The sequence below is a fragment of the Leptospira tipperaryensis genome (assembly GCF_001729245.1).
GTDB classification, from domain to species: domain Bacteria; phylum Spirochaetota; class Leptospiria; order Leptospirales; family Leptospiraceae; genus Leptospira; species Leptospira tipperaryensis.
In genome coordinates, this window is sequence record NZ_CP015217.1 from 1,035,687 (window position 1) to 1,151,029 (window position 115,343).

Consider the following 115,343-nt stretch of genomic DNA (forward strand, 5'->3'; position numbering starts at 1 on the left):
CACAGTCGCCTCGAACTTTCCCAATTTATCACCCCGCCAACTATAGCAGACCACAGGACTGCTCCTGTAAACTCCCTCGGGTATTTACGCGTTATGTTCACAGTCGACAATATCGACGAATTGGTATCCAGACTTATCAAACATGGAGCTCAGTTGGTTGGCGAAGTGGTTCAGTATGAAGACGTCTATCGGCTCTGCTATATCCGTGGTCCTGAAGGGATTCTTATCGGATTGGCAGAACAACTCGGTCAGAAGTCAGCGACAGATATATTAGAAAAATCTTAATGATGACATTTTTGCAAAATTCTTCGACTGAGAATTAAAGAATGAATGTGAAAATACGTTTGTGCATTGTTCGAAATAGAACGGAGGGAATCGAACCAATCTCGATGAACACATCTTTGAATAACGATTTAGCGTTGTATAGAGATGATGTTGATGACCTTAGGGTTTTGGAAGGGTTTTCGGCGATTTTTAAATTCTTTCTTAGGATCGAAGCTCCGTCCTAATGATGATTCGTTGGCAATCGCTGAGTGACATAATGTGTAATTCAAATATTGAGTAAATAAATTTCATTTTCTGAAATATATTTTCTGGACGGACCTCGAATTATTTGTTATAAATTCTCTTGGTTATTTCTAAAGGAGAATACAATGGATTTGAAAATCAGAGACGGATTGAATGCCTGTTTTGGAATCTTAAAGATTACAAACGAGAGCGTAGAAAAAATCAAAGCGGATGCAAGTAAGAGTTTTCAAGAATTGAGTGCGAAAGGGGCAACCGATAATTCTGAATTCGCTTCAAGGCTGCGAAGCCTCGCAGAAAAAGTTTTAGATGCTTATACAAGTGTTTCAAACGAGTTCGAAAGAGGATATAAGGACGTTCGCGTGAAGTTTTCAGAAGCCGCTGAACACCTAACAACGTCAGGCAAAAAGGAAGAGGCACCGGTTTCTCGTAAAAAGGCAGCCGCTTAGTTAAAAATTAAAATTTGATTCTATTCATAGTCCTAAAGTTCTAATTCGTAAGTGATGAAGAGTTGATTTTTATCTTTCTCACAGGCAATTCCATAGCGGATTAATTTAGGACCTTCTGTTCTTTTATTTTCTCAACTGATTCTTTTCAGATCTTTCTTAAGCCGAAGATTCGTTCAAAAACGAATTGAAAGATAAAATTTTTGGAACAAAATCGCTGTGTGAATGAATCTTCAAACAGTCCGGTGGTTGAGGAAAAGATTTGGGAACAATTATCCACAGTATCGACGAGTATCTCCGTTCCATTCTTTGTTTTAGATAAAGAATGGAGAATTGTTTATTCCAATGAAGAGGCGAGTTCGAAGTATCAATATCGTATCGCTAATCTTTGGCGGGAATTGCTAACTATTAAGGATCATATCGGCGATCTTCTTGAATTTACGTTTGAAACGAAAATCCCAAGTTTAGGAAATTCAAATGAACAAGTTGATGTTTATGTATTCATTTGGAAATTGCAGTTTTATGATAAATACTGCGTAATCCTAAAAGATAAACCGTCTTCCCTCCATCAAGACGGAATCGATCTTGCTTTCGTTTTTAGAAACATAAGAAGAGAAATAGATGATTTCTTTAATATTCAAGATTCTAAAATTGAAAAAGGATCTTTTGAAGAGCACGAAGGCACGGATGTCTTTCGCATTGAATTGCTTAAAAAAATTTCCCTTTTGGACTTGATGCAGCAGGTGGCGACAGCGGCAAATGAGACAAAAGATCTTGAAGCCCTATTACAATTCACGATGGATCGAGTGTGTGTCATCGCGGGATGGAAATTAGGTCGTATTGAATTGTTCGCGGGAGCCGAGTCCCGCCTCGTTCCGAATCCGATTTGGTATTCCGGAGAAGAAAAGGCAGTAAAGGAATTTAGATCTTTGGTTGAAACTTTAGAATTGGAACTTCCTCTGAAAGTCCTGAAGGAAAGGAAAACGATTTGGTTCGAAGATTTTTTAGAGAATTTCGGTTATAATTCCAAGGAGCTTGCCTACCGCGCGGTTATTAATTCTGCACTTGCCGTTCCTATATGGAACGGAGAAAACATCGTTGGAGTGATGGAATTTTTTATAAATTCTGAGAATTCGGATCCGTCGCTCATTGCAGTTTTATCTCATGTCGCTTCGCAAATTGGAAGGGCTTTTGAAAGAAAGAATGCGGAGGCAAATCTTCGAAAGTCGCAAGAACAACTGAGGGCTCTTTCAGCCCGTCTTCAGGAGGTTAGGGAAGAAGAACGAATTTTAATTGCCCGTGAAATTCATGATGAACTAGGTCAAATTCTTACTGTCCTTAAAATTGAAATCACATTATATAAACGAAATATAGTTTCGCCCGATTCTTCGGATAATAAAATTATAAAGGATCTTGATTCAATGATTCATTTGGTTGATACCGCGATCGAATCGACACAAAGGATCGCGACAGAGTTGCGTCCCTTGTTGTTGGAGGAGTTAGGATTATTCGAAGGAATTGAATGGTACGGAGAAGAATTTCAAAAACGAACGGGTATCGTATGTACGGTTACTAAGACCGTATTAAAATCTTCTTTGAGCAAAGAAATTGCGATCGCTTTATTCCGTATTTTCCAAGAGACGCTTACGAATGTTGCGCGTCATTCGAAGGCGACTTCCGTAAGCGTTTTCATTGAAGAAGACGATTCTTTTGTTGCTCTGACAATTTCTGACAACGGGATCGGCATCAAAGAGAAAGAACTTTTGGATTCAAAGTCGTTGGGTATTATCGGGATACGAGAACGTGCTATTGTCCTTGGGGGTACGGTCGAAATTTCCGGGGCTCAAGAGAAAGGCACGAGTGTAGTGGTTCGAATTCCGATTCTAAAATCTTCATTCGGTTCTGAAACATGATTTCTATCTTACTTGCGGACGATCACGCCTTGATTCGAGAAGGTTTAAAAAAAGTCCTCTCAAAAGAAAACGATATGGAAGTTATCTTTGAGGCGGAAAACGCTCAACAGATATTGGACTTTTTACTTAAAAAGAATGCGAATATTTTAATTCTTGATATCAATCTGCCCGGTATGAGCGGTTTGGATGCGCTTAAGTATATTCAAAAACTTTCTCCGGATTTGAGAGTTCTTATGCTGAGTATGTATCCGGAAGATCGTTTTGCCGTGAGGGCTTTAAAATCAGGAGCGGCCGGATATTTAACAAAAAGCAGCGCCGCTGAAGAATTGGTAACGGCAATCCGTAAAATCGATTCCGGAAATCGCTATCTCAGTTCTGAAGCAACGGAAATCCTATTGAGGGAAATTTCAGGTTCTTCTGATAAACTTTTACACGAAACGCTTTCTGAACGTGAATTTCAGATTATGCTCCTTTTGGTTCAGGGAAAGAATACGAGAGAAATTTCACAGGATTTGGTTTTGAGTTTAAATACGATCAATACCTATCGTGCCCGGGTATTGAATAAAATGAAAGTGAAAACGATTCAAGAGCTGATTCGTTACGCCTATGATCAGAGACTTTTAGAATAACTTTAGATTATTCTAATCCTTTTAATTTAATTCGCTTTAATACCTTCGATCTATTGACAGACTCGTTTATTTTTCATCCACTTCTTGTCACATTTTCGATGACAATCGTTTAATTCATTTAACAATCACAAGGTGAAGCGTTTTCTTTCATTTTTAGTTGCGAATTCTTCTCTTATGATCCATTCTTTAAGGGATACTTTAGGGCGATCTAAGCGAGGCGAGAATATGACAGATTCAGCAACGGCAGAGCTAACCGAAAAAGACTCCCTCGATTTAAAAAAAATACTAGAAGTCCTCTCGGCCTTTAAGAGAGGAGATCTTTCCCAAAGAATGCCGTTGGATTGTGTAGGAATTTCGGGTAAGATCGCAGACGTACTCAATGATATTGTAGATCAAAATTATCGAATGGTTAAAGAATTCGAGCGGATCAGTAACGAGGTCGGTCAGGAAGGTAAGATTTCTCAAAGAATCAACGCAGTTGCGGCCACCGGTTCTTGGGCGGCTTGTATGGACTCCGTGAACTCCTTAATCGGAAACTTAGTACAACCGAATACGGAAGTCATGAGAGTGATCGGAGCGGTCGCCGGCGGTGACCTTTCTCAGAACATGTCTTTGGAAATCGAAGGACGTCCATTGAAAGGGGAATTCCTTCGAACAGCCAAAATCGTAAACACGATGGTGGACCAGTTAAATTCTTTCGCGTCGGAAGTGACGCGGGTGGCTCGTGAAGTAGGAACGGAAGGAAAGCTCGGAGGACAAGCCGAGGTTCGTGGTGTCGCGGGAACATGGAAGGATTTAACAGATAGCGTAAACTCGATGGCTTCAAACTTGACGGGACAGGTTCGTAACATTGCGGATGTGACGACCGCCGTAGCACGGGGTGACTTGTCTAAGAAGATTACCGTGGACGTCAAGGGTGAGATCTTAGAACTCAAGAATACGATCAATACGATGGTGGACCAGTTAAATTCTTTCGCATCGGAAGTAACGCGGGTTGCAAAAGAAGTGGGAACGGAAGGAAAGCTTGGCGGTCAAGCTGACGTTCGTGGTGTTGCGGGAACTTGGAAGGATTTAACAGACAGCGTAAACTCAATGGCTTCGAACCTGACGGGACAGGTTCGTGATATTGCGGAAGTGACTAAGGCCGTTGCAACGGGTGATTTGTCTAAGAAGATTACCGTGGACGTTAAGGGTGAGATCTTAGAACTCAAAGACACGATCAACACGATGGTGGATCAGTTAAATTCTTTCGCATCGGAAGTGACGCGGGTTGCAAAAGAAGTGGGAACGGAAGGAAAGCTCGGAGGACAGGCCGACGTTCGAGGTGTTGCTGGAACTTGGAAGGATTTGACAGACAGCGTAAACTCGATGGCTTCGAACCTGACGGGACAGGTTCGTAACATTGCTGATGTGACGACTGCCGTAGCGCGCGGTGACTTGTCTAAGAAGATTACTGTAGATGTTAAGGGTGAGATCTTAGAACTCAAGAATACGATCAACACGATGGTGGATCAGTTAAATTCTTTCGCATCGGAAGTAACGCGGGTTGCAAAAGAAGTGGGAACGGAGGGAATCCTTGGCGGTCAAGCCGACGTTCGTGGTGTCGCGGGAACTTGGAAGGATTTAACAGACAGCGTAAACTCAATGGCTTCGAACCTGACGGGACAGGTTCGTAACATTGCGGATGTGACGACCGCCGTAGCACGGGGTGACTTGTCTAAGAAGATTACCGTGGACGTTAAGGGTGAGATCTTAGAACTCAAAGACACGATCAACACGATGGTGGATCAGTTAAATTCTTTCGCATCGGAAGTAACGCGGGTTGCAAAAGAAGTGGGAACGGAGGGAATCCTTGGCGGTCAAGCTGACGTTCGTGGTGTTGCGGGAACTTGGAAGGATTTAACAGACAGCGTAAACTTCATGGCGAACAACCTTACTACTCAGGTTCGGGGTATTGCAAAGGTCGTAACTTCGGTCGCGAATGGTGATTTAAAAAAGAAACTCTATTTAGAAGCAAAAGGAGAGATCGCCGAACTCTCCGATACGATCAACGACATGATCGATACGCTCGGTCTCTTTGGTGATCAGGTAACTACCGTCGCACGCGAGGTTGGGATTGAAGGTAAGTTGGGTGGTCAGGCGAGCGTGCCGGGTGCGGCGGGTTTGTGGAGAGATCTTACCGATAACGTAAACCAATTGGCAAGTAACTTAACTACCCAGGTGAGAGCGATCGCAGAAGTTGCGACGGGGGTAACGAAAGGTGATTTATCCAGAACCGTAATGGTAAAAGCCGCGGGAGAAGTGGCCGCACTTTCGGATAACATCAACGAGATGATTCGAAATCTTCGTGAAACGACTAGAATCAATACGGAACAAGATTGGTTAAAGACGAATCTCGCTAAGTTTACCCGGTTATTACAAGGTCAAAGAAATTTAGTAAACGTGAGTAAGCTCATTCTATCGGAATTAGCCCCGCTTGTTTCGGCACAACACGGCGCATTTTTTATTACGGAGATGATAGAAAATGAACCTTCTCTCAAATTGCTTGTAAGCTACGCGTATCAAGAACGAAAGTATGTTTCAAATCGATTCCGACCCGGGGAAGGATTGGTCGGTCAATGTTTTCTTGAAAAAGAAAGAATTCTTCTCACTCACGTTCCATCCGATTACATCAAGATTAGTTCGGCATTGGGCGAAGCCGCCCCATTGAATATCGTAGTCTTACCCGTATTGTTTGAAGGCGAGGTTAAGGCGATTATAGAATTGGCTTCCTTTTCGAATTTCACACCCATCCATTTAAACTTTTTAGATCAATTGACTGAAAGTATCGGAATCGTTTTGAATACGATCGCGGCGAGTATGCGGACTGAAGAACTTTTGATTCAATCGCAGACTCTTACGGAGGAGTTGCAAGGTCGTCAGGAAGAATTGACTAAGACGAACGAACGATTGGAAGATCAGGCGAAATCACTTCAAGCTTCCGAAGATCTCCTGAAAGATCAGAGAGAAGAGTTGCAGGAAAAAAACGATGAGCTGGAAGAGAAGGCGAGACTGCTTGCAAAAAACAACAACGAAGTCGAACGCAAAAATATGGAAGTAGAACAAGCTCGACATTCTTTGGAGGAGAAAGCCAGACAACTTGCCCTTACTTCAAGATATAAGTCTGAATTCTTGGCAAACATGTCGCATGAACTAAGGACTCCGCTCAATAATATGTTGATTCTATCCAGACTGTTGTTCGATAGCGAGAGCGACAATCTTTCCGGGAAACAAATAGAATATGCGCGTACAATCCATAGTTCAGGAAACGATTTGCTTCAGTTGATTAACGATATATTAGATTTATCTAAAATAGAATCCGGAAAAATGACTGTAGATCTTGACTCGGTTTCCTTTAGAGAACTTGCAGAATATCTGGAGAGATCCTTTCGAGAAACTGCAAGAAATAAGGAGCTTAAGTTTCAAGTAGACTTGAATTCCGAACTTCCCGTTCGGATGACAACGGATTTACAGAGGTTACAACAGATTCTTAGAAATCTACTTTCAAACGCCTTTAAGTTTACCGAAAAAGGAAGTGTACTTTTACATATCAAAACGGTTAGTGAAGGCTGGAGCGCAGAACATAAAATTCTAGACCACGCAGGATCGGTAATCGAGTTCTCTGTAATCGATACGGGTATCGGGATTCCGCCCGAAAAACAAAGTCTTATCTTTGAAGCATTTCGTCAGGCAGATGGAAGCACTAGTAGAAAATACGGAGGTACGGGTTTAGGTCTTTCTATCAGTAAGGAAATCACTCGATTGCTTGGAGGTGAGCTCCGACTTATAAGCGAACCCGGAGTAGGAAGCACTTTCTCTCTTTATCTTCCGTCCGAATACGTACCGACTGAAGAATCTCTTTTGGAGGAAGAAAATCTTAAAGAAGATTCGAAATGGGTGCAACCCCCCGTGCTGGATGAGCGCGGCGGAACTTATATTCCAAATATATTTAAGGAAGTACCTTTTCGAGAAAACAATCGATCTCCTTTTAAGATGATAGAAGACGATCGTTCCGAGCTTTCCGGCGAAGTTTTATTGATCATAGAAGCGGAGGAAACGTTAGCAAGGCAACTTTTACAATTAGTAAGAAAGAACGGATTCAAGGCATTGGTTGCATTGGATGGAAAGACCGGACTTTCTCTTTTAAAGGCTTATTCAGTCCATGCGATTATTCTCGATTTTAATCTGAGCGATATGAACGGCTGGTTCATTCTCAATTGGTTAAAAAGAGATCCAAAGTTTCGACACGTTCCGATTTTGATCGTTTCCGACGATATTCAATGGAGAAGAAGTTTGAGAATGGGCGCTCTCGGACAAATTACAAAACCCGTAGACGAAGAGTCTTTGTTACACGCAATCGATAAGATGAGAAAGTTTATAGAAAGACGTCCAAAACTTTTGCTGATTGCCGACGATAACGAAGAACAAACGAGTAAGTTGATCGAGCTAATCGAAAATTCTGATATTAGAATAGAGACCGCGTCTTCTTCAAAGGATATGATTGAAAGGATGCAAAAGAATCAGATGGATTGTTTGATTGTTTCCTCCAAATTTTCGGGGGGCAATATTTTCGATCTTATCAAAGAAATCAATCAACTAGGATTGGATCAACTTCCAATTGTGATTTATTCTGAAGGCCCGTTAAATCAGAACGAATTGATTAAGATACAAAGCCTTAAAGATACGAATACGATCAAAGAGGTGGAAACGATGTCCGCCTTGGTTGAGGAAACGGCGGTTTTTCTGCACAGATCTCAAGAAAGTATGTCGATCTCCCAGAGAAAAATGATTCTGGATTCTTCTCATAACGATCCTATATTAAAAGGTCATAAAGTATTAATTGTGGACGATGACGTTCGTAATATCTTCGCACTTACAAGCGTATTCGAAAGACAAAAAATGAAAGTCGCATTTGCGGAGAACGCTAGTGAAGGTATCCGGATTTTACAAGATACTCCTGATATAGAAATTGTCATCATGGATGTGATGATGCCCGATATGGATGGATATGAAGCGATGAGAGCAATCCGATCTATGGATAAGTTCGTTTCACTTCCGATCGTAGCCGTTACTGCTAAGGCGATGAAGGGGGATAGGGAAAAATGTATCGAAGCGGGAGCTACTGATTATATCACAAAGCCGGTAGACGTGGATCAATTGCTCTCCCTTCTGCACGTTTGGCTATGTAGATAGTTATGTCTTCACAAGTAAAAGTGAATGTTCTGATCGTGGATGATAATCCGGACAATCTTTGGGTTATGGAAAAAATTCTGATAAGTCCTGAGTTGAATCTTATCAAAGCGCGTTCCGGCGACGAGGCGCTGAAAGCCTTATTGGAACCGGACGGTTTTGCTTTGATTTTTATGGATGTAAGAATGCCGGGGTTGGACGGGTTTGAAGTTGCGTCTCTTATTCGCCAAAGAGAAAAATGTGCACAGATTCCAATCATCTTTCTAACCGCCTATGGAAACAATGAGTCTTGGATGTTTAAAGGATATTCATTGGGCGCGGTTGACTTTCTGATAAAGCCGGTCGCTCCCGAAATCTTAAAATCGAAAGCTTCAGTTTTTGTCGATCTTCATAAAAAAAATCAAATTCTAACGCTTCAAGATGAATTGTTGAGAGAAAGCCATGATAAACTGGAACAAAGAGTCGAAGAAAGAACCGCAGAATTGAATAAAGTAAATCAAAACTTAATCAATGAAATTTCCGATAGGGAACGGGCTGAAGACGCTTTGAGAAACTCATTGCGTGAAAAGGAAGTTTTACTTCGTGAAATTCATCATAGAGTTAAGAATAATCTTCAGATCGTTTCTAGTATTCTAAATCTTCAATCAAATTATATAACCGATTCTAAGTCTTTCGATTTGTTCGAAGATGCTCAATCAAGAATCAAATCCATCGCTCTTATACATGAATTGCTCTATCAAAACAAAGATTTAGCTCAGATGGATTTTAAAGAATATTTGTATAATCTCACTTCGAACCTTCTTCGTACTTATAGGGTTAACTCCGAGATTAACTTTGAAATAGAGGCCGATGCGATTTTTCTGACGCTTGATTCGGCTATTCACTGCGGTCTTATTGTCACGGAGTTGGTTACGAATTCGTTAAAATACGGATTTAAAGGACGCAATAAAGGTAATATCTATATTTCGATTAAGAATTTAGAAGAAGGTTTTGTTTTGACGGTTGAGGACGACGGGATCGGTTTTCCGGAGGAAATAGATTTTAATCAGACTGATTCACTTGGATTACAATTAGTGAATATACTTTCCGATCAAATCGGCGCGACCTTGACTCTGGATAGAACGGGAGGAACAAAGTTTAAGTTGACTGCCATGGATTGGAGCAGGGTAAAAAAATGAATAACTATTCGGCAAAAATTTTGATTGTGGAAGATGAGAATATTGTCGCGAGAGATATACGCGATCGGCTGGTCAAGATAGGTTATCCATTTCCAGCAATTGCCAAAAACGGCGCGGACGCATTACGATCTGCCTCCGAATTAAAGCCAGATATCATCTTGATGGATATAATGTTGACGCGGGGAAAAATCGACGGAGTCGAAGTGGCAACTGAGCTTCGGTTAACAATGGATGTACCCGTGGTTTATATCACCGCCTATGCGGATGATCAGACATTGGTTCGGACAAAACAAACGGAGCCTTACGGTTACATACTTAAACCTGTGAGGACTCTGGAACTTCAGATAGCTATCGAAATCGCTTTGAATAAACATAAGATGGAGAAAAAGCTGAAAGAGAATCAACAACTTCTCTTAACAACTCTTGAAAGTATTGGAGACGCTGTGATTGCGACGGACGCGTTCGGAAACGTTACGTTTATGAATCGGATTTCGGAAGGTTTTACCGGTTGGAGTATTTCTGATGTCAGCGGGAAAAAGATTCAAGAGATTGTTAGAATCGTTTCGTATTCCGAGCAGGATGAACAGACGGACCCGATTTCTTATATTTTGCAGAATAAGGAACAGATTCTTTTTGTAAGCGATATACGTTTGATCGATAAATTTGGAAGGGATAGACCGATCGAATGTACGGCTTCTCTCATTCAAATGGAAGACGGGATTACCTTAGGGGCGGTGCTCGTTTTTAGAGATGTGACGGAACGGAAAGTCACTGAGGAATGCGTAAGATATCTTGCGTATCATGATCCGCTTACTGGATTGCCGAACCGAACTCTACTTTTTGAACGTTTTAAAAAAAACATAGAGATTGCGAGACCAAAACGAAAAGAATACACAATGTCTTTTCTATTTTTAGATATCGACGATTTTAAGAAAATAAACGATTCCATGGGGCACTCGACCGGAGATAGATTGTTACAGGAATTTTCCGAGCGAATGAAGGCGATTGTTCGGGAAGACGATATTGTGGTAAGACTTTCAGGCGACGAGTTTATAATTATTTTAAACGATCTGGCAAATCCGATCGACGCGGAAAAGGTGGTCAAAAAATTATTCTCCTCTTTGAAAAAACCTTTTTCAATAGAAGGATTCTCGATTACGCTTAACGTTAGCATCGGGATTTCAATTTATCCGAAAGACAGCTCCGACCTTGATCAACTGATTCGTTATGCCGACTCAGCGATGTACAAATCTAAATTAAAGGGAAAAAATTCATATTCGTTTTATTCATTAGAAAATGATATAAAAGTTGTGTGAAGACGAATGGATACAAAGGAATCATCGAAGATACTTATCGTAGAGGATGAAACCCTTGTTGCGCAGGATATTAAACATCGTCTTCTGAGAATGGGTTATTCCAATCTTATTGCCTCCTTCACGGGGGAAGACGCGATTGAGCAGGCTCAGAATTTTCAGCCGGACCTGATTTTAATGGATATTATACTTTCTAAAGGGAGGTTAAATGGAATCGAAACTGTGAAAAGAATACAAGAATTTTTGAATGTTCCTATCATATATCTTACGGCTTCTTCGGATGCCGATACGATGAACGAAGCGAAAAAGACAAATCCGAACGGGTTTATTTTAAAACCATTTCAAACGCGTGAATTGCAGATCGCAATCGAACTTATTCTATATAAAAGCGATTCTGAAAAAGAAATTCAGAAAAATGAGCAATTGACTCGTTTTACGCTTAAGAGTCTCGGCGAAGGAATCATTGCAATAGACAACACCGAGGCTGTTTATTTTATTAATACGATCGCGCTTAGGCTGACGGGCAGAAAGGAAGAAGAGGTGATAGGAAGATCGTTAAAAGAAATTCTTAATTTTATTCCGATTATAAATTTAGACAACGTTGAATATGGAAAAAATACTTCCGATTCGCTTTCTATTCCGAAAGAGGGCTATTTAATATTGAGGAATGGACAAAAGAGAAGCGTGTCGATTTTTACTCGGGAAATTGTTGATAACGAAGGTCAAGTAATAGGAAAAGTTTTCGTAATTCGAGAAAAGAATGAGTAGTGGTCTTTTTCAATAGGAACTGTCGTTTGACTTCTAATAGACATCCATTCCTGATATACACCCTCTATTTAAAAAAATAGTTTTTGAAAAATAGGAAGATCGCCACCACTATGAGAGCGATCACCCATTCTAAAATGTCGTCCCGAGTTGGCCGCCCTGGAAGAATCCGACCGATCGTTTTTAAAAAAAGAGAGTCTATTTCTTTGCTTTTTCGGTTTTCTTTTAAAAAAAGTTCAAATTCTTTTGCATTCACAATTCCTAATTCGTTGTCGTAGACGGTCTCTCCGGATTTCAGATCGTCCACCAAGTCTTGGAGATAAGTTTCCAGGGATTCGGCTATAATCGGTCGCTCCGGGTTATCGTGTTGAAACTCGAAAACTTTTCCTGAATTTTTATCGACGACTCAATATTGCCCCATGCCGTCTTCCCCAAATGGAAACCAGGTTTCTTTCCATCCTTCTTCTATGGCTTGCTCATCTAAGGATCGTTTTGTTTCGAGGCAGTTATCGCTGCTCATAAAGTAGAAATTATTAAATAGCTGAGTGTGATTTTCTTTCTGCCCATCGGTGTAAGAATATAATTCTTTTAAGGAAGCGAATATTTTTGAAATTGAATGCGATGTTCTCAAGCAATTTCTCTTTTTGTGAATCCTAAACGATTAGAATCCTGAATGTGCTAAGGATAAAATCGGGACATTCTTTAGCAAAGCATATCGGCAAACAAGGAATCAACGGTAAAGATTTAGGAATCAAGATATGATATCGAATCGTAAGAATGCTCGACGATTCAGATTTTCAAAAATTAAAATGAAACGTCATACATCTTTCAAAGACGATACAAATAAGATGATCGTTGACAGTAGACTAATTGTTCTATCCACTTAGATATGAAATTCTTCCCCGAATAAAATACATTTCGGTAAAGGGATAAAAGATACGTTCTTTGAGTCGGGTGATCTCTATGTATAAATTCCATTCTTATATTTTGCGCTTTGATATGTTTGAAAATAATTTAAACAAAACAATCAGTTTTCAAAATAAGCTCTCAATCACTTTTATGATTCTCTTCTTCGTTTCTTGCACGCCTTGGCCCGCGGCCACCGCCGCTTTTCTTAAAGACAATGTCCAAGACGACAAAGCGGCAAATTTGTTATTGGCATTCGGTCTGTTTCGCCTAATGGATGGGAATGGTGTAGGAGAAACTGGAAATTTGGGAGCGAAGCAATGGACGAGGCTTTTGGGTGGAGCCGGATTTTCCACGAGCGCAACCGGTATCGTATCCGATAGTTCAGGGAACGTCTTTGCAACGGGAAGAACAGTGGGCAATCTGGACGGACAAATCCATAGTCCGGGAACATTGGATTTGCTTATCACCAAGTATGATAGTACCGGAGCGAGGCAATGGACAAGAATGTTGGGAGGATCGTCGGGTGCGGCGGAGACCACCTCGAATGCGATTGCTTCCGATGGTTCTAACGTCTATAGTACGGGAGGCGCTATCGGAAGTTTGGACGGACTTACTCCGGCTGGTTCGTTAGATTTTTTTATTACCAAGTATGACGGTGCAGGAGTGAAACAATGGACAAGACTTTCAGGTTTAGCTTCCGCAATTACAAATGGGTTCGGAATTACTTCGGACGTGCTTGGCAACGTATATGTAACAGGAATTACGAGCGGAAATTTAGACGGGCAAGCAGTCACTGGAACAACGGATCTCTGCGTTGTGAAGTATGATAGCGCCGGCACAAAACAATGGACGAGACTTCTGGGTGTTGCTGGAAAGTCGACGACTGCGAACGGCATCGCCTCCGATAACAATGGAAACGTTTATACGACTGGTTTTACGGACGGAAATTTAGACGGGCAAACGCTCACTGGGACAGTGGATTTATTTGTGGTAAAGTATGACAGCGCAGGTACAAAACAATGGACAAAACTTTCCGGAGCGGCGGGCGCAGTGACGGTTGCAAATGGAATCACGTCCGACCGAAATGGAAATATTTATTCCACTGGAAGAACCAGCGGGAATATGGACGGACAAGCGCTAATTGGAACACAGGATTTATTCGTAGTAAAGTATGACGGCGCCGGTACAAAGCAGTGGACAAAACTTTTGGGTGCGTTAGGACAAAATACAAACGGAACTGGAATTGCGGCGGATAGTTTTGGAAACGTATATACAGCCGGATTTACAACGGGAAGTTTAGACGGTCTTGCGCTTACAGGAATTCAAGATTTATTCGTTGCAAAGTATGATAGCGCTGGGAATAAAAAGTGGGTCCGATTAACGGGCGAGGCCGGTGGAACCACGAACGGAAACGCGATTGCATCGGATCCTTTGGGAAATCTTTATGCTACCGGGGGCACCGATCGCAGCTTGGACGGAAATCCGATTACGGGCACCGTCGATTTATTTATCGTTAAATTTCATTGAATGTCGGATTCGATTTTTATTTTTGTAACTTCTTCTCTTGTTCTATTATAAGAGGGTTCTTCGAACTCTTTCACCTTACGCAAAATTCTTTTGCGGAGAAGAACCAGATCCTTTGTCGATCTCGGAACGGACCGGCAGGTTTATAAAGAAACGAGTATATTCGCTTTCCTTACTTTCGTAATATATTTCGCCTCCGTGATCTTTGACTATTCCCGTGCTTACGGAAAGTCCAAGTCCCGTTCCCTTATCTACTTTTTTCGTGGTAAAAAAGGGACTGAATATTTTTTTGGCTTCTTCTTTGGGAATCCCGATACCTCTATCTTCGATGCTCATCTGAATCCAGAGGTTCGAATCTTTTTCGAATTTTTTAGCCTTGATGACGATGATCTTATTGGAATCGTATTTCGGATATCTTTGATTGAGCGCGTCCCTTGCGTTGTTCAAAAGGTTGAGAACAACTTGTTGAATTTGTTGAGGAACACAGAACACATCGGGAAGAGAATCTTGGATCTGCATTTCAATATGAATCGTATCTTTTTTAAAGAGTTGTTCGCAGAGTGAAACCGTCTTCTGAACCACTTCTTGAAAATTCACTTTGGAAAAGACGTGTTTTTCTTGTCTCGCAAGTCTTAACAGATCTTTTGTGATCTTTGAAATTCTTTCACCTTCATCGAGAATATTACTTGCGTATTTCAGAATGGAGTCGTCTTGACTTTGACCTAAGATCAATTGTGCGTAGTTGATGATGATCGTAAGTGGATTATTGATTTCGTGGGCGACTCCCGTGGCGAGAAGGCTGATCGCTTCCAACTTCTGGGCTTGGATCAATTGAGACTTTAGTGTTTCGTTTTGTTTTTCAGCCTCGTCTAACAACATTCTTTCTTCCGCTTCTTTAAGAGCCCTTTCGATGGAGAAGTTGAGCTTGGAGATTTTGTTTTTGGAAATATAATCCGTCGCACCTTGTTTGAGAGCCTCGATCGCCGCGTCTTCGCCGAGCCAACCGGAAACAAAGAGAAAAGGAACGTTAGGATGATACTTTCTGACGATTTCTAACGCTTCCATTCCGTCAAAGGAAGGTAAAGAAAAATCCGAAAGAACCAAGTCGGGTTCGCTCGTTTGAACTTCTTGAATGAGTTCCTCTTTTGTCTGAATTTGTTTATAAGAAAAATCTAAACCACTCCCGCTGATCTGACGGATCATCAAGCCGAGGTCGTTCGGATTGTCTTCGATACAGACGATATAAACTTTTCTTTGAATCATCATAAAACGCGTTTGTTCATCAGGATCCAATAAAAACCGATTTCGGAAGCGACGTCGCTGAACTTTGTAAACTCGAGCGGTTTGACAACGTAGCTGTTCACTCCTAAACGATAACTTTCGACGATGTCTTTTTCTTCCGCGGAGGAAGTAAGAATGACGACCGGAATGAATTTTGTAAGTTCTTCGCTTCTGACTTTTCTTAACACTTCGATTCCATCAATCTTTGGCATTTTTAAATCGAGAAGAATCAACGAAGGAAGCTGCATTTTATCTCGGTCCGCATATTTCCCGGTTGCAAAAAGATATTCTAAGGCTTCCTCTCCGTCTCTTACGAGTTTTAGCTGATTTGTCAGATTATGTTTTTTTAAACTTCTCAGAGCGAGTTCCGAATCCTGCGGGTTGTCCTCGGCATAAAGAATTGAAATCAAATTATCATGTAAGTTGTGCATCGTTATCGTGAGCTCCCAGTGTGAAATAGAAACAGGCTCCTTCGTTCACTTGACTTTCTCCCCAGACTTTTCCGCTGTGTTTTTCGACGACTCTTTTAACGATTGCGAGACCCACTCCGGTTCCTTCGAATTCCTCCAGATGATGAAGTCTTTGAAACATATTGAATAATTTATGCTGATATTTCATATCAAAGCCGGCTCCATTATCTTTCACAAAAAAAACGGTCTCGCCGTCGTCGTCGAAAGATCCTATCTCGATTTTCGGGTTTTCCTTCTCCCTTGAATATTTGAAGGAATTCGATACTAAGTTAAAAAGAAGTTGTTTGAGAAGGCCCGAGTCAGCCTTAGCGGGAGGGAGTTCTCCGACTGCGGTTTGCACTTTGGAATTTGGATAATAATTGGAAACCTCTTCCAGAACCTTTTGCGCCAACTCTTTCATGTTGATCTTCGTGAATAAAATTTCTTTTCGTCCTAAGCGGGAATATTCCAAAAGGTCGTCTATAAGTTGACCCATATTCTGGGCGTTCTGCATTATGATTTCCAGAACCCTTTTTCCATCGTCAGGCAGGATATCTCCGTGGTCTTCCATTAGAATTTTAGAAAAACCTGATATACCTCGAATCGGGGCGCGAAGGTCGTGGGAAACGGAGTAAGAAAAGGATTCCAAATCCTTATTCGATCTTTCGAGTTGAGAGGAATAGTTTTTGAGATTGGCGTTCGAACTTTCAAGTAAGTCTTCCGCAACTTGTCTTCTTTTGCTCTCTTTGAATATTAGAATATACTGAAATGAAATAAAGGAGATGTTGAAAATAATCGCTAAAAAGATAAGGCCGATTGAAAATTTAAGATTGGATTCGGATTCACCTCTTCGAAATTGAAGAAGACTGAGTTCTTCTTTTTTCATCTCTTTGAGGATTGTTTTTATTCTTTCACTCAATTCGTTCCCCTTGGAAGAATGAAACGGAACGGAATAGTTCTCTGCGGATTTTAATTTTTGATTGAGAACTGTCGCCTCCATAAATTCGATTTTTTCATTCAGCAGTGGAATTGCAGCAGCGATTCTTTTTTGCTGTTCCGCATTATCCACAGTGGATGATTTCAGATTTTCCATCCTATTCAGAAGAATCTTTTTGTTTTCGCGATATCCGTCTAATATAAAAGAATCTTTATAAAGAATATAACTTCTGAGAGACGCGTGCATTTCGCTAAAGGAGGAAAGGGCTTCTTCTAAGTTGGCAAGAACTTGCTGGGTATGAGATTCCCATTTTCTAAGATCCGAAGATTGATTCATCGCATAGAATCCGGATCCGGCCACGACTACGTTGAGAATGGTGATCACAACTATTCCGAGGATAACGTTCTTTTCAATCGTACTCTTCAAGAATCCCTAAACCTTATAAAAAGAATTGAGTTTGCGCAGGACCAGAAACGTTCTTCACGTAGAATCAAATGATAAAACGCCGGTCCGAAGTTTAAAATCGAGATAACTTTTTTACTTGAATGTCTCTAAAATAGCAAGAAAAACTTAAAAATAATCAGAATCTATTGAAGATTATAGTATACTAACAATAAGTTAGGCAAGAATTTATTTTCTTTCTTCGATTCGACCGTATTCTTTCTTTTGGAATTTATATTTCTCTTTTGAAGCAGAATAGTGAAACAGGTTTTTAGAATTTTATAAAAAGGAATATTAGATTCTTATAAAATCGCGTGTAAGCTTACGAAACCTCGTGTTTTTGAATCATTCCGTTGATTTATGCCGGGATAGGAAAACGTTTTGGATGTTTTTCGTTTTTATGTCGCAAAGAATCGATACGATTATCTGCGTGCAGATTCTAAATTTGCTTTTTCGAAACAGAGCGCCATCATATCTCCCTGATCAAAAAGTTTCACGGTCGGATCGGCGAAATACTTCAGAATCTTATAAAATAGTCCCGCATCTTTTTTTGTAGTCAGCCCGCTTCCGTATGTGATGTGTTTTTTCTTTTGGAATCCTATGGACTCGCAGAGGTCGATGATTCCGGAAAGAGAATAGTAGTAGAGGTGTTCGGGAACGTTGAGATATCTCCAGGAAGGCCCTTGTATTTTTCCGAGAATTCCCCATCTACAAGTAGAAAGGATGATCCTCCCGCCGGGTTTGAGAAGTGTATAAATTTTTTCTAATGTTTCTTTCGGTTTGTGAAGGTGCTCGATCGAAGCCCACAAGGTGATTAGGTCGAATTTTTCGGAAGCGTCTTCTTTCCACTCAAGGAAATCTTTTTGTTCCACCTTGAGTCCGAGCTTCTCCCTTGCAAACTTTACGGGAGCTTCCGCGATGTCCATTCCATAGGAATCCCATTGTCTTTGTTGCATGTAGTCTACGAAGTATCCGGCCGCACAGCCTACGTCCAGACAGCGTTTGGAAGAGGACAAAGTTTTTTCCCAAGTCGCGAAGTCTAGATCTTTCAGATTGAGTCCGAAGACTCGGGAGATCTCGCTTCTTACTCCATCCGAAAAATAATTGTCATATCCTCGATCGCTTCGTTTTAAAAAATATTCTTCCGAATAATAAGAAGCCACTTCTTCGGGAGAAGGTTGTGGACTTACTTGGACGAGAGCGCAACGTTTGCATTGAACGATCTGGAAAACTTCGTTTTTATGATTGGATTTGGAGAAGAGCGGTTTGAATTCCGAGGAGCCGCAGGTATTGCAGGGGATACGTTCCATTCTTCTATTTCTATCGGGCAAAGATCCGAATCCTTTGATAGAAATTCTGCTTTACGCGGATCTTCTGCCTGAAACTCATGAAAGGACATGAAACAGGCTATAGTTCATTCCATTCTTTCCTTTTTATTTTTGATTTCTTCCGCACTCCTTGCCGATCCGCAAGCAAACACAACGATTAAGATCAAAGCGGTCGGGGACATGGTGCCGGGGACTAACTATCCGGAACCTCTCAATATTCAAGATCCTAGATCTTTCCTTTTTGGAAAGGTGGAGAATCATCTCAAAGGTGCGGATATTCTTTTTGGGAATTTTGAAAGCACTCTCACCACTTATCCGAATACATCAAAAGACACTTCCAGAAAGATGATCTTTGCGTTTAGAACCCCTCCATCCTATGCGAAGGTTTTAAAAGACGTCGGATTTGATATTTTAAGTATTGCTAATAATCATTCTTTGGACTTTCATCAACAGGGTTTTGACGATACTCAGAAGAATCTTTCCGATGTAGGTATTCGTTATACCGGCAAAAAGGGAATGATCACTTATATGAACGTAAAAAACGTTTCAGTCGCTTGGATCGGATTCTCACATCTGAAGTCGCATAACAATGTGAACGAAATCGAGGAGGGAGTTGCGCTTGTAAAGGAAGCAAAGAGAAAGGCTCAACTCGTTTTTATTTCCTTTCACGGCGGTGCGGAAGGCGGTCCCGCTCTTCACGTCAAAAATCAGATGGAACGTTTTTACGGAGAATACAGAGGAAACCTTGTCGAGTTTAGTCATTCTCTCATCGACGCGGGAGCGGATCTCGTGATCGGTCACGGTCCTCATCTTGTGCGCGCGATGGAATTGTATAAGGGAAGATTGATCGCTTATTCGCTCGGTAATTTTATGGGTTACAGAGCTCTTTCTTCTCGCGGAATCGTGGGTTATTCTCTTGTTTTAGAGGCGGAAGTGGATTCTCAAGGGAAGTTTGTAAAAGGGAAAATTATTCCTTTGCAATTGGATTCAGCTTCGATTCCGGAATACGATTCTGAAAAAAAGACGATTGATCTTTTGAGAAAATTAACAAGAGAAGATTTTCCTTCGAAGGGACCGAAAATTTCCGAAGACGGAGTGATTTCACCGGGAGCATAAAAGCCCGGTTTTCGAATCGGATTTTACGAAATCCTCCATCATTTTGGGATTTCATTCCGATTTTTCTTCCAGAACTTATACCTTTGGTCGAGATTTCGACGAAAGGTATAAAATCTTTTCTCTTGCTCCCTGGATCTACACCCTAAATTCTGGACTCGTAGCTTGTTCATCCTCTTAAATGAGGAAGGGAATCCGGTTTAATTCCGGAGCTGAACCCGCAGCTGTAATCACCTCCAAAAAGTTTTGTCAACGAGGCCACTGTGTTTCACGGGAAGGCGGCAAAATCGGTGAGAGCCAGAAGACCTAACAAGCCACAACAAACTGATAGGACTTTCGGGAGCTAAAGTCGGGTTTGAAAAATAGCTCCAATTTTTCTTTCCCATTACTCCGTACCGCGTAAAAAATGGGATCAAGCAATTACATTCGATATTTAGAATATTCTAAAATATTACTATTTTTTATTTCAGCGGCAGGCCTTTACGCTCAGGAGAATCCTAATTCTCCAAAAACACAAAAGGCTGAAACAGTTCAAGTTCTCGGAAAGGCTCCCGAGTCCGGTTCCCAGAATTTTCGTTCCAATCCGAGCGGTTTTCAGACCGCGATCAAACTGGATGAAACCTCGGCGCGTTATACGTCTTTGCCCGAGGTTTTGGAAAGAGAAGCTGGACTTCGGGTTCGTTCTTTCGGAGGTCTTGGTTCTTATTCCACGCTTTCGATTCGAGGGACCAATCCGAATCAGTCTCGGATTTATTTGGACGGAATTCCTCTCAACAATTCGCAAGGGGGAGAAGTCAATCTCGCGGATCTTCCTTTTGATAGTTTGGAAAGTGTGGAAGTCTATCGTTCCGGAAATCCGATCGGATTTTCCGGTTCTGCGATCGGAGGATCGGTGAATCTTGTGACGAGAAAAGATTCCGGAAAACCTAAAACGAGGATCAATATCGGAGGCGGATCATTTAACACCGGAAAGGCGAGCATTTCTCATACTGGAACTTATAACGGGATCGGCGCGAGTTTTATGGCCCTCGGTGAAAAATCGGATCAAAACTTTTCCTTTAAAAACGATCACGGAACCGTCGTCTTAAACACGTTAGACGATACCATTGATCGAAGAAAAAACGCAGGTTTTGAAAGAGCGGCGCTTTTCGGAACTCTCAAATATCAGATCGGTAAAACTGAACTGAAGTTCTTAAACGATTTCAATCATAGAATCCACGGCCTTCCCGGACCCGGCTCGAATCAAATAAATCAAGTTCATAGAAAATACGATCGTTATACCGGATCTTTCGCCTCTGATACAAAGGGACTTTTTTTTGATTGGTTTCGTCTGGAGACGAGAAGTTTTTATACCGCGGCCAAGGACGATCTCTTTGATCCAGGTTCGGAGTTTTCGAAAGGAACTCCAAATTCAAGAGCGGAGATTCGTCAGATGGGTGTTCAACTCATGCCGACTTTCTATCTCACCGATTACTATCAAATCATCCGCGGTTTTGTTTCCCTTGAGAAAGAATCTTTTGATCGAGAGAGGTTGACTCCTTCCAATTACGTCTCGAGAATCGAACCTCTCAAAGAGAGAACCTATTCTTCTTATCGTTTAGAAGACGAGATTCGTCTTTTTGACGCAAAGGTTTTACTGATTCCTTCCGTGACATGGGATCACTATAAGGATCGTTTTCCTTCGGAAGAACCTTGGTATCGAAAGGAAGATCCTCTTTCCAGAGATCAAAAAAAAACTACATTCACAAATCCTAAATTCGGTTTTGTCTGGAAGATCTTTGAAAGAGAGACCTGGGACATTCAGTTTCAAGCAAACGTTTCGAAACAATATAGAATTCCTTCCTTTTTGGAAATGTTCGGAGAGCAGGGGAGCATCATCGCCAACCCGAATCTCAAACCGGAGCAGAGCGGGAATGGGGACGGCGGTTTTGTCTTGAAGACCGATCATTCTTTCTTAAAAACCAAGACGAGTGTTTCTTATTTTTCAAAAGATATCAAAGATATGATTCTATTTCTTCCGAATTCTCAATTTACTCTGAGACCGGAGAACGTCGATTCGGCGAAGATTCGAGGCGTTGAATTTTCTCATCGAGAGGATTGGAAATACGGTTTTAGGTTTCTTTTCAATTATACGTATCAGAGCGCGATCAACAATTCTTCTTCTCCATATCTAAACGGGAAAGTCCTTCCTTTAAGACCAAGACATGAATTTTCAAGCACTCTTTCCTGGAAAGGAAAACGACTCGAAACCGGTTTGGAATTGTTGTATATTGGAGCCGTGTTCCGGGATAGAACTAACGAATACATCAACTACATTCCTGCGAGGCAGATCTGGAATTGTTTTTTTACCTGGGTTCTTTATTCCGAACCGGGAGAATCTACGAAAGATTCTTTGGGTAATATCAAAGAATCCGCACCTTCCAAAGAATTCTTACTTACCTTCGAAGTGAAGAATTTTACGGATAAGAGAATTTCCGATCTGATCGGTTATCCGCTTCCCGGAAGAAGTTGGTATGCGACTTTGAGTATGAGGTTTTGAAATGAAGTCGAAACTTTTGATTTTAATTATATTCTACTTTTTGAATGTTTCCTGTCAGGATCTGCAAAGGCCTTCTTTTTTGAGCCTTCTCTTAACTCAAAATCTTTCAGGTAATATCGGAGTTGTGACTACCGACTTTAGCGGCGGAGGAAGGTTCAAGGTCATCAATCCTTCTCTTCTCTATAGTTATCCGGGTCTGACCCCGATTCATTCGGACGCTCTCGCGAGGTTCGGTTTGGGAAGGGTTTATATCTTGAATCTTCTCAATCGAGACAGCATTCAGGTTTTAGATCCGAATTTCGGCTTTATTACGGTTTCGGAACTCTCTCTCGGATCCAAGGTCAATCCGGCCGACATAGAGTTTGCGGGACCTTCCAAGGCTTACGTTAGTCTCTATGGTTCGAATCGACTTTTGATTTTGGATCCGACTTTGATGGTCGTAACGGGTTTTATCGATTTGGGAAGTTACTCGGAAACTTTTTCCGCAGGAGGAAGTCCGGACGGAATTCCTGAGATGAGCGGAATGAAGATCGTAGGAGATTCTTTATTTGTATGTCTTCAGAGATTGGATCGAAACGATCCTTCCGGTTTTTTTCCGCCGAATACGACTTCTCTCCTACTTGAAATTAACATTCCAAGCGATAAGGTTATCGGAAGTTATACGTTTCCCGCATCCAATCCAGTGAACAAACCTCAGCTCTTGGATCTTTTTGGAGAACCTCATCTTGTGTTCGCGACTCCCGGAAGAATGGGTTTCTTAAGTCAGATAGACGGCGGTGTAAGCGCGTTTCGACTTTCAACTCGTTCTTTTCTGTCGAGATTTTTATTTTCGGAATCGGTTGCAGGAGGGGATATCGTAAACGTTCAGGTCAAATCCGATTCGATCGGTTACGCTTCTGTTTTGGATTCGAGTTTTACAAAAACTCTCAAGGTTTTTAATCCGAGCACGGGAGAAACGATTGCTACTCTCTTACGCATTCCTTCCAGTTACGATGCAAGTCTCTCAAGTATTCTACTTGCTTCCGATAAAATTTTATATGTGGGGAATACTCAGTTTCAGCAACCGGGAGTTACGATGTTTGATACGGAGAGGGGAAACTCGCTTCTTACTCCGACTCCGATCTCCGTGGACTTACAACCTTACGATATTATCGAATTGAAATAGTCATAACTTCGGAGTTGGAATCGGATCCCGTTTTCTTCAAACGTCGAAAACGTTTTTGTCGGATTCGATTCTTAAAAAAAGAATTCTGATTTTCAAGAAGCGGTGAGAATTCTTTTGAAATCTCTTGATTTTTTTTCAAAAAGAGATTCAATCCTCTCAGAAAAAGCATAACCTTACCCACAAGTTGAGAGGGGATACAATGAGAATCGTCCTAGGAAAAGGTATTTTGTAGGAATTCCTACATGAAAATTTTTACTTGCGAAAAGTTTGATTTTGTGATAGAGGAAAGTCTCCGGAATTTTTCCACCACCCACCCCTCCACCCGAAATTTGGGAGGGGCGCGACCTTCACTGAAAGATTGTCGTAGTTCCGACAGATTTTCGTCCGACCCAGACAACTTGTGGGTAAAGTTATGCACAAAAAAGCGACGGTGAGAATATGCAGGAAATCTTTCAGGCGATAGCGAGCGGGCAGAAATCCAAAGTGATTGGTCTTTTGAAACGGGATCCGGATCTGTTCCAGAGTCTGACGGAAGAAGGAATCACTCCGGTTTTATTTTCAATCTATTACGGGAAACAGGATCTCTCCAGGGAAATTTTTGAACTGAGTCCGAATCGAAATCTTTTCGAAGCCGCGGCGCTTGGAGATTTGGAAGAAACAAAAAGACTGATCTTAGAATTTCCAAAAGAGATCAACGTTCTTTCTAAGGACGGTTGGTCCGCGTTGCATCTCGCTTCTTACTTCGGTCATCTTGAGATCGTAAGAATGTTGATCGATGCCGGAGCCGATTTGAGTTTGACTTCGAAGAGTAGGATGTCCTACGGAAATACGGCTTTGCACTCAGCGATTGCGACCGGAAGAAAGGCGGTTGTAGAACTTCTTTTGGAAAGAGGAGCCGATGCAAATGCGATTCAAGATCCGGGAAAGATCACTCCTCTGCACATCGCGGCGAGTCGTCCCGGAAGCACGGAAATCATTCATATTCTTTTAAAAAAAGGAGCGGACAAAACCAAACTCAGCGATGAAGAACAAACTCCTTACGCAATCGCATTAGAAAAAGGGAATGAAGCTGAAGCGAGAGAATTGGAGATTTTTTGAAATTTTAAGTTCTATCCTAACGAGTAAATTGGTAATTGATTCAATACATTCGCAAGGGACAAGACAAAAACGGATTCGATTTTTGCCGAAGCCTGTTCCTGAAAAAAGCAGATTAGAGAATGAGAGAATTGCAAATGGAAACTTTAAGTTTTACGATTTTAATTCACGCCGACGTAAAGACCGTTTGGCACAAGATGCTCGACGATAAGAGTTATCGAATTTGGACGGAAGCGTTTCACGCGGGTTCTTACTATGAAGGAAGTTGGGAAAGAGGAAGTATCATCCGTTTTTTGGGACCGGACGAAAACGGCGCCATAGGAGGTATGTACAGCCGGGTCAAAGAAAACATCATGTATCAGTTTATTTCGATCGAACATTTAGGGATGATCAACAACGGAGTCGTCGATACCGAAAGCGAAGAGGTGAAAAAGTGGACTCCTTCTTTCGAGAATTACACGTTCAAAGAACAAGGCTCCGGTAAAACGGAATTGATCATAGAGATGCAAACCGTAGAAGAATACAAGGCTATGTTCGAAGATATGTGGCCCAAGGCATTAAAGGCGCTGAAGGATTTGTGCGAAGTTGGATGAAGTTTGCTTCTTGAGGAGAAGTTGCCAGTTTGATTTCTTTGCTTTGTAAAGAGTCAACGCCAACGCTCCGCTGGCTTTTGACTACATTGCTTCCTATCGGGCGCAATGTACCTGTAACGCGACCCATAGGAAGCGTTACATTGAGTTAATAGGGACTCGCCGCTACGCAAACAACTATGGTGCAGCATAAACTCAGCAGATTCTTCCCTACGGGTCAGAATCTATCACGGCGTCTCGAACTTTCCTCACCACATCCTGTGGTTCGGTCGCGTTCATGACGCTCTCTATGGATCGCTATGAACGCTTTCAAGTTCTCGCTTCGAGTCCCGACATTGTTATGGAAAAGTTTGAAGGTTGTACCTACCGGGACTCGAACCCGGACCCCAGGCTCCGGAGGCCTGTACTCTATCCATTGAGCTATAGGTACGCTCACAAATGAGTCTTTTGAAGAGGCCGTCGTTGTCAAATGCAAATCCGGAATAGGACAAGAGACGCCGGAAAGTCCTTGAAAAAGGAATCAGGTATGAAATCGTCTTCTTAAAAGATAGAGGTAGAGATGCAGGTTTCGTTTCTGATTGATTGGAATAGAGCTTTCTTTGGAAAGATATTTTATTTTCTATTCCTTCTTGTAGTTTTAGGAGTTCTTTCTCCGGTTTTTTCCGTGAGCGAAGAAGAAGAGGAGAGGCTTCTCGAAAAAGCACTCGTCGAAAGCGCGGTAACGCCGGCGCAAAAACAAGCCGTTTCCAATTATCTCAAGGCCACTGCGATCGCAAAAAGAAATAGGGCGAACGAACTCAGAGAACTCGCGAAACTTTCTAGAGGAGAAAAATTTCTCCACGCGCAAGCTCGCAAAGAGAAGCTTCATAGAATGGCCGAATCTCTCGAACGTCAGGCGGATCGTCACGAAGCGGCTCTCAAACAACTTCCGACCGAAAGTCATTGATTCAAAAAATGGAATCTATTTAGTTTGCTTTAGAATTTCAGGAACGTCTTTTTCAAACAATTCTTGAACTGACAAAAAGAATCGATTGATAACTACCTAATTTTCTTTTTGAATCCGGATTCTTTCCAACAAAATATCCAGACATTCTTTTGCGATTTGATCCGGCCCTTTCTCGGCGTCGATTCGAATCGTTTCCTTAGGAAGAATTCTCTCATAAGCGGAATAGATTTTTTCCAATTGGGAAAGAGTTTCAAATCTTTCCTTTTCCTCTTTTCTCCGACTCAATCTTTCCAAGGCGATCTTCGGATTCAGATTTAGATAAAACAGAACATCCGGAATTTTAAAATTTCTTTCTAAGTTTTTTTGTAGAATCGTTTCGGGAGAAAGATTCGGCCCGCTCTGATAGGCCGCGGTGGAATACATATAACGGTCGAGTAAAACATTCTTTTCGGATTGTAACGCGGGAAGAATATTTTGTTTTAAGGATTCTTCTCTGTCGGAAAGAAAGGCTTCGATTTGTTCTTCCGGTTTGAGTTCAATTTCTCCTCTTAGAAATTTTCTTAAGAATTTCCCCGTTTCTAAGTTTGTCGGTTCCGTAAACGAAACCGCGGCGATTTCCTTTTTGAGTAGAAGTTCCGTCACGGACCTGCAGAGTGTGGACTTTCCACTTCCGTCGATTCCTTCAAATACTACGAAGAGCGGAGTTTCTTTCTTCATTTTGGCTTTTCCAATTCAATCTTGACAGGTTCGGATTTATTCAAAATCATTCTTCTAAGATACATGGATTTGTTTTAAAAGGAAGAATCCAGTAAAAATTCCCAGATGAAAAATAATTTTCCCATTCTTAGATCTCTTTTCTTTTTTTTATTCTTCTTTGTCTTCTTTCAATTCTGCGCGCATCTTCCTCAAAAAGAAAATTCTTCTTCGATCGAGGAAACAAAAACTTCCAATCCTACTTTTTCGAAAGACCGAATCAAAATTCATCATATCTACGAAGAGGTCTATCCGGATTCTTCCGAGAGTTCCGTTTTAATCACTTCGGAGAAGAATGCGAATCCTCAGATCGCTCACTTTAAAGGAACTTCTAAAACGCAAAAAGTGGAAGTGGTTCTTGGAACCGGCATCGTCATCAATCAGTTGGGTTATATTCTTACAAACGAACACGTTATTCGTGCTTATGATAAGCTCAATGTTAAACTCAAATCGGGCAAACTCTACGAAGCTCAGATCATCGGTCTGGATAAGAAGCTCGACCTCGCGATTTTAAAAGTGGAAGTCGATCACGAAATCATTCCCGTAGAAGTTTTGGATTACTATTCTCTTCAAGTCGTAGAGCGCGCGATTCAAAAGTATATGAAAGCAAAACAAGCATTCAAAGAAAGCAGAGGAAACGCGATCAAGAAGAATGTTCCCGTTCACTTGCGGCATTGATCCGTTTTTCCATTTCACTTTCAAATTCGGGAAACTCTTTCTTTAAATCGGGGTCTAAATTTTAAGACAGAGTGGAATTCTCCTCTCTGTCCAAATCCAAATTGTATCCGAATGTGGTTCCTGAAGAGACTTGTTTCTAAATCCAACTTGACAGTCGGAGGAGCGAGTCGATCCTTTCAGTACCTATCGGAAATTCATTTTCAGAGGGAAAGAATTCAATGAAAAACTTGGAAAAACTGAAGTATATTGCGATCGTCAGCATTTCACTTCTCCTCGGAGCATTCTTATCTCCTGTAATGTTCTGCGGATCCAATCAGAACAGTCCTCTCTTCCTAAGCGCGAAGGGAGACAGAGAACCGACTCCGGCGGCTCGTCAGGCTATTACCATTCAACAAGCCTTTGAAGAAGTATATCAAACCGCTTCTCCGAGTGTTGTTTCCATCGCGACCGAAAGAACTCAAAATGTTCCGGTTCATCCTTTCGGCGATCCGTTCTTTGATCAGTTTTTCGGAAGAGGTCAAGGCGGCGGCGGAAGAGTGATGAAACAAAAACAAACCGGTCTTGGTTCGGGAATCATTCTCAATACGCAAGGTTATATTCTTACAAACGAACACGTGGTTCGTTCCATGGATAAGCTTACGGTTCGTCTCAAGACGGGAAAAACTTACAACGCGGAACTCGTCGGTTCCGACGCGACCATCGACTTGGCTCTTTTAAAAATCAAACCGGATTCCGAAATCACTCCGATCGAACTCGGTGATTCTTCCGCAGTCAAAGTGGGCGACTGGGCGATTGCGATCGGAGCTCCTCTCGGTTACGAACAATCCCTCACCGCGGGAATCGTAAGCGCGGTGGGCCGTGCGGGAATCGATAACAGCGGAGTTCATTATCTTCAAACGGACGCGGCGATCAACCAAGGAAACTCAGGAGGACCGCTTCTCGACATCAACGGTCGTGTGATCGGAATCAATCGTATGATCGCTTCTCAGAGTGGAGGTTCGGTGGGAATCGGCTTTGCCATTCCGATCAACGAAGCCAAGGCGATCATGGAAGAATTGAAGACCACCGGAAAGGTAAAACGTTCCGCTAAACCGTGGCTGGGCATTCGAGTGGATTATCTTCAGGAAGAAGACGCAAAGCAGTTGAAAATTTCCGGAGGAGCGGTGGTTGTAGAGATCATGAACGATTCTCCGGCGGATCGCGCGGGAATTCAATTGATGGATGTGATCACTGAAATTTCCGGAACAAAGATCAATTCTCCCGATGAAGTTGTCCGTACCGTAGAAAAAAGTAAGCCGGGAGATCGTATTACCGTTACGATCCTCCGTCAAGGAAACGTTTCGAGACTTTCGATTCAGCTTAAGGAAAGACCAAACTGATTGTCCAAATCCCATACCCTCAATCCTGAAGAAGAATTTGAAGAAGAGTCGGGTTTACGCCCGTCTCTTCTGGGCGAATTTATAGGCCAAAGAGAAGTCCTAAACAATCTCGGAGTCTACGTCCAAGCCGCGAAGAATCGAAAACGAGCTCTGGACCACGTTCTCATCTCCGGTCCACCCGGACTCGGAAAAACAACTCTCGCCGGAATTATCTCCAACGAACTCGGGACCAGACTTACGATCACTTCCGCTCCCGTGATCACAAAGGGCGCCGATCTCGCACGTCTTCTCACGAGTATGGGTGAGAATGAAATCCTTTTTATAGACGAGATTCATACGCTTCACAAAAAGCTCGAAGAGATTCTCTATCCCGCGATGGAGAATTATATGATCGATCTCGTCATCGGAGAAGGTGTGACCGCTCAGATGGTTCAGATTCCTCTCAAGCCTTTTACCTTGGTCGGAGCTACGACCCGAAGCGGTCTTATCAGCGAACCTCTCAAGAGTCGTTTTGGAATTCAACTTCGTTTGGATTACTATAGCGACGAGGAGATGAAGGAAATCGTTTTGCGTTCTTCTAAAATTCTGAACGTTGCGATCGAAGACGACGCGGCTCTGGAAATCGGAAAACGTTCTCGAAAAACTCCTCGAATCGCAAATCATCTTTTGAAACGAATTCGCGACTTTAGCGAAGTCGACGGTCATTCTTCCGTCAAAAAGGATCTTTGTATCAAAGCTTTTGATAAGATGGGGATTGACGACCTGGGACTGGATGCTATGGATAGACAGATACTCGGTTGTATGATCGATCGTTATAAGGGCGGTCCCGTCGGATTGAAAGCGATCGCCGTCGTGGTTGGAGAAGAGGAAAAAACCATCGAAGACACTTACGAATCTTTTATGGTGAGAATTGGACTCATCAATCGAACTCCCGCCGGAAGAGTCGCAACCGAAAAGGCGTATCAACAACTGAAGCGAATGGGAGACTTTCCCGGAAACAATGGACAAGAGCCGACTTTATTCTGAATACTCCGGAATGCCCGAAGACGATAAGAGGTTGATCTACGCTTCCTTTTTGGTCCTTGCGCTCGCGTCTTTTTTTACCGCTCATTTACTTACACGCAACATGCTCTGGAAAATTCTCGGAAGCGAACCTATGGTCAAGATGGAGAGCAACGAGGAAAAAGAAAAAATTTACGAAGTCCTTTTGGAACAAGACTTCGTAGACAAACATATCAAAGACGAATACAAAGCCCTTTCCAATGTGGACGCGGCCGGCGCCGGTGGGATTACAAAAAAAGAAGGCTTTCACTCCGCGAGTCCGTTTCGCGAATTTGTGATGGGAAGCGTCGCGAGAAGAAATTCCGAAGCTCAAAAACAACAGTCTCTGGAAAAAAACGACGAGAAGGCTTTTGAAGTAGGAATTTATAAGATCGATCCGGTTCAAACGTCTAACACGGATAATACGAAACAAAGCACTCAAACTTACGGAAGGATGACCAAAATTCCTTTCAACTATCGTTTTGAACAAGACTTCCTCTTTCGTTGGGACGGAAGTCAGGCGCTCTCCATTCCCAGAAAAAAACTCGCAGGTTACGAATACTTTAAACGAATGCTGAAGCAGATCGAGGGAAGTTTCGCTCCTCCCGGCGGTGGGAACTTCGCTTACCGAGATATGGCGGGAACCGTGATCCGCGCCGGAATTTCTCCGGGTCAGGTCAAGGTTCAATTTTTGTTAAGCGACAGCGGTCAGGTTTTGGATACGAGACTTATTTCGACACAAGGACAGGATATCGTAGGTCAGGCCTGCGTGGATTCGATCCGGGGTCAGAACTTCGGAAAGGTCCCCGAGGAAGTAAAAGCTCAAGGAATGATCTTCGGTATCAACTTTATCTTTCCCGAGATGCGAAGCCGTTAGAGAACACTTTCGTGGATCCGATTCAAAAAGCCTTTCAAGAACGCGAAAAGCTAAAGGAAGCCGAAATCTTCGAACAACGAAGGTTAACGGCTCGCAAAACTCAACTCCGCAGATTTAAGAAAAATGTTTTATTGTTCTTTCGATGTGCCGGACGTACAAAACCGTTTTTGTATATTCAAAAATTCTTACGTTTTGTGATGGCGGATCTTTGGATCTTAAATCAATCTCCCATTCTTTGGCTTTTAGGAATGGGTCTTCCCAGTTTTTATATCACTGTCCTTGTGGTCCCGGAAATGCTGGAAAGCCCGACGATCGCGGCGATCTTTTCTTTTTTTCCGATCATTCTTGCGATAGAATGGTTTCGGTGGATCGGGTTTCGCAGAATTCTCTCCAAACTTTCCTTCTCCGTTTCCGGCTTTGAGTCGTTTTATGAAAATAGAAAATTAGAATACTATCAATGGTTTGAACTCGAGGTCAAAATTCAAGCGGATCGTAATCAGGAAGCGATCGAAGCTATATTAGAATCTTTTTGTATTCTTTCTAAAAAACTTTTTTACGCTCCCTATGCGGATAACGGAGTGGATCCGAGAAAACCTTGGATTCACGACAAAAATCTCATCTTGATCGGAAGCGGGAATTCGAGAATCGCCTTACTTCTAGTCCGCGAACTTTTGCAAAAACTCGATCGTCTCCACAGATTCGAGGCTTCCGTTCCTGCGGTTCAAATTGTCGTAGTTTCCGGACCGATCTATGTGGATTCCCTCAGCAATCAGAGTAACGATTAAAGAATATTATAAAATAGGAATGCTCATCGTGAATATGTTTTCCGATTCTCTGGAAAAATCGTAGCTCGCATTCAGTTTTTCAGCGCGCATCTGAATATTGTTTAATCCTATTCCTGAAAATTCCCCGGCCTTTGTTTCGAATTTTTTTCCGTCGTCGGCGATTCTTAAAAAAAGATTTTTTCCATCCCTATTCCATAAAATCTGAATGTTCTTTGCTTCGGAATGTCTGAGAATATTGGACATCAATTCCAGAAAAATTTTCTGTATATGAAGACACTGATCCAACCGCAGCGCGTCGGAAACTTCTTTGATCTCCGTCCTTACTTGAATCGACCCGGTGCCTTGGATTCTTTCCGCGTATCGAACCATCACGTCTTCCACGAGTTCTTTGCGAGTTCCCGTGTGCTGCATGAGAAATACGATGTCTCTTACGTTGGAGATAAGATGGGTTACTTCGATCTTTAGTTTTTTGAGAGTGGAATCCTCTTTGTTTTTAGATTCCAATTCAAAAAGGATCGCCGTGAGTTCCGAGCCGATCGAATCGTGAATGTCCGAGGCGATTCTCGTTCTTTCCTCCGCTTGGAGCTTGAGTTGTTCGTTGTATTTGACTTGAAGTTGTGCGAACTCTTTTGCCTTTTCCAAGTCTTCCGTAAATCGAGAAGATATAATATAAGAATTGAGTGCGACAAAGGTAACGAGTCCGAGAGGAAAGCTGTAAGGAAATAGAGCGTAAACTTCAAACAAACCGTAGAACACGTCGTTCATCATCGTAAAAGCAAGAACCAGCCCGGTGAAAAGAATCGTTCTTGCCCTCGGCTCTTTATTTTGAAACGCGAATATAGTAGGCGCTATGATTACGACTGCGTAGATCGGAGGCACGTAGAGAAATACAGAATACAATAGAACCAAGTTGTTTTCGTCCAAAGTTAGAATTCCGATTGCAAAGAGGAGAGTGCTCGCGATTGCAATTCGAATCCAACTTTTTGTGAATTGAACCGGAAACATTCTTTGTAAAATCAGATAAGCCGTCGGGAAAAAAGCGACTTCGCAGAAAAACTCGATTCGGATTCTAAGATCAAGAGAGAGGCTCGGCAGAGCCATGTATTGGATTCCCGAAGTGATAAAAGTATAGAGAGAAACTAAAAAACAAAACGCGGCAAAGTGAAGAGGAACCGGATCCTTTCTATAAGCAAAAAAGAATACGATATGATAGATTCCGAAGGAACAGATGACGCTGATTAAAATGATTTCGAGCCATTCTTCTTTTTTTTCCTCGAGATCGATGGAGTTTCCGTTCCCGATCCGAAACGGATTTCGAATGCCGCCTTTCAGGTGGTTTCCCTTAAAATTGGAAACTACCACGGTGATCCAAAAATCTCCGGAAGGAACGGTGACGTTTGTGATCAAAGGATGGGCCAAAAAGACCGTATCGATCGCGTCTGTTCCCGTAAGTCCGTTGGAGTAAACTTTGTGATCGTCAAAATAGACGTCGTAGACTCCGGGAAGTCTCGGAATTCTAATTTTTAGATTCGGACGGTTCCAATCGCATAACACGCGCAGACGGAATGTCGCATAACCTTTCCAAGTGTAAGTTGGATCGTAGTCCCTCCAAATCCCGGGAACGGGTTTATATAAAACACTTTTTGATACGGGTTGATTTCCTTGGGCCAATTCCTTCCAGTAAAATTCCCAATCCCCGTTTAGGGTTGTATTTTGTTCGTTGAGATTGAAATTTCTGAGATCGATCACGCCCTTTTGTGCGGTCGGACGTTCCTTGGAGGAGATTGAAGGCGAACACTGAATTAGAAAAGATAAGACTACAATAAAAAATGAATATAGTTTCCATCTCATCGTATTGTCCTTACGGATAACCGGGCACGTCTCGGATGATTCCCATTCTTCTTCCCCGAATGATGGCTTCCGATCTGGAATGAACTTCCATCTTTTTGTAGATCTTTTCTATATGTCGGCTCACCGTATGACTGGAAATGTCCAGTTCGTCCGCGATGTCGGGAAACGTCATTCCTAACGCGACGAAGTTTAGAATCTGAAGTTCCCTTTCGGTCAAACCCAGAGTGTTTAAGATCGGAGGATTTTTTGTTTCCTCTTTTTTTGTAAACTCTCGTATGATTTTATCAGCGATCCTCGGGGTAAGAGGGGCTCCGCCTAACACGATCACTCTGAGTTCCGCGAGAAACAAGGCCGGAGAAGTATCTTTTAGAAGATAACCGGACGCTCCTCCCTGAATCGCTTCCACGATCTTTTCCTCGTCTTCAAAGACCGTGAAGATCACATATTTCGTGTTAGGCGTTTTGTCCTTGAGTTCACGCAGACATTCCAGCCCGTTTGTTCCGGGGAGCCCGATATCTAAGATGACGATATCGGGAGCTTCGTCCGGAAGAGAAGAGATTGCGTCCTGCGCGTTTGAATAGTGTTTTAAGAATTTAAGATCGATGGATTTGGAAAGTAAGTCTTGGAGATTGAGGGCCGTATGAAGATTGTCTTCAATGATAGAGACAGTGTGAGTTGTCTGAGTTTCTTTAAGATCTTCGGGTTTGACCATCGGCCTGATTCTTTGGATCGCTTCCGATCGGTAAATTATTTTTTCTCTCTTGATACCGTTGTTATACAATTTATCCGAGAGAAGGTTTATCTCAAGGGCTTACGACAAAATCGCTGGCTCTTGAAGTAAGCGAAGCCGTATCGAAGTATTATTTAAAGAATTCGTTCCATTCTTCTTTTGCTTTTTCCCATCTGCGTTTGCGATCGTCTTTGTCTTTGATCTTTAGATAGAGTCTGGGTTCCGCGCCGGGAAACGTGATTCTTACTCTATGTTCGTGAAGGACTTCGACGAGAATGGTTTGTTTGTTATCGGAGGCGATTTGGTAAATGACTACACTTTTCATCTGCAAGGGAACGGAGCCTTGTCCGAGATTGGCGACGCCTTTTCTGAAATCGAGTTCTACGCAGTCCACAGGTTTGTGCCAAGTATCGCAGAACCTTCCCTCGGGAGGAGGAACCGGTTTCAAACCGCAGGCGATCAAAACAAACAAAATGGAAAATAAGAATGTCAAACTGAACATTTTTGGAAAAGGAGAGGAAGTCGTTTTAAATTTCATTTCGTTTAACATTTTCTCGGAATAAAAAATCTTATTGTTCCGTTTCCAATTCGAGATTGAGTTTTGTTTTGAGAGTCGGTTTTTCTTCGATAATTTCCCTGGCGAGTTTTATGATTTCATCCTTTCTTTCCCCGGCTTTTGGAAAAAGTTCTTCGAGGATCGTGATCGATTTTGCGTGGAGATTTTGAAGTCTGAAAATTTTAGCTTCCAAGATCCAAGATCCGGTCGTAATAAAGTCTTCGTTTTCGTTTCTCACTTTCCGAATAAAATTCAAAGAAGAAACATACTGCCCAGCGCGGAACTCCGAAAGTCCCGTTAAAAAGTGGGCTTCTCTTTCCGTGAGAAGAATGGAACCGGTGGATTCGGGACTCGCAAGATTCTTCTTTAAGAATTCCGTATCTCCCGAAAGGGAAGCTCCTAAAAGAGAGATCCAAGTATAACCCGTCTTAAACTCCGGGCTGATTTTGTCATAGGGAATCGAGTTCAAAAGACTCGTGAGAGATTTTCGAGAAAGGTGTTGTTTGATCGTTTCACCAAACGCGATCATTACCTCGTTGTCCGGGTTCTCCTTTAACGAGGGATCGATCGCTTTGGCGCGAAGTCCGTTGCGATACATTTCTTCCAAAGTCGGAAGATAGGAACCGTCCTCTTTGAGGAAGTCATTAAAACCCGAGTAAGAAAGCTTGACTAACGTGCCGGAATCGAAAGAAAAACCGTTTAACAAAAAAGAATAATAATTTCCTAATGCGCTGTAATAGTATCCGAGTTCATCCGTTGGATTTGCGGTTACGTAGTCCTTTGCGGCGCTCTGAAAATTCTTGACCGAACTTTCCTCCAGATTTCCGGAAAGAATTTGTTGCTGAACGTTCTTTCTTTCCTTTTCCAGAAGAATTTTTCGATCTCCTGCGAAGAGATTCTTTATATCCTGCCGGAAAAAAAATCCAACCCCTCCTAAGGTAATCAAGAGGAGCGTAAGAATATACGGTTTATAACTGGTTTTCTTTTTGTAACTCTTCAGGCCGGACTGATACAGCATAATGCGTCCCAGTTTTTACCCGCCTATCCAGGGTTCACGTATTTTTTGAATTTGCTTCAGGCCCTAAAACTTGACACTGAAGGCCCTCCTGATTCCGTTGGATCTATGCCCTACGATTACGATTTTGACGAAGAGTTTGAACTGGAGACCGGAGACGAGGAAGATGCTACGGATGAAGACGTTGTAACGTTTGCATGTGAGGATTGCGACCACCGCTGGGAAGAAGAAGCCTTTGAAGCGGAGGATTACGGTCCTGAAGGAGCGATCTGTCCGATGTGCGGTTCGGCGGCAGTAATCGAACTTTGAAAAATACCCGGCCGGTTGGGCAGTTCCAAAAGAATTTTGCCTCCCGGCTCCTCGGGTTTGTTCTCATACTTTTTTTTCTCTCCCCTCAAAAATCCGTTTCTTCCACAGATTTTAGCGACGTTTATGATTTTTACAAAAAAGGGAACTATGATACCCTTGTGAAAGTGTCTCGTTCTGCGCTTCGAAAAGAAGAAGTGGACTATCGAATTCTTCTTTTGTATACGGCCGCAGAGAAAGATCCGGAAGAGATCGATAAAACTCTTAGGAGTATCTACGAAAAAAAGGATTCTCATCCCGGAATTTTTTATAACTCCGTATTTTTATTTTTGGAACGTTGTCTGGTCTTGGAGGACGAGTCCGCCGGAATCCGTTGGGGAAAGATTTTTTCGGAACAGGGAGCGGCTTCGGTGCGTTATGCGGAAGGGCTCTATACGTATGCTTGCATCTTATTTGAAGCGGGAAAATTTCCGGAAGCAAAGCAGGTTCTTTCCAAATTGAAAGAATGGAAATCGACTGAGAAGTTGAACAAGAAGATCCGGATCTTAGAATTGAGCATCGATAAAAAAATGGAGGCACAGACATGAAACTACTCAAAGTGCAAACTGGGAAACTCAAGGGTAAGTCGATAGAAACTCCTCCTGCGATCGCCGGGAATATGAACTTCACTCCCGCGGTGATCAAAAAATCCGTCTTTGACGTGTTAGGTTCTCTTGTATTAAAAGGAAGATTGATTCCGGAAGACGCCGCGTTTATCGATTTTTTTGCAGGCTCGGGTCAGATGGCGCTCGAAGCCGTAAGTCGGGGATTCGCAAGGGTCGTTTTATACGAACTCGCCTGGGAAAGATCGGATAGTCTGCGAAAGTTATTTGATAAGATCGGAGGAACGAGGGAAATTTTTCGAAAAGACGTATTCCGTTTTTATGATAAACTCGATATCCCCGAAAAATCAAAGGTCTACTTTTTAGATCCGCCGTATTCTTTTTGGGACAAGAAGAATGAAAAATTGAAGAATCTCGTGGAAGCCCTTTTGAAGGAAGAATCTACGGTAGTCGTCTTTATACAATCTCCGGTTTCGCCGGGTTGGCCCGATTTTGTAACTCGAAAGTTTGGAAAGAATTTTTTGACTTATAAATTACGCGGAGTGGAAACTCCCGACTTGGAATCGGATGAAGGCTCTGAGTTGGAAGAATCCGAATCGGAAGATTGACTTCTGGATAAGAATGTTTTGCGTTTACTAGGGACAATGTCGCATAAGCTGATCCACAAGTTGGAAAGCCATTGAGAATCAAGAAGGTTTCAATTGGGGTTTTGCAGGAGCTCCTACATTTGAGACTTTTTACTTGAAAAAGTTTGATTTTATGATAGAGAAAAATCACCCGAATTTTTCCACCCCCCGCCCCACCACCCTAGATCGGGGTGGGGCTTTCCTTTCACGGAGGATTGTCGTTGTTACGACAAATTCTTTCAAAGGTTTCAGTTGACTTGCGGGGAACAATGGGATGGGAGTTTTATACAAGTAGGGCCTATGAAGATCCGCTTTGAGATTATTCTTGCGAAAATTGAGAGGCAGATGGGAAAAGTTTATATTATAAGAATAAAATATTATGATTATCGAATATTTCGATGTTGAAAAAACTGAAGTTCAGCCTATAAATTAACTTGCAGAAGAATTCGAGTCCCGTTTGAAGTGAAACCGAACGGTCTTTTAAAAAAGAATCAAAGAAAAAAATCACCTTGGAACAAATTCGAAACATCCTAAAAGGCGCTTCTCTCCGTCGTTATCTCCGGTTCTTTACAATCGGAATGGGGATCTCTTTTGTAACTTTGATTCTCAATTCTTCTTTTCAGATCATGGGAGTCGATCTTTCCGAATTTAAGTCTCTCTTTTTGTCCTTTCTTCCTTTGTTTCTGAAAGACTACGTAGGAACCTTGATCGCGAGTGGAATCCTATTTTCGACGATCGCTCTGCTTCTTTTTGGAGTCGACGTTGAAGGTGAAAATACCAATCGACTTTCCCCCAAAGAAGAAATCCTCGTCTTTGGCGTTTTTGTTTTTTTACTCTGGCTTCACTCCGTCATTTTTTATCCACAACTCTATGGAGAATTTTTCTTCTATCGATTTTCGTTTTTTCGTTTCTTTCAGTTTTTTTTGACGGACTGGATTCCTCCTTTTGTTCCGCAGGTGATCGCATTGGGATTGTTAGGTTGTCTTGTCGCCCGGAGGATTTATTCTTTGGCGACTCGGAAAGAATGGAAACTTTTGAGTTATTTTATCTTATTTTGTATGTTTGTATTTTGTTTTCATTTTTTAGGCAGCGTCTTGGGGATCTGGATCGTTTCCTGGATATATTTAATTAGTATAATATTCCAAAACTATAAACTGTCTCAGTTTGTTTGGTTCGGAGTTTTTCTCGTAGCTCTGGGAATTTCTTGGAACGCAAGGGATTCCAAACAACAAACAGGAAAGCTTGTTTCCAAAAAACTTCCGAACATTCTCATTCTCAGCGCCGACAGTCTGCGTTACGATAAGATGGGTTATTCGCAGGGAAAAGAAGGACTTACGCCTAACATTGATTTATTGGCAAAAGGCTCGATTCGTTTTCAGGACCATCACACAACGATCCCGAGGACGTTTCCTGCCTGGGCGGATCTTCTCACGGGACAACCGAGTTTTGTTCACGGGATCCAGGACATGTTTCCGGATGCAAAGGATCGGGGCGGTTTAAACGAGAATTCTTCAAGAACACTTCCTCGAATTCTCGGCGAACTCGGATACGAGACAAACGTAGTCTCTTCTTTCGCGGGCGATATATTCCCACGCGCAAATTGGGGGTTTCAATCCGTCGAGGCTCCGATCTTTCACGCGGGAACTCTTACGGCTCAGAGAATTTTAGAATCCCAGATTCTTCTTCTTCCGATCTTGACCGGTTCGCTTCCTTTTGCCGGAGAATATTTTTCTTCCCTAAAGGGCCTTCCGAGCTTGGGAGACGATTCTAAAATTCTTCCCAAACTTTTGCCGAGGCTCAAAAAAGGAGAACATCCTTTTTTAACCGTATTCTTTTCTTCAGTTACACACTTCCCTTTCAGCCCTCCGTATCCGTATTATAAGAGTTTCACGAATTCCGAATATTACGGAAAGTTTAAGTATTTCAAGTTTGTGGACCCGAGCGATTCTTCCGCGTTAAAACAAGAGGACGAGGATCAGATCAACGGACTTTTTCAGGCTTCCATCGCGTCCTTTGACGAATCCGTCGGAAAAATCGTCGCGAAGTTAAAAGAGGAAGGAATCTACGATTCCACTCTGATCGTTCTTACCAGCGATCACGGAGAATCTCTTTTCGAAGCCGATCACAGTCACGGACACGGAGAACACCTTAGAGGAGAAGGAGTCACACACATTCCGCTTCTTATTAAATATCCTTCCGGCGCCGGAGCCGGAAAATTGTTTTCGGGAATCAGCAGTTCCTTGGATTTATTTCCGACTCTTCTGAATTTTATCTTAGAAGGGATCGAAGATTCTCCGGTAAAAAAAGTTCTTCAGGGTGAGATTCAAAATCGACCGGGAAGGGATCTTTCTTTTGCGTTTCAATCCTCCTCTTGGAAGGATATACGTTCGGTTTACGGAGAGACTGGGATTTGGTTTAGTGATCGAGGAAATCATTTTTTTCAAAAGCAAAGAATCTTTTACCCGAACATTCTTCAGCTTCATTCGATCGAAACGGGAGATCTTCCTTTTATTTCCATCGGAGATTCTTACGCGAAAGAAAGCGTGATCGTTTCTAAACACAGAATGTTTCAGAGTGAAACCCATAAACTCATCTACATTCCTTCGGAAGACGGCGTTCTCTGGGCTTGTTATGATCGAATCCGCGATCCTTGGAATACAAAGATTCTTCCCGTCTCCCAATGTTCTTCACTCAAGGACTCTCTTCACTCGTTTCTTCTCGAGTCCGGAAAATTTAAGAAAGCGGGGGAGTATTTGCTCCCCTTGTCAAATTGATGCTTGAAGGAAAGCGGTGAACTAAAAAGCTGTACTTTCAGTATGCCTAGAAGAGAAGATATCCGCACTGTACTCATCCTGGGTTCTGGTCCGATCGTAATCGGTCAAGCATGTGAATTCGATTACTCCGGGACTCAAGCCGCGAAGGCCCTGAAAGAAAAAGGGATCCGCGTCATTCTGCTCAACTCCAATCCGGCCACCATCATGACGGATCCGGATCTCGCCGACGCGACTTACATCGAACCTATGACGGTTCAAGTCGTTCAAAAAATTCTTGAGAAAGAAAAGCCGGACGCGATCCTTCCCACGGTCGGAGGTCAGACCGCACTCAATCTCGCCTTGGCTTGTAACAACGCCGGGCTCTTAGAAAAATACAATGTAGAATTGATCGGCGCCAAAGTGGAAGCCATCAAAAAAGCCGAGGACAGGGACCTTTTCAAAAAGGCGATGGAAAAGATTGGCGTGAGAGTTCCCGCATCCGGTCTCGCAAACAATCTCAAGGACGCAGGCGAAATTAAAAAAAGCCTCGGCCTTCCTCTCATCGTTCGCCCCGCTTTTACTCTGGGTGGAACCGGAGGAGGGATCGCCTTCACCGAGGAAACTTTTGAGGAAGTCGTCTCCAGAGGTCTCAAAGCGTCTCCTATCAGTCAGGTTCTTTTGGAAGAATCCGTTCTCGGGTGGAAAGAATTCGAACTCGAAGTGATGCGAGATCTCGCAGACAACGTAGTCATCATCTGTTCGATTGAAAATATCGATCCTATGGGAGTTCACACGGGAGATTCCATCACCGTCGCTCCGCAACAAACCCTTTCCGATAAGGAATATCAAAATTTAAGAGATATGTCCATCGCGATCATCCGTGAGATCGGAGTCGAGACGGGTGGATCCAATATTCAGTTCGCGGTCAACCCTGAAAACGGGGACGTGATCGTAATCGAGATGAATCCTAGGGTTTCCAGATCTTCGGCCCTGGCTTCCAAGGCGACCGGATTTCCGATCGCAAAGATCGCGGCTCTTCTTTCGATCGGTTACACGTTAGACGAAATTAAGAATGATATCACCCGTGTGACTCCTGCGTCTTTCGAACCTTCGATTGATTATGTTGTGACCAAGGTGCCTCGTTTTGCTTTTGAAAAGTTTCCGGGCACTGACGATACGCTCGGCGTTCAGATGAAGGCGGTCGGAGAAGCGATGGCGATCGGTAGAACTTTTAAAGAAAGTTTTCAAAAAGCCCTTCGTTCCCTCGAAACTGATCGTTACGGTTTCGGTTCCGACGGATACTTTCAAGAATTATTATATGCAAGAAGTTTAAATGTGGGTCAGAGAAAAGAATGGATCGACTCTTTTCTAAAACGCCCGAACGATAAACGTATTTTTTATATCAAACTTGCATTGGACGAAGGTTACACCGTGGATCAGATCCACGATCTTTGCAAAGTGGATCGCTGGTTCCTCTGGCAGATGGAAGATCTTCTCAAGCTCGAAAAAGAATTTTCTGAAAAGGGAAATTCTATTCTTCGTAAGATGAAACGGGCCGGCTTTGCAAACAGACAACTCGCATTCTTAAAATCCAAAAAAGAAATTTTGGAACTTTTGGACGGAGGACTTCGGGTCGACCTCAAGAAGATGGAGATTCAGAATCTTCTCAAAAAATCGGAAGAAGAAATCGAAGCCGAACTGGATTCTTCAAAACTTCTTCCCGTTTACAAACGGATTGATACTTGCGCCGGAGAATTCGAGGCTTATACTCCGTATTTTTATTCTTCCTATGACGAGGAAGACGAGTCCGATGTGACTTCCGCTAAGTCCGTTATGATTTTAGGCGGCGGTCCGAATCGGATCGGTCAAGGAATCGAATTTGACTACTGTTGCTGTCAGGCTTCTTACGCGCTTCAGGATTTGGGAATCGAATCCATCATGGTCAATTCCAATCCGGAAACCGTTTCCACAGATTACGATACTTCCGATCGCTTGTATTTCGAACCTCTTACCTTAGAAGACGTTTTTAGAATCTATCAAAACGAAAAACCGGAAGGTGTGATCATTCAGTTCGGAGGACAGACTCCTCTGAAACTCGCGAAGGATCTGGAAAGAAAGGGTGTTAAGATTCTCGGAACCAGTCCTGATTCTATCGACCGCGCCGAAGATAGAAAACGTTTTGTTGAAGTATTAGAAAAATTGAAACTGACTTCGCCCGAAAGCGGAATCGCGACTTCGATGGAAGAAGCGAGAGCGATCGCTCAGAAGATCACATATCCGGTTCTTGTTCGTCCGAGTTACGTTCTTGGCGGAAGGGCGATGCTTATCATCAACGAAGAGAAAGAGTTGGATCGATACATGGAAAAGGCGGAAGAGATTTCGAAAGATAAACCGCTTCTGATCGACTCTTTCCTGGAAGACGCCATAGAAGTGGACGTGGATGCGCTCTGCGACGGAAAAGAAGTTTTTATCACCGGAATCATGGAGCACATCGAAGAAGCGGGAGTTCATAGCGGAGATTCCGCTTGTGTGCTTCCTCCTCAAACACTTTCCAAAAATATAATGAATGAAATTCGTTCCGCGACTGCGGCGCTCGCGCTGGAATTACAAGTCAAAGGTCTGATCAACATTCAATACGCGGTTAAAAACGAGGTCCTTTATATCATCGAGGTCAATCCGAGAGCTTCCAGAACCGTTCCTTTTGTTTCTAAAGCCCTTGGGCATCCGATTGTGAAATACGCGACTCGGATCATGATGGGAGAATCTCTGAAGAGTCTGCCTCTTCCGAAAGAGATGGCATTCTCCCAAGTTTCCGTAAAAGAAGTGGTTCTTCCGTTTAATAAATTTCCGGGAGTTGATACGATTCTAGGACCCGAGATGCGTTCGACCGGAGAAGTGATGGGAATCGCGGCGACCGCTGGAGAAGCGTTTTTGAAATCGCAGTATATGGCCGGGGACGAACTTCCTTCTCAAGGAACCGTCTTTGTAAGTATCAACGATAAGACGAAGTTGGAGCTACTTTCTTATATCAAAGATCTTTCCGAGCTCGGATTCAATCTGATCGCGACTTCGGGAACTCATAAGTTTTTATCAGACAACGGGATTCTTTCTTCCAAGATCAACAAAGTGTATGACGGAGTGTTTCCGACCGCTTTGGATTATATTCGGGAGAATAAGATTCATCTCATTATCAACACTCCTCTTTCCAGAGTGACGAGAGACGATAGCTTTACGATTCGTCAAGCTGCGATTCGTTTTAAGGTTCCTTGTCTAACGACGTCTAACGCCGCTAAGGCGCTCATCAAAGGTATGGTGGAGATGAAGAACAAAGGATTTACGATCCATTCTCTTCAAGAAATTCACACGATGCCGAAGATTTTTTGAGGACGGAAATTCTACCGATTCTACTTGAAACGGACTTCAAGTCCGTTTACGAGCAATTTTTCGATTGAACTTCGTTTGCCGGAAGATTGAAGCTAACTACGATCTTCCGGCAATTTATTAAAGAGAATTCAATTTTTCTCTCAGGATTTCGATTCGTTTCCGATTCACTCCAAGATCCGATTTTCCAAGACGAGAAGCCGATCGAACGTGAATCGTAGGCGTGCTAGGATCGAACAAAAATTCCACGTCGTCCACGAATCTCCAGATCAAACTCGTAAATTCCACGTAGAGATAATTCGATTCTTCTTTTATGATCTGCGTTCTTGCGATTTCGCCTATCGCGGCTTTCAACTTTGCTTTTCCTTCCTCGGGAGTTCCTTTGTAACTTAAGGGCTTGATGCTATGTTCGGCGTCCGCTTCGGGAACGATGCTACTCACACAGTTCGGAGTTCCCGGACAGGACCCCAATTTTCCGTTCTGTAATCCGAGAGTCACCGGTCTGGTACCGCTGCATTGAATGAAAAAGGCGAGTGTGATGGCAATAAAAAGGAAACTTCCATTCTTTCGGGAGAGAAAAGGGCCCGTAACAAAAAAGAAATTTCTAATATAATCGGAAGCGTTTTTCAGCTTACGCGTGTTAGATTCTGACGGTTTTGAAGGAAAGGGGGTTGCACAAGATTGTAAAAATAGTCTATTTTTCATAGGGGAAGAATAACAGGAAAATCAAAATATGACAAAGAATTTTAGGATCTTTCTGAAATTTCTTATGACTTTCTATAAAAAATTAATTTCATGAAATAAATAGGCTTTCAGTCTAAGTCCAAACCTATGTCTCTCCTTGAATCCGAAAAAGTTCCCCTGGGAAGTTTACTGCCATCCTTTCAGTTGCCAGATCCGACTGGGAAGGTTTACTCTTCCGATGCGCTTTCCGGTTCCACGGGCCTTTTACTGGTTATAACCTGCAATCATTGCCCTTATGCCCAGGCGATTTGGCCCCGCCTGATTCGGTTTGCAGGAGAGATTCTTTCCTTGGGAGTCAAGACGGTTGCAATCAATCCGAATATTCGTCCCGATTATCCGGAAGATTCTCCGGAGGCGATGCTCACAAAGATTCAAGAGTGGGGGATCACGTTTCCCTATCTCGTGGATGAAAATCAGAACGTTGCGCGAAACCTAAAGGCGATGTGTACTCCTGATATCTATCTCTATGACGGCGATCGGAAGTTGTTTTATCATGGTAGAATGGACGACAATTGGAAGAATGAAAAACAGATTTCCAGGAAGGAACTCGAATACGCCGTTCACCAACTCGTAAAAGGAAACCCGCCTCCGATCAATCAATTACCCTCGATGGGTTGCTCTATCAAATGGAAGGAATAATCTCTTGCCCGCAATAACACCCGATCATACCCCAATCGCCGCCGAGTCGTTCCAAGACGCAGAATTCTTAACGGAACACTATCGAGAAATCGAGGCCAAAACTTTGGAGCATTTCCGCGTAGAATTTAGAAAGAATGAAAACGCTCTAGAAAACGTTCCCACCGCAGGACTTATTCCTTACTTGAGAAAAAGCGGAGAACTCTATCAAGATTGGAGAATTCTAAAAAAGAATCTTACGGAAAAATATTCCGAACTTCAGAAAAGTAGAAACTTAGAATACGAACTCATCTACAGAAAACTGGTTGCGGATAAGAATCACAAGACGAAGTCGAATTCTCTCATCGGCGATATCTTTCAATCCGTCGTAGACGGCGTTTTAAATACGGTTTATAATTGGTTTGATTCGGAGAAAAAGGTGGAAACTCCGGCTCCCGTAAAAGTTCAACCGAAGTCCGCACAAGACGACGATCTTAAAAAACTCTATCGAGAAATGGTTCAGAAAAAATTAAAAGAAAGGGACCGGAGTTTTTCATCCTTTCAAGATCTGTTAAAAGAATCTGCGCTGAACTGGAATCAATCCTATCGAAAAAAATTCCACCAAAGTCTCGCTTCCACGGTGAAAGAATTGGAATCGTCTAAGGCTAGTAAGGCGGAGATCCTAAATTCTTCCAAGTCCGCAAAAAAATCCGTTCTCAACTTTCATGATGAAGACAAGATACAGAAATATTCAATTTTTATGATAGATTATTTTTACAATCGTCTTCTTAAAAAAGAACCGATTGCGGAATTAAAGATGGTAATTCCCGAAAAGACAGAAGTCGCAAAAACGGAAGAAACGAAAAAAGTGGAAACCAAAAATGTTCCACTGATTCCGAATCCGACGAGAACGGAAACTGAAACTCAAAAGACCGTAGAAAGAATCGTAACCGAATCCGTAAGAGAACCTGAAAAGGTCGTGTCTTCGAAAAAAAATTGTCCGATCACGGATCTTCCCGATCATCTCATCAAGGAATGTTATGCGGATTATTTGATCGTGGACGTTTCCACGCGAGAGAAACGCCTCGAACTCCATCGAATTCGTTTGAGCAAAGAAAATCAAAACACAAGAGCCGAGGCCATTGAGTTTTTTAGCCAGTGTATCAACAAGGATTCTTCAGTTCTTCCTTTGGCCGAATCCGTATTAAAACGACACAACATTACAAAAGAAGAAGAATCTAAATTGAATGAGATGATCAAAAGACAGAAAGCCTGTAAGTAATCAAACCTATAGAGTTCCTACTTTTCAAAAAAATCTTGTTCTCTGAAGAATTCCGACTTCAAAAGATGATCCAAAAAACCGCAAGATCCTGATTCCAACGAAATTGTGCGACATAATCGCAAAAGGGAAGAAGATAATTTAAAAAACCATCAAGGAATTCTGGGAAAGATCGATTTTAATACTGCGGAGCTCAGTATGAATATTTCAGGTGATCTTTCCATATCAGAATACAAACCACAAACGCGCGTAACGGAACAGCCTCTTAGCGTGTCCTCACTTTCCGGTTTGATCGGAAAGAATTCCTTTATGGATCTTATGAAATCGCTTCAGGGATCGGCGCAAAAAGGATTGGATGAAACGCTCTCTGGAATTCAAAGCGCTTTCTCTAAAATAGAAACTCCTGAAAAAAAAGAAGAAACAAAAGAAGTTCCCAAAGAAGAATTAGAATCCAAAGAGACATCATCCTCCACTGAAATATCCGAAACAGCAAAGAAGGAAGATGCAGCGGAAGAAGAGGAGGAACTCGACGCCTCGGAAGAATTGTCGAACGTTTCCGTTCTCCCGTGGTTCCTCGTTGCGGACGCGAAATCCGACGAAACCGTAGATCCGAAAATTGAAACCGAAATATTAAACGAACTCGAAGCGGAGATCGTCGCGGAAGCATCCGTTTCCGAACTCGATTCAAAACCGCTTTCCACGACCGACTTGGTCCAAACCCTCTTTTCAAAGGAAGAATCCTCCGAATTGTTAAACGAAGCGGCTCTGGAAGAAACGATCGAGACTTCATCCCTTGTTCAAGAGGAGTTGTCGGATTCTCCCGTCAAAACTCTCAAAGAAAATAAAATCAGGTCCGAACAAAAGGAAGAAGTCTCTCTTGAAAAAGAATCCAAATTTTTCGAGCCGGAATCTCGTTCGGTCGAACAAACATCCAAAGATTCAAAGGAGAATGTAAAAAATTCTTCACAAAAAGAAATTTCTTCGAAGCTTTCGGAAGAAAGTAAAATAGAAGTCGCGAAAGAACAGGCTGTAGATTCCGAAAAATGGAAAATCAGCAGAGATAAAAAAACGGATTCTTATCTTCAATTGAAAACTTCCGGAAGAGAAGAGATCAAAACCGCAGTCCTCAATCAATTCTCCGAAAATTCTTCCGGAAAATCGGGACAAGATCAATCTTCACGCGGAGGATCCGGAGATTCTTATTCTTCCTTAGTCAAAGGTTCCTCGGCGCCTAACGTAGTAGGACGCGAAATGCCGGGTTCCGCCAAAGATTTTTCGATCTCGAAAGAATCGCACGTTCTTTCTAAAAAAGACATTCAACAAAATTTTCAAAACCTCATTCGCTCCGCAAGAGTTCAGATTCTTGATAATGGAAAAACGGAAGCGAGCATTCGTATGAATCCGAAAGACCTCGGTCAGATGTCTCTTTCTCTTTCTACGGATAAGGACGTCGTTCGAGGGAAACTTTTGGTAGAATCCGATTTCATTAAACAACAGTTAACCGCCGAACTCGCTAACCTAAAACAAGAACTCAAGGCGAACGGTCTCGAACTCGAATCCCTTGTCATCGAAGTAAAGGAAAGAGAAGAAGCATTTGCATTTAACGCGGACTCCGAAAAACAAAAACAAGATTCTCATTCTTTTCAAACCGCTTTCGGAGACGAATGGAACTCCGATTTCAAAAATTCTTCTTGGGAAGAAGATGAACTTTCGCTAGAAGAAAATTCTTCCGAACCTCATGGTTTTTCCGAAAAAACCGAAGGGAAAACAGAGAAACTGCTCGATCTGAAAGTATAGGCCTCGGAGGAAATCATCATGCCAGAAACAGCCGGCGTAAGCCAACAAGCGACGAGAGATCATTACCTCGAAGGAGACAGAAGTTTCAAAATCCGGAACCACATGGAGAATTTGGAGAAGGAAGAAAAGAACGGTCTCAAAGGAATCGAAATTCGTTCCACAGTAAAGTCTCTCGGTAAGGATGATTTTTTAAAACTTCTCATAACTCAACTTTCATCTCAGGATCCTACCAATCCCGTCAAGGATCAGGATTTCATCGCACAGATGGCGCAATTCTCTTCTCTCGAGCAGATGAACAATATCTCCACCGGAATTCAGAAGATGGGAAACCGTCAAAGTTTTTCTCTCGTTGGAAAACTTGTCTCCGGTCCTGATTTCGTAAACGGAGAAAGTATCGCGGGTATCGCGGGCGCTCTCTTTTTCGACGGAGAAGGGAAAACATTCGTTCGCGTAAACGGAAGATCCATCGACGTTGAACAGATCACTCTGATCAGCGATCCGACCGTTCTCAAAGAACAGGAAGCCGCTTATAACCAGGCTCAGGCTCAGACAATGGCTCCGGCTCCACAAGCGGCGCCTAACGCAGCACAGGGTAAATCGGAATCGAAAGAGGTTTCTTCCGAAACAACTGTACAACCACCGGAACTCAAAGACAAAACGTCCGCGGAAGAAAAACCTTCCGACTGGAAGTTTCCGGGCAAAGACAAAAGCAATTCATACGAATAAACAAAGGATAATCGAGGTAACAGCTTTATGATGAGGTCACTCTATTCCGGTGTATCCGGACTTAAAAACCACCAGGTCCGAATGGATGTCATTGGAAATAACATCTCTAACGTCAACACTCACGGTTTTAAAACCGAAAGGGTTACGTTTCAAGATATGATTTCACAGGAACTCCGCGGAGCTTCCGAACCGAAAGAAAATATCGGAGGTGTGAACCCGCAACAAGTTGGTTTGGGATCTTTGATTGCAGCAATCGATAAAATCATGACTCAGGGATCTCTTCAAACGACCGGGAAGAATACCGACGTTGCGATGTCCGGAGAAGGATTTTTTATCGTTAAGGACGGGGACAAACAATTTTATACAAGAGCCGGCGCTTTCAACTTGGATAAGAACGGCTACTACGTGAATCCAGCTAACGGACTCAAGGTGCAAGGTTGGAATTCACGACTGGACGACAAAGGAAATAAATTTATCAATTCTTCAGCCTCGATCGAGGACATCGTGATTCCAGTTTATTCTAAAGAACCGGCGAGAGCTACTTCTCAGATCGACTTTAAATCCAACCTGAATTCTTCCGTACCTGCTGTTCCTCCGGATGCGACTCAAGAAGAAGTCACTGCAATGATCAACGATCCGGATCCTAAGATGAGAAGAGGTCACGTGACCACTATCAAAACTTTCGACGATCAAGGGATCCAGAGAGAATTCAAGATGGAACTTTATAAGGTTCGTGATAACACTTGGAAAGCTCGTCTGAGTCTTACAGACGCGACTCAACTTTCAGTCGACGTTGCCGGAACCGGAGGCCAGAACACACAACTTCCGGGTAACACCGAGATCGAACTCGGATTTACTCCCGACGGAAAACTCGTCTACGTTTCCGACGGAACGGATTCGATGAACACCGGTAAGTTGAACGCGAAGGTTTCCTTTAGAATTCCGGGAAATCCCGCAGTTCAAAACTTCGACCTGAATCTCGGCGAAGCCGGAATGGTCGATGGAATCACTCAGTTTTCCTCCGACTTTACGACCAAAGCCGTAAAACAAGACGGTTACACGATGGGTTATTTGGAATCTTTCTCGATTGATAATTCCGGAACCGTAACCGGGGTATTTTCAAACGGAGTTCGTCAGCCTCTTGCAAGGATTGCGACTGCCGTTTTTAACAACCCTGCCGGTTTGGACAAAGCGGGAGATACTATGTTCGCCTATTCTATGAACTCCGGGGAACCTAACATTGGTGAGGCGGGAGTTCAAGGAAGAGGAAAAATCAACGCAGGTCTTCTTGAAATGTCTAACGTAGATCTTTCCGATCAGTTTACCGATATGATCGTAACTCAGAGAGGATTTCAGGCGAATTCGAGAACGATTACGACTTCGGATCAGATGATCCAGGAAGTTTTAGGTCTCAAACGTTAAGAATCCTTTAACAATTTCTTCTTAGGCTGAACCAAAACGGCTTAAGAAGAAATTTCCTTTCTTTGGAGAATTCTCCAAAACATTGTTCAATTTTTTCTCATATTGCCTTTTCTAGAATAGGTTTTCTCTCGAAATCCGAATTTTCAAAACATTTCATTTCTTAAATAACAGTTAATTTTTTTTGACGTATTTTGGGAAAAATTCTCTTTCCACTATATTTCGCGTATGGTTTCATTGGTTCCTGGAAAGGATGAGTCAGAAGTTCCCTAAATACATAATCACGGACTCACGTTCAATTGCCAAAAGACTCATTCCGGTGGCTTCTCGTTTAGAAGTTCAATTTTTGGAATTAAAAGATTTTTTCGAGTCCGAATCCATCCGTGATTCCATCGGCTTTATAAACGTTATCTTCTATCTAACGATTCCTACACTCAAAGAACATCAGAGACAAATTCATAAGCAGTTCCAGAGTAACCCTCTGATTCTCAGTCGTTTTATTCTGAACGATAACCTCGATTATACGGAATCATCGGATTTGAAAATCGAAGACGATTTGATTTTCGCAATTCTTCCGGAGATTTCCTCGGACGTCATTTTAAATAAGACGATCCTCAACGCATTCACTCAAATTCAGATGATCACGGATCAATTCGATCTTCAACACAAGGTCAATACTACAAAATACGAAATTTCAAAGTTGACTCGGATCGGAATCAGTCTCGCAGACGAGAAGGACTTTAATAAACTCCTGAGAGAGATTATTTTTAGCGCGAGAGAGATCTCGGTGGCCGACTCGGGCTCCCTTTATCTGGTTGAAAAAGACGAGCTTGGATTTATAAGAAATTTGAGATTTAAGATTTCATCGATGGATATCGATACGGAAGAATTCTTACTTCCTATTAATAAATCGAGTATCGCCGGTTATGTGGCGGCGACCGGAAAAATTCTGAATATCCCCGACGTGTATGACCTTCCCGAAGACGCGGAGTATACGTTTAACAGTAATTTCGACGTTCTTTCCAATTATCATACGAAGTCAATGCTCGTCGTTCCCATGAAAAATCATAGGAACGAAGTCGTGGGTGTCATTCAACTTATCAATAAAAAACGGAACTTTAATCAGAAGCTGACTGTGGATCAGATGAAGGGAAAAGATATTCTTCCTTTTGACGATTATTCCGCCCAGCTCGTTATGAGCGTAGCGGGCCAAGCCGCCGTTGCAATTCAGAATAATAATCTTTTGCAAGAGATAGAAACGCTCTTTGAGGGATTTGTCACTGCGTCGGTAAACGCGATCGAATCTCGGGACCCGACTACGAGCGGTCATTCCTTTCGCGTGGCGCTGCTTACGGTGGGTCTTGCGGAAATAGTGGATCAAGTCGGAGACGGAAAATACGGGCATATCAAATTCTCCAAAGAACAAATCAAAGAAATACGTTATGCGTCATTACTTCATGATTTTGGAAAGGTCGGAGTTCGAGAAAAGGTTTTGGTCAAATCCAAAAAACTGGAAGACTACGAGCTTGAGTTGATTCGATGGAGATTTCAATATATCAAAAAAGATATCGAGTCAAGAATTCTCCAAAAGAAAGCCGATTATCTCAAAAAACACGGAGGTGCGGGGTTTTCCGATTATGAAACTTCTCTGGAATTCGAGCTTCAGGTAGAATATCAAAAACTAGATCAGATGTTTCAGATCGTGATCGATTCGAACGAACCTTCTATTTTAGAAGAATCTAATTTTCAAATGTTGGAAGAGATCGCAAAAGTGAATTATTCCACGACTGCGGGCGAAAGTCTGAATCTTATTTCTCCGTATGAATTCGGTTTTCTCACGATCAAAAAAGGTTCCTTAGATTTTGCGGAGAGAAAAGAAATTGAATCACACGTGGAACATACGTTTCAATTTTTGAGTAAAATTCCTTGGACCGGGGACTTAAAAATGGTTCCTTCCATTGCTCACGCGCATCACGAAAAGCTGGATGGGACGGGTTATCCGAGAGGTTTGGCGGGAGATTCGATTCCGGTTCAATCTCGAATCATGACAATCTCCGATATTTTTGACGCCCTCACGGATAAAGATCGTCCTTATAAAAGAGCGGTTTCCTTGGAAAGAGCATTAGATATTTTGCACATGGAAGCCCGTGATAACCACGTCGATCCGGATCTACTTAAAATTTTCGTAGAAGGCAAAGTCTACGAACGACTTTCCAATTCCGGATATCTGCGTTAGTAGCGTTTCAATCTACTTTTTTCAATTTGAGTTTGAATGTGGTAAATTCTCGCGTTCAATATTAAGAATTTAATATATTCCTATTTACCCTTGTTTTTATCGCTGATTCGTTGCGCGATTACGACGATCGGTGGAATTACAAGTTCAGGAACGAGATAACCAAGCCAGAGTGCCGCGGGCTCGGGCAAACCGACAACGCTGATGGAAACGAGCCTTCCGACCGCCGCGAGAAATACTCCCAACGCGAGTAAGTAGACCAAAACATTTTGTTTTTGTATCGTCCAAGCAGTCCAGCCGCTGATAAGGCCCGTAGAAAAATAGACTCCCGCCATAAATCGATGCACGTTATCCAACCTCGGAGTCGTCGTAGGCTCGCCGAGATACATTTGTAAAGCCCCGCCAAACATTGCAATGAATGCCACAAGAAACAAACAAATTTGGACAATACGTTCACTCATCGATAAGGAAGAATCTGATTTCATTCCAATAGAATCCACCTTCGATGACTCGTTGTCAAATGCAAAATCTGCCTGATAGGAGACATCTGATTTCTTAGGAATTGTTACTTTCGAATTTCATGTTATTCTGTTTGATCTTTGTCGATTCTTTTTATTTTCCTTCTTGTAAGGGAACGGTTTTTAGATAAGTGTTTTCGCATTGCGATCCGAGTTTGCAATCGAACTTGTTTGACATTTATGAATTCCAAACATTGTTTTGGTTGAAAGCGGGGAACTGTGCGTTTATGCGAACTTCGTGTAAACGACACAAAATCATTTTTAGCTGATGGAATCCTCCTGAGCTCACGAATTGATTTTCAATTTCTTGCAAACCTTTCGAAATTAGAACTTCTCTCAATCAGGTTGTCTTTGTTTATCGGGTAATGGTTATGTCTTCAGAAAAAAGTTGAAGTTCGCATTAGCGGAAAGTTCAGCAAAAGATTTCACTTTTTCGTAATTGCAACAATAGGTTATTTTCGAGAGTGATTAAAGTTTATAAGAAGTTCGTATAAACTTCAGCGTAAGTAGTTAGAGCTTTTCGGTAGATTTTGTCTTATCTTGTAATAGTTCCTTTTGATCTCCGTTTTTTTTATCCGAGTTTATCTCTGGTTACATAAAATCTCTAAGTTCTGAAAGGTATTTTTGAGATGTTCTATTTTTTTCTTTTTTACACAAATCAAGAAAGTAAAATCGGACGCCCTTAATCTTTCTTAACAGATTTAAAGTTTAACAAATCAGTTTCATAAATGAGCATTTTTCCCTGTGTTACCTTGAGAGAGTCCTTAAAGTAATCAGCGATTTTTTTATATGCTTCTATTACTTCGTCTCTTCCTTTTGCGAGTGTTTCCAGCTTGATCATTAAGATAGCGTCGTGAGTGTAACAACTTGTTAAAGTTTCATAGTCTTTTTCATTGATCGTTTTGTCTGCTTTTGATATTTCTTTATGAATTTGGCGGTCCAACGTCCGCTCTATAAGATAAAAAACCGGTAAAGTTGCTATTTATCATCTGGCCTAACGATGAATTGAGATCAACGGAGTCCGCATATCGAAAGGTTAACGTTATACGTCGCTAAGCCGTTCTAAACCTATTCATTCCATCTCACGAAATAGATTCACGATCCGCGCAGATGGATGTTGTCTTTACAAAAAACAAGTCGGAGTGTAGCGGTAAGGCCGACTCATTACGAATGCTCTTACCGCTGACAATAGATTTCTTAATATCCGAAAGATCGGGTTCGTTCCGATTGAAAATTCAATGACGAAATTCTTACTCGCCAACAATCAGGATGTTGGCGGCATCTTTTCAAATTTTGGCAGTGACGGATCGAGGTGGTCCCAAGTATAACCACGCATAGCGTAGGTCACAACCTGCGACTTGAATCGATTCGGATCATCGAGACTTGCAGCGTGCACAGTAAAAAGTTCCGGCATTCCAGAGAATGTCATATACACCGGAGAGCCGCACTTTGAGCAGAAGCCGCTAGTCTTGATACTGCCACTGTCGCCGACCATGTTAAAGTGCGCGGCCTCGCCAGTAAGCGTTACGGTTGTCCGGGATGGAAACGTCAGATAGGATCCATGGCCTGTGCCACTCATCCGCTGACAGTCTCGACACTGGCAATCATTCATAAATATCGGTTCATCGGAAATGTTATAACGAATTGAACCGCAAGCGCAGCCGCCGGAGTAGGGATTCGGATGATTCATCTTTGTTTTCCTTTGTAGAGTTATAAAAAAGATATATTCAAAATCTTGAAATCATTTGATCACGAGATGTGTTTTGCTAAAGCGCGACCTGACTCCAGAAATGTTTTGAGATTGGAGAGAACGCCGGGCCAACCAATGGATATTCCCGCGAACATTTGAGGATCTAGATCTTCGTGAGTAACAACGAGACGAACTAACCCCTCTGCATATGGTTCAATATCAAATGTTACCCGCGAATGTTTTGATTCTTCTTCAACTTCCTTCGGCCTGGCCCATGTAATCACAAGACGACGAGGGGGATTACTTTCGACAACCTTGCCTACGATGTCGATTGTCCGTTCGTCATCCAGGCGCTCGTGCCTCCATTCCGAACCGGTTTCCCAATTCGAAACGTTTATGTGCGCCGGATTCTTAGCTAATGGATCGAGCCAATATTGGCGTGTTATTTCCGGATCAATCAATGCACCCCATACTTTCTCCGGTGTGCTGACTATGTAAGTGACATAGACGAAACTAGGCTTTTCCATCGTTCTCTCCTTCGAGCTGCGTTTTCAGGTCGTGTAAAAATCTTAAGCGATTCTGTTCAAATTTTCTAACCCAACGTTCATAGACCTCGTAAATCGGTACTGGGTTAATGAAGTGGAGTTTCTCTCGACCCTTCCAGACAACCGTTACCAGAATCGCATTGATTAGAATGTCTATGTGTTGTGTCGCTGATTGTCTCTGCATATTCAACTGTTCGCAGAGAGCTGAAAGAGGTTGGCCGTTGTTGGCATAAAGAAGATCGAGAACTTTTCTGCGACTCGGGTCAGCCAACGCCTTGAACACCTTGTCAACCGCTTCCATTTCTTTCGACATAATGAAAACAACATGCAGGTAAATACCTGCATGTCAACTCAAATTTTAATTTTCAGGCGGGATTCTCTAAACCCCATTAAAAAGGCGATTTCTGAGTATTTATGAGGATCGGCAGATGATCGCCTTGGAATTAGTTTTGAAAACTTTCCTTGCAGAATTGAAACTAATATTTAGTCACATTTCTATCTCGATTTTGAAGTCAAAGTTTAGCTTTGCCTATTGTTAAACGAAGTTCGTATAAACACCGCTGGACCGATTCTAAATCGAGTTCGTCGTTTCAGACAAAATTCTTTTTTAAATCCGTAGCGGCTTGTGCGAAGTTCGTATAAACGCGGTCGAAAATTTCCGCTTATGGAACTCTATGGAAAAAGAAAGAATATTGCGGTTCTTATTTTGCTTTAAGATTCCCACTTTTGAATCGATCATCAAATTCAAACAGGCGACTCTTCATAGAATTCTAAAATACTAATAAAAATTCTCTATCGAATCTTTTGTATTCGCTCTCGGATAGAACGCAGGTTTTTATTTTGGATAAGGCGGTTCTAATAAGAGGAGGGCTTTTGTTTTGTTCTTATCTGTCTTCTTTCAGAAAGGATTCAACGAGAGAAAGAAAGTGATTTCCTCTTTCTTCAAAATTCTTATATTGATCGAAGCTCGCGCAAGCGGGAGAAAAAACGACCGAAGAGATTTGGATTCCATTCTCTAAATGAATTTGAAAAGTTTCTTCTTGAGTAGGGGATGAATTTGTTTTTCCATTCTTTAGGATCGTAAAAGCTTCCTCTAAGGTTTCCACTGCGAAGAGTTTGGCTCCGATGAGTTTTCGAATCCCTTCTTCCCAAACGGGACGGCCTTCCCCGATGAGAATCACACAGCCGATTCCTTGTATTAGGAAATCATAAAGTGGTTTTGGGTCCTCTTGTTTCGGCCTTCCGCCTAAAATGAGACAGGTATGCTCTCGTTTCTTCCAAGTGGACATTCCCGCGAGCATACTATGAAGATTTGTCGATTTAGAATCGTTGATAAACGAAAAGCCGTTTTTCTCTCCTGCGATTTGAAAACGATGTGGAAGACCTTTGAAGAGTGGGATCTGATATTGAATCGATTCCGGTTTTCCTCCGATCGCTTCGGCTGCAAGAATGGAAGCCGCGAGATTCTCTCGATTGTGAGTTCCGGGAAGATGAAACAGAGAAAGATCGTATTCGAATTTTGCAGTACGGATCTTCAGAGAATTCTCATCTAAGAACGCATCCGCTTCCGGGATTCTTCCAAAACTCAAAAGTTTACACTGAAACTCTACGGTGTTCAGGATTCTTTCTTTGATCTTCTGCGAAACGATCAGAGAATGATTTTGATTTTTAAGATCCGCGATCTTTAACTTTGCTTGGAAATAATTTTCCATAGTCTTGTGTCTTTCTAAATGATCGGGTGCAAGATTTAAAAATACGGACGCGTTTAATTGGAGAGGAGAGGAGTCATCTAATTGATAGCTGGAAAGTTCGAGAACCGCTAACGAGATCGGCTCCTTACAAAAGGAAGTGAATGGAATTCCGAGATTGCCGCCTTCTCTCAGATCCGGAAAATCCTTTTTCAAAAGATGAGCCGTGAGCGCAGTCGTCGTCGACTTCCCGTCCGTTCCGGTGATTCCTATGATTCTTCCCTGGAAGAAATGTCTTCCGAGATCGATTTCCGAAAACACAGGAATTCCTTTTTCTTTTGCAAAGAGAAGAATCGGATGAGTTGGTAAAATACCCGGAGACTTTATGATAAGAGAGATTGGAGGAAGAGAATTGGGTTCGGTAGAATCCGAAAGAAAAGCGATTCGGCTTGAAGTCGGAGGGTTTCGATCACAGAGAATGGGATCCGCTCCCAGAGTGATCAAAAGATCCAATGCAGAATTTCCGGAGATTCCTCCACCAAGAACGAGAGTCTTCTGGTCTTTTAGGGACTCGGGAAATTTCATTTTTTGACCGTTGAACAGTGATTGACAGGTTATTTTCACCCCCGATAGTTGTCAGTAGCAAAAACTTAAGGATATTCCCTTGCTCGATCACAAAGTACGCGACGGTGTTTTGATTGTTTATCTCAAAGGACGTTTGGATGTTTCCATCGCCAATGAAGTAGAGGAAAATCTGAATGATCTGATCGACAATCAAGGTCATAAAAAAGTAATTCTGAATATGCAGGAAGTGGATTATATGTCTTCGTCCGGTTTCAGAGCTTGTATCTCCACCCTTAGAAAGCTCAACTCCAAAGAGGGTGCATTAAAGATTAGTAATATAAAACCTGCAGTCAAACGTATCTTTGACGTAATCGAACTTACCTCTCTTTTTGACATTCGCGAAACTGAAGAAGAGGCTTTGAAATCTTTCTAAGCTTCTGATGTCTTCCACTCAATTGCACCGGGTTCTCCGGGAAATCATCGCCACCAAACAAAACGAAATCAAAGTGACTCCGAGTTTCGATCCGATTCCCTATAAAGGACTCGGACTTCGGGAATCGCTCAGAAGTCGTAACTTCTCGATCATCGCGGAATGTAAAAAGAAAAGCCCTTCCGCCGGTGAAATTCGTTCCGAATATGATCCGGTAAAAATTGCGAGCACTTATGAAGATTGTGGAGCTTCTGCGATTTCGGTTTTGACGGATCGAGATTATTTCGGTGGTTCCCTGGAAGATCTGAAGAATGTTTCTTCCAAAGTAAGAATTCCCGTTTTGAGAAAGGACTTTATTTTAGACGAGGTTCAGATACGAGAAGCAAGGGCCTACGGCGCTTCCGCGATTCTTCTCATCGTAAGAATTTTGACTCCGGAGCAAATCAAGACATTCTTAAAATCCGCTTCTTCTTTAGGAATGGACAGTCTTGTGGAAGTTCACACTTCGGAAGAAGCAAAGTTAGCCCTGGATTGCGGCGCGGAAATTATTGGAATCAATACGAGAGACTTGGACACGTTTCAAATTCATCAGAATCTTGTGGAGGAAGTTTCCTCTTTCTTGCCGCCTAACGTTATTAAGGTGGGGGAGTCCGGTGTTAAGAATCGTTCCGATCTGGATAACTTTCGAAAGCTCGTGGACGCCGCATTGATCGGAACCTATTTTATGGAAAAATCCGATATTCACAAAGCTTGGTTGGAGTTATTTTAGAATTTTTGCATATAGATTCATTGCTTCCGACAAATCATCCCACCGAAAAAAATCTTGCGTCGGACTTTAAGTCCGTTTTGTGGTAAACTTCTGCTTGATCTTTATTTCTAAGAATTTCTAAAAAGTTTTTTAAAACCCCGGAATCTTCCACTGATTGGCAAAAGATTTGCTTCGCGAATCCCTTGTTATATAGACATTTATCAATCGCATGGATCGAATTTTAGAATGGAAATTCTCGTAATCTGAGAATCCATTTGCCGAGAGAGGTGAGAAATTTATGATTCGATACGGAGTTTTCTGGTTCCTTCTTCTTATTTTTGCGTTTTTGAATGCAACGATAAGAGAACTTACTTATAAAAATCTATTCGGGGAATTTTTATCGCATCAAATTTCGGTTTTCACCGGAATCCTTCTTCTGAGCATTCCGATTGCCGGAATTGCAAAATACTTTCCATTTTCAAATGCGAAACAGTCGATTGTCATCGGAATCGTCTGGGTGGTTCTTACCGAACTTTTTGAATATACGATGATCGTCTTCTGGTCCAAAAAACCGATTTCCGAATTCTTTCACGCACACGATGTTTTTCAAGGCGAACTCTGGATTCTTTTCTTAATCTGGATCGCGTTGGCTCCTTTTTTCTTTTTTAAAATCTTAAATCGCTCTTAGAGAAACATGGGACTTTCTGTAAATTTTTCGTTTTGTCGTGAATTATTGTTTTGGGGAGTGGGTGCGGCGTTTATGCGAAGTTCGTATAAACGCAGACTTTAAGGTGGAGTCGGGTTTTGTCGGAACTACGACAACGAGAAGAATTTGTTTTTTAGTGATTGATTCGCACTTATACGAAGTTCGTCTAAACGCGGTCATTTTCGAGGAAGTCCGATCTTGTCGGAACTTCGACAACGAGAAGAATTTGTTTTTTAGTGATTGATTTGCACTTATACGAAGTTCGCCTAAACAAACAAAAGTGGTCATAACTTAGGAATCTTTTTGATCAAAGGCTCGTTAATGTTCCGCATTTTCATTTGGAGTTTATGCGAAGTTCGCCTAAACGGCAACATTTAAGATATAGCCAACTCCTGTCGTAGTTCCTACAATAAGAATCTGACCTTTACTGATGAATTTAATATTCTGTGAAGTTACTATTAACACCGACATTTAAGATGAAACCAAATCCTGTCATAACTTCGATAAGAAGAATCTGATTTTTATAGATAATTCATTTTATACGAAGTTCGCCTAAGCACGTGGAATTGTAATAACTTATGAATCCTTTCAATCAAAGACTCGTTCGTAGTTTTTTCCGCTTGGCTTTTTAGGAGATATGCGAAGTTCGTATAAACGCCGCCTTTTACTATAAATCCAACCCTTGTCGCAGCCCCTACAATCAGAATCAACTCCTTCACAAGCTATTCTCCCACTTACGCGAAGTTCGTATAAACGCCGAGCTTTACGGTAAATACAAACCCTTGTCGTAGTTCCGACAATCAGAATCGAATCCTTCACGAGCTTGTCTCCCACTTATACGAAGTTCGTATAAACGCCACCTTCTACTATAAAACCAACTCTTGTCGTAGTTCCGACAATAAGCACCAACTCCTTCACGAGCTTGTCTCCCACTTATACGAAGTTCGTATAAACGCCGCCTTCTACTATAAATCCAACCCTTGTCACAGCCCCTACAATCAGAATCAACTCCTTCACGAGGCTATTCTCCCACTTATGCGAAGTTCGCCTAAACGCCCGACATTTCAGACAAATCCAACAACTCGTTTCTCTAGGCGCTCCTTTGGTTCAAAGAAGAAACAAGGGAACATAAGAATTCTTATAAAAAGAAAAAGTTCTGAAACGCTCTTCAAAAGAATCAAATCAAAACATCTTGATTTTAGGATGGAATTTGACTGTTCATCGGATTCTTTTTTTTCTTCCCTGAAAAATCGCGATTGAAAAGAGTTTTCTCTACGACCCCAGAGAAAAACATCGACTTGTAGGATGATTCCCATGACTCAAGAGACGCTCGGCGAAGTTCAAACCGGAAAGATTCCATTAAAAGGAAGAACCTTAAAAGAACTTTCGGATATCATGTCGTCTCTTGGCGAAAAACCCTTTCGCGCAAAACAGATCTATCACGGTCTCTATGTAAATCGTTACGAATCCTGGGAACAATTCACGACATTCTCCAAAGCGCTCAAAGAAAAGTTAGAAGAACTCTGTTCTCTTACTCGTCTTCACGTTGCAAAACATCTCAAGTCCGTAGACGGAACTCAAAAGTTTACCTTTAGTTCCGAGCCGAACAACGGAAAAGAATTCGAAGCGGTTTGGATTCCCTCCGGCGACGGAGGAAGAAAGACGATCTGTATTTCTTCCCAAGTGGGTTGTACTCTCAACTGTAAATTCTGCGCGACAGCAAAATTGGAGTTTCAAGGTAATCTCAAAGCTCACGAGATCGTAGATCAGATTCTCCAAGTGGAAAGAATCGTAGGCGATAGAGCGACTAACGTTGTTTTTATGGGAATGGGGGAACCGTTTCACAACTATTTCAACGTGATCCGCGCGGCTTCCATCCTTCACGATCCGGACGCTCTCAATCTGGGAGCAAAAAAAATCACGATCTCCACATCCGGGGTCGTCAACGGAATCAGACGTTTTATTGAAAATAAAGAACCTTATAACTTTGCGATCTCCCTCAATCATCCGGATCCAAACGGAAGAAAGGAAATCATGGATATCGAGGAAAAATTCGCACTTCCCGAACTCATACAAGCCGCGAAGGATTTTACGAGAGAATTGAATCGAAGAATCACTTTCGAATACGTTATGATTCCCGGCGTGAACATGGGCCAAGAGAACGCGAATAAGCTCGTGAAGATTGCGAGATCCATGGATTGTAAGATCAACGTGATTCCTCTCAATACCGAATTTTTCGGATGGAGAAGGCCGACGAGGAACGAGGTAGAAGAGTTCATCGCGCTCTTGGAACCGGCCGGAGTTCCGATTCTCAACCGAAGATCTCCCGGAAAAGATATTTTCGGGGCCTGTGGAATGCTCGCCTCAAAAAGTTGACCTCAGTTTTCCTTTTTGAAAAATGGGGGAATGAATCCGAGAAGAATTCTTCTTTTCCTCTTATTAACGATCTTACCTTTTGTTTCCTGTCAGGAATACGTTCAGCAAAAATGCAGCTCTGCTTGTAAGTTCTTTGTTCAGTGCGCGGTGACCACGTTTAAGGACGTGAAAGTTACCGAGCTGGAAAAGAATCAGGCGATGATCGACTGCGAGAGCGGTTGTATCCGAGAACAGAGTTTTGTCCTTCCCTGTTTCGAGTCCGAAACTACATGCAAAGGTTTTAATACCTGCGTCCTCGAATCCGGATTTATGGATTAAAAAAAAGGAATAGAAAATGAATTCAATCACTTCCGATAAACCCTTGATATCCGTCAGAGTTCTCTTTGTTTTTCTTTTGTTCTCGATTCTTCCTTTGCTCTTTACGCTTCCCCTCGACGTGATCGATATCGATTCTTCCCAATACGCTGAGATTTCGAGAGAAATGGTGGAAGGCGGAAATCCGTTTTTTATCCGAGACAACGGAAGAAGATATTTGGATAAGCCGATTCTTACTTTCTGGAAAATTTCTCTTTCCTTTCTTGTCTTCGGTTATCAAAATTTCGCGTTTCGTCTTCCGGCGCTTCTTTTTACGTTTCTTTCCTTCTGGGGAATTTTCAAACTTACTGAATTGTATTCCGGAAGTCGTCTTCGTGCTTGGATCGCGGTATTCTTATATTCTCTTTCACCCGGACTCTACTCGATGGTCGTGGATCCGAAGATCGACGTTTATCTCACTCCGTATCTGATTTTGGTTCACGCATTCTATTATCTGGGTTTTAAGAAGAATCGAAATTATTATTATCTAATGTATTTTGCGATGGGCTTGGGTTTTATCACGAAAGGCCCGATCGCGATGGTGATTCCAGCCTTGTCGATCGGGGGAGATATTCTTTTTAGAAGGGACTGGAAGCGTCTTCTGGAGATGAAATTGTTTCCGGGCGCGTTTCTTGCGATCCTTCCTCCGGTTCTCTGGTCGATTCCTCTTTATCTTGAGTTTCAGACCTACGGCCCTTATTTCTTTTTGTGGATTCAATCCTTTGGAAGATTCTACGTTAAGATGTACAACCAAAAATTCAATCCTCTCTTTTTCTATTCCAACTTTTCTTGGGCGTTCGGAATCTTTATTCTTCCCTTTGCCGGTTTTGTGATCGATCGGGTGAGTAAGTTTTTCAAAGAAGGAAAATCAAAGGGAGTATTTCAGAATATTCTAAAAAACGAATATAAGAATCTGGATTTTGTTCTCGGGTTTTGGCTTTTTCTCTTTTTATTTTTGATCAGCTTTTCAAGATATCAACTTCCTCAGTATATCTACTGGTGTCTTCCCGCCGCGGCCGTAATCGGAGCAGGGGTTTTAGAATCGATTCTTCTTTCTCTGAAAGAATCCAAAGAAGTAGATTTCTTTTTGCGAATCGGAGTCGTTCTTCTTTTGATCACCGCCGGAGCTTTTTTGGTCACGATCTTGATTCTTCCCGTCTTAAGTATTCAAGTCGGTTGGAGTTATCTGATTCTTCCTTTGATTTATTTAGCCGTTTTTATCTGGGTCTTTATTCAAACGGGTAGGGAAGGACGTCTTCTTGCGTCTTGGATCTTTCCCGTGTCTTTGTTTTTTTCCGTCGTGAGTTTGTATCTCTATCCGATGTTGACTTCGTATCAACCTTCGAAAGAGATCGGAACTTTTATTCGGGAGAATGAAGCGGGGAAAGAAAAACTTTTTCTTTTCGGAGTTCCCGCTTCGAAAAGATCCTACGCTTATTACTCTCAGAGAATTTCAAGAACTCTCTTTGATCCCGCGATTTTGGTCGATGCGATTCAAAAGGACGGACAACGTTATCTAATCGTTCAAGACAAATGGGTCGGTAAGATGGATGATTTTTTTGGAAAGGACGTTCAGTTCGAAACTGTAAAAGAATACCCTTCTTATAAAGTAGCGACTCCGGAAGGGAAATTCTTTCTAAAATCACAAAGAGATAAGGTCGCCGGTAAAGTGATTCTGATGCGAGCCACGTTAAAAAAATCCGAGAAAAAATAAGAGTCCTTAAAAAATGATGAGGGGAATTTTCGATTCTCCCGAAAAGTAAAGTAGGCTAAATTGTGAGCCTGGTTTGGTTTTGGTCCCTGGGTTAAACCGGGGACTACTTTTCCCTTCTTCCCTCTCGCCCGAGATATCCTAAGATCCTTTAGTTTTTTTAAATGTGGGAACTCTCACTTTTTTGAAAGTAGGAACTCCTCCGTTTTGCTCAAAAACCCGCCGAACTTCCGTAACATTCTGACTCAAAGCACCGCGCAATAAGAATCGAATTCTACTTGTTCCTACAAAGGATTGAGCCGAAAAAAGCTTGAAATCGGACTTGAAGTCCGTTTGAGATAAGATTACGGGAAAATCGGTCCAAGGAAAATTCTCCCGCGCCTTTTATCCCAATACATTTCAAAAACTCTGAATCAGGTAAAACTATGGAAATGGAAGCGCTCTTAGAAAAACTTTCCAATCCCGCAAAACGAGCGATTTTAACGTTGAAGCTTAGAAAGATCGAAGATTTTTCAAGGTTTACGAAGGATGAAATTACAAAACTTCACGGAATCGGACCCAATGCGCTCGTCTTGATCGAAAAAGAGATGAAGCTTCTCAAGGTGAAATTTAAACAGGGCAAGGAAGCCGTCCGCTCCACGACCAACGCGAAGTTCAAAACGGTCGATCAATACATAGAATCTTTTCCAAAAGAAATCCAAAAAATATTAAACGAAATGAGAAACCTCGTTCGAAAATCGGCGCCGATGGCCGAGGAAAAGATCAGCTACAATATGCCGGCTTTTGCATATAACGGAAATCTTGTCTATTTCGCCGCCTTTAAAAACCACCTCGGATTTTATCCCACTTCCAGCGCGACAAAAGAATTTAAAAAGGATTTATCACCTTATAAATTTTCGAAAGGTGCGATTCAATTTCCTTTGGATAAGAATTTACCGAAAACCCTCATTTCAAAGATCGTAAAGTTTAGGGTCAAAGAAAATACCTGATCACCTTCGCGCCGTGTCCGGAGAATGGGAGCAACTTTGACAACTGGTCTATTCTCGTTTACGGAGGATGTAATCTTTCCGAGGCATATTTTTTAAACGACTATAAACCCTTGCAAGGCAAGATCATCGGAACCCTTCGGAGAATTGACGGTCTTCAATTTAATTGTTTATAATCTTAGAATTTTCCGAACACAAAACTCTAACCAATCCACTTCCAGAGCTTTGAAAAAATAAAAGAATGGAAAGAATCCACCTTACAATGGAACTATATCTATGCTTGTTCAAAATCAAGACGTCAAAAAAAGTATAGGTAGAATTCTACTTGTTCTCTTCTCGTTGATTTTTGTTTTTCATTTTCTTGTCTTAATCCAGGTTATTCCCTATGGGATTGTCTGGGGCGGACGTCTTCAGAATCTGCAGCAGATGTATGCGTTCGAACTTGTTTCCATCGTATTGAATTCATTTTTTCTTTTTGTGATTTTGATGGAGCGAGGTTATATCCGACGTTATTTTTCGAATTCGATTTTAAAATGGATTTTGTGGACGATGTTCGCGTTATTCTCCATAAACACATTCGGAAACTTGAATTCACTCGATCAAATGGAGAGTATTCTTTTTGCGCCGATCACTTTTCTGATCGCGGTGTTTTGTTTTCTTCTGATCTGAAGAAATAAAGAGAAACAAGCAAATTCTGGGCTGACAAAAGACAAACATGACAACTAAAAAATCGAATTCATCTCTTCAAAAGAAAAAAGAGGGCGTGATGATCGAAAAGGACCTCGCACCCGAGTCGTTTCAGGAAATGAAGAGGAAACTTTTGAGTCCTCTCGGATTGGAGCCGACAAATCTTTTTGTCGAAAAGGAAAGCGCGGAATATGGGGCCTGTCGATTCGATCTCATGGATCGAAAGATTGTATTTCGAATAGCCAAGATAACTCCGACTAAAGCCGGCCAATTCGTTACTCTTTGGAAGCGAAAGAAGGGAGGCCCGATTGAACCCTATCATATTCGAGACGATATCGATTACTATATGATCTCCGCCAATATTCAAAACCGTTCCGGACAGTTTATATTTCCGAAAGAAGTTCTCAACGAAAAAGGAATTCTGGCGGGCAAGAAGGCGGGAAAGCGCGGTTTTAGAGTTTATCCCCCTTGGGACGTGTCGCTTAACAAACAGGCGCAAGGAACTCAAGCCTGGCAGTTAAATTATTTTATGGAGAATGATTCTGCTAAACCGAAAGATAAAAAGGCCTTTAGTGATCTTTTACTTTTACGAAAATGAGGAAGGATCGTTTGAATTTTAATCGGTTCTCGTTTTGTTTTTTTATCATAATTATTTGTTTTCTCTTTTCCTGCGATAGAACCGTATACGATCCACAAAAGATAATTTTTAATTCGGAAATTACTCAGCGAAAAAAACATCTTACTAAAAAAAATCTCCCCTTTCTCGGAAAACGCGAAGGATTCGTTTTGCTTCAAGGATTCTTTCATAAAACGGAGATACTGGAAGAGGCAACGAAAGACGGAGAAAAAGGGTATTTGATTTTGAAACCTTTTTCCTTTGTCAGAGAGCCGAATCCGTCTTTAGGTTGGCCTTCTTGGTACGCAATGGACGCCGTGTTGGTCAATGTCGGTTGGATTCCTCTTAGGGGCGTGAATCATAAATATAAGTATCTTTCTTATGAAGATCCCATTATTAGGAATCCGATTTCGATTTACGGATGGATTCGAAACCTATCGAACGCGAACGTTTACGAGAAGGAGGGAGTCGTCCTTCGGAAGCCAAAGACTATAACCGAACTATGGAAAGAAATAGATGAGAAGACGATCGCTTCCGATTCTCCTCCGTACGGATTACACTCTCTCCCGATCTATTTGGATTTGATCGAAGGTCTGTGATATGTTAAAGAGAAGAATAAAAAGATTTGTTTTTCTAAAGCGAAGAAGGCCTTTTGAAAGAGTAGAAGGCTGATTTCAGCGATTCTAAGAATGGAAAGTTATGTCTAAGCAAAAACTTCTGGAATTACTCGCCGACTTGACCTGCCCGATGGATCCTTTTGTTTTTGCGGGTTTCGGATCAAAATACCAAGAAGAATATTTTGCCCAAGAGCTCGACGTTTTCGACATCGAGGAGCGTTATATCGAGACATTTTTGAATTCTTTTGATCTCGATGAAACCGTCTCTGATTTGTTTTCCATTTTTATAACGAAGCCGACTGATTTTTACGAAAACCTGGCTACGAGAAGAGCGGAGGATTGGGATCATTCGGTAAATCTAATGATTTCTAAGGCCGCGGAAAAGAAACCGCCGATGGTCTCGGCGCTCATCGTGCGCTCCATTCGGCAAAACCCGCATCTTCAAAAAAAGTTTGTTGAAATGATCGGCTATTTAGACGTCAAAATTTCCTATCCGATCACGCTCGATCTGGAGTCTTTCTGGAAAGACTTGGATAGAGAGCAAATTGAAATTCTCGATTTTATTCGTTCCGAATTTCCAAATTCTTCCAAACCTTAACTCATTTCGCTTATCAATCCTTATTGAAAACTCTATGGATGATGGGTTGTCTTTGTTTCTTATTTTTAAATCGGGAGCGGAATGATAATCGTATTTCTCTCCTTATAATTCAGTTGTCTCTTTCTCTGCTCTCATAGGATAAAATTTAGAATTTATTATATAATGTATTTATAATTCACCTTTATTAGCAGATTTGAGAAATTAAAATTTATTTCGCAAATTATAATCGGTCCGTTGTTGCCAGGTTGCAAAAGGTGTCGCTGAAAATTCTTTCGGGATCCTTTTAAAAAAATAGAAAGGAACTATCCATGAAACAAAAAACATTTGTATTAACGCTTTGTATTCTCCTCTTTCCGGCTTTGGTTTTTGGAAAAGGAGCAACAAAATACGTAGCGTCTTTGAAAGATTCAACCCAACAAAATGTGAACGCAAGAGGAAGTGTGGACGCGATCCTCGACGACGAAACCAGCAAACTGAAAGTTTCCGGTTCTTACGAATACTTTGGAACGAATGCCACCGATATCCTCGTTCAATTGGAAGGAGTAGAAGCTCCGCTCTGTACTTTCAAACCTCCTTACAACGCAACGAATAGTCCTTGGAAAGATTGGGGATCTTGTGATTTAAACTTGGACCAAAAGAAGGCCTTGAATGCGGGTAAACTCTACATTCTCATCAAAACTATTGGCCGCCCGGAAGGACAAGTGAGAGGAACGATTGCTCCGGAAGCAAAGAAATAATTACCATACAAGAATTTCCATTTATTAATCGATTGAATTCGAGTTTGTCTTAGGCGCTCCCGAAGCCTAAGACAAATCCCTTTTTTGAACCTGCGAGCTTGCGATCACATCTTAGAAAAAAGGTGACTGGCTTATCGAAAGAAGTTTCGCTTCCTTTATAGACTCCAAGGGAGAAGAGCCGAATTCTTATGAAATATTTTTACTTCGTGGATAGCATCGCGATCTTATTGATCGGATTCTATTTTAATCTGGAGGCTCAATACATAGGCTTCCCTTCGGCCGCCGGAGGCGCTACCGAGTTGGAAAGGGCGCAGAGACCTTTGTTTTATCAATACAGTTATCTTTGTTTTTGCACCGGCGTCGCTCTTCTGATTATTTCCTTCAAAACCAACGGATCTCGATGGAGAAATTATTTAAGAATCGGAATTCTATTTTTATTCTTCGTCCTTTCCGCGATCGTATACGGAATCGAACTGAAATATGTTTCTACCTTGCGCGGTGGAGAAGGCGGATGACGTAAAAGCAAGCCCGATTTTACTGGAAACGGACTTAAAGTCCGTAACAACTCTTTTTTACGGAAGAATCCCTTGGTCGGAACAATGAATTCCGAAAATTCAGACTTGAAATCCGAGAGGAAATTTCATTCCAGTCCGATTTCCAAAACGACGGGGCAATGATCGGAAAGTCCATTTTCACTTTCCGGAATTCCGTCAAAGTTTCCGTCGTCTTCCGGAAACGGAAGTTGTCTGAAATTTGCATTCGAGATGGAAAGATCCGTCAGAATAAAATCGATCAGAAACTTGTGTCCCCAGCAGGACTGTTTCACATAACGTCCCGGATTTTTCAAATTCAGGTCTTCGGAAAGAATTTTCCAAGATTTCTTGTCCTTCCCCAAGGGAACGTTCATATCTCCGAATAAAAAATAATCCTTTTTTGGTTTTAGAATTTCGTTTAACGTTCTTAGTTGTCTCGATCTGAGATCCCTGTCTCTTCCTCCATGGCCGGCCTTGAGATGTACGTTTAAAAAGGAATATTTCTTCTTTTCTAGGAAAACTTTCAGCTCGATTCCGCTTCTCAAGCCGGGCTCTAAGGAAAGATTCGGGTGAAGAAGAATTTCGTGGTTCTTAAATTTTTTTTTCCAACAGATCCCGACTTCTTGTTGATAACCGGGAGTTTTTGTAACGGCGCAAGAATAAGAATCGGGAAGAATTTTGAAAACGGCGCTCTCATTCTCCACTTCTTGAAGCGCTAAAATATCGGGATCGATCTTCGAAAGATGCTTTTTGATTTTTTCGAAGTCGGATTCTTTTCTTGGAATTCTTCCTTTTGGAAATTTTTTCTCATCTCCGACCTCGTCGTAGAGAAACATCGCGTTAAAACTCGCCAGTTTTAGTTTTAAATTCTGTGCCTTGAGCGATTCGGCGCCGAGGAGTGCCGCAAAAAAGAGAAGAATCTTCCAAGAAATTCGAAAGGAATCAAGAGTCTGAGATTGAAACATCGAGAGGAGAACTCCTTAGACAGTCAAACTCTCCGAACTTTCTATTTTTTGAATCCAGGTTTTATCAAAAAATTTGATTTTTCTCCGTGAGTCGCCTTACCAACGCTCGGATTTTTTTTTAACTTTCAGAACTTTTTTTAAAACAGATGAAACTTTTGTAATTGATTTCAATTCTCAAATAGCCTTCAAAATAAACGCAAAGAAAAGGCCCTGGATCTTCGTTTACTTGCAATTTTTCACAGAGACAAAAATCCTGTTACCAATACCAATATTGGATTCATAGGGACTTCATACGAATGAATAACAGAGCACTGAAACTTTCGGTACCGCTCATTGCCATCGCGGCCGTAGCGTATCTGATTTTCTCTCCCTCCAAGTATGTTGGGTATGCGCCCGATCAGCCTATACCCTTCAATCATAAGATACATGCCGGAGATAATAAGATAGACTGTAAGTACTGTCACACCGGGGTAGAAACCTCAGCACACGCCACAGTCCCCTCCACATCAACTTGCATGAACTGCCACTCTCTTGTAGCAACTTCCAAACCCCTAATCAAGACGCTTACAAAATCGTATAACGAAAACAAGCCGCTTGAATGGGTTAAGGTGCACGATATGCCGGATCACGTTCAATTCAATCACTCTCGTCACATTTCGAGAGGAGTGGATTGTTCTCAGTGTCATGGAAACGTAGCGGAGATGGTCAAAGTGAAACAAGTCGCATCCCTGAATATGGGATACTGCGTGGATTGTCACAGAGAGAACAACGCACCAACCGACTGTTCAACCTGCCACAGATAACCGGGAGTAATACTAAGCATGGATCAAAAAAATTTCCAAAAAGAAAAGAAGGCTCACTGGCTCTCTTATGATCTCAGAGACAAAGACGAAGAAGTTAAGGAAATGCAAAAAGCTGAATTCTTTACTTCTCCGGATCCTTTGATCGCGAGAATTAAGTCGGGAGAATTCGATCGCAAATCCTTTCTCAAATTGATGGGCGCCGGGGTCGCGATGACCTCTCTCAATTGTGTTCGTAAACCGATTGAGAAGATCGTTCCTTATGTGGATCTCAATAAGGCCGACGAAAACGCACAATATGATTTCGTAAAACACGGACATTCTTACTACTATGCTTCCGTTTACGCGGGAACCGGGATTCTTGTAAAAGCAAGAGACGGTCGTCCCCTCAAACTGGAAGGAAATCCGGATCACCCGGTTTCTCAAGGCGCGCTCGGCGCTGCGGGGCAGGCTTCTATTTTCGATCTTTATGATCCGGATAGAGCTCAAACTCCCGCTACCATCGAAGGTGGTATTGAAGTAAAAGCGGATTGGGCGACCGTTGACGCAAAAGTTAAAGCGGCTCTCGCGGCGAACAAAGGAAAGTCGGTCGTTGTTACAAGACCGCTCGATTCTCCTTCCACGAAGTCGATCATCGGTGATTTTCTTCGCACGGTTGGCGGTGGAAAACACTACGAGATTTCTCTTACTTCTGCGGAAGAAGTTGTAGCAAAAGGGCAGGCCGCTTCGTACGGAAAGGCTCTGATTCCGAACTATCACTTCGATCTCGCGAACGTTATTCTTTCTATCGATTGCGACTTTATGGGCAATTGGCTTTCTCCCGAAGAACACCAAAAAGATTTTTCTAAAAGAAGAAATCTTCGTAACGGTGCGAAGGACGTAAACTTCTTCGTAGCGGCGGAATCCATCCCTACGATGTCGGGATCCAATGCGGATCTTCGTCTTCCGATTCGTCCTGGGGATCAAACCGCTCTCGCTCTTGCGATCGCGGCGGCTCTCGGCGAACTCGGAGCCAACACAAAAGACGCGTTAGGCGGCGCTACCGTTGCGAGCCTTGCTTCTTCCTTAGGTGTGAGCGAAGAGAATATCCGTAAGACGGCAAAAGCTCTTTGGTCCAACAAAGGCAAGTCTCTCGTGGTTGCGGGAAGTCTCGCGGCGACGACCAAAGACGCAGTGGATCTTCAAGTTCTTGTAAACCTTCTCAACAGCGTTTTGGAAAACGACGGTAAAACCGTGGATCATTCCAATCCGAAAAAAGAAGGCTCTGCGGATTATTCGGGCAATCTGAATTCTTTAGCTTCCGAGCTGAAAGGAACCAAAGTAGGAGTTCTTTTTGTAAACGACGTCAACCTGGTTTATCAAGCGGGAGAAGAATGGAAAAACCTTCTTCACCAAGCCGCGTTAGTCGTTTCTTTGAGCGATCGTGCCGACGAGACTGCGCTTGCGTCTAACGTTCTCGCGACCACCACTCACTTCCTCGAGTCTTGGGGAGATGCCGAAGTTACAAAAGGAATTTTCTCGATCCAACAACCTGCGGTTCGTCCTCTCTTCAACTCTCGTTCTTTTGAAGACAGTTTGATCGCTTTTGCGGGCGGATCTCTCGGCGGAGAAACGAGCTTTTACGAATACGTAAAAAATTCTTGGACTAAAAAACTCGGTTCTAAACAAAAATGGGAAGACCTCTTAAGAATCGGAACCACCGTAAAGGCGTCCGATCGTAAGAAGTCCGCCGGTTCTTCTCGGAACTTCAACCGTTCCGCTCTCAAAAAGATCGCTTCTCCTTCTGCGGGGCTCAAACTCGCGTTGTATGAAACCTCTGCGATCGGAGACGGTAGAGCCGCGAACAATTCTCAGCTCCAAGAACTTCCGGATCCGGTAACCAAAGTTACCTGGGACAACTACATTCTTCTTTCTCCCGCTCTTGCAAAAGAAAAGGGAATCTCTTCCAACGACGTTCTGGTTTTAAAAACCGGAAACAAAACGATCGAACTTCCGGCGCAGATCCAACCTGGAATGCACAAAGAAGCGATCGGTGTTGCGGTCGGTTACGGAAGAACCGCTGCGGGCGCCGTTGGAACCGGAGTTGGTAAGAATGCTTATGTTCTTTCCGAAAACGGAATCTATTCCGGAATCGCAGTCACTTCTCTGGAGAAAACAGGAAAGACTTACAAGTTGGCTTGCACTCAGCATCACCACATGTTGTCTCCCGGTTTTAACTACCCGGATCGTCCTCTCGTTCAATCCACTTCCATTGAAGAATATCGTAAAAACCCAGCTTCCGGCAAGGCAGCATCCGAGATTCCTAAGATTCTCAAAGACGGAAAACTCGTGGATGCGGTCGGAGCGAATCCGAATTATTCTTACCCCGGTTACAAATGGGGAATGAGTATCGACCTTTCTTCCTGCACAGGTTGTGGTTCTTGTGTGATCGCTTGTCAGGTGGAGAACAACATCCCGGTCGTTGGCCGTGATGAAGTTCGCGTGGGTCGCGAGATGCACTGGCTCCGTATCGACCGTTATTACATCGGCGAGCCGGATCAACCGGAAACTCTCCAAGTGGCTCATCAGCCTATGCTCTGCCAGCACTGCGACAACGCTCCTTGTGAGACCGTTTGTCCGGTTCTTGCAACCGTTCATAGTTCCGAAGGGATCAACGACATGGTTTACAACCGTTGTGTGGGAACTCGTTACTGCTCGAACAACTGTCCTTACAAAGTGAGACGTTTTAACTGGATGCAACACTGGTATAACGGTGCGGAAGGCGCGAAGGCTCCTCGTTATCTGGGACTCAATCCTGAAGTTACGGTTCGCGGTCGCGGGGTAATGGAAAAATGTAATTTCTGTTCTCACAAAATCGCGGAAGCGAAGATCGCCGCTAAAAACGAAGGTCGCGTTCTGAAAGACGGAGAAGTCAAAACCGCTTGCCAACAAAGTTGCGCCGCGGATGCGATCAGCTTCGGCAATACGAACGACAAAACTTCCGAAGTTGCGAAACTTTCTTCCGATCCAAGATCGTATCGTGTTCTCGAATATCTGAACGTCGGTCCTCAGGTTGCGTACCTGACCCGAGTCAGAAGCTCAATTTAATGGAGTAACGTAAAAAGCTATGTCAATGTCCAACGCAGTCAAAGAAGCCCTGGATATCCAGCCTCTCGTAACCGGCGGTAAGTCGGTTCGAGACGTTACAGAAGATATCCTTAGACCGGTCGAAGCGTTCCCCACTTCTTTGTGGTGGAAGGCTTTCCTTCTGGTTCTTACCATTACAGTCGTCGACTTAGGTATCATCGGATACCTAATGTGGGAAGGTCTCTACATCCTCGGGATCAACAATCCCGTGGCTTGGGGATTTTTCATCGTAAACTTCGTATTCTGGATCGGGATCGGTCACGCCGGAACCCTGATTTCAGCCGTCCTTTATCTGTTCCGCCAAGAATGGAGAACAGGGATCAACCGCGCCGCAGAAGCGATGACCATCTTCGCCGTGTTAACCGCCGCTTCCAACTTGATCATCCACATCGGAAGACCTTGGGTCGGATTTTGGTTGTTCCCTTATCCGAACGAAAGAGGACCTCTTTGGGTCAACTTCCGTTCTCCTCTGATCTGGGATACTTTCGCGGTTTCGACTTACTTAACGATCTCTCTCGTGTTCTGGTATATCGGTTTGATTCCGGATATCGCGGCTGTAAGAGACCGTTCCAAAGGTGAGATGAAACGTAAGATCTACGACATTCTTTCTTTAGGTTGGGTGGGCTCGAACAAAGCTTGGTCTCACCTCGAGATGGTTGCGATGATCCTCGCGGCTCTTTCCACTCCTCTGGTTCTTTCGGTTCACACGATCGTATCCTTCGACTTCGCCGTATCCATTCTTCCAGGATGGCACACTACGATCTTCCCTCCATACTTCGTGGCGGGGGCGATTTTCTCCGGATTCGCAATGGTTGTGACACTGATGGTAATCGCGAGAGAAGTGTTCAATCTGAAAGACTACATCACCATGAAACACTTGGAAAACATGAACAAGGTCATCATGGTCACCGGTTTGATCGTAGGTCTCGCTTACTCCACCGAGTTTTTTATGGCTTGGTATTCGGGTAACGAATACGAAGGTTTTGCTTTCGTAAACAGAGCTTTCGGTCCTTACGGTTGGGCTTACTTTATTATGTTTAGCTGTAACGTATTTTCTCCACAGGTTTTCTGGTGGAAAAAACTCAGAACGAGCATTCCAGTTATGTTTATCATCTCTATCGTAGTAAACATCGGGATGTGGTTCGAAAGATACGTAATCGTTATGACGACTCACGCAGACTTCCTTCCTTCCAGCTGGGATATGTATATCCCAACCGTTTACGACTTCATGATGCTCATCGGAACTTTCGGAATCTTCTTCACGTTGTTCCTTCTGTTCTGTAGAATCATGCCTGTTATCGCGATCGCGGAAGTCAAAACCGTTATGCCAAGCAAAGACGGAGGACACCACTGATGTATAAACCTCATAAAGAACAATTTCATACATTTGAAGAAACGAGCGCCGGAGTATTCGGGCTCTTTGATTCTCCTGCGGAAATCATCTCTGCGGCGGCCAAAACAAAAGAGAAGAATTACACGAACTTTGATTGTTTCACTCCGTATCCGGTTCACGGATTGGATGACGCGATGGGAGTTCCTCGTTCCGGTCTTCCTTGGGTGACTTTTTTCCTGGGGCTTTTCGGATGCGCCGTCGGCTTTGGAATGCAATATCTCACTCACAAGTTTGATTGGCCTTTGAACATTTCGGGAAAGAATTTAAACGCTTGGTTTGCCTACATCCCGATCACGTTTGAATTCACGATTTTTATGGCCGGTGTAGGAACTGCGGCTGCGATGTTTTTCTTAACCAAACTTCCGAAAATCAATCGGAGAATTTTACATCCCGATATCACTACGGACAAGTTTGCACTCTGGATCCCTTCTTCTTCCAAAGGATACAAGGAAGACGAAGTGGTAAGCTTTATCAAAGGTCTTGGCGGAAAGAACGTCGAGGTTGTGAAATAGGAGCAGCGACAGGAATGAAATTTACTAAATCACTGATTTTTCTTTTGGCCGCCGTTCTATTCTGGAACTGCGAGTCCAAAACGCCTCCTCTGGAATACTTTCCGGACATGGCTGATTCTCCAGCGAGAGAAGCACAAGAAGCGGATCCGATCTCAAAAGACGGGGCCGCTTCCAGAATTCCTCCGAAAGGAGCGATTCCCGTAAACTATCATCCATACGAGTTTCTCGGAATGGACGTAACACAATTACCTAATAAAGGACTTTCTAATCCTTATAAGAATGATTTAGCCAATCTCCAAAAGGGAGAGGCGAAATATCAAACTTATTGTTCACCTTGCCACGGCGTAAGAGGAGCAGGGAACGGAAGCATCGTAGGACCGGCGCCAAGAATCGGGTTTCCGGTTCCTGCCGTGGTTTCTCCTAAGATCCAAGGATATTCCGACGGGCAAATCTATCACGTAATCACAGCGGGTTGGGGAAGAATGAAGAGTTATTCCTCACAAGTTTCTCCGGAAGACCGTTGGAAAATCGTTCTCTACGTGAGAAAACTCCAGGAATACGAGAACAGAACTAAAAAAGACGTGGCCAGGAATTAAGAATCATGGAAGTCAAAGTCGAACAAAATCTGATTAACTTTAAACTCGACTCCAAAACTCGTAGCGCCCTTTTCGGGATGATCGGGATCGGAGTTTTGAGTTTACTCATCGGGTATTTTACCCTATCACACACTCCTCCGAGACACGAGGGTGGACATTCGAATCCGGCGTGGTCCGCGTTTTTGATCGGAACCTTTTTTATCACAGGGATTTCTCTCGCGGGAGTTTTCTTTACTGCGATCAGTAATATCACCGGTTCTCATTGGTCCGTCACTGTAAGAAGACTTGCGGAAGGATACGGATTATTCTTACCGGTCGTCGCGGTTCTTTTGCTCATCACTACACTTGGAATTCATGACCTCTACGAATGGAGTCATGAAGACGTCGTCGCACACGATCACCTTTTGCAACATAAGAAACCTCTTCTGAACATTCCTTTCTTTGTGATTCGGATGATTCTTTTCGGAACTGTTTGGTCCGTATTCGGATGGCTTTTTTATAAGAGATCGACGAAACAAGATCAGGATAAGGATGTAGCTCACACTCAGTTCAACGCAAGATTGTCCGGTGGGTTTATCGTATTCTTTGCTCTTTCCTTTTCATTGGCGTCTTTTGATTTGATCATGTCCTTAACTCCGCACTGGTTCTCGACCATGTTCGGTGTGTATTGTTTTGCGGGCGCGTATCAAACCGGACTTTCCAGTCTCGTGATCATGATCTACTTTCTGAAAAAGAAAGGTTATCTCGGAAACCTAGTAAACGAAAATCACATTCACGATATCGGGAAGTTTATGCTCGGGTTTTGCACTTTCTGGGCATACGTCGGATTTTCTCAGTTTATGTTGATCTGGTATGCAAACATCCCGGAAGAAACATTTTTCTACGAGCAAAGACTTACGGGCGGATGGGAAGTAATCACTTACGCGCTTCCGTTTATTAAGTTTGTAATTCCGTTTCTTCTCTTGTTGAATCGTCCGAACAAAAGAGATATCAATTCTCTTGTAAAGATCGCTCTTTGGATCGTCTTTACACAAGTCATCGAAATCTACTGGCTTGTGTTTCCTGCAAACTTTGAACACTTCAGTTTTTCCAGTTTGATTCTTACCTTTGGCGCCGTGATCGGTTTTATCGGATTATTCGCCTTTGTAGTTCTGAAACGTTATGAGTCTGCTCCATTGATCCCAGTTGGGGATCCGAGATTGGATCAAGCTCTTCACCATCATCAATAAAAGAGGAAGAAGAATGAAAAGAAATTTAACACTTGTTGTTCTCCTAACCGGAGTAGCTCTTCTTCTGGGAGCTTGCTCTAAGTTAGCTCAGGTCACAAATCATAAGAATTGTGATCCATCCCTGGTAAATCCGTCCTTAACACCGACGGTTCCCATCTTTGCGGAAGCGGATGCAACCTCTGCGGTGAAAGAGCGCGTCGCGCCCGGAACCGTCGTGAGAGTGTATGACTATAGAAATCATACTCCGAATCCAAGACTTTTCGTTCGCGTAAAAACCGAAAAAACGGAAGGTTGGATCAATCCTCGTTGTTTAGTCGTAGGACAGGATCCTTCGAAGTCCGTTTTTGCTTGGGGATATAGTAAAGACTATGTTCACTTTTACGATCCCGAAGATCACGAACACTATCCAAACGGATATGAATTTCCGGATTATGCTTCTCTTCCAAAGGATAAGGTTCCATTGGCTGAACTTGCTCCTGAACTGAAGCAGTAAATTAGCAACCGTTACAACCATTAGAAAGTTCCATGCCTCTCTGAAAGGAGGGCATGGATTTTTTTTGTCCAGGCTTAGATTGCGTTTGTGCACGCTTATAAACGAAGATTTCCTCCTTTATAAACGGGGTTGTTGATATTCATGGTTTGACCTACGATTTTTCATTACAAAGAAATTTTTAGAAAGTTCTTTGTAATGAAAGGTGGGAAAGCCATGCAGAGAGAAGTTTTTTTTCGAGATCGATTCGGTTGGTTTTTTTCTCTTCTTTCTCTTCTGTTTATGGGATGTTTACAGAACCGTAATTCCGACTCTGTGTTTATGCTTCTTGGTAATCCCGCTTCGATTACGGTTGCAGATCTCAACCCATCTCTGGGAACTTCCCCAACTTTGACTTATTCTACAAGTTCGTTTGAATTCGTGAAGAATATTACGATTTCTGCAATTCAACCGACCGTGGCGGGATTGGTGACTTCGTTTACGGTTTCACCTGCTTTGCCTTCAGGTCTCTCTTTTGATTCGACGACGGGAGTGATTACGGGGACCCCAAATTCCAAACAAATTGCGTCTTCTTATACAGTAACGGCTTCGAATTCCTCAGGCTCTTCTTCCTCTTCGATTCAGATTTCAGTCGATGCACTCAATGCGGAATGGGAAAGTTTTTTAAAGGCTCCGAATCCGGATATCAGCGATACGAGCGGAGGATTTGATTTCGATCTTTCGGGTGATACTTTGGTCGCGGGCATGTGCGGAGAAGATAGCGCTCAAACCGCGATCGTTCACAGTCCGTTTGCGGGTTTGACTTCCGCCGGGGACGACGATTCCGCGGGCGCAGCCGGAGCGGCCTACGTGTTTCGCCGATCGGGAACAACGTGGGTATTGGAAGCGTATCTCAAAGCCCCCAATACGGAAGCTAACGATCAATTCGGATGTAGCGTCGCGATCTCGGGAGATACGATCGTCGTCGGAGCTCGGGCGGAAGATAGCGGGAACTCCACCATTCTTCATTCTCCGTTTGCCGGTTTGACTCCTGCGGGTGACGACGATACTATGATCAGCTCGGGAGCGGCTTATGTATTTCGTAGGGCGGGAACGACTTGGGCATTGGAAGCGTATTTAAAAGCTCCTAATAACGATACTGGAGATCAATTCGGTTCGAACGTTTCGATTTCGGGCGATCGGATCGCGGTTAGCGCCGTTCAGGAACGAGGTGGTTTGGGAACAATTGTACAAGCTCCTGCGCCGGGTTTTACGGGCGCGACCGACAACGATTCTATGCCGACATCGGGTGCGATTTATATCTTTGAAAGAAGCGGAACTACTTGGGTTTGGGACGCGTATATCAAGGCTCCGAATGTGGACACTGGAGATTTATTCGGCGGGAAGATTCAAGTCAGAGGCGATACTTTGATCGTCGGAGCGAACGGTGAGGACAGCGGGAGCACTCCGATTCTAAATTCCCTGGGACCGACTCTTACGAGTGCGGGCGACGATGATTCCCTTTCCGGCTCAGGCGCGGTCTATGTATTTCGCAAGACCGGTTTGAACTGGGCTTTTGAATCTTATATCAAGGCTCCGAATGCTGACAACAGCGATCAATTTGGTTTGACTCTGGATCTTTCTGACGACGGAAACGTGGCGGTAGTCGGAACTTACAACGAAGACAGTGCTCAAACGACGATTTCCCATTCTCTCGGACCGAGTCTTACGACGGCCGGAGACGACGATTCTGCCAATGGCGCCGGAGCGGCTTATGTGTTTCGTAGAACCGGAAGCACCTGGGCCTTTGAGGCGTATTTAAAGTCGCCAAATATCGAAGCGAACGATAACTTTGGTAGAAGCGTTTCCATTTACGGGGATATGATCGTAGTCGGCGCGATTGGAGAAGACAGTTCTCAAACCGGAGTTTTACATTCTCCTTCTGTTCTTCCCGGACCCGGAGCTGACGACGATTCCGTAAGTAATTCCGGATCGGCCTATGTTTTCCGAAAATTATCCGCGGGTTGGACCTTTCAATCCTATCTAAAAGCGCCGAACGCGGAGGCCTCGGATACTTTCGGAATTTTGGTTTGTATCGAGGACGACTTGATTGCGGTTGCGACCATGAACGACGACGATGGGCTCGGAATGATTTGGAACAAATCTTCCGGAGCTCCTCCCACGCCCGCGACCGACAATGACAGCGTATCGAATTCGGGTGCGGTCGATATTTTTTACAAGTGATCCGAAAGTAAAATCGCCGATTCGATTTTTCAAAACGAACCATATTCAAGTTTTAGAATTCTTCTCGGCTTTCGAATCTAAGATTCAAACAAAACAGGCGATGACGACGAAAGCATAACCAGCTAGGTTTACCGGGTTTGAGTCTCATTCTACCGTCTCGAAAACAATAAAACGAAACCGGTATTCCTTGGGCTTTTTCAGAAGAAAAAACTTCTTTTCAAAAAACGAGTAGGGGACCGGATTTCAACGCTTGATTTTATCTGAGAATTCTTGCTATTAAAAAGAACGAATCAAAGAGAAATCGATTTTCTTTTTGATTGCAAAGTGGAATCGTTTCAAAGAATCTAATGCAGAAGGCGGATTTGATTTTTTAGAATCCGTCTTCTCGGTCCATTTATGAAATACGTTCAAAAATTTAGATTCTTAACCTTAATCCTTTTGTTCTTTCTGAATTGTAATTATCACTATTACGTGCAGAAGAGTTCCGTTGATACAACTTCGCTTCCCAATCTATCTAAGATAAGAATCGTATATCTCGGCTTTCGACCTTTTTCGGCGGAGATTACAACTTCCAACTCGCAGGAAAGAATTTATACCGCCAATTTGGTTTATCCGGATCGTACCATTCCAAAATTTCAGAATGGGGTTTATGCTTCCGATCTGAGATCGTTCGGATTTAGAAAGGACGTTCCTTCCGAAAAAGTTAAAAAGTTCGTTCAGGATTATCTCAACGAAGTAAAAGAAAGCGGGGTTTTGGAACTTACATACGTTACGAGCATTGAAAAAAAGGGAGAGGAAAGAATTTATAAATTGAAAGACGTGGGTGCCGACTATTACGTCGTTGGGGTTCACAATCCCGCATTTCAATCCACTAAAAATTTCGGAGGAAGTGTCGTTCAACTTTTTTCATCGATGTTTTCCGTGATTAGTTTCGGCCTCATTCCGAGTTACGCTTCCTTACAGGCGGAGACTGAAATTAAGATATATGATAAAAATCTAAATCAGTTGACCGCGTTAAAATACGACAACGGTTATTCCGTTTTGGGAGCGGTCTGGGCTTCTTCCATTCCGGAAGAATGCGGAAGAATGGGGTGTAACGCCTTGAAACAAGTCAGTTCTCCACCAAAGTTCGTTTATCAAGAATTGGGTCCGAAGTTTGAAACTGACATCGTGAGTTATATCCAGGCTCAACCCTCGTTTCATAAATGATATGGTTTATATCGAATGGTTTGGAAATGCTTTCGCGATCTTCGGAGGATTTTTAGCCTTTCTTCTCGCGATCCCGGAACTCTTTCTTTCTAAAAAAACAAAATTTCAGATCTTCTTTTCAATCGCTCTGATATTGATCGGAATCTTGCAACTTTTAAACGCGATGGCGTTCCAAGGAGTTTTTGAAAGCCCTTCCTTCTATCTTGTTTTGAGTCTTCCGATTCTCTTTCTGATCGGCCCGATCTCATTACTTTCCATTCAGGCAATGGTGGAAGAAGAATTTCGATTTCGTCTTCTTACTTGGATTTCTTTTTTACCAACGATCCTCTTGACAATTCCGGTTTTTATTCTTTCTTCAAAGATTCGTTCTTTTCCTTGGGCGATTTCTTTTTCGGATCAGAATACAACCGAACTTTTATTTACTTCATTTTATTTTTGTGCGGCCTTGTATTCATTCTTCTTTGGAATTCTGATTCTTAGAATTTTATCTTCGATTCAAGAAGCGAAGCTGAGACTTCTGATCTGGATTTGTTTTTTCGATTTTTCTTCGGTTTCCGTTTTGGGAATATTAGGGATAAGTTTTGAATTCTTCTTTTTAAAAGTTTCCAGTTGGGTGGTGACTCTTGCCCTTTGTCTCGTTTACTATGTAAGAAAAAAATATTCGGATCTGGAAGAAACGATTCACGTAGAACTGGTAAAATCAAAATATTCCCGTTCTCGACTCGGGGGATTGGAAGTAGATTCGATCGTCCGGGAGTTGGAAAGAATGATGAAGATCGAAAAGATCTTTCAAGACGAAGAAATTTCCCTGTCCTCCGTCGCGGAAAGAGTTTCTCTTTCGAGTCACCAACTTTCGGAGTTGATCAACCGTAAATTGGGTAAAAGTTTTTTCGCCTGGTTGAATCAGTATCGAGTGGAAGAGGCCAAGAGACTTCTTTCGGAAAGCGACAAGACCGTTTTAGAAATCGCGATGGAAGTAGGATTTAACAATCGCTCCTCCTTTAACGAAGCCTTTCTGAAGTTTACTCAAAAAACTCCCGTGGACTATCGCAAGTCCTCTCGCCAAGAAACTTCGCTTTTGTATCGTTCTTAGATCGTTTTTCCTTTTTTTGTAAGGCATTATAATCGCTTTCCAAAAAAAATGTAAGCTGTTATAACTCCAGTCGATGAAAGTTCGAAAATGATTCATACTGTCCTGGTTGCAGTTGTCAACAAGGAAGGTAAGAATGCAAACCAACAGCCTTACGATAGATCGTTCCGGAGAACAGGATCGAGTTCTATCTCTCATTTCGAAAATATTTCTCCTTATGAATCTCGTGGTCTATGACGCCTTTGCCATCGGCTTCTTTTTGATTCCAATCAAACTTGCTTCTTGGATCGGAATCGAAATCCAGACTTCCGCGGCCCTCGCTGACTTTCGGGCCATGTATGGCGGACTTTGTCTGGGAATCGGCGCCGTCCTCGTTCTCGGACTCTTTAAAAAAGAATGGGTTCAAGCAGGGATTCTTCTTGCGGTAACAACGGCGGGCGGACTCTTTTTAGGAAGAATTTATACTCTTCTTTTGGACGGTCCGGGAAACGAATATATTTATGTGAGTATGGCGACAGAGGTTGGAGCGGTCGTGATCGGGGGCTGGCTTTTAAAACGTTCTTAATCAAAAACTTCCCTCGGCAGGAAAGCCGAGGGAAGAAGTGTGAATTACTGTTTCGTGCAACGTGCTCGAAATGAAACCGTTGTATCCGGTGCGTTGCCGCCTAATTCGTCCGTGATAGGACAATCGATCGCTTGAAGGTCGTAGACCGTCGCCGAATTTTCTTTTACGGTTGCGCTACAACTTCCTGCGACTTTGTTTTTCCCAGCCATATAAACTCCGACCGCAGTATCGATGTCCATCTGAGAACCGCCGGCTCCGATTGTCACCGTGGTCTTAGTAGGATCGATCCCGTGAATGTTTAAGCCCGGTAGATAGGTTGTCGGAGTTTGACCGATGATAATCCCGATATTACCGATACCCAATCTACAGAATTGAACGTCCGTAAGCGTGAACTGCGCGCTTCCTAATTTTAGAGACGCGGTGTTGAGGGCCGGTTGAGGAAGATCGGTTGCTTGAGCCGGAATGGCGGCTAACGCTAGCAAGGGGGTAATGTCGTCTTTTTTGTCTTTTTCACAATTCGAAAAGCCGACCAGAAAGCCGATCAGCATAGTCGCGGTTACGATTTTATTCTTTGTATATTTTGTTTTCAACGGAAAACTCCTATTCTGTTTGCTAAAGAGAACGACGTCGCCCGATTTATTTTTTTCGGAAGGACTTTCGTTCTGTTTTATATTTAGTTCGGTTTTCATTTTTATTTTTCAAATCTACTCTGTACTCGTTTTGGATCTCGTAAATTTAGAACGTTATCGCTCTGAATCTCAAATTGAAAGTGGAAGGGCTTCTTTTTCGAATCTCTTCGTAACTTTTTTGGATATCAGATCGAGAGCGAGTAACGTTATTCTTTTTTTAGTTCCTGTTTGCACTTCTGTCTTCCGTTTGGATCTAACCAATCGGATTTGATAAATTTTCATGCTGTTTCGCATAATGTGGATTAGGCTAGTCGTTCATTGCTTGTTTTTTACAGTTTGTTCCAATTCTTAATGTTGTTTTTTTATTTCTCCTGTGAAAAAATAAAATTAGTTAAGAAATAATAAATTTCCTAATGGATGAGAAGGCTTTTCGAAATGAAAAAAAAGAAAAAATTAATCTTGAAGGTGAGAAGATTTGTGGGACTGAATGTTATTGTGATTTCTATACAAGAGATCTATTTTAAAGAATATTCTTAAATTGCCGTTCCATTCTGATTTTACATTCTACATACATCCAAAGCGTAATGCCGTTTGTATCGGAGGCTTGAAGTCCGAAATGAGAAGTGAAGTCGGATTTTGATTTGTACTAAAGAGAGTTTGCGCGAATGCAAGGGAAAGGGTGTTTGCGGCATCGTCCTTGTTTTGACTTTCCGGACTACAACTCATCCATAAAAAGGAAATGAAAACGATCCATTGTTTAGAATTTTGATTAGTATGCATGAATTATGATAATTCTATAATAAGCGTTAAGTGTCGCTTCTTCTCCCTTAGAAACCGGAGAGCCTGGATATGAATCTAAAAATACGGTTTTAGGGATTACTTATAATTTAATCTTTTCGACGGGCTTTTGTTCCCAACGATTTTCCGTTGATTCCTTATGGCTTTGAGGCCTTGGAATAGATTGAATTTTTAAGAATACTACAATCGGGTTTCGTTTTTGGGAATGGTTTTTTATAATTTATGCGCTCATTCGAAAAAGCTACTTTTTGCAAACGGGATCGCCTCTTTGAGTAGGTTTTTGACTCGCGGAGTTCTTTTTAAGAGAGGAATCGGAATCTCATTCTTTGATTGCGTTAGTTCCGTTTCTTGATATTTTTGGAAGCAAGAACAGAGACGAAAGAGAGAATCATGATTCAAGATAAAAAAAATACTTTCTTCATTGAGAACGACACCCATTTTCCCGCAAAATCGATTGCTCGCGTTACGAACCTTTGGAGAAGAACCGCGGTCCTTCTTCTCATTATTTTTTTTCCGGGAACTTTATTTTCCTGGGGAACTCACTATCTTATCATGGATCGAGTGCTGGAACACCCGAGTATGAGCTTTACTTCGCAAGAAGTTACGTCCGAATCCTTGGATTCTTTTGTTAAAAAGGAAAAAGATTCTTTGAAAATTCTTTTTGACGAGTTTGCGGAATGGGAACGCGCAAGAGGATCCAAACGTTTTCAAAAAATCGAATTTCGTCCTGATCACGCGAATGTCTTGGAATTTTTAAGAGCGGCCCGTCTCAATCCGGCGACAAAATTCTTAGAAGTGGAAAGAATTTTCCCGCGTCTTCCTATGAAACAAGGAAACGTTCCGGCTTCTTCCGTTTCTCCTTATCTTCCGGATATGCCCGAACTTCCCGCGAAATTTATTTCCAAAACCGGAGGTAAGATTCAGATTCGTTCGATTCTTTCGACTTATATCGACGAACCGGATTGGGGAATGGATCATAGCCTCTGGCCAATCACCGAGTACGGATACGGAAAACAACCTTACGGAAAACCGAACGGAGAAAGTAGTAAGGCTCCGTTTCACATGCAGTTTCAAAACGAGAATTGGCTCCTCTCTCTTTTCGCGCCAGAAATCGTTGAAGGAGGAATGATGCTCGACCGTATCGAATTGTTTTCTCGTCTTTCCAAGTTAGCCGGTAAAACCGGTCATGAATATTGGAAGTATCGATTCGCAACTTGGGCTTGTCATTACATCCAAGATATCGGACAACCTTATCATTCCAAAGCGGTTCCCGACGCCGGTTTCTTTTATTATCTGCGTTATATTTTTGCTTCTAAAGATACAAAAAAGGAGATGAAGGCAAAATCAACTCAGCTCGTTGCCAACCGTCATTTCCTCTACGAAGATTTTGTTTCCTTCAGTCTAATCGAGTTCTATTCAAAACCGACTCCCGTGACCACGGCTCTGGCGGGTTTTCTTTTAATGGATTACGACGGTTTTCATTTCGGAGAATCTACGACGGATCTTATGAAGTTTGTGGGCAAGAACGCGTCTTCTCACGCTCCTTCCATAAACGAAACGATCATTTCTACGTTCGGTCCCGAATATACAATGAAACCTGAATATGATTTGGAAAAAGAACTCGGAACGAAGATGAAGGAAATTCTTCCAAGTTTAGATCCTGAAAAAACAAAAGAACTTTTGAACGAGACCGAAAAAGACTTTGCTTTGACCGGTTCCGCCACCAGGGACCTTTTGAATTCTTTAAAATAGAATCCGGATTCTTATCTTACAATGCACTTCTGTCGAGATCGGAAGAAGTGCATTGTAAGCGCGATTTTTTGCGATTTCGAAAATTCTTAGATCCCAATTCTAAACTCCCTTCGCTCGAATTGTTTAAAAAATCCTTTCTGATTTCGGAATCAATCAGGCGATTCCCGTCAAAAATCATAAGTCTGGTCGAATCGTTTTCCTTTTCCGGTTAAGATTCTCCTTGAAAAAGCGAAAGGTTCCATCTTGGGATTTTTCTAAGATTTCGATTCTAATGGGGAGAATTGGGAAATGGCTCAGAAATTGAAAGAAGACAAGGCTAAATCAAAAACATTCGAAAATCATATCTTGGACGCGGTCATCGTTGGCACAGGTTTTGCCGGACTCGGAATGGGCGTGCGTCTGAAAGAAAAGGGAATTCATTCTTTCGTGATCCTGGAACAAGCGGACGGAGTGGGAGGAACTTGGAGGGACAATCATTATCCCGGCGCGGCTTGCGACGTTCAATCGCACCTTTATTCTTTTTCCTTTGAAAGAAATCCGAACTGGTCTAGAATGTACGGTCTTCAATCGGAGATCTTAGAATATCTCAATCACTGCACTGACAAATACGATCTCAGATCGCATATTCATTTTAATACTTCCGCTCAATCCGCAATTTTTGACGAAAGATCCGGAGTGTGGAACGTAAGAGCGACTAACGGAAACACATACAAGGCAAAGAGTTTTATCAACGGTTCCGGCGGTTTGAGTCGTCCGGTTTTGCCCGATGTTCCCGGTTTGAAAAAATTCAAAGGTAAGATGTTTCACTCTGCGAGATGGGATCATTCTTACGATCTTAACGGAAAAACGGTCGGCGTGATCGGAACGGGAGCGAGTGCGATTCAGATCGTTCCAACAATTCAACCGAACGTGAAAAAGTTGAATCTTTTTCAAAGAACCGCTCCTTGGGTGATCGCAAAACCCGATCGTGCGATTTCTAATTTTGAAAGAAGTTTGTTTCGTTTTTTTCCTCCCGCTCAGTGGCTTTTCCGTTTAGCGATCTATTGGATGTTGGAATTCAGAGTGATCGCGTTTACGATTCATCCGGGTTTGATGAAAGTTTTGGAATTTTTTGCAAGAGGTTATATCAATAAGAATGTAAAGGATCCGATCCTTAGAAAAAAGGTAACCCCGAATTTTACAATCGGCTGTAAAAGGGTTTTGATCTCCAATGAATACTACGGTGCATTACAAAAACAGAATGTGAATGTAATTACGACAGGTATTCAGGAAATTAAAGAAAACGGAATTGTTACTTCGGACGGAGTGGAACATCCTCTCGACGCTCTCATTTTGGCGACCGGTTTTCAAGCCGCAGAAGCGATGTCTCCTTTCGAAGTAAAAGGTCTGAGTGGTTTGGATCTAAACGACGCCTGGAAGAACGGGGCGGAAGCGTATCTTGGAACTACCGTTTCAGGTTTTCCTAATATGTTTTTAATCGTAGGTCCGAATACAGGTCTTGGTCACAGTTCTATGGTTTTGATGATCGAGTCTCAGATCAACTACACTCTACAATGTATTCTTTCTTTGCGTAAGAAGAAATTGAAGTTTATCAACGTCTTAAAGGAAGCTCAAGATCGTTACAATCAAAAGATTCAGGCGCGTTTGGAAAAATCGATTTGGAATACGGGCGGTTGTGTGAGTTGGTACAGAACAAAGAATGGAAAGAATACAACTCTTTGGCCCGGTTTTACTTTCGAATTCCGTCTGAAAACGAAGTCCGTAAATCTTTCCCACTACGAGATTGCGAAGTCGGACGATCAAATGGAAAGTATCGGCCTTGTTTCGAGAATCGCTTTGCTCTTTGGCGGAATTTTTCGTTAACAAAATTTAGAATCGTCTCTGCATAGATACGGTCCGGAGAATCTCCTTGCCAAGCGATTATCCACCGTTCGCAGAGACGCATCTTTATTAAAGCCGACTTGATTCGAAAAAGAATTCGGATATAGAAAAGCGCAGAAAGAAAGTAAAAGGGGATTACTTTGTTGATCTCGCTACTTCGAAATGGAAAGAATTTCATCTTCGTTAAAAATATTTTTTCCACTTTGAGTAAAGATCACAACCCTTCCTTCTTCCGATTGAATTCTTCCTTTCAAAATTCTTCCGTCTTTCAGACGCACTACCCAAAACATTCCGTTTTGAATTTTCTTTGTGCGGTTAAAAAAATAGGCGGAGTTGGTTTCGTAATACGGTTTGTTTTTTTCGTTCCAATGGTTTAGATCCTGTTGAAGTCGATCGAGGGGTTTTGTTTCTAAACGGACTTTTCTATATTTGTGGGAATTCTCTTCCAGTTCAATCGTGTCGCCCGGTAATAAAAGGTCTTTGGGTTTTTCACTTGTAAAGTTGAGAGCGATATACTGGGATTCGACGGAGCCTTCGATCAAAGTGAAATACAACTTTTTATTTTGAACTTCGGAAAATACAACGGTTCCAGTCAATTGAACGTTCCAAGCCGCAATTTTAAATTTTGTTCCTTTCGGTTTAGAAAGGTTTTCTTTCAGATAAATTTTTCCCTTTTGAAGTTCTACGATTAAATCGGAATGTTCGGAACCCACGGAGGTTAAAGAGAGAGAAGTATTCGGAAATACGAATATGGAAATCGATCCGTATGGGGAAGAAAATTTTACGCTACATCTTTTATCCTGTTCCTCGATTTTCCAGAGCGGATTCGTCTTCAAGTGAAAAGAACAATCACTTTCCGTAAGTTGAATTCGTTTATCAACGAGATTAAACGAATTTGTGGTATGATAAAACCCGGAAACAAAAAGAGCGAAAACAAAGCCGCAAGCCGCGCTCAAAATCCAAACGGATCGTTTTTGAAAAATAGAAATCGATGAACGCCTCCGCGAAGGTTTTGCTGAGTGTTCTATATTTTGAATCGGATAAAAGAAAAGGCTCGGAGTCAATTTTGCGGTGTATTTTCGAAAGGAAGAGAAGTCGGTGTAAGCCGCGTATTTTTGAACTTCATCCGGATTTTCCTTAAAGTGTTTTTCGGAATCGTCATCGATAGATGATTCCAATGGGGATAAGGATTCTTCAAAAAATTTTTTCTCCAAATACTTTCTAAAAATTTCCGGCTTCATATTTTAAATTAGGAGTAAGTTAATAGTTCTATAATATTTTCTTTTTGGAGCGGTCTAAAAACGTGATAACCTTGAATCAAATCTACGCCGACGGATAAAAGGTAAAGAAATTGTTTTTGATTTTCGACTCCTTCCGCTATTACTTTCAATTCCATATTGCTGCTTATGTCGATGATGGAATTTACGATCAGCCTATCCAACGTGTTTTCGGTGACACCTTTGATAAACGCTTTGTCGATTTTGATGTATTCTACGGGAAAGGATTTTAAAAGAATAAAAGAAGAATATCCGGTTCCAAAGTCGTCGAGAGAAAAAGTGATCCCGAGGCTGTGAAGAACGTTTAATGTATGTCTGCTGATCTCGTGATCGATGAGCTCTGAATTTTCGGTGATTTCAATTACGATTCTTGACAGGAATTTTCGCCAATCTCCGGAAAACGTTTTGGCCAAGTCGATCAGGGATTCCGAAAATTCGATGTTACCAAGTTGTTCTGGTGAAATGTTGATTGCGATCTTGGTATGAAAATTTCCCCTTTCGACCAATGCGGCAAGCAATCTGAGTGCGTCCAGAAAGGATTGTTTTCCGAGTTCCATCAACGTGGCGATATCCATACGTTTGTCTAAAAATTCGCTCGGATATAAGATTCTATTTCCCATCTTCATGCGGACCAACGATTCGATCAGTACGATTTCGCCGGTTCGAAGGTCGATGATAGGTTGGTATTCGTAAAACAAGGTCCTATCCGAATGACCTTTCTCAAGGAAAAAAGAAGATAGGGTAAAAGGTATTTCGTTTTTATGAGAATCCATCGAATCCAAGTTCAGCTTTCCTCGGATCGGATTATTTTCCAAAATGATTCGAGAACGTTCGAGGGATTCTCGAATGCAGTCTTCATGATACAAGTTTACGGTTGAAATTCCCATCGAAACGATGAAAGAAATTTCCTTCTTTCCGATTTCGTGTTTTACCGAAAAAAAATTTCCGAGGTCGTCTTTGATTTTATCGATCCGTTGTTTGTCTCTGGAAAAGTTAAAAAGAAAAATAAACGTTCCTTCCGCGTAAGAGGAATGGATGATATTTTTACCGTCGCAGATTTTTTCAAGACAAGCTCCGACTAAAAGGATTATCGATTCTTGTTCACATTCTTCCGAAGTCCAAAGACGAAGTAAAAGTGTATAGGCGTCTCCCTTCTTTTGAAGGATTAGAAATTGTGAATGTGCCTGCTTTGATATCGAGCTTACGTCGAACTTATCATCTTTGTGAATGGGAAAAACGGGAATATCTTTTTGAATTCGGTGGATTGTATGAAAAAATTCCTCAGATCGGAGTGAGTTATAGATCTTTTTGATCGCTATCGTTTCGAGAATGATCTTACCGGAAGCGTTGATCTTAAATCTTGAAAATCTCCGATAGGTTCCTTCTCCGTTTGTAATCGTAAAAATTTTATTGGAGAAAAAAAGAGACGGGATTCTGTCCTCGGTTGTAAGGGAAATATTGGAAAGGAGAATTTCTCCGTGTTTGGTCGAAAGAAAATGTCGGTTCCGATCGTTTTTTGTTTTTAGATCAAGGAAAATTTGGATGAACCCGGAAGTTAGAGGAAACAACTCGAAGCTGCGGAAAGAACTTTCAGAGTTTTTACTCGAAATTTTTCCTCTCAATACGACGTTTTGTTTTTTATGCTTACTCAGAATTTGAAGAATCTTTCCTTCAAAGCGATCGAGGTCGAGAAAACGATGGATGGATCGATAGAGAATAAAAAAATCCTCGGAAAAAGTCGAACATTCTCCATTTTCTAATGAGGATACATTCAGAGTTGACGGGACGTTTAAAAAGGCATCCTTCCATAACGAAGTTCTACGATTAAAATTTTGTTTATGAATGCACAGAACTAAATCGGATTCACCCTGATTGGTCTGAATTTCAAAATCACATTCGAAAATGATTTCGTTTTGGTTTTCGTCCCAGATAAGGAAACCGCTGAGCGCGATCCATCGACTGGACAAAAAGATCGCCTTTTCTCGTTTTGAATTTTTCTTAAAATGAGAAAGATCGATTTCTTTGCCCGAAAGATCCAATAAAAAATAATCGGTTCCATTCTTGATACTTAAAGAAGAATCGATCCGGATCTTATAAGGTTTATACTCGGTATAAGTGATGACTTCCTCCGGTTTATCGCTCTTAGCTGTTAAATCCAAACTGTTCTTTGAATATTCGTTTTGCATCATATCGCCGGCCGCAAAGATATGAGCCTAACGAACGAGTCGTATAAGCCAAGTATTTAATAATTAGAAAGAATCAGCCTTAAGTAAGCGCGGATTGAACCGCTTGGAATAGGGAATGAACGATATGAAATTGGGAACGTATAACTCTGTTTTTCAAATCCTTCTTTTTTTTTCTCAATGCCTGTATAAAGGGCAATTTGGAACATGGCTCCAATGGGAAAAAATAGAATTTTATTTTTCTTGTTATCCGATTATAGAGGCGTTCTTTTTTTAAACATCGTTTTTTGTTTGCTCTTGGGTTTAAGTTTGTATATTTCCGTAAATCATAACTTGGAAATATATTCTAAAATTAGCATATTCTTAATTGTTTTTATTCTATACGCGCAGTATTTGGGACTTTGTCTTTTTTGCAGGAGTTTATTGCTCAAAAGAGTTCGAGAGAATTCGGGTTTACAATCCGAAACAAAACTCAATTTACCGAAAGAAAAAAACGATTTTGTCGGTTCTCATATCTATAATCTACGGATGACTCCTCATTTTCTGTTCAATTCCCTGATGACATTGAGGATTCTTATGGAAAGCGATAGCGAGAACGCCATTGAATATTTGGACAGTCTTGCAAACATGCTCCGATATTCTTTTCGCTTTGTTGCTCAGGAACGCGTTTCGCTTAGGGAGGAACTGGACTTTACACTTTCTTATTTCGATCTGATCAAGAACAAAGCTAAAAATCCGTTTCGTATCATTCTTAAAAGGGAAGTGGACGTGGAAATCGGGGAAGTTTACATTCCACCGTTTTTAATTCAGACGCTTGTGGAAAATTCCGTAAAACACGCGGTTATGAAATCGAAACAGTCGATCGTAATCGAAGTAGAAATCGGAAAGATCAGGCCCGATCATATTCGGATCGTAGTACAGGATAACGGCCCCGGGGTTGCTATCGTCGAAGATTTTACAGAAGGAACTTTTTTTTACCTAAGAAAAAGACTGAACGAGATCTGTTTGGACGCTGATTTAAGGATTCAAAGCGAAGTCGGAAACGGGTTTAAGGCTGAAATTTCATTTTATAACGCTTCTTCCGAAGTAAAAAAGAAAGAAAGGATATATTAAGGGAATCTAACACGTTGTCTATGGCTTCAATGAGTTTGTATCTTTGATTCTTTTTATATATAATCTAAGAGAATCGTTAGGTGTTTTATACCTTCGTTTATCTTGATTTTTGCACGGAGCCGCGATGGTCTTTGAAAACAGTAAACAGAATCATTCGAATAAAGAAATGAAAATTTCTACCCAAGAACTTTCCGATTTTAAATCCAAAGTTGGTTCGAAATGTTTTATCGTAAAGGTGAGCGGAGAAGTGAACGTGTTCTCCTCGAAACATTTAAAAGCGGCGATAGAAGATATCTTACAATATGGAAATCAAAAAATTTGTGTGGATCTAAGCGATATTGCTTATCTGGATTCTTCCGGGATCGCAGTTTTTATCGGCGTCTCTACTCTTTCGCGGAGAAAAAATTCCGAGCTGATTCTATTTGGTGTTTCCCCTCAGATTGATCATATATTTGAGATGGTCCGCGTGAAGCCTCTTTTTAAAATCGTTGGAAGTGTCGAAGAAGCCGTTTTGGAAGCGGCTCGCGCTTAAAAAATCAAAACGTCCACTGAAACCGGACCTGTGCGTCTATTTCCCCGTTCGGATAAAAACGATCCGCACCAATGGGAAAGCGAAAGGACGGAAGAATCTGGAAACTGGAATTGTCATTTTTTGTGGAAATCGATTTCCAGGTCCATAGATCCAAAAGATTGATAATATAAAATACGGAAGTAAGAATCAGAAAAGAACGATTATGATTCTTATGCTCATAGTAGGCTTCGTAGTTAAAGTCCGAGTTTATTAAGCCTAATTCTTTCCCAAACAAAATGCTACGTTCATTAAACTCTCTTTGTTTCTGGAGTTCATTTTTTCCCCTTTCATACTCATACTGGGATGCGCCCGCAGATAGAAGAGTTGATAACAATAAGAATGTTCCGAAGGATATTCGTTTTGTTCGTATTTGATATAATCCAGGTAAAACAAAGTAGTAAAGTTTAATATTGTAATGTTTATGAACGTTTTCGGTATCTTTTTCCTGCTTATTCTTGTAGACTATTTTCGAAATTCCGGAATTCGAAATCGAGATTTCTTTCGAATTTGAAAGTAAAACGGTCGTATTGGATCGTATTGCGGAAAGGACTCCGGATTTTCTTTCTCCTTTTTTGGAGATAATTTCAACCTCGTATCCGCCGACTACACTCCTGAAATTATTTTTATCGAAAGGAAATTCGTATTCTAAGGATTCGATATCCTTAAACTCTATAATGAGCAGTTTTGATTTCCGTTTATCATAAAAAGTGAATTTTCCGTTGCTCTCCGAATGTATAAGAGTCCATTGGTGGACGTCAGGATCGGATTTTGTTTTGAGAGTGGTTCGTATCCCGTTAAATCCGATTTCGATGCTGACGATTTGATTCGAGGGTATTTCGATTGTTTCATACGCGTTTTCAAATCGTATGCTGCGTTCTTTATATTCGAGTACCCTTCCGATTAGAGTCGTATTATCTTTTAATAGAATCGTATCCGCGAACGATTCTTGAGAAAATAAAATCACACAAAGCGAAATCATTTGGATCAGGATTCGAAAAAAGGGATTCACGGGCCCGTCAGTCGATTGGATCTTCGGAAAAATCGAAACGATCTACTTTGTTTCGCGGTATTACTTTTAAGGACCGGTTACACAGCGAACATAGTGTAACCCAGTCTTTAGGTTGTCGTCGCTTCCGCCTTCTCTAAAGTCCACGATCATCGCTCGATTCCGTCCTCCTGAACCGTCCGGAGAGGGATGTGTCGTCGAAGTCCAGTAATACGAATCGCTCGCGTTCGGAGTATTTGGGAACGATGTGGTAGAAATGGATGGCGCTTCGGATGCGAAGTTTACGATCGTATACATTTCCTTAATGTTCGGAAGCCGCCATACAAAACCTCCCGTTGTGAGAGTGTTGCAATAATTCAACGCTGTACTCCAAGCGCTTGTAGTCGGCGCCCCGGCACAAGGAGCCGTCGCCGCTTGCCCCATACTACATTGAGTCCAAGTCAAACCGGTGCTTGCATCGAAGATCGTACCTGGAGTACCTCCCGAGCTGAAAGGTCCGATTGAAAAGCCGCCTCTGAAGGCCCAAAAAATAGAAATGAAAACGATTAAGAATTTTATAGAATTCATATTTCCTCACTCACTCGTAACACAATAATGATACATCGCAGAAGATTTGTCGACGTTCTGAGTTTTCCCAGCGTAGATATTCACTTTAAAAGCTTTGTTCTTATTCGCACTCGAGGCACGAATCGTGGAAGACCAATAGTTAGTGTTCCCCTCGATTGTATTCGGGAAAAAAGTAGGATGGATCAGGTAATCATCCGCAAAATACGAATAATCAAACAAGGATTGTAATTCTTTGATCGTAGGTAATCTCCAACCATCTTTACCCGCATAACCGGCTCCTGAATTTCGATTGTTATAATCGCGGCATCTTTGAACGGCTTCCGCCCATGTTGCGGTTAACGCGCCGTAGGTGTTCGAACTTCCGCTTCCCGTGCAGTCGCTTCCACTCCAAACTTGACCGTTTACACAAGAGGCCCAGCTACGGTTTGTCAATCCGTGGAAAGTAATCGGATCGTTAGGAAAGCCTGGGTTTATGTTCGGTCCGGATAAAGTGGCCGTAGGAGTCTGCCATAGGATGGAAGCATCCATTCCACTTCCAGCACAAGCAACCGGATTTCCGGATGTATCCCAGCAACCCGTTTGCCCTGTATCGGAAAGGGGATTATTAGAAAGTTCTGATAGAGTTCCGCTTGTCGCCGAATAGTTCGAGTTCAGAGAATTGCCTGCAAGATCTTTCAAACTCGAACTAGACAACGTCCAACGGAAGGAAAAGTTATCAGGCAAAGGAGATAAGTTTATATTTAAGTGTGTATTCGAAACCCAAGAGTGCGTTTGGCCGAAGCCTGGAATCGAAACAAATGTACTCGTTGCGATTCTATCTTCTATGTTTAAAACGGGAGATAAGCTGGTATCCATAGGTTCGCTGAAATATAAATCGATTGCAAATGTTACAAGTGGTGTGAATCCCGAAGAGCCGTTGACAGGAGTAAAGGAAGTAATCGTCGGCTGCGTTGTATCCGGAACTGCCGCGATGGTTGCAGTCGCCTTTGGGTTCGTAAAGGTTGCGGGTAGTAATGCGATCAATCCGCCCGTGGGTTGGATCTCGACGTCGCTGGATCCGATCGCTGCCTTTGTCGCTAGACCTTTTGTACCGGGAGAATTTGATATGCTGAGAACGCTCGCATCCGAAGAAGTCCAGTCTACGTTTTCCGTAATTTCTGAATTTTTAACTCCGTTTATATAATGATACGCTCGAAACTGAATCGTTCCTCCCACGTATTCGCCCGGAGTTGTACTCGGTTCGATAACGATACTATGTATGGTAGCAGCAGGTACGGAAGACGAAGAAGAATCCGTTGCGATCGTTGCGTTGTCTGTATCTCGAAAGAGCGAAAAAAGTAACACGCCGCCTTTTGGATCGTCCATCAGACAGAATTGAAAGGGGAAAGTGATACAAAAAAACAACACGACTCTCGCGAATCGAAAGATAGATTCTCTTTCACACATTTTGATCTTAGAATTTTCGTCCTTTGTTTTATAACCTTTATGCTCCACCAAAATCCTCCGAGAATCGGATATATTATTAAAATATAATATATCTGGGAAATCTATTTGTATCCGACGTGAAACGTTTCAGAAAAATTTGAGAATAAAAGTAATAATTGGCAGCTTTTGAAGCGAAAGAAGGATCGGTTTTGAGCGGGAATGAAACGTAAAAATTTGGGAATGAAATTCGGGTTCTTTTTTTGAAAGAGGTGATGTATTTATAAAACGGTTTGTTGAATTCAACAAGATCGACAAACCTCATTTTCTATTTTGAACGATTTTTGTTTCAAGGAATGAAACGGGTCGTATGGGGAATGAAACCGGCATTCGTTTTATTAAACGAATGGACAAAGGGTTCTATTTTATAAATCTAGAAAAGAGATCTTGTAAAGACGAAACGTTAGGGCAAATTGGGATGGGGAAACTTTATAAAACTGTGATCGTCGAAGATGATTCCGTAGTAAATGCATTTATAAAAAAAGAAGTAGAGAGCCACGGAAAATTCGAGGTGGTCGGATCTTTTGCTAACGGCTCTGAAACGTTACGTTACTTATCGGAAAATAAGGTCGATCTTTTGCTTCTTGATATAGAACTTCCGGATACGAACGGATTCGAAATTCTTAAGGAGTTGAACGAACCCCCGATTACGATATCCGTAACGGGTTATGAAGGGAATGCAATCACGTCTTACGATTTTGGAAACTTAGATTACGTTACGAAACCGATCATTCCAGAAAGATTTTATAAGGCATTGGACCGCGCTTACGAAAAACTTGCCGCCGAAAAGGAAACGTCCATCCACGACTATGGAACCAAATTTAAAGGTGTGGATCGAAACGTCTTCGTCACCTATTCCAACATCGTTTACATCTCTTCCAATGGAAAACATTCTGTTTTACATACAGTTGACGACGGAATCGAAGTAATCGGGACTTTAAAGGATATCGAACCAAAACTTTCCTTTGGAAAATTCAGAAGGGTCCATAAGCAATATATTATAAATATGGAATATTTAGCGCATATAGAATATTTTAGCGGTGGTTCGCACGTTGCTTATATGAAAGACGAGGAGAAAAGTCAGGTTCCCGTGAGTCGCATTTATCTTTCCGGAATTTAGATCGGATTCCAAACTCCGGTCTTTCCTTGTATCAAAACTCCGATTGCGATCTAACTTTTTTGTTCCGCCGGTTAAATATTTTTCAATCAAAGCTTCTCCAGTCCCTGGGTTTGTTGCAATTGCGGTAGTGACGGCATTTTTTCATAGTTTGGGAGAATCCAGAGATAAAAAATTCGGTTATATTTATTAGAAACTGATTTTCGAATTTGCTCAGGTCTTTGACCTTGACTTGAGATATCTCCAAACATGCAGACAGAACATTTTTCCACAACAAGAGCCAGATCCTCCGTCGATTACCTACTCAGAACCGTTCACCAACATCACGTGCAGTTGAGTCTTATGGCCGATCAAAAAGCAAATATATTGATCGCGGCTTCCTTCGTGATTCTTTCCTTAGCCCTCGGATTTCTTCAACGCGGAACATACGTGACTGGGATGATCATCTTGATGGCCTTTATCGCCGTTGCAGCTTCTTTGGCGATCTTCGCGGTGATGCCGTTTTCAAACCAGGATAAGGAAAAAAGGAAGAATCCTTTGTTTTTCGGAGATTTTGCAAACGACGACGAGGAAACCTTTTTTAAGAATATGGAAGCTTCTTTAGAAACTGATGCCTCCCTTTATAAAGCGATCTCCTTTGATATCTATCAAATGGGAAGGAGTATCTACTTTACAAAATATCGATTCATCCGGTGGAGTTATCGGTTCTTTTTGGCTGGATTTTTTATCGGTGGAACCTTGATCGTTTTTGAAAGTATCGGCTGGATACCTTCTCTTATTCGATAAAGAATTAAAACCGGATTTCGTTTTTAAAAACATTTAAGAATATTATAAAATTCTTTTCTATTAAAACGAGATTCCGCGTATTAAGCGCTTAATCTTTTTTCAAGTAAGAATTTTTGATATTCTTCCCAATAACGATCTCCAAATGGAAGCCATCTCTGTTCGTCGATAAGGGAGTCGAAGTCTTTAAACGATGCGAATTCGGACCAGATCTCTCTAAAAACATTGGTAAGTGATTTTCGGTAGAACGTTTTGTCCCAGTGAATTTTTTTATTCTTCTGTCTGAAAATCGGAAGGGCTTCTTCCGGAAGATACCACTGATCCTTGCTCTTTGCATTTCGATTGAGAACCAGATAACGGATTTTTTCGCCGGCTTGAACTTCGATTCCTAATTCTTTGAGATGAAGAAGGGAAAGGGAAGTCGCTCCGTGCACTTCGTATTCATCCAAGTCTTTAGAAGTGGATCTTCGAACCAAAAGTTCTTCCAGAGGAACTTGTTCGGATCTGAGTTGATAGTCATAACGATCAAAGATCTGAAGGATTTCCTTTTCAGAATCGATCAAGTCCTGAATCGTAACTTTTTCCCGCATCCATTCCAACATTTCCTTCTGTGCATTTTTGATAAAGATAGGAATGTCCTTTCTTCTCGATCCGATTCCTCTGCATTTTAATTTTCCGGAAAAAAATCTTCCCATATAACGGTTCGCGACCGGCATCTTGGGATCTTGACTCGAAGCAGGGAAGAGAAGCCATGTATAAACTCCGTCCACGTCGATTTTGACCTGGCTTTTTTTTTCGATTTCGATACAAAGAGAATCCAACTCTTCTTGGGTAAAGTGCGAAGAATCTTCTTTTCGAATAAAAATACTATCGGTGATTGCGTGAAGAAAAACATAACCTCTTTCTTCCGCGATTTCTTTCGCGATCAAAAGTTTTTCTCTCGCAAATGCGTTTACGCTTTCGTGACTTTCCAATCTTCCGAACTTTGCATTTCTATAACCAAGATAACCGAAAGAAGTAACCAACATCCATTTCAGGCTGGATTGTTTGAGTCCGCTCTCGTAGAGTTTTACGTCGTCCTTTGTTTGCTTTATGATATTTTTATAATGTGTTCTTCGTGCTAAAACGTGTTCCAACGCTTCGGAGACGATTCCTTTTCGTTTATTACAAATTTTATAACCCAATCCCGGAACGATCGGAGTCGTCGGGTCATCCTCGCAACAGGAACAGTTCACACATTCGGGAGAAATATTATGAAGAACCATAATACTCGGATACATCTGTGCAAAGTCGAGTTGTGCCACGTTCTCTGCGGTCATTCCAAACGTGATGTCCGGTTGAAACACGAGTCCTCCTTTGTCGGCTTCTAAAAGTTGAAGAGCGGTCTTGGGAGATTCGATAGCGCTCTTTTGCCAAGGAACGAGATAACCTCTTCTTAACGCAACGTCCGTTTCAATAGCGGTGAGAGCTTTTCCTGTGGAAGCTCTTGCCATTTTTTGAATCGGAAGACGAGAGAGTCTTGCCAACTCGACAATGCCTAGAAGATCGGCTTCCTTGTGAACAAAACTATTTTCGGAATCGATATGCCAACGTCCAAAAAGGGGATAAGAAGGGGCGCGGAATACGATCGTCCCGTATGTGTTAAAACTCGTTCCCTTTGTTTGGATATTTCTTCGGATGGGGCTGACGCGGTCTCTGTCAAAGGCCGGAAAAATATTAAGTTTCTGAGACTGGGAGAAAAGATAAGGAAAGATAATCTGATCTCCATAAGAAGAAAGAATGACATCGGGATCCTCTTGTTTGAGAAGAAGATCGATCTGATATAAAAGTTCTTTTGGATTGGAGCCTGAAAATTCCCAAGAGTTCTCGGACGTTTTGAAGAGAAGAGAATTTTTTTTCATTTCAATTCTATGACTCTGAGAAAGTTTCATAGAAAGAATTTTGAACTTCGGAACTTCGTAGTCTAAGTTTGTAATCTCATCGAGGACCTGTATCTCTTGGATTCTTTTCCCATCTCTTGCTTCCGTATAAGAAAGTTTTAATTTACACAAAGGAAATAGTTTTTTCTCCACGAGATAACTCGTCGGTACTTCGATATCGGAATGGAAGATGTCGAATTTCCCATAGAGGGCGTAGAGTTTTCTGGAAACCCGAGACAATACCGAAGGCCGGGAGATCGTGAGTTTTAGGACGGGAACGGTTTGATTTTCATAGAAGAGTTTTTTTTCTTCGTAAATCGGAATTTCAGCGAGCGCTTTGAGTTGGTAGAGTCTTTCGACCAGTTTTTTGAGAATCAATTCTTCCCCTCTCGCGTAGATGACGGGTTGATAAAAATCGTAAAAAAGAGCGGATTCCCCTTTATCATTCAGGATCCAAAGATGAATTCTATCTTCTATATGATAGATATCGAATAGAGTTCCTTCGATCGAATGTTGTTTATCCATCTCCTTTCAAAACCTTGGTCGCACTCAGTTCTTGTTTTAGTTTTTGTATTTCTTTTTTGAGATCGATCATCATGGTTAAAAGCATCGTATCGATCGGATAAGGTGCGGACGCCATAACTCCGGCCTGCACTTGTAGTTTTGCAGTTCGTATCAAATCATCAAAAACTTCTTGATCCGGTTTTCTCAGTCCGCGTCGAAACTCGAGAAGTCCCGATTCTACTTGTTGCATTTGTCTGGAATACGGAGTTACGGTTCTGCCCATAATTTTTTCTAAACCACCACACTTTTTTCAGAAGACTCGATCGAAGGAGTAAACTTCTTTCTTACTTTGAGATAGGAAAGTTGATTTTCGATTTTAAGTTCCCAGAGATCCGAAGAGGCCGCCGCTAATTTTGGAAAGAAGTTCTGAAAAGTGGGATGTTTGTATTTCATGGATTCGATCACAAGAATCGGAATGTCCAGAGAATGAATGTTTTCCAAAATCAGGAGCATCTTATCCAACAAAAATCTTCCCTCATCTTCTTGAACGTCCCCATCAAAGAATTGTTTGCAAGGAGCTAAGATGAAATAAATCGTATCAGGCGTTTTGTTTTTTGAGATCGTTTTCAGCGCATCTAAGATTTGATAAGGTGTAAAGGCCCTTTGCACCAGAATATTCTCGAGTAAGGACTCGGGAGGAATTCTCCTCTTTCTGGTTTCTTCCGTGATCACAAACGGATCAAAACGAATCGCACAATCCAGATTGAAAACTTTAAAACCCGAAACCGCAAACGCGTATTCCCACTGAAGCGCAAGATGATAGATTCCGGACATTCCCGTAAGCATACTCAAACCCTTTCGATTCCAGGAAAGAACCGGTTGATAGAGGTTCGTGCCGGAGGCGGGGCGTGTTGCGGTTTCCAGAAACATAAATACTATTCTAATGATAAGTATAAATTTGTAAAGCAAAATGTAGGATGAAGAAAATGATAATTCGAAAATATGTCTTATAATTTCGGAATCTCGGTTTTTGGAAAGAATCCGGACTAAAAAACAAATTTATTTTTCTTCGTCTTTTCTACTAAAACGATCCGAATTCTAATTTTTGCAGTTTGGAAGTTCTCGGATTTGGAAAGAATTTTTCAAGAAGCTGATATTTTTCAAAGCTGTTGAGCTTAGAAAATAAAAAGTAGAATATAAAGAAAATAGAATATACTCTGATTCCGTATATTCAAAGTTTTTTCCAGTTTTTTGATAAAACTTCATTTAGGATTGTCGTCTTTTAGGATAAAATTTGTTGATTCAAAAGAAATTCTCAAAAATAATCTTGTTTCTCAATTCGGAATTCTTATTCTGATTTTTGCTCTCTAAACAAAACTACAAAATGAAATTTGATCTCTCGAGAATGAAACAGATTCGATACGCTTATGTCAGTGCGGTAGCAAGTTTGCGAATCTTTGGATTTGTATTCGCGGGGGTTTTGATTCTTTTTTTTGCGATCGTTTCCCTTCGATCGGAAGAGGAAACTTCGCGACCCCTAAAAAAAATCAAACTGCAATTGAAATGGAGACATCAATTCCAATTTGCGGGATATTACGCAGCGATTGAAAAGGGATTCTATCGTGATCAAGGACTTGAAGTTGAAATTTTAGAATCCACTTTTAACGAAGAACCGATCACTCAAGTATTGAATGGAAACGCAGAATACGGAGTAGGGACCACCGATCTTCTTCTGATGAGAGAACAAAAGAAACCGGTGGTCGCTTTGGCTGCTATCTTTCAACATTCTCCTTTGTCCTTATTGGTAAGAAAAGATTCGGAGATTCGAACTCTTCACGAACTTGTCGGAAAGACCGTGATGATCGAACCTCATTCCGCGGAGCTCTTTGCTTATTTTGAAAGAGAAGGAATCAATACGAGTAAGATCTTTGTTCAACCGCATTCTTTTCATATCAACGATTTGAAAGACGGTAAGGTTTCGGCGATTTCAGTTTATCTCAGCGACGAACCCTTTGCTTTGGAAAAAAATAGAATTCCTTATTCGATCTTTTCTCCAAGGTCGGCGGGGATCGATTTTTACAGCGACATTCTTTTTACGACGGAGAAAAGGATCGAAGAATTTCCGGACGAAGTCAAAACGTTTCGAAGCGCGAGTATGAAAGGTTGGGAATACGCAAAGAAGAATCCGGAAGAGATCGTTCAGCTCATCTATCATAAATACAGCAAACGTCATTCTATCGAACACCTCCGTTTTGAAGCGGAGAAGATGAAAATTCTACAACCCGATATCGTAGAAATCGGTCACATGAATTTGTATCGCTGGAAACACATCGCGGAAATTTACGAAGAACAGGGGATGTTAAAACCGGGTTTGAATCTGGAATCTTTTGTATATGATCCGAATCCAAAACTCGATCTTGGTTGGTTGTATGGGACTCTTTTTGGAATTCTTTCGTTTGCGATTCTCGTTGTTTTGATCTCTTCCTATATTTTTTATCTCAACCGAAATCTCAAAATCAGCGAGGCCAAGTCGAGAGAGGCGAATCAGACAAAGGATAAATTTTTGGCGATCATCTCTCACGATCTCCGAGGTCCGATCGGAACCATTCATCTTCTTTTTCGAGATTTGATAAAAACGCCGAGCGATCTGAGCGAAGAAACTCTGCAAGAGGTTCGTTCTTCTTTGCACAAAACGTATCGACTTTTGCAGGATCTTCTTTTTTGGGCGGAGAATCAGAAAGGAGAAATGAAAATTCAAAGGGAGAATTTTTCGGTTCGAAAATCCATCGAAGAGACGAAAGGACTTCTTTTCAATCAGGCCTCGCAAAAAGAGATTCAACTCATTTTAAAACCTGGCATAGATTCTTTGGCGTTTGCGGATCCTTCTATGATTCAACTCGTTCTCAGAAATGTAATCGGGAACGCGATCAAGTTTACGAACTCCGGTGGTTCGATTACGATTCAAGTGGAAGAGTCCGTTGATTTTACTTTGGTTTCCGTTATCGATACCGGAGTGGGAATTTCTGAATTTCATCGGGACAAACTTTTTAGTTTAGAAGAACGAATCTCTTCTAAAGGCACAAAAAACGAGTCTGGATCGGGGCTCGGTCTGATCATCTGTAAAGAATTTATTGAGAAAAACGACGGAAAGATCGGAGTCGAGAGCGAATCCGGAAAAGGAAGTCGTGTTTGGTTTTCAATTCCGAAAGGAAAACCTTCTTCCAACGATAAAATTTAGAATCGGGAATTCTCAAGAGTTTTGTTTTGCATTTTGCGTTCGTAAACTTGTTCCGACAAACTGAATCCTTTTTTTAAAAAAGATTGAAATCGGACTTAAAGTCCGTCTTCCAGGAGAATCGGAAGAATTTTGTCTTTTTCGAAATGGCACGTTCTTCTTTTTAAACTGAGATCGTCTTTTGAATCCGTGAATCCGAAACAAAATAAAAAAGGCGCCCGAGAAGGAGCGCCTTTTGAATTCTAAGAAAAAAGTTTTTTCAATCCAGACGGAATTTATCCATCGGAAATTTTTGAGCCACTTCTTTGACTCCGTCTTTTACTTTCGTTCTGTTCTTTTCATCGTTTGGATTGTCGAGAAAATCGCAGATGAGATTTCCTACAACTTCGATGTCCGAAGGTTTGAGTCCGCGAGTCGTAAGCGCCGGAGTTCCCAAACGAATTCCGGAAGCGACCGCCGGAGGATTCTTATCAAAAGGAATCGCGTTTTTGTTTACGGTAACTCCTACTTCGTCCAGTCCATCCGCCGCTTGTGCTCCGGTAAGTCCTTTTACGGAAACGTCCAGAAGAACAAGGTGGTTGTCGGTTCCTCCGCTGACGACGCGATATCCGCGTTTGACGAATACTTCCGCGAGAGTTTTAGCATTTGCTAATACTGTTTCGATATAAGTTTTGTATTCCGGTTGAAGCGCTTCTTTGAATGCTACGGCTTTGGCAGCGATCACGTGCATCAGAGGTCCGCCTTGAATTCCCGGAAACACACGGGAGTTTAGTACTTTCTCATTTTCTAATGAAGAAAGAATGAGCCCGCCTCTCGGTCCTCTCAGGGTTTTGTGAGTCGTGGTCGTTACGTAGTCAAAAAGTCCAACGGGAGAAGGATGATATCCGGTGGAAACAAGCCCCGAGATATGTGCGATGTCCGCCATGAGTTTGGCTCCGACTTCTTTTGCGATCTCCGCGAATTTTGCGAAGTCGATGATTCTCGCATACGCAGAAGCGCCCGCAACGATCAACTTAGGTTTGTGTTCTCTCGCGAGTTTTGCAACTTCGTCGTAGTCGATCATCTCCGTTTTTGGATCCACTCCGTAAGGAATCGGTTTATAATAACGACCGCTGATATTTACGGGAGAACCGTGGGTCAAGTGACCTCCGTGAGCGAGGTTCATTCCGAGGAAAGAATCTCCCGGTTCTAAACAAGCCAAGAAGACCGCCATGTTTGCTTGTGCGCCCGAGTGCGGTTGAACGTTTGCGTATTCCGCTCCGAAGAGTTTTTTGGCTCTTTCAATAGCGAGACTTTCCACTACGTCGGCGTTGACACAACCGTTGTAGTATCTTTTTCCCGGATAACCTTCCGCGTATTTATTGGTGAGTGTGGAGGTGTAAGCTTCCAAAACCGGTCTGGAAACAAAATTCTCGGAGGCGATCATTTCCAGGTTATTTTCCTGTCTTTCGTCCTCTTTTTTTATCGCTGCATAGATTTCTGGATCTGCTTTCGGAAGAAACTGCATCGTGGCCCTTCTTTTCTAACGGATTAATGAAGTAGAATGGAACCCGATCAGTCTCTGAGGATGAAATCCATCCTCGAGTATTTGTTCTCCAAGAGCAGTTTTGCTTCTCTGAGAATCAATTTTGTAAATCGGGGATCCTTCTCTGTGTCCATTCTGGAAAGGCCTAGGGATTCGGCAAATACATGAGATAGGTCTTGGCCAAATTTTAGGGTCGAAAAATCTTCCGGAAGTGCGGTCACAAAGTCAGAGTGTTTTCGATTCTTTCTGTATTCAGGTTCTTCGGGAGGATGTTTGAGAAGTCCGGAAACCCTTTCTATGAGGGAAGGTTTTAAGATCAACGTTCCGTGATGGACGACAGCTCCTCTTTTTCTAAATTGTGCGTTTCCAGAAATCTTTTTTTCCAAACCTTGATCGAAGACCGCGAGATCCGATTTTCCTCGGAAAGAAGCGTCTAACGTTTGTTTTTTTAGAGAGGAGATGACCAAGCCTAAAAAATAATCGTAGGATTCTTTTACCTTGTAGAGTTCCGGTTTTACGTCCAAGGAGATGAAGAATGTAAAGTTGAGATTCTCTTCCGGATGATGGACTACGGTTCCTCCGCCGCTTGCTCTTCTTACGATCGAAGGTGAAGAATTCTTTTGGATGTTTTTTTTGTTTTTGAGAACCGATTCTTTTCCCGCATTTTTTTCGGATTCTAAGAATGGATTGAGTATTTCCGGCAAAACGGTTTCTTCCGGTTTTTCAGAAAGTCCCACTACGATGGAAAATGGATTTTTCCAGATTCGAAGTCCGGCTCCGTACCCGGAGGATACCAGATGGAGTCCGATCGCTTCTTCGATGGCCAGGTTATAAGTTGCGGAGCGTTCGGAGTTTTGGAAAAAGGAGAATGTGCGCATTGTGTTCTCTTTGCAGATTGTGAGGCTTCTCTTTTTTTGCAATCGGATTGTGATACGGGGAACGTGTGAGTTCCTACTTTTTTAATCTCAAAGCAACGCTTGTTCGAAGAAGAAACGATGGAGTTCCTACTTTTTCAATCTCAAAGCGGCACTTGTTCGCAGAAGACACGATGGAGTTCCTACTTTTTTAATCTCTAAGTGACACTTGTTCGGAGAAGACACGATGGAGTTCCTACTTTTCTCGGGGACGACAGGAGAAGCCCGTGATTGTTCCGACAAACTTTCTCTGAGCAAGATTCTTCTTGCAAAGGTTTGAAGTCTTCCAGCAGAGAAACTTGCTTTTCACTAAATTCTTTGAATCGATCGAAAAAGTGGTCGAGAAAAGTTTTATCTTTAGATTCTTCCCAACTTAAATTGGAGATGGCTTTTCACGGTAGGCCATTCACCTGCGATGATACTAAAGATTACCGTATCTCTCATCGTTCCATTCGGCATAATTCTGTGGTTTCGGATGATTCCATCTTGAACCGCGCCCAGTCTTGCGATCGCTTTTCGAGAAGCATCGTTGAGCCGATGCGTCCTAAATTCGACGGCGATACAATCCAGTTTTTCAAAAGCGTGTTCTAAAAGAAGAAGCTTGCATTCGGTGTTGACCGCGGTCTTTTGAGCTTCCTTTCGATACCAGGTGGTTCCAATCTCCATCCGATTTGCAAAGGTTTCGATGTTCATAAAGCGCGTGCTTCCGAGAATCTTCTGATCGCTTTTTCGTTTTACTACGAAGGGAAGGGAAAGTTTTTCTTTTTCTTCGAGAATGGCTTTTTCTATCCACGCCTTCATTCCCTCCGGAGCAGGGACGTGAGTATACCAGAGTTTCCAGAGCTCTCCGTCTTTTACGGCTTCTATTAAAGAATCGTGATGTTCCATTCTTAGGGGATGGAGTTCCACATGTTCTCCGACAAGGATCGTTGGTTCTGGAGGATAAGAATATTTCATGTCAGTCCTTCTTTTGCTCTGGGATTTTTTTGAAACGTGTGAGTTCCTACTTTTTCAAATCTAAAAGTAGAAATGTTCGTTTGAAGAAAAAGAAGGAGTTCCTACTTTTTTTAAAATTCACAGTCGAACTTTGATTTCCCCGACAAAACTCCCAAAAAAAATCTCCGCTCAAACGACTTTCCATTTGAGTCCGCTCAAAACACGAACGCTCATTCCTCGGAATAATACTGACTCGAGGCTTCTTTTAAAAATTTCTTTTCTTTTCTGGAAAGAGAATCCATTCCACTCTTGGAAATCTTATCGAGAAGAAGATCCACTTCCTCTCGGACAAGAATTTTTCGATTCATCTCTTCTTGCCATTTTTTCATCTTTCTTTTTTGAAGATAACGGCTCAATGAAAACGAAATTGGAATCTTAGACTTAAGTTTATTATAATAAAAGAAATAAAGGGCTCCACCGATCGCACCGCCCGCGTGTGCCATGTGCGCGACGTTTCCGCCAGGACCGGAGAATGCGATGATCAGCATCAAAATGATCACCATGTATTTCGCCTTCAAAGGGAAAAATCCCATAAACAGCAATTCCTGATTCGGCCAGATCAGAGCAAACGCGACTAAAAGACCGTAGATTCCACCCGAGGCTCCGATGATCGTACCTTGATGTAATCCCAAGAGATGCAAACTCCAAGGAAAGAATCCCCCCATAAAACAAGCGAAGAGATAGAACTTAAGAAAGTTTTTTCCTCCCCAGTGATTTTCCAAAATGGAACCGAACATCCAGAGAGAAAACATGTTAAACAGAATATGAAAGAAATTCTGAACCGAATGTAAAAATGCGTAAGTAATGAACTGCCAGACAAAGTAACGATGTGTGATTAGATCCGGCGTTAATCCGAAATAGAGAGTGAGATAATCTCCTACCGTCCAGGAAAGAAGGAGTTGAATCGCAAAAATTCCCCCGTTTAAGATTAAGAGAATCCGAACTACGGGAGTTAGCTCCGGCCCGATTCGATTGTAGATGCCTGTCATAGGGGAACATGATTTCTCCTTAGAATTCGGGAGACAACCGTAAAACGATTTTTCTTATCTCTCTTCTCTTTGACAGAATGTGCGAGATCGAAATCCTGGGTTCAAGGTGATCATCCAGCTTTACGGAACTCGAGGTTCGATTTCCGCCCCTCTCCGTACTACGGAATACATACAAAAGCTCGTTCAAATCCTGGAGATCGTCCGGGATGGAAATCCGAACGTCCTTTCCGATATCGAGAAATTTATTTCCACACTTCCACCGTATCTCACTCACGTAGTGGGCGGTAATACTACTTGCGTTTCCGTTGTCCTTTCTTCGGGGAGAAGAATCGGGATCGACTGCGGGACGGGAGCCCGCGTTTTCGGAGACGAGCTCATGCAGGAAAAATTCGGGAAAGGCGAGGGAAAGATCACATTCTTTTTTACTCACACTCATTGGGACCATATCCAGGGTCTTCCCTTCTTCAAACCCTTGTATATTCCGGGGAATGAACTCCACTTTTATTCTCCCTTCCCCGATCTTTCCGAACGTTTTGAAAAACAACAGGCCCCTGAATTCTTTCCCATTGCATTTTCCGCCCTTGCTTCCACGAAACTCTTTACCTGCCTGCAACCTGGCGAAACTTTGGATTTAGAAGGGGATTGTAAGGCAAGCGTTTATCCTCTCAAACATCCGGGCGGGTCTTTTGCCTACCGTTTGGAAGAGAAGGGAAAGGTCTTTATTTTTGCCACGGATGCGGAATTTACCGGAGAAGATTTTGCTTCCGTTTCGGAGATGAAGCCGTTTTTCCAAGACGCGGATCTTCTCGTTCTGGATTCTCAATATACTTTGGATGAATCCTTCCAAAAATTTGACTGGGGACATACATCCTACACAATGGCCGTAAACTGCGCAGTTGCCTGGAACGTGAAAACCTTGGTTCTCACTCATCACGAGCCCGCGTATGCGGACGACGTTTTGGATATCATTCTTCAGGAAGCGCAGGCGCACGCGGTGGCGCTCGGAAATCATACACTCAAGATCGAACTCGCCGTAGAAGGGAACGAATATAAACTATCATGATTAAAAGTATCGGACTTCATAGAACTTCACGAGCCTTGCTCGTTATCGCCCTCTTAGGGGGTCTCTTTTTCGGTTATATTCTTTCCGAAGTGGACGAAGGGGGAGAACTCGCGATGCTCGCGTCGTATCAGCCCACGACCCCGACCAGACTCTACGATATCAACGGAGTCGTTTTCGCCGAACTCTACAAACACAAACAACAACTTCTCAAATACCAAGACATTCCGCCCCACGTAGTGCAGGCGTTTCTTTCCGTGGAAGACAACAATTTCTTCAATCACTTCGGGATCGATTTTGTTGCGATTCTCAGAGCCGGGATCGTAAACGTTTTTGCGGGAAGAATCAAACAGGGCGGTTCCACTCTCACGCAGCAGTTGGCAAAAACAGTACTTCAAAATAGAAAACGTTCCTTTGCGAGAAAGTTTATCGAAGCCCTCTTTACGCTTCAGATCGAACAAGAATATTCAAAAGAAGAAATATTAGAAATTTATTTTAATCTTATTTACCTCGGACACGGAACCACGGGGATCGCTTCCGCCGCGGACGTTTACTTTCAAAAAGACGTAAGCGATTTGGACATAGCGGAAGCGGCGATGCTCGCAAGACTTCCTAAGGCTCCTGTAAAATATTCTCCATTTAAGAATCCGGCGATTTCGAAAAACGCGCATATCGGAGTTCTCAAGCTGATGGCTTCTCAGGGATATATTCCCGAAGACAAGGTTCAGAGCATTCACGACGATTTCTGGAATAAATACTGGCCCGTAGTCATCACAAAGTCTCCTTCTCAATCGACTTGGGGAAATCGTCTGAACAAGGCTCCTCACTTTACGGAATACGTTCGTCAAAAGCTCGAAAAAGAATTGGGCGAAGACAAGGTTTATACCGGGGGCTTAAAAGTTTATACGACCCTCGACGCTCGCAAACAAGAGATCGCTCAGGAAGAATTGTCCAAGGCGATCAAAAAACACGACGACCTCGTTTCCGGAATCACGGTAAACTATTCCGGAGGAGCGGATCGAGGTTTGGTCGGGCTCTATTATTTGATGGGATCCATCTTCCCGGTGGGAATGCCCTTCGTCAGTAAGTTGGACGAAAAGGCCAACTATCGTGTTTATCTGGAAAGAGAACTCATCGACGCTGCGGATATTCTTTCGATTCTTACGCCGGGTGAAAACGAATCCGCGGCGATTTCCGAATTTCAAAAACAAACCGCGGTTTTCGGAAAGAACCTTCACGTAGAAGGCGCGGCGATCACGATCGAACCTTCCACCGGTTATATTCAAACCATGGTCGGAGGTTACGAATTCACTCCGAAGAATCAGTTCAACCGAGCGACGATGGCGAGACGTCAAACCGGATCCGCGTTCAAACCGTTTGTCTACGGCGCGGCGATTCAAGAGCGCGTGGTCGGAAGCGGAACCGGAATTATGGATGCCCCTCTGACAACTCTTACGGAAGAAGGAGAAGGTTGGTCTCCACAGGATTTCGACGGAGACTTCCTCGGAATGGTTCCTCTCTCCAGAGCGTTATCCTTATCTTTGAATATCGTTTCGGTTCAGGTTTTTCTTCGAACCGGACCGGACGCGGTGATTGATTTCGCCGCTCGACTTACGGGAGTCAATCCTTCTCGTTTTCCTTCCAGTCCCGCGCTCGCTCTTGGAATCGCGGAACTCACTCCTTTAGAAATGGCTCTTGGTTACGCGACGATTGCAAACGACGGAAGAAGAGTCATTCCATTCTCCGTTCGTTATGTGATCGATCAAAGCGGAAACGTCGTCTACAATGAAGAATCTAAAGTTCAGGAAGAACTTCAGAGACAAGCAAAGGACGGAAGCATCCAAGTCATCTCCGAAGGAACGGCCTACATTCTTAAGAAAATGCTCATAAACGTTGCAATGGCCGGAACCGCCGCGATGGGACTCAGAGATCCTGACAAAGGAAACTACCGAGGAATTGCAGCCGGAAAAACCGGATCCACTTCTTCGTTCACCAACGCTTGGTACTGCGGATTCGATCCGAATTACACAACCGTAATCTGGTTGGGGTTTGATAAGAGTTCGATTTCTTTAGGAAGAGGTCAGGCGGCTTCGGTTCTTGCGGTTCCTATCTGGGGAAAGATGTACAATCGTTTTTACGGCGGAGAAAACTATCCGACCTTCGGCGAAGACATTATGCCTGAAGAAGTGCAAGGAGGAGGAACCTGTGCTTACAACGGTTTGTCTCCAAAGCCCGGAGTATGTCCCGTAACTCAGAACCTGAGCTTAAAACCGATCACCGTCGCCGGAGTTACAAAGTCCGTGATGGGGAATCGTCAGTGCGACGGAGAAAGAGATCATCACAAGTCCATGGATTTTAGAGAATTCTTACAGAAAGAATATCAGATCAGTGATGAAGAATTAGGCAAAACAGATCGAAAATTCAAACCAAGGACGGAATAATTCCGTTTTGGAGAATTTCGTTTACAGAATTTTTTCGTTTATAAGGATTGAAACCGAGGCCGGCCTTATAGAGCATCCTAAGCCTCCCAAAAGGAATCATACATGTCTGTAGAAATCAAGGTCCCCGAAATGGGGGAATCGATCACGGAAGCAACCATTGCGAATTGGGTAAAGAAAGAAGGAGAACAAGTAAAACAGGACGAGATCCTGCTGGAACTGGAAACCGATAAGGCGACCATGGAAGTTCCCGCCCCGTCTTCGGGTGTTCTTCAGAAAATTCATAAGAAGGCGGGAGACACTGTAAAAGTAAAAGAGATCATCGGTCTCATTGATGCAGCAGCCGTCGCCTCCGCTCCAACCCCTTCCTCTTCTCCAGCTTCTTCTTCCGCACAAACCAGCACCCCGGCTTCCAACAACGGAAATCTAAACGAAACTCTTCCACCTGCGGTTCGTAAGTTGATCGACGACAACGGTCTCAACGCTTCTTCGATTTCCGGTTCGGGTAAGAATGGACAGATCACAAAAGAAGACGTCTTAAAGGCGATCGAATCCAAAACTTCGGCTCCGACAGCGGTCGCGGCGAAAGCATCGGCTCCCACTCCTGAAATTCCAAAAGCGGTTCCGGTTGCGAGCAGAGGAGATCTTCCGAGAGAAAACACGGTTCCGATGTCTCGTCTTCGCAAAGTAATCGCGGAAAGACTCGTCTCCGCACAACACAACGCGGCGATTCTTACCACTTTTAACGAAGTCGATATGAGCGCCGTGATGGAAGTCAGGAATCGTTACAAGGATAAGTTCAAAGAAGCGCATAACGTGGGTCTTGGTTTTATGAGCTTTTTTACAAAAGCCGCCATTCACGCGCTCAAAACGATTCCTGCGATCAACGCGGAAATTCGCGGAACTGACATCGTATATAAGAATTATTTTGATATCGGAGTCGCGGTCGGCGGACCGAAAGGTCTTGTAGTTCCGATCGTAAGAGACGCTGATCTTTTGAGTTTCGCGGGAGTGGAACAGGAAATCGGAAGACTCGCCAATCGAGTAAAAGACGGAAAGATCGAACTTTCGGAAATGGAAGGCGGAACTTTTACGATCTCCAACGGCGGGATCTACGGTTCTATGATGTCTACTCCTATCTTAAATCCACCACAAAGTGGAATTTTAGGACTTCATAATATAGTAAAACGTGCGGTGGTGGTAAACGATCAAATCGTAATCCGTCCGATGATGTATCTCGCTCTTTCCTACGATCACAGAATCGTGGATGGAAAGGAAGCGGTTACGTTTCTCGTGAAGGTAAAAGAAGCGATCGAAGACCCGACTCGACTTTTACTCGAACTTTAATGAAAGAGGAATCATGTCAGCAGAATTTGACGTAGTTGTGATCGGTTCGGGACCGGGAGGCTACGTTTGTGCCATCCGTTCCGCTCAGCTCGGTTTAAAAACCGCAATCATCGAAAAAAGAAAAACCCTCGGAGGCACCTGCCTCAACGTGGGTTGTATTCCTTCCAAGGCGCTTCTGGATTCTTCAGAAGAATATCATAAAACTCTACATAAGTTGGATGTTCACGGAATTACGGTCGGGAAAGTCGATCTGGACCTGAACAAACTTATGAATCGTAAGGATCAGATCGTGAAAGAAGTCACCGACGGAGTGGACTTCCTCATGAATAAAAACAAGATCAAACGTTACGAGGGTTTTGGAAAGGTTCTTTCCGCGAGTAAGGTGGAAGTCGCATTAAACGACGGAACCAAAGAAGTTCTCACCGCCAAACACGTCGTAGTCGCAACGGGATCGGTTCCGATCGATATTCCGGGATTGACCGTGGACGGAAAAACGATCATCACATCCGATCATGCGATCGACATTCGTAAACTTCCTAAAAAAATGATCATCATCGGCGCCGGTGTGATCGGACTCGAACTCGGATCCGTTTGGTCCCGACTGGGTACCGCCGTTACCGTGGTGGAATTTCTCCCTGGACTCATTTCCAACGTGGATCGTCAGATGGGCTCTCTTCTCGAGAGATCTCTTACTTCTCAAGGGATGGAATTCTTATTTGAACACAAGGTAAAAGGCGCAACCGTTTCTAAGACAGGGGCGAAAGTCACGATCGAAGATTCTAAGGGAGAATCTAAAGAACTCGAAGCGGACGTCGTTCTCGTCGCGGTCGGACGCCGTCCTTTTATCGAAGGTGTGGGTCTGGAAGAAGCGGGGGTTGCATTGACTCCGCGCAAACGGATTCAAATCGACGGACATTATAAAACATCAGTTCCCGGGATTTATGCGATCGGAGACGCGGTCGACGGACCGATGCTCGCGCACAAAGCGGAAGAAGAAGGCGTGGCTCTTGCGGAACTCCTCGCGGGTCAATCCGGACACGTTAATTATGATGCGGTTCCTTACGTCATATATACTTGGCCTGAAATGGCTTGGGTTGGAAAAGGCGAAGAAGAACTCAAGGCTGCGGGAATCGAATATAAAACCGGAAAATCCTTATTCCGTCCGAATGCTCGTGCGAAAGCGATGAACGAGGCGGAAGGACAAGTTAAAATACTAGCGGATAAAAAAACAGATAAGATCCTCGGAGCCTTTGTATTTGGACCGAGAGCTTCCGATATGATCGCAGAGTTGGCGGTCGCTGTGGAATTCGGCGCGTCTGCAGAAGACGTCGCGAGAAGTTTTCACGCACATCCAACTCTTGCGGAAGTAATCAAGGAAGCGGCGATGGCGGTGGATAAGTGGGCGATTCACGCGTGAATCGATTAGGCAGGTTTCAAGAATGAAAATAGAAAAACTCATGGCGCTCTACGGAGAGAACGGTGCTCTCCTAGAAGAACTTTATGATCTTTATAAGGTCAATCCGGAATCGGTGGATAAAGAATGGAAACTCTTCTTTCAAGAAGTGGATACCACCGGATTCTCCAATGGAAACGGTTATACGAACGGCAATGGAAATGGGAACGGAAAATCCGCAGTCGCCACTTCCTTTACGGACGCACAGGCCGGATCGATCCGAGAGATGGGGATCATCAACCTTCTCAACGCCTATAGAAGACAAGGTCACTTAGCGGCGAAACTCGATCCTCTCGGAATTCAAAAACCGAATCGGACTTTTATAGATTCTAAATTGCACAGCATTTCTCCGGCGGACTTAGAAACCGTCGTGGACAGCGATACTTTAGGAAGAGTCAAACTTGCTGAGATCGTAGATCTTTACGAGAAAGTTTACTGCAACACGATCGGGGCTGAACATTTCTATCTCGTCGACGATGTAGAAAGAGAATGGCTCCAAAAAAAGATGGAATCTCCGGAATTCTTAGCTCCGCTTCCGAAGAGCACGAAACTCAGACTTTTCGAAAAATTATTCCAAGCGGATTACTTCGAAACCTTCCTCGCAAAAAAATACGTGGGTAAAAAAAGATTCTCTCTCGAGGGAGGAGAATCCTTCATTCCTCTTTTAGATACGATCGTGGAAGAAGCCGGACATCATCAAATGGACGGACTCGTGATCGGGATGGCACACAGAGGAAGACTTAACGTTCTCGTGAACATCATCGAAAAACCTGCGTCACTCATCTTTGCTGAATTCGAAGAAAAGACCGACAAGGATAATCTGAGTTATGCGGACGTAAAGTATCACTTAGGATATTCCAACAGCAGAATGACGACCGCGGGAAAAGAAGTAAAACTTTCCTTGGCGTTCAACCCAAGTCACTTGGAATGCGTAAACCCGGTGGTAACAGGCTCGGTAAGAGCTCGTCAGGGTTTGATCGGGGACAAGGATCGTGCGAAGTATATGCCGATTCTCATCCACGGAGACGCGGCGTTTGCGGG

Annotated in this window: 100 protein-coding genes, 1 tRNA gene and 1 riboswitch (2 of these 102 cut by a window edge); of the genes, 67 read left to right on the forward strand and 34 right to left on the reverse strand. The window is 42.5% G+C overall.

The genetic code is table 11. The features are described from left to right. The 8 genes from A0128_RS04965 to A0128_RS05000 all read left to right on the forward strand — a co-directional run. A protein-coding gene (locus A0128_RS04965) for a VOC family protein (protein ID WP_069606497.1) crosses the window boundary here: on the forward strand, positions 1–285 show its 3' portion. Its footprint begins 195 nt before the window's first position; 285 of the gene's 480 nt are visible here — the last part of the coding sequence; its start codon lies off the left edge, out of view; it ends in the stop codon at positions 283–285. A gap of 368 nt (positions 286–653) precedes the next feature. Then, on the forward strand, positions 654–974 hold the full coding sequence (locus A0128_RS04970; RefSeq protein ID WP_069606498.1) for a phasin-related domain-containing protein: 321 nt from the start codon (positions 654–656) through the stop codon (positions 972–974). Between the two features lie 218 nt (positions 975–1,192). Continuing rightward, on the forward strand, positions 1,193–2,884 hold the full coding sequence (locus A0128_RS04975; protein WP_245667202.1) for a GAF domain-containing sensor histidine kinase: 1,692 nt from the start codon (positions 1,193–1,195) through the stop codon (positions 2,882–2,884). After that, positions 2,881–3,513: a response regulator gene (locus tag A0128_RS04980; protein ID WP_069606499.1), complete on the forward strand. Its 633-nt coding sequence runs from the start codon at positions 2,881–2,883 to the stop codon at positions 3,511–3,513. The genes A0128_RS04975 and A0128_RS04980 overlap by 4 nt, the downstream gene beginning before the upstream one ends. Before the next feature lie 225 nt (positions 3,514–3,738). Next, on the forward strand, positions 3,739–8,745 hold the full coding sequence (locus A0128_RS04985) for a HAMP domain-containing protein (RefSeq protein WP_069606500.1): 5,007 nt from the start codon (positions 3,739–3,741) through the stop codon (positions 8,743–8,745). A gap of 2 nt (positions 8,746–8,747) precedes the next feature. After that, on the forward strand, positions 8,748–9,920 hold the full coding sequence (locus A0128_RS04990; protein ID WP_069606501.1) for a histidine kinase dimerization/phosphoacceptor domain -containing protein: 1,173 nt from the start codon (positions 8,748–8,750) through the stop codon (positions 9,918–9,920). Continuing rightward, positions 9,917–11,236: a diguanylate cyclase domain-containing protein gene (locus A0128_RS04995; RefSeq protein ID WP_069606502.1), complete on the forward strand. Its 1,320-nt coding sequence runs from the start codon at positions 9,917–9,919 to the stop codon at positions 11,234–11,236. Before A0128_RS04990 ends, A0128_RS04995 begins: the two co-directional genes overlap by 4 nt. 6 nt (positions 11,237–11,242) lie before the next feature. Then, positions 11,243–12,001: a response regulator gene (locus A0128_RS05000; protein WP_069606503.1), complete on the forward strand. Its 759-nt coding sequence runs from the start codon at positions 11,243–11,245 to the stop codon at positions 11,999–12,001. 64 nt (positions 12,002–12,065) lie between these two features. Here the strand turns inward: A0128_RS05000 and A0128_RS05005 are convergent, their stop codons facing one another. Continuing rightward, a complete protein-coding gene (locus A0128_RS05005) occupies positions 12,066–12,305 on the reverse strand; it encodes a hypothetical protein (protein WP_156781772.1) in 240 nt (79 codons plus the stop codon). Between the two features lie 99 nt (positions 12,306–12,404). Further along, entirely contained in the window at positions 12,405–12,629 is a 225-nt protein-coding gene (locus A0128_RS05010; RefSeq protein ID WP_069606505.1) for an SMI1/KNR4 family protein, read from the reverse strand. Between the two features lie 332 nt (positions 12,630–12,961). On the opposite strand from A0128_RS05010, the gene A0128_RS05015 reads away from it, so the two are divergent. Beyond that, on the forward strand, positions 12,962–14,434 hold the full coding sequence (locus A0128_RS05015) for an SBBP repeat-containing protein (RefSeq protein ID WP_245667203.1): 1,473 nt from the start codon (positions 12,962–12,964) through the stop codon (positions 14,432–14,434). 75 nt (positions 14,435–14,509) lie between these two features. Here the strand turns inward: A0128_RS05015 and A0128_RS05020 are convergent, their stop codons facing one another. From A0128_RS05020 to A0128_RS05035, 4 genes are all read right to left on the reverse strand, one after another. After that, positions 14,510–15,697, reverse strand: a complete 1,188-nt coding sequence (locus A0128_RS05020; protein ID WP_156781773.1) for a sensor histidine kinase — start codon at positions 15,695–15,697, stop codon at positions 14,510–14,512. Further along, the gene (locus A0128_RS05025) at positions 15,694–16,143 is read right to left on the reverse strand and encodes a response regulator (RefSeq protein ID WP_069606506.1); all 450 of its coding nucleotides are present in this window, start codon (positions 16,141–16,143) and stop codon (positions 15,694–15,696) included. Before A0128_RS05025 ends, A0128_RS05020 begins: the two co-directional genes overlap by 4 nt. Further along, the gene (locus A0128_RS05030; protein ID WP_069606507.1) at positions 16,127–17,524 is read right to left on the reverse strand and encodes a sensor histidine kinase; all 1,398 of its coding nucleotides are present in this window, start codon (positions 17,522–17,524) and stop codon (positions 16,127–16,129) included. Before A0128_RS05030 ends, A0128_RS05025 begins: the two co-directional genes overlap by 17 nt. A gap of 437 nt (positions 17,525–17,961) precedes the next feature. Continuing rightward, on the reverse strand, positions 17,962–18,849 hold the full coding sequence (locus A0128_RS05035) for a class I SAM-dependent methyltransferase (protein ID WP_069606508.1): 888 nt from the start codon (positions 18,847–18,849) through the stop codon (positions 17,962–17,964). Positions 18,850–18,936: 87 nt separating this feature from the next. Here A0128_RS05035 and A0128_RS05040 point away from each other — a divergent pair, with 87 nt between their 5' ends. From A0128_RS05040 to A0128_RS05065, 5 genes are all read left to right on the forward strand, one after another. Further along, positions 18,937–19,983, forward strand: a complete 1,047-nt coding sequence (locus A0128_RS05040; RefSeq protein WP_069606509.1) for a CapA family protein — start codon at positions 18,937–18,939, stop codon at positions 19,981–19,983. 146 nt (positions 19,984–20,129) lie between these two features. Then, positions 20,130–20,308, forward strand: a riboswitch (cobalamin riboswitch). A gap of 78 nt (positions 20,309–20,386) precedes the next feature. Beyond that, the gene (locus A0128_RS05045; protein WP_069606510.1) at positions 20,387–22,519 is read left to right on the forward strand and encodes a TonB-dependent receptor plug domain-containing protein; all 2,133 of its coding nucleotides are present in this window, start codon (positions 20,387–20,389) and stop codon (positions 22,517–22,519) included. Between the two features lies 1 nt (position 22,520). Then, positions 22,521–23,684, forward strand: coding sequence for a YncE family protein (locus A0128_RS05050; RefSeq protein WP_069606511.1), 1,164 nt, complete (start codon positions 22,521–22,523; stop codon positions 23,682–23,684). A gap of 438 nt (positions 23,685–24,122) precedes the next feature. After that, complete coding sequence (locus tag A0128_RS05060) at positions 24,123–24,782, forward strand: ankyrin repeat domain-containing protein (RefSeq protein WP_069606513.1); 660 nt, start codon at positions 24,123–24,125, stop codon at positions 24,780–24,782. A gap of 134 nt (positions 24,783–24,916) precedes the next feature. After that, positions 24,917–25,372 (forward strand): hypothetical protein, encoded by a 456-nt coding sequence (locus A0128_RS05065; protein ID WP_069609132.1) that lies wholly within the window; start codon positions 24,917–24,919, stop codon positions 25,370–25,372. Between the two features lie 355 nt (positions 25,373–25,727). Here the strand turns inward: A0128_RS05065 and A0128_RS05070 are convergent. Next, positions 25,728–25,799, reverse strand: a tRNA-Arg gene (locus tag A0128_RS05070). A gap of 129 nt (positions 25,800–25,928) precedes the next feature. Here A0128_RS05070 and A0128_RS05075 point away from each other — a divergent pair. Beyond that, positions 25,929–26,315 carry an LIC10421/LIC12816 family protein gene (locus A0128_RS05075; RefSeq protein WP_069606514.1) on the forward strand — a complete coding sequence of 129 codons (387 nt, stop codon included), beginning with the start codon at positions 25,929–25,931 and terminating at the stop codon, positions 26,313–26,315. A gap of 96 nt (positions 26,316–26,411) precedes the next feature. Here the strand turns inward: A0128_RS05075 and tmk are convergent, their stop codons facing one another. Further along, a complete protein-coding gene (tmk, locus tag A0128_RS05080; protein WP_069606515.1) occupies positions 26,412–27,032 on the reverse strand; it encodes a dTMP kinase in 621 nt (206 codons plus the stop codon). Positions 27,033–27,137: 105 nt separating this feature from the next. On the opposite strand from tmk, the gene A0128_RS05085 reads away from it, so the two are divergent. The 5 genes from A0128_RS05085 to A0128_RS05105 all read left to right on the forward strand — a co-directional run bounded on the left by A0128_RS05085 (position 27,138) and on the right by A0128_RS05105 (position 31,828). Beyond that, the gene (locus A0128_RS05085; protein WP_069606516.1) at positions 27,138–27,746 is read left to right on the forward strand and encodes a trypsin-like peptidase domain-containing protein; all 609 of its coding nucleotides are present in this window, start codon (positions 27,138–27,140) and stop codon (positions 27,744–27,746) included. Positions 27,747–27,964: 218 nt separating this feature from the next. After that, a complete protein-coding gene (locus A0128_RS05090; RefSeq protein WP_069606517.1) occupies positions 27,965–29,125 on the forward strand; it encodes a S1C family serine protease in 1,161 nt (386 codons plus the stop codon). Beyond that, on the forward strand, positions 29,126–30,151 hold the full coding sequence (gene ruvB, locus A0128_RS05095; protein ID WP_069606518.1) for a Holliday junction branch migration DNA helicase RuvB: 1,026 nt from the start codon (positions 29,126–29,128) through the stop codon (positions 30,149–30,151). After that, positions 30,126–31,043, forward strand: a complete 918-nt coding sequence (locus tag A0128_RS05100; protein ID WP_069606519.1) for an energy transducer TonB — start codon at positions 30,126–30,128, stop codon at positions 31,041–31,043. The genes ruvB and A0128_RS05100 overlap by 26 nt, the downstream gene beginning before the upstream one ends. Before the next feature lie 11 nt (positions 31,044–31,054). Further along, the gene (locus tag A0128_RS05105; protein ID WP_069606520.1) at positions 31,055–31,828 is read left to right on the forward strand and encodes a hypothetical protein; all 774 of its coding nucleotides are present in this window, start codon (positions 31,055–31,057) and stop codon (positions 31,826–31,828) included. Between the two features lie 6 nt (positions 31,829–31,834). On the opposite strand, the gene A0128_RS05110 is transcribed toward A0128_RS05105, so the two are convergent. The 4 genes from A0128_RS05110 to A0128_RS05125 all read right to left on the reverse strand — a co-directional run bounded on the left by A0128_RS05110 (position 31,835) and on the right by A0128_RS05125 (position 35,983). Continuing rightward, a complete protein-coding gene (locus tag A0128_RS05110; RefSeq protein WP_069606521.1) occupies positions 31,835–33,679 on the reverse strand; it encodes a sensor histidine kinase in 1,845 nt (614 codons plus the stop codon). A gap of 10 nt (positions 33,680–33,689) precedes the next feature. Continuing rightward, positions 33,690–34,391, reverse strand: coding sequence for a response regulator (locus A0128_RS05115; protein WP_069609133.1), 702 nt, complete (start codon positions 34,389–34,391; stop codon positions 33,690–33,692). Between the two features lie 148 nt (positions 34,392–34,539). Next, complete coding sequence (locus A0128_RS05120) at positions 34,540–34,911, reverse strand: LIC12806 family lipoprotein (RefSeq protein WP_427854342.1); 372 nt, start codon at positions 34,909–34,911, stop codon at positions 34,540–34,542. Positions 34,912–34,978: 67 nt separating this feature from the next. Continuing rightward, the gene (locus A0128_RS05125; RefSeq protein ID WP_069606523.1) at positions 34,979–35,983 is read right to left on the reverse strand and encodes a hypothetical protein; all 1,005 of its coding nucleotides are present in this window, start codon (positions 35,981–35,983) and stop codon (positions 34,979–34,981) included. Between the two features lie 105 nt (positions 35,984–36,088). Here A0128_RS05125 and A0128_RS05130 point away from each other — a divergent pair, with 105 nt between their 5' ends. From A0128_RS05130 to carB, 5 genes are all read left to right on the forward strand, one after another. Continuing rightward, positions 36,089–36,289, forward strand: a complete 201-nt coding sequence (locus A0128_RS05130) for a hypothetical protein (RefSeq protein ID WP_069606524.1) — start codon at positions 36,089–36,091, stop codon at positions 36,287–36,289. After that, positions 36,286–36,873, forward strand: coding sequence for a hypothetical protein (locus A0128_RS05135; RefSeq protein ID WP_069606525.1), 588 nt, complete (start codon positions 36,286–36,288; stop codon positions 36,871–36,873). Before A0128_RS05130 ends, A0128_RS05135 begins: the two co-directional genes overlap by 4 nt. Next, positions 36,870–37,496 (forward strand): RsmD family RNA methyltransferase, encoded by a 627-nt coding sequence (locus A0128_RS05140; RefSeq protein WP_069606526.1) that lies wholly within the window; start codon positions 36,870–36,872, stop codon positions 37,494–37,496. Before A0128_RS05135 ends, A0128_RS05140 begins: the two co-directional genes overlap by 4 nt. A gap of 527 nt (positions 37,497–38,023) precedes the next feature. After that, the gene (locus A0128_RS05145; RefSeq protein WP_069606527.1) at positions 38,024–40,288 is read left to right on the forward strand and encodes a sulfatase-like hydrolase/transferase; all 2,265 of its coding nucleotides are present in this window, start codon (positions 38,024–38,026) and stop codon (positions 40,286–40,288) included. A gap of 42 nt (positions 40,289–40,330) precedes the next feature. Continuing rightward, entirely contained in the window at positions 40,331–43,651 is a 3,321-nt protein-coding gene (carB, locus tag A0128_RS05150) for a carbamoyl-phosphate synthase large subunit (protein ID WP_069606528.1), read from the forward strand. A 117-nt stretch (positions 43,652–43,768) separates the two neighbouring features. Here the strand turns inward: carB and A0128_RS22330 are convergent, their stop codons facing one another. Beyond that, on the reverse strand, positions 43,769–44,146 hold the full coding sequence (locus A0128_RS22330; RefSeq protein ID WP_245667204.1) for a DUF1499 domain-containing protein: 378 nt from the start codon (positions 44,144–44,146) through the stop codon (positions 43,769–43,771). A 333-nt stretch (positions 44,147–44,479) separates the two neighbouring features. On the opposite strand from A0128_RS22330, the gene A0128_RS05160 reads away from it, so the two are divergent. The 6 genes from A0128_RS05160 to A0128_RS05185 all read left to right on the forward strand — a co-directional run bounded on the left by A0128_RS05160 (position 44,480) and on the right by A0128_RS05185 (position 52,464). Next, entirely contained in the window at positions 44,480–45,031 is a 552-nt protein-coding gene (locus A0128_RS05160) for a thioredoxin family protein (protein ID WP_069606529.1), read from the forward strand. Positions 45,032–45,035: 4 nt separating this feature from the next. Beyond that, positions 45,036–46,289 carry a hypothetical protein gene (locus A0128_RS05165; RefSeq protein WP_069606530.1) on the forward strand — a complete coding sequence of 418 codons (1,254 nt, stop codon included), beginning with the start codon at positions 45,036–45,038 and terminating at the stop codon, positions 46,287–46,289. A 195-nt stretch (positions 46,290–46,484) separates the two neighbouring features. Beyond that, positions 46,485–48,083, forward strand: a complete 1,599-nt coding sequence (locus A0128_RS05170; protein WP_069609135.1) for a flagellar hook-length control protein FliK — start codon at positions 46,485–46,487, stop codon at positions 48,081–48,083. An 18-nt stretch (positions 48,084–48,101) separates the two neighbouring features. Next, entirely contained in the window at positions 48,102–48,809 is a 708-nt protein-coding gene (locus tag A0128_RS05175; RefSeq protein ID WP_069606531.1) for a flagellar hook capping FlgD N-terminal domain-containing protein, read from the forward strand. A gap of 27 nt (positions 48,810–48,836) precedes the next feature. Continuing rightward, positions 48,837–50,231 (forward strand): flagellar hook protein FlgE, encoded by a 1,395-nt coding sequence (gene flgE / locus A0128_RS05180; RefSeq protein ID WP_069606532.1) that lies wholly within the window; start codon positions 48,837–48,839, stop codon positions 50,229–50,231. A gap of 250 nt (positions 50,232–50,481) precedes the next feature. Further along, positions 50,482–52,464: an HD domain-containing phosphohydrolase gene (locus A0128_RS05185; protein ID WP_069606533.1), complete on the forward strand. Its 1,983-nt coding sequence runs from the start codon at positions 50,482–50,484 to the stop codon at positions 52,462–52,464. 80 nt (positions 52,465–52,544) lie between these two features. Here A0128_RS05185 and A0128_RS05190 read toward each other — a convergent pair whose 3' ends face one another. The 6 genes from A0128_RS05190 to murD all read right to left on the reverse strand — a co-directional run bounded on the left by A0128_RS05190 (position 52,545) and on the right by murD (position 57,487). Then, complete coding sequence (locus tag A0128_RS05190; RefSeq protein WP_069606534.1) at positions 52,545–52,946, reverse strand: DUF4345 domain-containing protein; 402 nt, start codon at positions 52,944–52,946, stop codon at positions 52,545–52,547. Between the two features lie 715 nt (positions 52,947–53,661). After that, on the reverse strand, positions 53,662–53,922 hold the full coding sequence (locus A0128_RS05195; RefSeq protein WP_069606535.1) for a Cif family virulence factor: 261 nt from the start codon (positions 53,920–53,922) through the stop codon (positions 53,662–53,664). A 321-nt stretch (positions 53,923–54,243) separates the two neighbouring features. Beyond that, entirely contained in the window at positions 54,244–54,669 is a 426-nt protein-coding gene (locus A0128_RS05200; protein WP_069606536.1) for a GFA family protein, read from the reverse strand. Between the two features lie 59 nt (positions 54,670–54,728). Then, positions 54,729–55,196 (reverse strand): SRPBCC family protein, encoded by a 468-nt coding sequence (locus tag A0128_RS05205; protein ID WP_069606537.1) that lies wholly within the window; start codon positions 55,194–55,196, stop codon positions 54,729–54,731. Next, positions 55,183–55,527, reverse strand: a complete 345-nt coding sequence (locus A0128_RS05210; RefSeq protein ID WP_069606538.1) for an ArsR/SmtB family transcription factor — start codon at positions 55,525–55,527, stop codon at positions 55,183–55,185. The genes A0128_RS05205 and A0128_RS05210 overlap by 14 nt, the downstream gene beginning before the upstream one ends. Before the next feature lie 571 nt (positions 55,528–56,098). Beyond that, positions 56,099–57,487 carry a UDP-N-acetylmuramoyl-L-alanine--D-glutamate ligase gene (gene murD, locus A0128_RS05215; RefSeq protein ID WP_069606539.1) on the reverse strand — a complete coding sequence of 463 codons (1,389 nt, stop codon included), beginning with the start codon at positions 57,485–57,487 and terminating at the stop codon, positions 56,099–56,101. A 79-nt stretch (positions 57,488–57,566) separates the two neighbouring features. Between murD and A0128_RS05220 the strand changes: the two genes are divergently transcribed. The 13 genes from A0128_RS05220 (at position 57,567) to A0128_RS05285 (ending at position 68,547) form a co-directional block, all read left to right on the forward strand. After that, positions 57,567–57,899: an STAS domain-containing protein gene (locus tag A0128_RS05220; RefSeq protein WP_069606540.1), complete on the forward strand. Its 333-nt coding sequence runs from the start codon at positions 57,567–57,569 to the stop codon at positions 57,897–57,899. Between the two features lie 7 nt (positions 57,900–57,906). Next, positions 57,907–58,665, forward strand: a complete 759-nt coding sequence (locus tag A0128_RS05225; protein ID WP_069606541.1) for an indole-3-glycerol-phosphate synthase — start codon at positions 57,907–57,909, stop codon at positions 58,663–58,665. Between the two features lie 277 nt (positions 58,666–58,942). Continuing rightward, the gene (locus tag A0128_RS05230; RefSeq protein WP_069606542.1) at positions 58,943–59,332 is read left to right on the forward strand and encodes a hypothetical protein; all 390 of its coding nucleotides are present in this window, start codon (positions 58,943–58,945) and stop codon (positions 59,330–59,332) included. A gap of 1,332 nt (positions 59,333–60,664) precedes the next feature. After that, complete coding sequence (rlmN, locus tag A0128_RS05240) at positions 60,665–61,726, forward strand: dual-specificity RNA methyltransferase RlmN (RefSeq protein ID WP_069606544.1); 1,062 nt, start codon at positions 60,665–60,667, stop codon at positions 61,724–61,726. Positions 61,727–61,756: 30 nt separating this feature from the next. Beyond that, the gene (locus tag A0128_RS05245; protein ID WP_069606545.1) at positions 61,757–62,044 is read left to right on the forward strand and encodes a Cys-rich protein; all 288 of its coding nucleotides are present in this window, start codon (positions 61,757–61,759) and stop codon (positions 62,042–62,044) included. A 16-nt stretch (positions 62,045–62,060) separates the two neighbouring features. Then, complete coding sequence (locus tag A0128_RS05250) at positions 62,061–63,794, forward strand: ArnT family glycosyltransferase (protein WP_069606546.1); 1,734 nt, start codon at positions 62,061–62,063, stop codon at positions 63,792–63,794. Positions 63,795–64,378: 584 nt separating this feature from the next. After that, positions 64,379–64,780: an iron chaperone gene (locus tag A0128_RS05255; RefSeq protein WP_083244199.1), complete on the forward strand. Its 402-nt coding sequence runs from the start codon at positions 64,379–64,381 to the stop codon at positions 64,778–64,780. Between the two features lie 273 nt (positions 64,781–65,053). Next, positions 65,054–65,446 carry a hypothetical protein gene (locus A0128_RS05260; RefSeq protein ID WP_069606547.1) on the forward strand — a complete coding sequence of 131 codons (393 nt, stop codon included), beginning with the start codon at positions 65,054–65,056 and terminating at the stop codon, positions 65,444–65,446. 97 nt (positions 65,447–65,543) lie between these two features. Next, complete coding sequence (locus A0128_RS05265) at positions 65,544–66,062, forward strand: MepB family protein (protein ID WP_069609137.1); 519 nt, start codon at positions 65,544–65,546, stop codon at positions 66,060–66,062. Positions 66,063–66,250: 188 nt separating this feature from the next. Further along, positions 66,251–66,679, forward strand: coding sequence for an SURF1 family cytochrome oxidase biogenesis protein (locus A0128_RS05270; protein WP_162274093.1), 429 nt, complete (start codon positions 66,251–66,253; stop codon positions 66,677–66,679). 100 nt (positions 66,680–66,779) lie between these two features. Next, complete coding sequence (locus A0128_RS05275) at positions 66,780–67,295, forward strand: hypothetical protein (protein ID WP_069606549.1); 516 nt, start codon at positions 66,780–66,782, stop codon at positions 67,293–67,295. 308 nt (positions 67,296–67,603) lie between these two features. Next, positions 67,604–68,032 (forward strand): CHRD domain-containing protein, encoded by a 429-nt coding sequence (locus A0128_RS05280; protein ID WP_069606550.1) that lies wholly within the window; start codon positions 67,604–67,606, stop codon positions 68,030–68,032. A gap of 188 nt (positions 68,033–68,220) precedes the next feature. After that, complete coding sequence (locus A0128_RS05285) at positions 68,221–68,547, forward strand: hypothetical protein (RefSeq protein WP_069606551.1); 327 nt, start codon at positions 68,221–68,223, stop codon at positions 68,545–68,547. A gap of 125 nt (positions 68,548–68,672) precedes the next feature. On the opposite strand, the gene A0128_RS05290 is transcribed toward A0128_RS05285, so the two are convergent. After that, a complete protein-coding gene (locus A0128_RS05290; protein WP_069606552.1) occupies positions 68,673–69,530 on the reverse strand; it encodes an endonuclease/exonuclease/phosphatase family protein in 858 nt (285 codons plus the stop codon). Positions 69,531–69,826: 296 nt separating this feature from the next. On the opposite strand from A0128_RS05290, the gene A0128_RS21745 reads away from it, so the two are divergent. From A0128_RS21745 to A0128_RS05340, 11 genes are all read left to right on the forward strand, one after another. After that, the gene (locus tag A0128_RS21745; RefSeq protein WP_083244061.1) at positions 69,827–70,333 is read left to right on the forward strand and encodes a cytochrome c3 family protein; all 507 of its coding nucleotides are present in this window, start codon (positions 69,827–69,829) and stop codon (positions 70,331–70,333) included. A gap of 18 nt (positions 70,334–70,351) precedes the next feature. Next, a complete protein-coding gene (locus tag A0128_RS05295; RefSeq protein ID WP_069606553.1) occupies positions 70,352–73,417 on the forward strand; it encodes a TAT-variant-translocated molybdopterin oxidoreductase in 3,066 nt (1,021 codons plus the stop codon). A gap of 25 nt (positions 73,418–73,442) precedes the next feature. Further along, on the forward strand, positions 73,443–74,810 hold the full coding sequence (nrfD, locus tag A0128_RS05300) for an NrfD/PsrC family molybdoenzyme membrane anchor subunit (RefSeq protein ID WP_069606554.1): 1,368 nt from the start codon (positions 73,443–73,445) through the stop codon (positions 74,808–74,810). After that, the gene (locus A0128_RS05305) at positions 74,810–75,361 is read left to right on the forward strand and encodes a DUF3341 domain-containing protein (RefSeq protein WP_069606555.1); all 552 of its coding nucleotides are present in this window, start codon (positions 74,810–74,812) and stop codon (positions 75,359–75,361) included. Before nrfD ends, A0128_RS05305 begins: the two co-directional genes overlap by 1 nt. 14 nt (positions 75,362–75,375) lie before the next feature. Continuing rightward, a complete protein-coding gene (locus tag A0128_RS05310; RefSeq protein ID WP_069606556.1) occupies positions 75,376–75,957 on the forward strand; it encodes a c-type cytochrome in 582 nt (193 codons plus the stop codon). Positions 75,958–75,962: 5 nt separating this feature from the next. Continuing rightward, positions 75,963–77,186 (forward strand): hypothetical protein, encoded by a 1,224-nt coding sequence (locus A0128_RS05315; protein ID WP_069606557.1) that lies wholly within the window; start codon positions 75,963–75,965, stop codon positions 77,184–77,186. 13 nt (positions 77,187–77,199) lie between these two features. Then, positions 77,200–77,679: an E-cadherin-binding lipoprotein adhesin Lsa16 gene (gene lsa16 / locus A0128_RS05320; RefSeq protein ID WP_069609138.1), complete on the forward strand. Its 480-nt coding sequence runs from the start codon at positions 77,200–77,202 to the stop codon at positions 77,677–77,679. A gap of 195 nt (positions 77,680–77,874) precedes the next feature. After that, positions 77,875–79,899, forward strand: a complete 2,025-nt coding sequence (locus A0128_RS05325; RefSeq protein WP_083244062.1) for a putative Ig domain-containing protein — start codon at positions 77,875–77,877, stop codon at positions 79,897–79,899. A 396-nt stretch (positions 79,900–80,295) separates the two neighbouring features. Further along, positions 80,296–81,108, forward strand: coding sequence for an Lp29 family lipoprotein (locus A0128_RS05330; protein WP_069606559.1), 813 nt, complete (start codon positions 80,296–80,298; stop codon positions 81,106–81,108). Between the two features lies 1 nt (position 81,109). Further along, a complete protein-coding gene (locus A0128_RS05335) occupies positions 81,110–82,201 on the forward strand; it encodes a helix-turn-helix domain-containing protein (protein WP_069606560.1) in 1,092 nt (363 codons plus the stop codon). A 133-nt stretch (positions 82,202–82,334) separates the two neighbouring features. Further along, entirely contained in the window at positions 82,335–82,763 is a 429-nt protein-coding gene (locus tag A0128_RS05340) for a DUF4345 domain-containing protein (protein ID WP_069606561.1), read from the forward strand. A 44-nt stretch (positions 82,764–82,807) separates the two neighbouring features. Here the strand turns inward: A0128_RS05340 and A0128_RS05345 are convergent, their stop codons facing one another. Beyond that, a complete protein-coding gene (locus tag A0128_RS05345) occupies positions 82,808–83,452 on the reverse strand; it encodes a hypothetical protein (RefSeq protein ID WP_069606562.1) in 645 nt (214 codons plus the stop codon). A 504-nt stretch (positions 83,453–83,956) separates the two neighbouring features. Beyond that, positions 83,957–84,172: a hypothetical protein gene (locus A0128_RS05350; RefSeq protein ID WP_069606563.1), complete on the reverse strand. Its 216-nt coding sequence runs from the start codon at positions 84,170–84,172 to the stop codon at positions 83,957–83,959. 408 nt (positions 84,173–84,580) lie between these two features. On the opposite strand from A0128_RS05350, the gene A0128_RS05355 reads away from it, so the two are divergent. Together A0128_RS05355 and A0128_RS05360 are read left to right on the forward strand one after the other, a co-directional pair. Further along, the gene (locus A0128_RS05355; protein WP_427854318.1) at positions 84,581–85,942 is read left to right on the forward strand and encodes a phospholipase C/P1 nuclease family protein; all 1,362 of its coding nucleotides are present in this window, start codon (positions 84,581–84,583) and stop codon (positions 85,940–85,942) included. Positions 85,943–86,230: 288 nt separating this feature from the next. Further along, positions 86,231–87,805 (forward strand): flavin-containing monooxygenase, encoded by a 1,575-nt coding sequence (locus A0128_RS05360; RefSeq protein ID WP_069606564.1) that lies wholly within the window; start codon positions 86,231–86,233, stop codon positions 87,803–87,805. 170 nt (positions 87,806–87,975) lie between these two features. Here A0128_RS05360 and A0128_RS05365 read toward each other — a convergent pair whose 3' ends face one another. Then, positions 87,976–89,001 (reverse strand): hypothetical protein, encoded by a 1,026-nt coding sequence (locus tag A0128_RS05365; RefSeq protein ID WP_156781774.1) that lies wholly within the window; start codon positions 88,999–89,001, stop codon positions 87,976–87,978. 71 nt (positions 89,002–89,072) lie between these two features. After that, positions 89,073–91,259: an EAL domain-containing protein gene (locus A0128_RS05370; RefSeq protein ID WP_162274094.1), complete on the reverse strand. Its 2,187-nt coding sequence runs from the start codon at positions 91,257–91,259 to the stop codon at positions 89,073–89,075. 240 nt (positions 91,260–91,499) lie between these two features. Here A0128_RS05370 and A0128_RS05375 point away from each other — a divergent pair, with 240 nt between their 5' ends. Together A0128_RS05375 and A0128_RS05380 are read left to right on the forward strand one after the other, a co-directional pair. Next, positions 91,500–92,396 carry a sensor histidine kinase gene (locus A0128_RS05375; protein ID WP_069606567.1) on the forward strand — a complete coding sequence of 299 codons (897 nt, stop codon included), beginning with the start codon at positions 91,500–91,502 and terminating at the stop codon, positions 92,394–92,396. Positions 92,397–92,562: 166 nt separating this feature from the next. Then, positions 92,563–92,928 (forward strand): STAS domain-containing protein, encoded by a 366-nt coding sequence (locus A0128_RS05380; protein ID WP_162274095.1) that lies wholly within the window; start codon positions 92,563–92,565, stop codon positions 92,926–92,928. A gap of 4 nt (positions 92,929–92,932) precedes the next feature. Here A0128_RS05380 and A0128_RS05385 read toward each other — a convergent pair whose 3' ends face one another. From A0128_RS05385 to A0128_RS05395, 3 genes are all read right to left on the reverse strand, one after another. After that, positions 92,933–93,946 (reverse strand): LB_137 family protein, encoded by a 1,014-nt coding sequence (locus A0128_RS05385; RefSeq protein WP_156781775.1) that lies wholly within the window; start codon positions 93,944–93,946, stop codon positions 92,933–92,935. A gap of 96 nt (positions 93,947–94,042) precedes the next feature. Next, entirely contained in the window at positions 94,043–94,540 is a 498-nt protein-coding gene (locus A0128_RS05390; protein WP_069606570.1) for an Lcl C-terminal domain-containing protein, read from the reverse strand. A gap of 6 nt (positions 94,541–94,546) precedes the next feature. Next, positions 94,547–96,034 carry an Lcl domain-containing protein gene (locus A0128_RS05395; RefSeq protein WP_245667230.1) on the reverse strand — a complete coding sequence of 496 codons (1,488 nt, stop codon included), beginning with the start codon at positions 96,032–96,034 and terminating at the stop codon, positions 94,547–94,549. A 406-nt stretch (positions 96,035–96,440) separates the two neighbouring features. Between A0128_RS05395 and A0128_RS05405 the strand changes: the two genes are divergently transcribed. Further along, a complete protein-coding gene (locus tag A0128_RS05405; protein WP_162274096.1) occupies positions 96,441–97,142 on the forward strand; it encodes a LytR/AlgR family response regulator transcription factor in 702 nt (233 codons plus the stop codon). A gap of 246 nt (positions 97,143–97,388) precedes the next feature. Further along, on the forward strand, positions 97,389–97,925 hold the full coding sequence (locus A0128_RS05410; RefSeq protein ID WP_069606574.1) for a Pycsar system effector family protein: 537 nt from the start codon (positions 97,389–97,391) through the stop codon (positions 97,923–97,925). 80 nt (positions 97,926–98,005) lie between these two features. Here A0128_RS05410 and A0128_RS05415 read toward each other — a convergent pair whose 3' ends face one another. The 3 genes from A0128_RS05415 to A0128_RS05425 are packed head-to-tail and all read right to left on the reverse strand — an operon-like array spanning position 98,006 to position 101,275. Continuing rightward, positions 98,006–100,366, reverse strand: a complete 2,361-nt coding sequence (locus A0128_RS05415; RefSeq protein ID WP_069606575.1) for a DNA polymerase domain-containing protein — start codon at positions 100,364–100,366, stop codon at positions 98,006–98,008. Further along, a complete protein-coding gene (locus A0128_RS05420) occupies positions 100,359–100,628 on the reverse strand; it encodes a DUF8156 family protein (RefSeq protein WP_069606576.1) in 270 nt (89 codons plus the stop codon). The genes A0128_RS05415 and A0128_RS05420 overlap by 8 nt, the downstream gene beginning before the upstream one ends. Positions 100,629–100,636: 8 nt before the next feature. Continuing rightward, positions 100,637–101,275 (reverse strand): hypothetical protein, encoded by a 639-nt coding sequence (locus A0128_RS05425; protein ID WP_083244065.1) that lies wholly within the window; start codon positions 101,273–101,275, stop codon positions 100,637–100,639. A gap of 454 nt (positions 101,276–101,729) precedes the next feature. Between A0128_RS05425 and A0128_RS05430 the strand changes: the two genes are divergently transcribed. Then, positions 101,730–103,583: an ABC transporter substrate-binding protein gene (locus A0128_RS05430; RefSeq protein ID WP_069606577.1), complete on the forward strand. Its 1,854-nt coding sequence runs from the start codon at positions 101,730–101,732 to the stop codon at positions 103,581–103,583. 256 nt (positions 103,584–103,839) lie between these two features. Here A0128_RS05430 and glyA read toward each other — a convergent pair whose 3' ends face one another. The 4 genes from glyA to A0128_RS05450 form a co-directional block, all read right to left on the reverse strand. Beyond that, positions 103,840–105,087 carry a serine hydroxymethyltransferase gene (glyA, locus tag A0128_RS05435; protein ID WP_069606578.1) on the reverse strand — a complete coding sequence of 416 codons (1,248 nt, stop codon included), beginning with the start codon at positions 105,085–105,087 and terminating at the stop codon, positions 103,840–103,842. 47 nt (positions 105,088–105,134) lie between these two features. Beyond that, on the reverse strand, positions 105,135–105,983 hold the full coding sequence (locus A0128_RS05440; RefSeq protein WP_069606579.1) for a lipoate--protein ligase family protein: 849 nt from the start codon (positions 105,981–105,983) through the stop codon (positions 105,135–105,137). 393 nt (positions 105,984–106,376) lie between these two features. Then, entirely contained in the window at positions 106,377–106,976 is a 600-nt protein-coding gene (locus A0128_RS05445; protein WP_069606580.1) for a GNAT family N-acetyltransferase, read from the reverse strand. A gap of 209 nt (positions 106,977–107,185) precedes the next feature. Next, positions 107,186–108,004: a rhomboid family intramembrane serine protease gene (locus A0128_RS05450; protein ID WP_069606581.1), complete on the reverse strand. Its 819-nt coding sequence runs from the start codon at positions 108,002–108,004 to the stop codon at positions 107,186–107,188. A 106-nt stretch (positions 108,005–108,110) separates the two neighbouring features. On the opposite strand from A0128_RS05450, the gene A0128_RS05455 reads away from it, so the two are divergent. The 5 genes from A0128_RS05455 to A0128_RS05475 form a co-directional block, all read left to right on the forward strand. Further along, the gene (locus tag A0128_RS05455; RefSeq protein WP_069609142.1) at positions 108,111–109,067 is read left to right on the forward strand and encodes an MBL fold metallo-hydrolase; all 957 of its coding nucleotides are present in this window, start codon (positions 108,111–108,113) and stop codon (positions 109,065–109,067) included. Continuing rightward, positions 109,067–111,505, forward strand: a complete 2,439-nt coding sequence (locus A0128_RS05460) for a penicillin-binding protein 1A (protein ID WP_069609141.1) — start codon at positions 109,067–109,069, stop codon at positions 111,503–111,505. The genes A0128_RS05455 and A0128_RS05460 overlap by 1 nt, the downstream gene beginning before the upstream one ends. Positions 111,506–111,607: 102 nt before the next feature. Then, entirely contained in the window at positions 111,608–112,849 is a 1,242-nt protein-coding gene (odhB, locus tag A0128_RS05465) for a 2-oxoglutarate dehydrogenase complex dihydrolipoyllysine-residue succinyltransferase (protein WP_069606582.1), read from the forward strand. Between the two features lie 13 nt (positions 112,850–112,862). Further along, positions 112,863–114,266, forward strand: a complete 1,404-nt coding sequence (lpdA, locus tag A0128_RS05470; RefSeq protein WP_069606583.1) for a dihydrolipoyl dehydrogenase — start codon at positions 112,863–112,865, stop codon at positions 114,264–114,266. A 22-nt stretch (positions 114,267–114,288) separates the two neighbouring features. Continuing rightward, positions 114,289–115,343, forward strand: the beginning of a protein-coding gene (locus A0128_RS05475; RefSeq protein WP_069606584.1) for a 2-oxoglutarate dehydrogenase E1 component. It continues 1,723 nt past the right edge of the window; only the first 1,055 of its 2,778 coding nucleotides appear in the window; the start codon lies at positions 114,289–114,291; its stop codon lies off the right edge, out of view.

Excerpts from the sequence above, each read along its gene's own strand:
- A0128_RS05315 (WP_069606557.1), top strand. The coding sequence starts at position 75,963 with ATGGAAGTCAAAGTCGAACAAAATCTGATTAACTTTAAACTCGACTCC.
- A0128_RS05340 (WP_069606561.1), top strand. The coding sequence starts at position 82,335 with ATGCAAACCAACAGCCTTACGATAGATCGTTCCGGAGAACAGGATCGA.
- A0128_RS05115 (WP_069609133.1), bottom strand. The coding sequence starts at position 34,391 with ATGGTCAAACCCGAAGATCTTAAAGAAACTCAGACAACTCACACTGTC.
- A0128_RS05160 (WP_069606529.1), top strand. The coding sequence starts at position 44,480 with ATGTCTCTCCTTGAATCCGAAAAAGTTCCCCTGGGAAGTTTACTGCCA.
- A0128_RS05205 (WP_069606537.1), bottom strand. The coding sequence starts at position 55,196 with ATGGAAAAGCCTAGTTTCGTCTATGTCACTTACATAGTCAGCACACCG.
- A0128_RS05015 (WP_245667203.1), top strand. The coding sequence starts at position 12,962 with ATGTATAAATTCCATTCTTATATTTTGCGCTTTGATATGTTTGAAAAT.
- A0128_RS04985 (WP_069606500.1), top strand. The coding sequence starts at position 3,739 with ATGACAGATTCAGCAACGGCAGAGCTAACCGAAAAAGACTCCCTCGAT.
- A0128_RS05355 (WP_427854318.1), top strand. The coding sequence starts at position 84,581 with ATGATTCAAGATAAAAAAAATACTTTCTTCATTGAGAACGACACCCAT.
- rlmN (WP_069606544.1), top strand. The coding sequence starts at position 60,665 with ATGACTCAAGAGACGCTCGGCGAAGTTCAAACCGGAAAGATTCCATTA.
- A0128_RS05045 (WP_069606510.1), top strand. The coding sequence starts at position 20,387 with ATGGGATCAAGCAATTACATTCGATATTTAGAATATTCTAAAATATTA.
- A0128_RS05210 (WP_069606538.1), bottom strand. The coding sequence starts at position 55,527 with ATGTCGAAAGAAATGGAAGCGGTTGACAAGGTGTTCAAGGCGTTGGCT.
- A0128_RS05440 (WP_069606579.1), bottom strand. The coding sequence starts at position 105,983 with ATGCGCACATTCTCCTTTTTCCAAAACTCCGAACGCTCCGCAACTTAT.
- A0128_RS05190 (WP_069606534.1), bottom strand. The coding sequence starts at position 52,946 with ATGAAATCAGATTCTTCCTTATCGATGAGTGAACGTATTGTCCAAATT.
- A0128_RS05185 (WP_069606533.1), top strand. The coding sequence starts at position 50,482 with ATGAGTCAGAAGTTCCCTAAATACATAATCACGGACTCACGTTCAATT.
- A0128_RS05325 (WP_083244062.1), top strand. The coding sequence starts at position 77,875 with ATGAAAGGTGGGAAAGCCATGCAGAGAGAAGTTTTTTTTCGAGATCGA.
- A0128_RS04990 (WP_069606501.1), top strand. The coding sequence starts at position 8,748 with ATGTCTTCACAAGTAAAAGTGAATGTTCTGATCGTGGATGATAATCCG.
- A0128_RS05405 (WP_162274096.1), top strand. The coding sequence starts at position 96,441 with ATGGGGAAACTTTATAAAACTGTGATCGTCGAAGATGATTCCGTAGTA.
- A0128_RS05425 (WP_083244065.1), bottom strand. The coding sequence starts at position 101,275 with ATGTTTCTGGAAACCGCAACACGCCCCGCCTCCGGCACGAACCTCTAT.
- A0128_RS05430 (WP_069606577.1), top strand. The coding sequence starts at position 101,730 with ATGAAATTTGATCTCTCGAGAATGAAACAGATTCGATACGCTTATGTC.
- A0128_RS05175 (WP_069606531.1), top strand. The coding sequence starts at position 48,102 with ATGCCAGAAACAGCCGGCGTAAGCCAACAAGCGACGAGAGATCATTAC.
- lpdA (WP_069606583.1), top strand. The coding sequence starts at position 112,863 with ATGTCAGCAGAATTTGACGTAGTTGTGATCGGTTCGGGACCGGGAGGC.
- A0128_RS05020 (WP_156781773.1), bottom strand. The coding sequence starts at position 15,697 with ATGATGATTCAAAGAAAAGTTTATATCGTCTGTATCGAAGACAATCCG.
- A0128_RS05245 (WP_069606545.1), top strand. The coding sequence starts at position 61,757 with ATGAATCCGAGAAGAATTCTTCTTTTCCTCTTATTAACGATCTTACCT.
- lsa16 (WP_069609138.1), top strand. The coding sequence starts at position 77,200 with ATGAAAAGAAATTTAACACTTGTTGTTCTCCTAACCGGAGTAGCTCTT.
- A0128_RS05415 (WP_069606575.1), bottom strand. The coding sequence starts at position 100,366 with ATGGATAAACAACATTCGATCGAAGGAACTCTATTCGATATCTATCAT.
- A0128_RS05085 (WP_069606516.1), top strand. The coding sequence starts at position 27,138 with ATGAAAAATAATTTTCCCATTCTTAGATCTCTTTTCTTTTTTTTATTC.
- A0128_RS05310 (WP_069606556.1), top strand. The coding sequence starts at position 75,376 with ATGAAATTTACTAAATCACTGATTTTTCTTTTGGCCGCCGTTCTATTC.
- A0128_RS05345 (WP_069606562.1), bottom strand. The coding sequence starts at position 83,452 with ATGAAAACCGAACTAAATATAAAACAGAACGAAAGTCCTTCCGAAAAA.
- A0128_RS05260 (WP_069606547.1), top strand. The coding sequence starts at position 65,054 with ATGCTTGTTCAAAATCAAGACGTCAAAAAAAGTATAGGTAGAATTCTA.
- A0128_RS05335 (WP_069606560.1), top strand. The coding sequence starts at position 81,110 with ATGGTTTATATCGAATGGTTTGGAAATGCTTTCGCGATCTTCGGAGGA.
- A0128_RS05060 (WP_069606513.1), top strand. The coding sequence starts at position 24,123 with ATGCAGGAAATCTTTCAGGCGATAGCGAGCGGGCAGAAATCCAAAGTG.
- A0128_RS05170 (WP_069609135.1), top strand. The coding sequence starts at position 46,485 with ATGAATATTTCAGGTGATCTTTCCATATCAGAATACAAACCACAAACG.
- A0128_RS05075 (WP_069606514.1), top strand. The coding sequence starts at position 25,929 with ATGCAGGTTTCGTTTCTGATTGATTGGAATAGAGCTTTCTTTGGAAAG.
- A0128_RS05295 (WP_069606553.1), top strand. The coding sequence starts at position 70,352 with ATGGATCAAAAAAATTTCCAAAAAGAAAAGAAGGCTCACTGGCTCTCT.
- A0128_RS05385 (WP_156781775.1), bottom strand. The coding sequence starts at position 93,946 with ATGATTTCGCTTTGTGTGATTTTATTTTCTCAAGAATCGTTCGCGGAT.
- A0128_RS05110 (WP_069606521.1), bottom strand. The coding sequence starts at position 33,679 with ATGAGATGGAAACTATATTCATTTTTTATTGTAGTCTTATCTTTTCTA.
- nrfD (WP_069606554.1), top strand. The coding sequence starts at position 73,443 with ATGTCCAACGCAGTCAAAGAAGCCCTGGATATCCAGCCTCTCGTAACC.
- A0128_RS05330 (WP_069606559.1), top strand. The coding sequence starts at position 80,296 with ATGAAATACGTTCAAAAATTTAGATTCTTAACCTTAATCCTTTTGTTC.
- A0128_RS05250 (WP_069606546.1), top strand. The coding sequence starts at position 62,061 with ATGAATTCAATCACTTCCGATAAACCCTTGATATCCGTCAGAGTTCTC.
- carB (WP_069606528.1), top strand. The coding sequence starts at position 40,331 with ATGCCTAGAAGAGAAGATATCCGCACTGTACTCATCCTGGGTTCTGGT.
- A0128_RS05090 (WP_069606517.1), top strand. The coding sequence starts at position 27,965 with ATGAAAAACTTGGAAAAACTGAAGTATATTGCGATCGTCAGCATTTCA.
- A0128_RS05275 (WP_069606549.1), top strand. The coding sequence starts at position 66,780 with ATGTCTAAGCAAAAACTTCTGGAATTACTCGCCGACTTGACCTGCCCG.
- A0128_RS05100 (WP_069606519.1), top strand. The coding sequence starts at position 30,126 with ATGGACAAGAGCCGACTTTATTCTGAATACTCCGGAATGCCCGAAGAC.
- A0128_RS05450 (WP_069606581.1), bottom strand. The coding sequence starts at position 108,004 with ATGACAGGCATCTACAATCGAATCGGGCCGGAGCTAACTCCCGTAGTT.
- A0128_RS05290 (WP_069606552.1), bottom strand. The coding sequence starts at position 69,530 with ATGTTTCAATCTCAGACTCTTGATTCCTTTCGAATTTCTTGGAAGATT.
- A0128_RS21745 (WP_083244061.1), top strand. The coding sequence starts at position 69,827 with ATGAATAACAGAGCACTGAAACTTTCGGTACCGCTCATTGCCATCGCG.
- glyA (WP_069606578.1), bottom strand. The coding sequence starts at position 105,087 with ATGCAGTTTCTTCCGAAAGCAGATCCAGAAATCTATGCAGCGATAAAA.
- A0128_RS05225 (WP_069606541.1), top strand. The coding sequence starts at position 57,907 with ATGTCTTCCACTCAATTGCACCGGGTTCTCCGGGAAATCATCGCCACC.
- odhB (WP_069606582.1), top strand. The coding sequence starts at position 111,608 with ATGTCTGTAGAAATCAAGGTCCCCGAAATGGGGGAATCGATCACGGAA.
- flgE (WP_069606532.1), top strand. The coding sequence starts at position 48,837 with ATGATGAGGTCACTCTATTCCGGTGTATCCGGACTTAAAAACCACCAG.
- A0128_RS05025 (WP_069606506.1), bottom strand. The coding sequence starts at position 16,143 with ATGCACAACTTACATGATAATTTGATTTCAATTCTTTATGCCGAGGAC.
- A0128_RS05035 (WP_069606508.1), bottom strand. The coding sequence starts at position 18,849 with ATGGAACGTATCCCCTGCAATACCTGCGGCTCCTCGGAATTCAAACCG.
- murD (WP_069606539.1), bottom strand. The coding sequence starts at position 57,487 with ATGAAATTTCCCGAGTCCCTAAAAGACCAGAAGACTCTCGTTCTTGGT.
- A0128_RS05125 (WP_069606523.1), bottom strand. The coding sequence starts at position 35,983 with ATGCTGTATCAGTCCGGCCTGAAGAGTTACAAAAAGAAAACCAGTTAT.
- A0128_RS05375 (WP_069606567.1), top strand. The coding sequence starts at position 91,500 with ATGGGAAAAAATAGAATTTTATTTTTCTTGTTATCCGATTATAGAGGC.
- A0128_RS05360 (WP_069606564.1), top strand. The coding sequence starts at position 86,231 with ATGGCTCAGAAATTGAAAGAAGACAAGGCTAAATCAAAAACATTCGAA.
- tmk (WP_069606515.1), bottom strand. The coding sequence starts at position 27,032 with ATGAAGAAAGAAACTCCGCTCTTCGTAGTATTTGAAGGAATCGACGGA.
- A0128_RS04995 (WP_069606502.1), top strand. The coding sequence starts at position 9,917 with ATGAATAACTATTCGGCAAAAATTTTGATTGTGGAAGATGAGAATATT.
- A0128_RS05420 (WP_069606576.1), bottom strand. The coding sequence starts at position 100,628 with ATGGGCAGAACCGTAACTCCGTATTCCAGACAAATGCAACAAGTAGAA.
- A0128_RS05390 (WP_069606570.1), bottom strand. The coding sequence starts at position 94,540 with ATGAATTCTATAAAATTCTTAATCGTTTTCATTTCTATTTTTTGGGCC.
- A0128_RS05285 (WP_069606551.1), top strand. The coding sequence starts at position 68,221 with ATGAAATATTTTTACTTCGTGGATAGCATCGCGATCTTATTGATCGGA.
- A0128_RS05140 (WP_069606526.1), top strand. The coding sequence starts at position 36,870 with ATGAAACTACTCAAAGTGCAAACTGGGAAACTCAAGGGTAAGTCGATA.
- A0128_RS05255 (WP_083244199.1), top strand. The coding sequence starts at position 64,379 with ATGAAGCTTCTCAAGGTGAAATTTAAACAGGGCAAGGAAGCCGTCCGC.
- A0128_RS05050 (WP_069606511.1), top strand. The coding sequence starts at position 22,521 with ATGAAGTCGAAACTTTTGATTTTAATTATATTCTACTTTTTGAATGTT.
- A0128_RS05000 (WP_069606503.1), top strand. The coding sequence starts at position 11,243 with ATGGATACAAAGGAATCATCGAAGATACTTATCGTAGAGGATGAAACC.
- A0128_RS05230 (WP_069606542.1), top strand. The coding sequence starts at position 58,943 with ATGATTCGATACGGAGTTTTCTGGTTCCTTCTTCTTATTTTTGCGTTT.
- A0128_RS05130 (WP_069606524.1), top strand. The coding sequence starts at position 36,089 with ATGCCCTACGATTACGATTTTGACGAAGAGTTTGAACTGGAGACCGGA.
- A0128_RS05445 (WP_069606580.1), bottom strand. The coding sequence starts at position 106,976 with ATGAAATATTCTTATCCTCCAGAACCAACGATCCTTGTCGGAGAACAT.
- A0128_RS05065 (WP_069609132.1), top strand. The coding sequence starts at position 24,917 with ATGGAAACTTTAAGTTTTACGATTTTAATTCACGCCGACGTAAAGACC.
- A0128_RS05280 (WP_069606550.1), top strand. The coding sequence starts at position 67,604 with ATGAAACAAAAAACATTTGTATTAACGCTTTGTATTCTCCTCTTTCCG.
- A0128_RS05265 (WP_069609137.1), top strand. The coding sequence starts at position 65,544 with ATGATCGAAAAGGACCTCGCACCCGAGTCGTTTCAGGAAATGAAGAGG.
- A0128_RS05200 (WP_069606536.1), bottom strand. The coding sequence starts at position 54,669 with ATGAATCATCCGAATCCCTACTCCGGCGGCTGCGCTTGCGGTTCAATT.
- A0128_RS05305 (WP_069606555.1), top strand. The coding sequence starts at position 74,810 with ATGTATAAACCTCATAAAGAACAATTTCATACATTTGAAGAAACGAGC.
- A0128_RS04980 (WP_069606499.1), top strand. The coding sequence starts at position 2,881 with ATGATTTCTATCTTACTTGCGGACGATCACGCCTTGATTCGAGAAGGT.
- A0128_RS05410 (WP_069606574.1), top strand. The coding sequence starts at position 97,389 with ATGCAGACAGAACATTTTTCCACAACAAGAGCCAGATCCTCCGTCGAT.
- A0128_RS05350 (WP_069606563.1), bottom strand. The coding sequence starts at position 84,172 with ATGCATACTAATCAAAATTCTAAACAATGGATCGTTTTCATTTCCTTT.
- A0128_RS05120 (WP_427854342.1), bottom strand. The coding sequence starts at position 34,911 with ATGTTCAGTTTGACATTCTTATTTTCCATTTTGTTTGTTTTGATCGCC.
- A0128_RS05380 (WP_162274095.1), top strand. The coding sequence starts at position 92,563 with ATGAAAATTTCTACCCAAGAACTTTCCGATTTTAAATCCAAAGTTGGT.
- A0128_RS05040 (WP_069606509.1), top strand. The coding sequence starts at position 18,937 with ATGAAACAGGCTATAGTTCATTCCATTCTTTCCTTTTTATTTTTGATT.
- A0128_RS04970 (WP_069606498.1), top strand. The coding sequence starts at position 654 with ATGGATTTGAAAATCAGAGACGGATTGAATGCCTGTTTTGGAATCTTA.